97 protein-coding genes and 6 pseudogenes (1 of these 103 running past the window's edge) are annotated in these 114617 nt (G+C 60.5%); 70 read left to right on the top strand and 33 right to left on the bottom strand.

What is annotated here, in order from left to right; genetic code table 11:
- The 6 genes from AB4Z35_RS12505 to AB4Z35_RS12480 all read left to right on the top strand — a co-directional run.
- Positions 1 to 338 carry the 3' end of an SDR family NAD(P)-dependent oxidoreductase gene (locus AB4Z35_RS12505; protein ID WP_442097314.1) on the top strand. It extends 409 nt beyond the left edge of the window, so only the last 338 of its 747 coding nucleotides appear in the window; its start codon lies off the left edge, out of view; it ends in the stop codon at positions 336 to 338.
- Positions 339 to 405: 67 nt separating this feature from the next.
- Positions 406 to 1254, top strand: a complete 849-nt coding sequence (locus AB4Z35_RS12500) for an alpha/beta fold hydrolase (protein WP_442097312.1) — start codon at positions 406 to 408, stop codon at positions 1252 to 1254.
- 58 nt (positions 1255 to 1312) lie between these two features.
- Positions 1313 to 2062, top strand: coding sequence for an SDR family NAD(P)-dependent oxidoreductase (locus tag AB4Z35_RS12495; protein ID WP_442097311.1), 750 nt, complete (start codon positions 1313 to 1315; stop codon positions 2060 to 2062).
- 44 nt (positions 2063 to 2106) lie between these two features.
- On the top strand, positions 2107 to 2856 hold the full coding sequence (locus tag AB4Z35_RS12490) for an SDR family NAD(P)-dependent oxidoreductase (protein ID WP_442097310.1): 750 nt from the start codon (positions 2107 to 2109) through the stop codon (positions 2854 to 2856).
- An 81-nt stretch (positions 2857 to 2937) separates the two neighbouring features.
- Positions 2938 to 3585: a glutathione S-transferase family protein gene (locus AB4Z35_RS12485; protein WP_442097309.1), complete on the top strand. Its 648-nt coding sequence runs from the start codon at positions 2938 to 2940 to the stop codon at positions 3583 to 3585.
- A gap of 171 nt (positions 3586 to 3756) precedes the next feature.
- Positions 3757 to 4674, top strand: a complete 918-nt coding sequence (locus AB4Z35_RS12480; RefSeq protein WP_442097307.1) for an alkene reductase — start codon at positions 3757 to 3759, stop codon at positions 4672 to 4674.
- A 190-nt stretch (positions 4675 to 4864) separates the two neighbouring features.
- On the opposite strand, the gene AB4Z35_RS12475 is transcribed toward AB4Z35_RS12480, so the two are convergent.
- Complete coding sequence (locus tag AB4Z35_RS12475; RefSeq protein WP_442097305.1) at positions 4865 to 5854, bottom strand: LysR substrate-binding domain-containing protein; 990 nt, start codon at positions 5852 to 5854, stop codon at positions 4865 to 4867.
- 96 nt (positions 5855 to 5950) lie between these two features.
- Between AB4Z35_RS12475 and AB4Z35_RS12470 the strand changes: the two genes are divergently transcribed.
- The 6 genes from AB4Z35_RS12470 to AB4Z35_RS12445 all read left to right on the top strand — a co-directional run bounded on the left by AB4Z35_RS12470 (position 5951) and on the right by AB4Z35_RS12445 (position 11665).
- Complete coding sequence (locus AB4Z35_RS12470; RefSeq protein WP_442097303.1) at positions 5951 to 7120, top strand: M20 aminoacylase family protein; 1170 nt, start codon at positions 5951 to 5953, stop codon at positions 7118 to 7120.
- Between the two features lie 59 nt (positions 7121 to 7179).
- Entirely contained in the window at positions 7180 to 7968 is a 789-nt protein-coding gene (locus tag AB4Z35_RS12465) for an ABC transporter substrate-binding protein (protein WP_442097301.1), read from the top strand.
- A 112-nt stretch (positions 7969 to 8080) separates the two neighbouring features.
- The gene (locus tag AB4Z35_RS12460) at positions 8081 to 8770 is read left to right on the top strand and encodes an ABC transporter permease (RefSeq protein ID WP_008002481.1); all 690 of its coding nucleotides are present in this window, start codon (positions 8081 to 8083) and stop codon (positions 8768 to 8770) included.
- Positions 8767 to 9477, top strand: coding sequence for an ABC transporter permease (locus AB4Z35_RS12455; protein ID WP_008054274.1), 711 nt, complete (start codon positions 8767 to 8769; stop codon positions 9475 to 9477). The genes AB4Z35_RS12460 and AB4Z35_RS12455 overlap by 4 nt, the downstream gene beginning before the upstream one ends.
- 20 nt (positions 9478 to 9497) lie before the next feature.
- Positions 9498 to 10265 (top strand): ABC transporter ATP-binding protein, encoded by a 768-nt coding sequence (locus tag AB4Z35_RS12450; protein WP_008054273.1) that lies wholly within the window; start codon positions 9498 to 9500, stop codon positions 10263 to 10265.
- A 560-nt stretch (positions 10266 to 10825) separates the two neighbouring features.
- The gene (locus AB4Z35_RS12445; RefSeq protein ID WP_442097299.1) at positions 10826 to 11665 is read left to right on the top strand and encodes a 5'-nucleotidase, lipoprotein e(P4) family; all 840 of its coding nucleotides are present in this window, start codon (positions 10826 to 10828) and stop codon (positions 11663 to 11665) included.
- A 401-nt stretch (positions 11666 to 12066) separates the two neighbouring features.
- Here AB4Z35_RS12445 and AB4Z35_RS12440 read toward each other — a convergent pair whose 3' ends face one another.
- The gene (locus AB4Z35_RS12440) at positions 12067 to 13278 is read right to left on the bottom strand and encodes a patatin-like phospholipase family protein (RefSeq protein ID WP_442097298.1); all 1212 of its coding nucleotides are present in this window, start codon (positions 13276 to 13278) and stop codon (positions 12067 to 12069) included.
- A 327-nt stretch (positions 13279 to 13605) separates the two neighbouring features.
- Here AB4Z35_RS12440 and mhpA point away from each other — a divergent pair, with 327 nt between their 5' ends.
- Positions 13606 to 15264 carry a bifunctional 3-(3-hydroxy-phenyl)propionate/3-hydroxycinnamic acid hydroxylase MhpA gene (gene mhpA, locus AB4Z35_RS12435; RefSeq protein ID WP_442097297.1) on the top strand — a complete coding sequence of 553 codons (1659 nt, stop codon included), beginning with the start codon at positions 13606 to 13608 and terminating at the stop codon, positions 15262 to 15264.
- A 2-nt stretch (positions 15265 to 15266) separates the two neighbouring features.
- Complete coding sequence (locus tag AB4Z35_RS12430) at positions 15267 to 15914, top strand: TetR/AcrR family transcriptional regulator (protein WP_008002493.1); 648 nt, start codon at positions 15267 to 15269, stop codon at positions 15912 to 15914.
- Here AB4Z35_RS12430 and AB4Z35_RS12425 read toward each other — a convergent pair whose 3' ends face one another.
- A complete protein-coding gene (locus tag AB4Z35_RS12425; RefSeq protein WP_442097295.1) occupies positions 15915 to 17171 on the bottom strand; it encodes an NADH:flavin oxidoreductase/NADH oxidase family protein in 1257 nt (418 codons plus the stop codon).
- Positions 17172 to 17522: 351 nt separating this feature from the next.
- Here AB4Z35_RS12425 and AB4Z35_RS12420 point away from each other — a divergent pair, with 351 nt between their 5' ends.
- The 10 genes from AB4Z35_RS12420 (at position 17523) to AB4Z35_RS12375 (ending at position 31101) form a co-directional block, all read left to right on the top strand.
- On the top strand, positions 17523 to 18137 hold the full coding sequence (locus AB4Z35_RS12420; protein ID WP_007984994.1) for a TetR/AcrR family transcriptional regulator: 615 nt from the start codon (positions 17523 to 17525) through the stop codon (positions 18135 to 18137).
- 86 nt (positions 18138 to 18223) lie between these two features.
- Positions 18224 to 19315, top strand: coding sequence for a VOC family protein (locus tag AB4Z35_RS12415; RefSeq protein WP_442097293.1), 1092 nt, complete (start codon positions 18224 to 18226; stop codon positions 19313 to 19315).
- 175 nt (positions 19316 to 19490) lie between these two features.
- Positions 19491 to 20447, top strand: a complete 957-nt coding sequence (locus AB4Z35_RS12410) for a fumarylacetoacetate hydrolase family protein (RefSeq protein WP_442097360.1) — start codon at positions 19491 to 19493, stop codon at positions 20445 to 20447.
- Positions 20448 to 20449: 2 nt separating this feature from the next.
- Positions 20450 to 22351: an acyl-CoA synthetase gene (locus tag AB4Z35_RS12405; protein ID WP_442097291.1), complete on the top strand. Its 1902-nt coding sequence runs from the start codon at positions 20450 to 20452 to the stop codon at positions 22349 to 22351.
- A 152-nt stretch (positions 22352 to 22503) separates the two neighbouring features.
- On the top strand, positions 22504 to 23823 hold the full coding sequence (locus AB4Z35_RS12400; RefSeq protein WP_442097290.1) for an outer membrane protein transport protein: 1320 nt from the start codon (positions 22504 to 22506) through the stop codon (positions 23821 to 23823).
- A 604-nt stretch (positions 23824 to 24427) separates the two neighbouring features.
- On the top strand, positions 24428 to 26332 hold the full coding sequence (locus tag AB4Z35_RS12395) for a sigma-54-dependent Fis family transcriptional regulator (RefSeq protein WP_442097289.1): 1905 nt from the start codon (positions 24428 to 24430) through the stop codon (positions 26330 to 26332).
- Complete coding sequence (locus AB4Z35_RS12390; protein WP_442097287.1) at positions 26332 to 28050, top strand: ABC transporter ATP-binding protein; 1719 nt, start codon at positions 26332 to 26334, stop codon at positions 28048 to 28050. The genes AB4Z35_RS12395 and AB4Z35_RS12390 overlap by 1 nt, the downstream gene beginning before the upstream one ends.
- Entirely contained in the window at positions 28040 to 28717 is a 678-nt protein-coding gene (gene qhpE, locus AB4Z35_RS12385) for a subtilisin-like serine protease QhpE (protein ID WP_442097285.1), read from the top strand. Before AB4Z35_RS12390 ends, qhpE begins: the two co-directional genes overlap by 11 nt.
- Positions 28714 to 30009, top strand: a complete 1296-nt coding sequence (gene qhpG / locus AB4Z35_RS12380) for a flavin-dependent monooxygenase QhpG (protein WP_442097283.1) — start codon at positions 28714 to 28716, stop codon at positions 30007 to 30009. Before qhpE ends, qhpG begins: the two co-directional genes overlap by 4 nt.
- Positions 30010 to 30102: 93 nt before the next feature.
- On the top strand, positions 30103 to 31101 hold the full coding sequence (locus tag AB4Z35_RS12375) for an acyltransferase family protein (protein ID WP_442097282.1): 999 nt from the start codon (positions 30103 to 30105) through the stop codon (positions 31099 to 31101).
- Positions 31102 to 31202: 101 nt separating this feature from the next.
- Here the strand turns inward: AB4Z35_RS12375 and AB4Z35_RS12370 are convergent, their stop codons facing one another.
- Complete coding sequence (locus tag AB4Z35_RS12370) at positions 31203 to 32693, bottom strand: aldehyde dehydrogenase family protein (protein ID WP_442097280.1); 1491 nt, start codon at positions 32691 to 32693, stop codon at positions 31203 to 31205.
- 545 nt (positions 32694 to 33238) lie between these two features.
- On the opposite strand from AB4Z35_RS12370, the gene peaA reads away from it, so the two are divergent.
- The 4 genes from peaA (at position 33239) to peaD (ending at position 37813) form a co-directional block, all read left to right on the top strand.
- Complete coding sequence (gene peaA / locus AB4Z35_RS12365) at positions 33239 to 34819, top strand: quinohemoprotein amine dehydrogenase subunit alpha (RefSeq protein WP_442097278.1); 1581 nt, start codon at positions 33239 to 33241, stop codon at positions 34817 to 34819.
- Between the two features lie 81 nt (positions 34820 to 34900).
- Positions 34901 to 36331 carry a quinohemoprotein amine dehydrogenase maturation protein gene (gene peaB / locus AB4Z35_RS12360; protein WP_442097276.1) on the top strand — a complete coding sequence of 477 codons (1431 nt, stop codon included), beginning with the start codon at positions 34901 to 34903 and terminating at the stop codon, positions 36329 to 36331.
- A 1-nt stretch (position 36332) separates the two neighbouring features.
- Positions 36333 to 36656: a quinohemoprotein amine dehydrogenase subunit gamma gene (gene qhpC, locus AB4Z35_RS12355; RefSeq protein WP_007971075.1), complete on the top strand. Its 324-nt coding sequence runs from the start codon at positions 36333 to 36335 to the stop codon at positions 36654 to 36656.
- Positions 36657 to 36694: 38 nt separating this feature from the next.
- Positions 36695 to 37813: a quinohemoprotein amine dehydrogenase subunit beta gene (peaD, locus tag AB4Z35_RS12350; protein ID WP_442097275.1), complete on the top strand. Its 1119-nt coding sequence runs from the start codon at positions 36695 to 36697 to the stop codon at positions 37811 to 37813.
- A gap of 136 nt (positions 37814 to 37949) precedes the next feature.
- Here peaD and AB4Z35_RS12345 read toward each other — a convergent pair whose 3' ends face one another.
- A complete protein-coding gene (locus AB4Z35_RS12345) occupies positions 37950 to 38342 on the bottom strand; it encodes a lysozyme inhibitor LprI family protein (protein WP_442097274.1) in 393 nt (130 codons plus the stop codon).
- A gap of 63 nt (positions 38343 to 38405) precedes the next feature.
- The gene (locus AB4Z35_RS12340) at positions 38406 to 38804 is read right to left on the bottom strand and encodes a GFA family protein (protein ID WP_442097273.1); all 399 of its coding nucleotides are present in this window, start codon (positions 38802 to 38804) and stop codon (positions 38406 to 38408) included.
- Positions 38805 to 39003: 199 nt separating this feature from the next.
- On the opposite strand from AB4Z35_RS12340, the gene AB4Z35_RS12335 reads away from it, so the two are divergent.
- Positions 39004 to 39492: an SRPBCC family protein gene (locus tag AB4Z35_RS12335; RefSeq protein WP_442097271.1), complete on the top strand. Its 489-nt coding sequence runs from the start codon at positions 39004 to 39006 to the stop codon at positions 39490 to 39492.
- A 286-nt stretch (positions 39493 to 39778) separates the two neighbouring features.
- Here AB4Z35_RS12335 and inhA read toward each other — a convergent pair whose 3' ends face one another.
- Positions 39779 to 40465, bottom strand: coding sequence for an isonitrile hydratase (inhA, locus tag AB4Z35_RS12330; protein WP_442097269.1), 687 nt, complete (start codon positions 40463 to 40465; stop codon positions 39779 to 39781).
- Between the two features lie 88 nt (positions 40466 to 40553).
- On the opposite strand from inhA, the gene AB4Z35_RS12325 reads away from it, so the two are divergent.
- Positions 40554 to 41537: a GlxA family transcriptional regulator gene (locus AB4Z35_RS12325; protein ID WP_442097268.1), complete on the top strand. Its 984-nt coding sequence runs from the start codon at positions 40554 to 40556 to the stop codon at positions 41535 to 41537.
- 40 nt (positions 41538 to 41577) lie between these two features.
- Here AB4Z35_RS12325 and AB4Z35_RS12320 read toward each other — a convergent pair.
- A pseudogene (locus tag AB4Z35_RS12320) lies at positions 41578 to 43403 on the bottom strand (glycoside hydrolase family 15 protein).
- 255 nt (positions 43404 to 43658) lie between these two features.
- On the opposite strand from AB4Z35_RS12320, the gene AB4Z35_RS12315 reads away from it, so the two are divergent.
- Positions 43659 to 44831 (top strand): MFS transporter, encoded by a 1173-nt coding sequence (locus tag AB4Z35_RS12315; protein ID WP_442097267.1) that lies wholly within the window; start codon positions 43659 to 43661, stop codon positions 44829 to 44831.
- Between the two features lie 137 nt (positions 44832 to 44968).
- On the opposite strand, the gene AB4Z35_RS12310 is transcribed toward AB4Z35_RS12315, so the two are convergent.
- A complete protein-coding gene (locus AB4Z35_RS12310; protein WP_442097265.1) occupies positions 44969 to 45316 on the bottom strand; it encodes a DUF6124 family protein in 348 nt (115 codons plus the stop codon).
- A 508-nt stretch (positions 45317 to 45824) separates the two neighbouring features.
- On the opposite strand from AB4Z35_RS12310, the gene AB4Z35_RS12305 reads away from it, so the two are divergent.
- From AB4Z35_RS12305 to AB4Z35_RS12295, 3 genes are all read left to right on the top strand, one after another.
- Complete coding sequence (locus AB4Z35_RS12305) at positions 45825 to 46238, top strand: VOC family protein (RefSeq protein ID WP_442097263.1); 414 nt, start codon at positions 45825 to 45827, stop codon at positions 46236 to 46238.
- 37 nt (positions 46239 to 46275) lie between these two features.
- Complete coding sequence (locus AB4Z35_RS12300; RefSeq protein ID WP_442097358.1) at positions 46276 to 46758, top strand: GNAT family N-acetyltransferase; 483 nt, start codon at positions 46276 to 46278, stop codon at positions 46756 to 46758.
- 189 nt (positions 46759 to 46947) lie between these two features.
- Positions 46948 to 47454, top strand: coding sequence for a PaaI family thioesterase (locus tag AB4Z35_RS12295; RefSeq protein ID WP_108231953.1), 507 nt, complete (start codon positions 46948 to 46950; stop codon positions 47452 to 47454).
- A 225-nt stretch (positions 47455 to 47679) separates the two neighbouring features.
- Here AB4Z35_RS12295 and AB4Z35_RS12290 read toward each other — a convergent pair whose 3' ends face one another.
- The gene (locus AB4Z35_RS12290; protein ID WP_442097261.1) at positions 47680 to 50097 is read right to left on the bottom strand and encodes a TonB-dependent siderophore receptor; all 2418 of its coding nucleotides are present in this window, start codon (positions 50095 to 50097) and stop codon (positions 47680 to 47682) included.
- A gap of 195 nt (positions 50098 to 50292) precedes the next feature.
- A pseudogene (locus AB4Z35_RS12285) lies at positions 50293 to 50412 on the bottom strand (efflux RND transporter periplasmic adaptor subunit); the annotation flags it as partial.
- Positions 50413 to 50818: 406 nt separating this feature from the next.
- Here AB4Z35_RS12285 and AB4Z35_RS12280 point away from each other — a divergent pair.
- The 7 genes and pseudogenes from AB4Z35_RS12280 (at position 50819) to AB4Z35_RS12250 (ending at position 60549) form a co-directional block, all read left to right on the top strand.
- Positions 50819 to 51301 (top strand): sigma-70 family RNA polymerase sigma factor, encoded by a 483-nt coding sequence (locus AB4Z35_RS12280; RefSeq protein WP_442097260.1) that lies wholly within the window; start codon positions 50819 to 50821, stop codon positions 51299 to 51301.
- Between the two features lie 151 nt (positions 51302 to 51452).
- Positions 51453 to 51869 (top strand): annotated as a pseudogene (locus tag AB4Z35_RS12275) (ornithine monooxygenase); the annotation flags it as partial.
- Between the two features lie 571 nt (positions 51870 to 52440).
- Positions 52441 to 55155 (top strand): magnesium-translocating P-type ATPase, encoded by a 2715-nt coding sequence (gene mgtA, locus AB4Z35_RS12270; protein ID WP_442097258.1) that lies wholly within the window; start codon positions 52441 to 52443, stop codon positions 55153 to 55155.
- A gap of 139 nt (positions 55156 to 55294) precedes the next feature.
- Entirely contained in the window at positions 55295 to 56011 is a 717-nt protein-coding gene (locus AB4Z35_RS12265; RefSeq protein WP_007999644.1) for an MgtC/SapB family protein, read from the top strand.
- 173 nt (positions 56012 to 56184) lie between these two features.
- Positions 56185 to 56586, top strand: a complete 402-nt coding sequence (locus tag AB4Z35_RS12260) for a chemotaxis protein CheY (protein ID WP_442097357.1) — start codon at positions 56185 to 56187, stop codon at positions 56584 to 56586.
- Positions 56587 to 56694: 108 nt separating this feature from the next.
- Positions 56695 to 57321 carry a response regulator gene (locus AB4Z35_RS12255; RefSeq protein WP_442097256.1) on the top strand — a complete coding sequence of 209 codons (627 nt, stop codon included), beginning with the start codon at positions 56695 to 56697 and terminating at the stop codon, positions 57319 to 57321.
- A 30-nt stretch (positions 57322 to 57351) separates the two neighbouring features.
- Positions 57352 to 60549, top strand: a complete 3198-nt coding sequence (locus AB4Z35_RS12250; protein ID WP_442097254.1) for a transporter substrate-binding domain-containing protein — start codon at positions 57352 to 57354, stop codon at positions 60547 to 60549.
- A gap of 3 nt (positions 60550 to 60552) precedes the next feature.
- On the opposite strand, the gene dkgB is transcribed toward AB4Z35_RS12250, so the two are convergent.
- Both dkgB and AB4Z35_RS12240 read right to left on the bottom strand, forming a co-directional pair.
- Complete coding sequence (gene dkgB / locus AB4Z35_RS12245) at positions 60553 to 61356, bottom strand: 2,5-didehydrogluconate reductase DkgB (protein WP_442097253.1); 804 nt, start codon at positions 61354 to 61356, stop codon at positions 60553 to 60555.
- A gap of 246 nt (positions 61357 to 61602) precedes the next feature.
- Positions 61603 to 62511, bottom strand: coding sequence for a LysR family transcriptional regulator (locus tag AB4Z35_RS12240; protein ID WP_442097251.1), 909 nt, complete (start codon positions 62509 to 62511; stop codon positions 61603 to 61605).
- 104 nt (positions 62512 to 62615) lie between these two features.
- Between AB4Z35_RS12240 and AB4Z35_RS12235 the strand changes: the two genes are divergently transcribed.
- The 5 genes from AB4Z35_RS12235 to AB4Z35_RS12215 all read left to right on the top strand — a co-directional run bounded on the left by AB4Z35_RS12235 (position 62616) and on the right by AB4Z35_RS12215 (position 67376).
- The gene (locus AB4Z35_RS12235; protein WP_442097250.1) at positions 62616 to 63482 is read left to right on the top strand and encodes a pirin family protein; all 867 of its coding nucleotides are present in this window, start codon (positions 62616 to 62618) and stop codon (positions 63480 to 63482) included.
- Positions 63483 to 63574: 92 nt separating this feature from the next.
- Positions 63575 to 64258 (top strand): isochorismatase family protein, encoded by a 684-nt coding sequence (locus AB4Z35_RS12230; protein WP_007984214.1) that lies wholly within the window; start codon positions 63575 to 63577, stop codon positions 64256 to 64258.
- Between the two features lie 55 nt (positions 64259 to 64313).
- The gene (gene ycaC, locus AB4Z35_RS12225) at positions 64314 to 64940 is read left to right on the top strand and encodes an isochorismate family cysteine hydrolase YcaC (RefSeq protein WP_007984216.1); all 627 of its coding nucleotides are present in this window, start codon (positions 64314 to 64316) and stop codon (positions 64938 to 64940) included.
- A 220-nt stretch (positions 64941 to 65160) separates the two neighbouring features.
- Entirely contained in the window at positions 65161 to 66603 is a 1443-nt protein-coding gene (locus tag AB4Z35_RS12220; protein WP_442097249.1) for a mechanosensitive ion channel domain-containing protein, read from the top strand.
- Positions 66604 to 66935: 332 nt separating this feature from the next.
- A complete protein-coding gene (locus AB4Z35_RS12215) occupies positions 66936 to 67376 on the top strand; it encodes a carboxymuconolactone decarboxylase family protein (RefSeq protein ID WP_442097247.1) in 441 nt (146 codons plus the stop codon).
- Between the two features lie 22 nt (positions 67377 to 67398).
- Here the strand turns inward: AB4Z35_RS12215 and AB4Z35_RS12210 are convergent, their stop codons facing one another.
- Both AB4Z35_RS12210 and AB4Z35_RS12205 read right to left on the bottom strand, forming a co-directional pair.
- On the bottom strand, positions 67399 to 68991 hold the full coding sequence (locus tag AB4Z35_RS12210; RefSeq protein ID WP_033052496.1) for a DHA2 family efflux MFS transporter permease subunit: 1593 nt from the start codon (positions 68989 to 68991) through the stop codon (positions 67399 to 67401).
- Complete coding sequence (locus AB4Z35_RS12205) at positions 68988 to 70085, bottom strand: HlyD family secretion protein (RefSeq protein WP_442097245.1); 1098 nt, start codon at positions 70083 to 70085, stop codon at positions 68988 to 68990. The genes AB4Z35_RS12210 and AB4Z35_RS12205 overlap by 4 nt, the downstream gene beginning before the upstream one ends.
- Before the next feature lie 134 nt (positions 70086 to 70219).
- Here AB4Z35_RS12205 and AB4Z35_RS12200 point away from each other — a divergent pair, with 134 nt between their 5' ends.
- A complete protein-coding gene (locus tag AB4Z35_RS12200) occupies positions 70220 to 70948 on the top strand; it encodes a class II aldolase and adducin N-terminal domain-containing protein (protein ID WP_442097243.1) in 729 nt (242 codons plus the stop codon).
- A gap of 1 nt (position 70949) precedes the next feature.
- Here the strand turns inward: AB4Z35_RS12200 and AB4Z35_RS12195 are convergent, their stop codons facing one another.
- From AB4Z35_RS12195 to AB4Z35_RS12175, 5 genes are all read right to left on the bottom strand, one after another.
- Positions 70950 to 72014, bottom strand: a complete 1065-nt coding sequence (locus tag AB4Z35_RS12195) for a GlxA family transcriptional regulator (RefSeq protein ID WP_442097242.1) — start codon at positions 72012 to 72014, stop codon at positions 70950 to 70952.
- Positions 72015 to 72023: 9 nt separating this feature from the next.
- Positions 72024 to 73685, bottom strand: coding sequence for a choline dehydrogenase (locus AB4Z35_RS12190; RefSeq protein ID WP_442097240.1), 1662 nt, complete (start codon positions 73683 to 73685; stop codon positions 72024 to 72026).
- 153 nt (positions 73686 to 73838) lie between these two features.
- Positions 73839 to 75008, bottom strand: a complete 1170-nt coding sequence (locus AB4Z35_RS12185) for an aromatic ring-hydroxylating oxygenase subunit alpha (RefSeq protein WP_442097239.1) — start codon at positions 75006 to 75008, stop codon at positions 73839 to 73841.
- 327 nt (positions 75009 to 75335) lie between these two features.
- Positions 75336 to 76517 (bottom strand): acetyl-CoA C-acyltransferase family protein, encoded by a 1182-nt coding sequence (locus AB4Z35_RS12180; protein WP_442097237.1) that lies wholly within the window; start codon positions 76515 to 76517, stop codon positions 75336 to 75338.
- On the bottom strand, positions 76514 to 77296 hold the full coding sequence (locus tag AB4Z35_RS12175) for an enoyl-CoA hydratase-related protein (RefSeq protein ID WP_442097236.1): 783 nt from the start codon (positions 77294 to 77296) through the stop codon (positions 76514 to 76516). Before AB4Z35_RS12175 ends, AB4Z35_RS12180 begins: the two co-directional genes overlap by 4 nt.
- 215 nt (positions 77297 to 77511) lie before the next feature.
- On the opposite strand from AB4Z35_RS12175, the gene AB4Z35_RS12170 reads away from it, so the two are divergent.
- The 3 genes from AB4Z35_RS12170 to AB4Z35_RS12160 are packed head-to-tail and all read left to right on the top strand — an operon-like array spanning position 77512 to position 80981.
- Positions 77512 to 78618 carry a polyamine ABC transporter substrate-binding protein gene (locus AB4Z35_RS12170; RefSeq protein ID WP_442097235.1) on the top strand — a complete coding sequence of 369 codons (1107 nt, stop codon included), beginning with the start codon at positions 77512 to 77514 and terminating at the stop codon, positions 78616 to 78618.
- A 39-nt stretch (positions 78619 to 78657) separates the two neighbouring features.
- Positions 78658 to 80076: an aminotransferase gene (locus tag AB4Z35_RS12165; RefSeq protein WP_442097233.1), complete on the top strand. Its 1419-nt coding sequence runs from the start codon at positions 78658 to 78660 to the stop codon at positions 80074 to 80076.
- On the top strand, positions 80073 to 80981 hold the full coding sequence (locus AB4Z35_RS12160; RefSeq protein ID WP_442097231.1) for a LuxR C-terminal-related transcriptional regulator: 909 nt from the start codon (positions 80073 to 80075) through the stop codon (positions 80979 to 80981). The genes AB4Z35_RS12165 and AB4Z35_RS12160 overlap by 4 nt, the downstream gene beginning before the upstream one ends.
- Before the next feature lie 147 nt (positions 80982 to 81128).
- On the opposite strand, the gene AB4Z35_RS12155 is transcribed toward AB4Z35_RS12160, so the two are convergent.
- On the bottom strand, positions 81129 to 81866 hold the full coding sequence (locus tag AB4Z35_RS12155; protein WP_442097229.1) for an anti-sigma factor family protein: 738 nt from the start codon (positions 81864 to 81866) through the stop codon (positions 81129 to 81131).
- Positions 81859 to 82371 (bottom strand): sigma-70 family RNA polymerase sigma factor, encoded by a 513-nt coding sequence (locus tag AB4Z35_RS12150; RefSeq protein WP_007984247.1) that lies wholly within the window; start codon positions 82369 to 82371, stop codon positions 81859 to 81861. The genes AB4Z35_RS12155 and AB4Z35_RS12150 overlap by 8 nt, the downstream gene beginning before the upstream one ends.
- Before the next feature lie 165 nt (positions 82372 to 82536).
- On the opposite strand from AB4Z35_RS12150, the gene AB4Z35_RS12145 reads away from it, so the two are divergent.
- From AB4Z35_RS12145 to AB4Z35_RS12125, 5 genes are all read left to right on the top strand, one after another.
- Positions 82537 to 83505, top strand: a complete 969-nt coding sequence (locus tag AB4Z35_RS12145; protein ID WP_442097226.1) for a metallophosphoesterase family protein — start codon at positions 82537 to 82539, stop codon at positions 83503 to 83505.
- Positions 83506 to 83517: 12 nt separating this feature from the next.
- Entirely contained in the window at positions 83518 to 83826 is a 309-nt protein-coding gene (locus AB4Z35_RS12140; protein WP_007984252.1) for a cupredoxin domain-containing protein, read from the top strand.
- 215 nt (positions 83827 to 84041) lie between these two features.
- On the top strand, positions 84042 to 84542 hold the full coding sequence (locus AB4Z35_RS12135) for a sigma-70 family RNA polymerase sigma factor (RefSeq protein ID WP_033052692.1): 501 nt from the start codon (positions 84042 to 84044) through the stop codon (positions 84540 to 84542).
- Positions 84543 to 84582: 40 nt separating this feature from the next.
- Positions 84583 to 85566, top strand: a complete 984-nt coding sequence (locus tag AB4Z35_RS12130) for a FecR family protein (RefSeq protein WP_442097224.1) — start codon at positions 84583 to 84585, stop codon at positions 85564 to 85566.
- 98 nt (positions 85567 to 85664) lie between these two features.
- Entirely contained in the window at positions 85665 to 88088 is a 2424-nt protein-coding gene (locus tag AB4Z35_RS12125; RefSeq protein WP_442097222.1) for a TonB-dependent siderophore receptor, read from the top strand.
- Positions 88089 to 88199: 111 nt separating this feature from the next.
- On the opposite strand, the gene AB4Z35_RS12120 is transcribed toward AB4Z35_RS12125, so the two are convergent.
- Positions 88200 to 89351, bottom strand: a complete 1152-nt coding sequence (locus AB4Z35_RS12120; protein WP_442097220.1) for an MFS transporter — start codon at positions 89349 to 89351, stop codon at positions 88200 to 88202.
- 165 nt (positions 89352 to 89516) lie between these two features.
- On the opposite strand from AB4Z35_RS12120, the gene AB4Z35_RS12115 reads away from it, so the two are divergent.
- Positions 89517 to 90509 (top strand): diaminopimelate epimerase, encoded by a 993-nt coding sequence (locus AB4Z35_RS12115; protein WP_442097218.1) that lies wholly within the window; start codon positions 89517 to 89519, stop codon positions 90507 to 90509.
- A gap of 112 nt (positions 90510 to 90621) precedes the next feature.
- Here AB4Z35_RS12115 and codA read toward each other — a convergent pair whose 3' ends face one another.
- The 3 genes from codA to AB4Z35_RS12100 all read right to left on the bottom strand — a co-directional run bounded on the left by codA (position 90622) and on the right by AB4Z35_RS12100 (position 93673).
- Positions 90622 to 91866: a cytosine deaminase gene (codA, locus tag AB4Z35_RS12110; protein WP_442097217.1), complete on the bottom strand. Its 1245-nt coding sequence runs from the start codon at positions 91864 to 91866 to the stop codon at positions 90622 to 90624.
- Positions 91867 to 92162: 296 nt separating this feature from the next.
- Positions 92163 to 92519: a 6-carboxytetrahydropterin synthase QueD gene (gene queD, locus AB4Z35_RS12105; protein WP_003223505.1), complete on the bottom strand. Its 357-nt coding sequence runs from the start codon at positions 92517 to 92519 to the stop codon at positions 92163 to 92165.
- A gap of 74 nt (positions 92520 to 92593) precedes the next feature.
- The gene (locus AB4Z35_RS12100) at positions 92594 to 93673 is read right to left on the bottom strand and encodes a patatin-like phospholipase family protein (RefSeq protein ID WP_442097215.1); all 1080 of its coding nucleotides are present in this window, start codon (positions 93671 to 93673) and stop codon (positions 92594 to 92596) included.
- A 344-nt stretch (positions 93674 to 94017) separates the two neighbouring features.
- Between AB4Z35_RS12100 and AB4Z35_RS12095 the strand changes: the two genes are divergently transcribed.
- From AB4Z35_RS12095 to AB4Z35_RS12085, 3 genes are read left to right on the top strand one after another with little or no spacing between them, the layout of a single operon-like run.
- Positions 94018 to 94338: a PepSY domain-containing protein gene (locus AB4Z35_RS12095; RefSeq protein WP_442097213.1), complete on the top strand. Its 321-nt coding sequence runs from the start codon at positions 94018 to 94020 to the stop codon at positions 94336 to 94338.
- A 3-nt stretch (positions 94339 to 94341) separates the two neighbouring features.
- A complete protein-coding gene (locus AB4Z35_RS12090) occupies positions 94342 to 95010 on the top strand; it encodes a response regulator transcription factor (protein WP_442097211.1) in 669 nt (222 codons plus the stop codon).
- On the top strand, positions 95007 to 96320 hold the full coding sequence (locus AB4Z35_RS12085; RefSeq protein ID WP_442097209.1) for a sensor histidine kinase: 1314 nt from the start codon (positions 95007 to 95009) through the stop codon (positions 96318 to 96320). The genes AB4Z35_RS12090 and AB4Z35_RS12085 overlap by 4 nt, the downstream gene beginning before the upstream one ends.
- Positions 96321 to 96439: 119 nt before the next feature.
- Here AB4Z35_RS12085 and AB4Z35_RS12080 read toward each other — a convergent pair whose 3' ends face one another.
- From AB4Z35_RS12080 to AB4Z35_RS12070, 3 genes and pseudogenes are all read right to left on the bottom strand, one after another.
- Positions 96440 to 98116 (bottom strand): MFS transporter, encoded by a 1677-nt coding sequence (locus AB4Z35_RS12080; RefSeq protein WP_442097207.1) that lies wholly within the window; start codon positions 98114 to 98116, stop codon positions 96440 to 96442.
- 316 nt (positions 98117 to 98432) lie between these two features.
- A pseudogene (locus tag AB4Z35_RS12075) lies at positions 98433 to 99026 on the bottom strand (methyl-accepting chemotaxis protein); the annotation flags it as partial.
- A gap of 264 nt (positions 99027 to 99290) precedes the next feature.
- Positions 99291 to 100361, bottom strand: a pseudogene (locus AB4Z35_RS12070) (HAMP domain-containing protein); the annotation flags it as partial.
- 451 nt (positions 100362 to 100812) lie between these two features.
- Here AB4Z35_RS12070 and AB4Z35_RS12065 point away from each other — a divergent pair.
- The 4 genes and pseudogenes from AB4Z35_RS12065 to AB4Z35_RS12050 all read left to right on the top strand — a co-directional run bounded on the left by AB4Z35_RS12065 (position 100813) and on the right by AB4Z35_RS12050 (position 104352).
- On the top strand, positions 100813 to 102129 hold the full coding sequence (locus AB4Z35_RS12065; protein WP_204934894.1) for a Na+/H+ antiporter NhaC family protein: 1317 nt from the start codon (positions 100813 to 100815) through the stop codon (positions 102127 to 102129).
- A 211-nt stretch (positions 102130 to 102340) separates the two neighbouring features.
- Positions 102341 to 103165: pseudogene (locus AB4Z35_RS12060) on the top strand (cache domain-containing protein); the annotation flags it as partial.
- Between the two features lie 36 nt (positions 103166 to 103201).
- Positions 103202 to 104023, top strand: a complete 822-nt coding sequence (locus AB4Z35_RS12055) for a methyl-accepting chemotaxis protein (RefSeq protein WP_411741588.1) — start codon at positions 103202 to 103204, stop codon at positions 104021 to 104023.
- A 173-nt stretch (positions 104024 to 104196) separates the two neighbouring features.
- The gene (locus AB4Z35_RS12050; RefSeq protein WP_007998919.1) at positions 104197 to 104352 is read left to right on the top strand and encodes a metallothionein; all 156 of its coding nucleotides are present in this window, start codon (positions 104197 to 104199) and stop codon (positions 104350 to 104352) included.
- A 187-nt stretch (positions 104353 to 104539) separates the two neighbouring features.
- On the opposite strand, the gene AB4Z35_RS12045 is transcribed toward AB4Z35_RS12050, so the two are convergent.
- Together AB4Z35_RS12045 and AB4Z35_RS12040 are read right to left on the bottom strand one after the other, a co-directional pair.
- Positions 104540 to 104818: a hypothetical protein gene (locus AB4Z35_RS12045; RefSeq protein WP_442097205.1), complete on the bottom strand. Its 279-nt coding sequence runs from the start codon at positions 104816 to 104818 to the stop codon at positions 104540 to 104542.
- Between the two features lie 32 nt (positions 104819 to 104850).
- Positions 104851 to 105078: a DUF6555 family protein gene (locus AB4Z35_RS12040; protein WP_007982405.1), complete on the bottom strand. Its 228-nt coding sequence runs from the start codon at positions 105076 to 105078 to the stop codon at positions 104851 to 104853.
- A gap of 146 nt (positions 105079 to 105224) precedes the next feature.
- Here AB4Z35_RS12040 and AB4Z35_RS12035 point away from each other — a divergent pair, with 146 nt between their 5' ends.
- The 5 genes from AB4Z35_RS12035 to mnmH all read left to right on the top strand — a co-directional run bounded on the left by AB4Z35_RS12035 (position 105225) and on the right by mnmH (position 109595).
- Positions 105225 to 106004, top strand: coding sequence for an AraC family transcriptional regulator (locus tag AB4Z35_RS12035; RefSeq protein ID WP_442097203.1), 780 nt, complete (start codon positions 105225 to 105227; stop codon positions 106002 to 106004).
- 106 nt (positions 106005 to 106110) lie between these two features.
- Positions 106111 to 106284 (top strand): DUF1427 family protein, encoded by a 174-nt coding sequence (locus AB4Z35_RS12030; RefSeq protein WP_007982408.1) that lies wholly within the window; start codon positions 106111 to 106113, stop codon positions 106282 to 106284.
- A 27-nt stretch (positions 106285 to 106311) separates the two neighbouring features.
- Entirely contained in the window at positions 106312 to 107268 is a 957-nt protein-coding gene (locus tag AB4Z35_RS12025) for a quinone oxidoreductase family protein (protein ID WP_442097202.1), read from the top strand.
- 189 nt (positions 107269 to 107457) lie between these two features.
- Positions 107458 to 108492, top strand: coding sequence for a selenide, water dikinase SelD (selD, locus tag AB4Z35_RS12020; RefSeq protein WP_007998908.1), 1035 nt, complete (start codon positions 107458 to 107460; stop codon positions 108490 to 108492).
- Positions 108492 to 109595, top strand: a complete 1104-nt coding sequence (mnmH, locus tag AB4Z35_RS12015; protein ID WP_442097201.1) for a tRNA 2-selenouridine(34) synthase MnmH — start codon at positions 108492 to 108494, stop codon at positions 109593 to 109595. The genes selD and mnmH overlap by 1 nt, the downstream gene beginning before the upstream one ends.
- A 152-nt stretch (positions 109596 to 109747) precedes the next feature.
- Here the strand turns inward: mnmH and AB4Z35_RS12010 are convergent, their stop codons facing one another.
- Positions 109748 to 110419 carry a histidine phosphatase family protein gene (locus AB4Z35_RS12010; protein WP_442097199.1) on the bottom strand — a complete coding sequence of 224 codons (672 nt, stop codon included), beginning with the start codon at positions 110417 to 110419 and terminating at the stop codon, positions 109748 to 109750.
- Positions 110420 to 110785: 366 nt separating this feature from the next.
- On the opposite strand from AB4Z35_RS12010, the gene AB4Z35_RS12005 reads away from it, so the two are divergent.
- Entirely contained in the window at positions 110786 to 111496 is a 711-nt protein-coding gene (locus AB4Z35_RS12005; protein WP_442097197.1) for a glutathione S-transferase family protein, read from the top strand.
- Positions 111497 to 111615: 119 nt separating this feature from the next.
- Here AB4Z35_RS12005 and AB4Z35_RS12000 read toward each other — a convergent pair whose 3' ends face one another.
- On the bottom strand, positions 111616 to 113151 hold the full coding sequence (locus AB4Z35_RS12000) for an FAD-dependent monooxygenase (protein ID WP_442097196.1): 1536 nt from the start codon (positions 113149 to 113151) through the stop codon (positions 111616 to 111618).
- Between the two features lie 137 nt (positions 113152 to 113288).
- Here AB4Z35_RS12000 and AB4Z35_RS11995 point away from each other — a divergent pair, with 137 nt between their 5' ends.
- Entirely contained in the window at positions 113289 to 114380 is a 1092-nt protein-coding gene (locus AB4Z35_RS11995; RefSeq protein ID WP_442097194.1) for a DUF1615 domain-containing protein, read from the top strand.
- Positions 114381 to 114617 lie beyond the last annotated feature (237 nt).

The following is a 114617-nucleotide window of genomic DNA, read 5'->3' as shown; positions in this document are numbered from 1 at the left end:
ATATTTCCTCGACCTACGGGCACAAGGGCGCGGCCTATGCCTCGATCTATGTGGGCGCCAAGCACGCTGTCGAAGGCATCACCAAGTCGGTGGCGCTCGAACTCGCCGCGTCGGGCATTCGCGTGAATGCGGTCTCGCCGGGCCCCACGGACACCGGCATGCTCACCCGCTTCACCGGCACGCAGGAGAACAAAGCGGCCTTGGTGGCGCAGGTTCCGCTGGGCCGACTCGGCCTCTCGGAGGACCTTGCCAATGCGATCGTCTTCATCGCATCGGACGAAGCTTCATTCATCACCGGCCATGTCCTCAACGTCGACGGCGGTCATACCGCTAACTGATCCTGCCCGGGTGCGCAGATTTGCTCCGCACCCGGTTAAGGGGGGGGCATCACCAGAGGGAATCTCAATGACTCAGTACAATCATCAGAGCGCGCCGACACAGTTCGTGGACGCAGCGGGTATTCGGTTCGCATACCGACGCTTCGGCAAATCGGGTGGGGTTCCACTCGTCCTCAATATGCATTTCACCGGCACGATGGATCACTGGGATCCTGCGGTGACGGACGGATTGGCGCACGACCGTGAAGTCATTCTGTTTAACAACGCCGGTATCTCCAGCAGTTCGGGGGAGGTGCCGAACTCAATTGAGGAAATGGCGGCCAACGCCGCGGTCTTCATCAGGGCGCTCGGCCTCACACAGGTGGACGTACTTGGCTTTTCGCTTGGCGGCCTGGTCGCGCAGGAACTGGCGCTAGCCGAACCGGCGCTCGTACGGCGGCTGATCCTGGTGGGAACCGGACCGCGCAGCGGTGAGGGTATGGCCTCGCTGACGCCCGAAGCGCAGGAGATCTTCGGAGCGACCTACGACGAGCCAGATCACTTGTGGCTCAGGGTGTTCTTCACCCCGTCCCAAGCCAGCCAAGCGGCGGGCCATGCTTATCTCAAACGCTTTCGACAACGCACAGAGGATCGCGATCCAGGTGTTAGCGACAAGGTCGGACCTGCGCAGATCGGGGCGTTGACCAAGTGGGGCGCACCACGCGAGAACCCCTTCGATTACCTGAAGGCGATCAAGCAGCCAACGCTGGTCGTCAATGGTGACAACGACGTGATCATCTATTCGGTGAACTCTTCGATCTTGCAGCGGCATCTGCCGAACGCGCAACTGATCCTCTACCCGGATGCCAGCCACGGTTCGCAGTATCAATACCCCGAGCGCTTTGTCGGCCACGCGTCCCTGTTCCTTTCTGAATAGACCAGGCACGCCTGGATCTGGCACCGGGATTCTGGATCAAGACCAAGGGATGCTTATCATGACCAACCTCTACGGCAAGACTGCACTCGTCACTGGTGCCTCCCGCGGTATTGGCCGTGCCAGCGCACTTGCGCTGGCACAAGCCGGAGCACAAGTGCTCGTCCACTACGGTCGCGCAGAGAAGGAGGCGACAGCAGTGGTCGCCGAAATTCGCAAAGCGGGCGGGAAGGCAGAGAGGGTCGCCGCCGATATGGGCGCCGCGGACGGGCCGCATTTGCTGGCCGAGCGCGTGCGCGCCATCATCGGTGGTCGATTGGACATCCTCGTCGCCAATGCGGGCATTTCGAAGGCCGACACGATCGAAAAGACCACCGTCAAGGACTTCGACGATCTGTTTGCGGTGAACGTGCGCGCCCCGTATTTCCTGGTGCAGCAGTTGCTACCCGCTCTGTGCAAGGGCAGCAGCGTCGTTTTCCTGTCATCGCGTGCAGCAGCGCACACCGGCGTCGGGACGCTGTCCGCCTATGCAGCCACCAAGGGCGCCATCGATACCCTGGTCAAGTACTTCGCATCGGAACTCGGCGGGCGGGGCATCCGCGTCAATGCCGTAGCACCGGGCGTGGTTCTAACCGAGATGTCCGGTTTCGCCAAAACCGATGCGGGGCGGGACTTCACGCTGAACATCCAGGCGCTTAAGCGTATGGCACAGCCCGATGACATCGCAGCGGCCATTGTCTTCCTCGCCTCCGATGACGCCCGTTGGATCACCGGCGACACCCTGCACGTCGATGGCGGCACAAAGCTCTGAGCGATGGTTCTTCGAGCTACGCGTACTTAACCAGGACAAAGCAAATGTCTACTCAATCTGTTGTTCTTATCACAGGCGCACTGACCGGCATAGGTCGAGCGACCGCGGTCGCCTTCGCTAATGAAGGTGCCAAAGTTGTCGTTTCCGGACGACGTGAAGAAGAAGGTCAGAAACTGGCGGCCGAACTCCGTGCGCTGGGCGCCGAAGCGGAATTTCTGATGTCCGACGTGCGCCATGAAGATGAGGTTCGCAATCTGATCGAAGCAACGGTCGAACGCTTCGGCCGGCTGGATATTGCGGTTAACGCCGCCGGCACAGAGGGGCGGTCCATTGCCGTAACAGACGTGACGCCCGAGAACTATGCGGCAACGTTTGATACCAATGTGCTCGGCACGTTCCTCAGCGTGAAACACGAGATGAGGATGATGTTGGCTCAGGGTAACGGCAGCATCATCAACATTTCGTCAACGATGGGCGAACGTGGCGGGGCGAATTTATCCCTCTATACCGCCAGCAAGCATGCCGTGGAAGGTCTGACCAAGTCGGCTGCGCTTGAGGGCGCGGCTTCCGGTGTGCGGGTCAATGCAATTGCCCCTGGACCGGTTCAGACAGCGATGCTCGACCGGCTAACCGGTACGGCCGAGCGCAAAGCCGCTTTCCTGATGAGTGTTCCACTCAAGCGTGCCGGAGCCCCGGAAGAGATTGCCGATGCCATTGTGTTTGTCGCATCCGGCAAGGCGACCTTCATTACCGGCCAAATCATTCGAGTCAACGGCGGCAAAACCGCTTCATGACCCGTGCCCGCCATCAGGTTGGCGGTGGCTCGAAGCGTTGACATTGCTCTACCTCTGAATTCTCACAAAGGAAATCAAGCCATGACCGCCAATACACTCAAACTCTATCAATCCGCCGGCTCGCCCAACTCGCGGCGCGTGCGCATTTTTCTCGCCGAGAAGGGCTTGTCGATTCCGCTCGTCCCGGTCGATCTGGGCCAAGGTGAACAGCACTCCGAGGACTACCGTGCGATCAACCCGCGCCGAGTCGTTCCGACCCTGGTGCTGGAAGACGGCACCGCCATCGGGGAGGTGCCTGCCATCATCCGATACCTTGAAGAGGCCTATCCGCAAACGCCATTGCTCGGCGAGACCGCAAAGGAAAAGGCTTTAATCACGATGTGGGAGCGGCGCGCCGAACTGGAAGGTTTCGCGACCGTCATGGAGGCCATCCGCAATGCCGCACCGGGCCTCAAGGGGCGCGCGATTGCAGGCCCCTATGACTACGAGCAGATCCCGGAATTGGCCGAGCGCAGCAAACTGCGGGTGAAGAACTTCTTCGTCGACCTCGATGCCCGCTTGACTGGGGTTCCGTTCGTGGCGGGTGATCGCTTCTCCGTGGCCGATATCACGGCCTTGGTCACCGTGGATTTTGCGGCTAAAGCGATCGACCTCCCCGTACCGGAGGAACACGTCGCCCTGAAGCGCTGGTACGACCAGGTTTCAAAGCGCGCGGGCGCGTCGACCTGATAACAAGCAGGAATTTACGCATCAGCTTTCCATGGTTCTTTTGGGACGGCGCGAGGCTGGGCGATGACTGCGATGAGTGCAATCGGTGTTCCGCGGCTTCGGCCAGGTTGCAGGTGTTGGCCCTGTTTGAACAGCTTGGCGCATTGGTGCCGGGCGATGGAGATTGTTGTCATGACTACTGCGCGTGAACTCTTCGAAGCCCTTCGCCTTGGTGCGATCGACCTTACTCATCGAGTTGTCCATGCCCCTACGACGCGATTACGCGCCGATACGGATGAAAGCCCCAGTGCAATGATGATTGAGTACTATCGCCAGCGTGCGTCGAAAGGCGGCTTGCAGATTACCGAAAGCGCCCACCCCTCCCATGACAGTCGTGGCTACCTTGGCGCCCCGGGCATTTACACCCAGGCACACGTTGATGCGTGGCGTAAAATCACTGATGCGGTTCACGCCAAAGGCAGCCAGATTGTCATGCAAATCGCTCACTGTGGTCGTCATTCCCATGTCGACCTGAGCGGAGGTAGAGCGCCGATTGCGCCCTCTGTGGTGCCATTTGAAACCCAGGTGTTGACCCAGGATGGCTGGATGCCGAACTCACCTCATCGGGCGATCGAATTTTGGGAGATTCCGGTATTGGTGGAGTCCTTCCGTATAGCCGCCGTGCGGGCAAAGGAAGCAGGGTTTGATGGTGTGGAGTTGCACAATGCCAATGGTTGTCTCGTTGACACCTTCCTTCAGGATGGAACCAACAAACGCACCGATGCCTATGGCGGGAGCCTGGAAAATCGCGCCCGGTTTTCTCTCGAAATACTGGAAGCGATGATCTCGGTGTGGGGCCCAGGCAGGGTTGGTGTCCGGGTCTCGCCAAGCGGGCAGTGGGGGAATATTTCGGACAGTAACCCTGAAGCGACTTTTGGCTATTTCGCCGCGCGGCTCAATGAATATGAACTGGCTTACCTGCACATCATCGAGCCGCGCTTCAGGGGGGCGGAGGTGTCCCGGCAATCGGTGGCAGTCGCCACGCTACGTAATATCTTCCGCGGACCGATCATAGAAAGTGACTATCTCGCTTTTCCATTCGCAAACTGATGGTTGACATGCCGGGGCCGGAGCTGCCATCGGTGAAGTACGTATTCAGGTTAAGGCCATTGGTCTTGATCGAGCTGAATCCATGTGGTGCAACGGCGCCTGTGTTGAGCCTGCTCATCGAGTTTTTTCGCGATAAGCTCGAAAGTGCGTAACCGGAGAATGCCGACGATCAGCAAACTGCGGGGTCACCTCACAGCAGCAGCCGTAAGGTTTCAAACAGCGCGCGGTCTTCCTTTTTGGCCGAGCGCGCATGGCGCCGAATGACCTGCAACAGGCATTCGGTGAAGCAGATCGCCGGATTGCTCAGTGCGCCATTGCGGCGAGTCACGATGCTCAGCTGTCGGGGCTCGAACTGCTCGGTGAGCCCCAGGGATACCACGCGCCCCAGAAATGGCGGGGCTGTGCTCACGATGGACGGTCCCCAGGTGCACATGTCGGCCCGCTCGACCATCATCTGCAAAATGGCCAGTGAATGAGCACGCACGATTCGATTCTCATCAATCTGCGCGCCATGTTTCCAGAACAGTTCCTGCATCAGCCCATCGTGACCGTCCGGCGCGTAGTTCAGGGTCCAGTTTTCTTCCAGCAACTCGTGGATCGAGCGCGCATGCTGTCGGGCGTGACCCTCGCGGACCAGCACCGAGGTCTGGTAATCGAGCAAGGTTTCGCAGGCGAATTCCTGGGTCGATTGTGTGGGATGGAGTTGGCCAATCGCGAAGTCCATGCTGCCGTCGCGCAACAGCGGTTGGGCAACGGCCATCAGGCTTTCGAACAGTTCCAGCTTGATTTGTGGCATACGTTCGCGAAAAGCCAACACGACTTCGGGCAGGAAGGTCAGGGCGACCCATGGGGTGATCCCGACGCAGAGCCGGCCTTGAGCCTTCCCACGCATGTGATCAAGCTCAGTCTGTGCGTGCTCCAGTTGCTTGATCACCAGCCGGGCGTGAGTCAGCAGCACTTTGCCGTATTCGGTGAAGTTCAGACCGCTGGCGGTTCGGGTAAATAGCGGTAACTGCTGGCTGGTTTCCAGCTCGCGCAGCGCTTTGGTCACCGCAGCCTGGGAAATCTCCAGCGAACGAGCGGCCGCGCGGATACTGCCGGTTTCGGCGCTGGCAATCAGCGCCTGTAATTGATGCAGTTTCATCTGCTCACCTTGATGACAACTTATGGTTGTCATCATAACCAAACTGCGGCTCCCCAGCCTAGCGCAGGTTCCCTAAGATCGACCCCAACAGCGCTTTCGCTGCTGCACAGCCCCTGTCGAAGGAGAACACCCATGAATGCCGGTTTGGTCCTGCCTGGTATTGCCGCGATGCAAGATGAAATGATCGCGATACGTCACCGCATTCACGCGCACCCTGAACTGGGTTTTGAAGAATTCGCCACCAGTGAGCTGGTTGCAGCGTGTTTGACTCAGTGGGGCTTTGAGGTCAGTACTGGGGTGGGCAAGACCGGGGTCGTTGCCACCCTGAAAAATGGCGAGGGTCGGTCCATTGGCTTGCGCGCTGACATGGATGCGTTGCCGATACAGGAAACCTCCGGTTTGCCTTATGCGAGCCGGATCGACGGTATCATGCATGCCTGCGGTCATGACGGTCATACAGCAGTCCTGCTGGCCGCCGGTCAGTATCTGGCCCGGACACGGGCATTCAACGGCACCGTGCACCTGATTTTCCAACCGGCGGAAGAAGGGCTGGGCGGTGCCAGGAAAATGCTGGAGGAAGGGCTGCTCGAACGGTTTCCGTGTGACGCGATCTTCGCCATGCATAACGTGCCGGGTTATCCCGTCGGGCATTTGGGTTTTTACAGCGGACCGTTCATGGCGTCTGCCGACACGGTGAACATCAAGATCATCGGCAACGGTGGCCATGGCGCGGTGCCGCACAAAGCCGTCGACCCGGTGGTGGTCGGTGCCTCGATCGTGATGGCCCTGCAAAGCATCGTCTCGCGCAACGTCAACCCGCAGGAGATGGCGATTATCACGGTGGGCTCCCTGCATGCCGGGAGCGCCTCGAATGTCATCCCGTCCAGCGCCGACCTGAGCCTGAGCGTACGCGCCCTGACTCCCGAGATTCGCCACTTGCTGGAGGTCAGAATCACTGAACTGGTCAAGGGCCAGGCCGAGAGTTTTGGCGCCCGGGTCCACATCGATTACCAGCATTGCCATCCGGTGTTGATCAACGATCCCGAACAGACAGCATTTGCCCATGAAGTCGCCCGCGACTGGCTGGGAGAGGAACACCTGATCGATGACTTACGGCCGTTCACGGCCAGCGAGGACTTTGCTTTTGTCCTGGAAAAATGCCCGGGCAGCTATCTGGTGATCGGCAACGGCGAGGGAGAAGGCGGGTGCCTGCTGCACAACTCCGGCTACGACTTTAATGACGGCTGCCTGCCGGTGGGCGCGAGCTATTGGGTCAAGCTGGTCGAACGTTTTCTGAGTTGAGACGGCGCATTTTCACCCGTTGTGCCTGTAAAAAATCTACGGTCTGGAGAGCAATAAAAATGAACAAGATGATTGCAGCCGTTTCCCTGGTGTTCCTGACGGCCTCGAGCCTGGCGGGTGCGGCCGACTGGTCTGGAAAAGTGTTGAAGCTGGGGGTGGACCCGACGTATCCACCGCTGGAATACAAGAACCAGGATGGCACGCTGACCGGCTTCGGGGTCGACATCGCCGAGGCGTTGTGCGCCGAACTGAAAGCCCGCTGCGTCTGGGTAGAAAGCAGTTGGGACGGGATGATCCCGGCACTGCTGGCGCGCAAGTTCGATGCGGTGGCGTCTTCGATGACCATCACCCCCAAACGCCTGGAGCAGATTGCGTTTACCGACAAGGTGTCCAATGCACCGGCACGGTTAGTGGCCAAACGTGGATCGGGAATACAGCCGACCCTCGAATCGCTCAAGGGCAAGCGCATTGGTGTGGAGCAGGGCTCGACCCAGGAGTCCTATGCCAAAGCGGTCTGGGGTTCCAAAGGCGTAGACGTTCTTTCCTATCAAAATCAGGATCAGGTGTACGCCGACCTGGTAGTGGGGCGACTTGATGCCTCGTTGCAGGGTTCCATTCAAGCCAGTTACGGCTTCCTGAAAACAGCGGCGGGTCAGGACTATGAATTTGCCGGTGCCACTCTGGATGACCCGGGCTTCTTCGGCGTCGGTGATGGCCTTGGCCTGCGCAAGGGCGATGTCGCGTTGCGCGAAGACTTGAACAAAGCCCTGGCAACCATTCTCGCCAACGGTACTTACGCGCGGATCAACAACAAGTACTTCGATTTTGATGTCTACGGTGCCCGGTAACGGCGCCCGGTAACGGTGCCAGGTAACGCGTCGTCGTTACCTTGAACAGGGCGCTCGTTCGAGCGCTCTATTGCCCCCTTCACCTCACCCTAACAAGAATAAGGAGAGTGAGATGTTACTGGAAGGTTTTGGCCCGCAGATTCTGCTGGGCACCCTGGCTACCATCAAACTGGCGCTTTGTTCATTGCTGATCGCCGTCCTGGCCGGGCTGATGGGTGCCAGTTCCAAGCTGTCGTCCAATCGATTGTTGCGCGCACTGGCCGCGGGGTATACGACCGTGATCCGCAGCATGCCGGACCTGGTGATCATGTTGCTGCTGTTCTTCAGCCTGCAGATGTTGCTCAACCGGATGACCGATTGGCTGGGGATCACTCAGATTGACATAGACCCGTTTCTGGCCGGTGTCGTGACGTTGGCCTTCATTTACGGTGCCTACTTTACCGAGACGTTTCGCGGTGCTTTTCAGGCGGTCCCGGTCGGTCAGATCGAAGCGGCGAGGGCTTACGGCATGACCCGCGGGGAAACCTTTCGCAAGGTCCTCTTTCCACAAATGCTGCGTCACGCCTTGCCGGGCATTGGCAACAACTGGCAGGTGCTGATCAAGTCGACGGCCCTGGTGTCGATCATCGGCCTGACCGATGTGGTCAAGGCCACGCAGGATGCGGGCAAGGGCTCGATGCAGTTCTTTTACTTCACCCTGGTCGGCGGCCTGATTTACCTCGCCATTACCACGGTCTCCAATGGCGTGTTGCTGTGGCTTGAGCGCCGCTACTCGGTCGGAGTCAGGAAGGCTGCGCTATGAACATTCTTCAGGACTACTGGCAGGCTTACCTATGGAGTGACGGGCCGTACTTTTCCGGGTTGGCGGTGACTTTGTGGCTGCTCATACTTTCGGTGGTGATGGGTTTTGTGCTAGCGGTGCCGTTGTCGATTGCCCGCGTCAGCCGCAACCCGCTGTTGCGCCTGCCGGTGTGGTGCTACACCTACGTGTTTCGTGGCACCCCGTTGTACATCCAGCTGCTGTTCTTCTACACCGGGGTGTACAGCTTGCATGTGGTGCGGTCCCAGGATTTTCTCAACGCGTTTTTCCGTGACGGCTTCAATTGTACGGTGCTGGCTTTCGGGCTCAATACCTGTGCCTACATGACCGAGATTTTTGCTGGCGCCATCAGGGCGACCGCCCACGGTGAAGTCGAGGCCGCCAGTGCCTACGGAATGAACCGGTTCACGCTTTATCGGCGGATTATTCTGCCGTCGGCGTTGCGCCGCGCGCTGCCGTTTTTCAGCAATGAAGTGATTCTGATGCTGCATTCCACTTCGGTGGCCTTTACCGCCACGGTGCCCGACTTGCTGAAGATCGCCCGGGATGTCAATTCGGCGACCTATGCATCCTTTACCGCCTTTGGCATTGCCGGGGTGTTGTACGCCGCCAGTGCTTTTTTCCTGATCTGGCTGTTTCGACGCGGCGAACTGCATTGGCTGGCCTACCTCAAACCGCGGACGCACTGACCCCTATCGGACTTGCTCGAATGTATAAATTGATCGTTGAAGATGTCCATAAAAACTACGGCAACCATGAAGTGTTGAAAGGGGTTTCGCTCAAGGCCCGGGCGGGTGATGTGATCAGCATCATCGGCTCCTCCGGGTCCGGGAAAAGTACCTTCTTGCGTTGTATCAACCATCTTGAACAACCGTCGGCCGGGCGCATTGTCGTCAATGACGAAGAGTTGCTCACCCGCAGAAACTCAAGGGGCGAGTTGTGTGTGGTCAACCCCGGGCAGCTGCGGAGCCTGCGCAGCCGGTTGTCGATGGTGTTTCAGCACTTCAATTTGTGGAGCCATATGACCGTGCTGGAAAACATCATCGAGTGCCCGATGAGTGTGCTCGGTATCAGTCGGGCGCAGGCACTGGAGCGGGCGCGTCATTACCTTGCCAAGGTGGGGCTGCCACAAAAAGTCGAGGCCCAGTACCCGGTGCATTTGTCCGGCGGCCAGCAACAGCGGGTGGCCATTGCACGTGCGCTGGCCATGGAACCTGAGGTGATGCTGTTCGACGAACCGACCTCAGCCCTTGACCCTGAACTGGTGGGCGAGGTGCTCAAGGTCATGCAGCAACTGGCCGAAGAGGGCAGGACGATGGTGGTCGTCACCCACGAAATGGCGTTTGCCAGGCAGGTGTCGAACCACGTCATGTTTCTGCATCAGGGGAGGGTGGAGGAGTCGGGAGCGCCAGGCACGCTGCTGGAACAGCCTCAAAGCGAGCGGTTGCAGCAGTTCCTGGCCGGAAGTCTCAAGTAGTTACCCTTGGTGGGCCAATCAATGCAGATTTGCCCTTGGAGCTGACTCCGCTCGGCGGCCCCCCACCATAAGGTGAATTGCCAATGCCTCTCAGGCTTTCGCCGCCGATAAACAATTGGGAAGGGGGCTTCGGTGATCGAGTCGGCAACTAATCTGCGAAAGAAAGTCGCTTCATCGCCAGGCTCGCGACCGACCATGCGTCACTAATGTGTGCCCCTCAATCCGACCCTCCCTGCCGACCATGCCTTCCCTTTTCCGATTGGGTAATTGCACGGACTTGCCCACCCATTTGCATTCGACCTGACCAGTCATTTGCATCGGATTTGACAAGCACGATTCGTGGACATGACCGGCAGAGAACAGCCAGAAGCGGTCACTCGCAGGTCAACTGAAATGGGTGGCGACTCGGCTCATTGCGAATTTATTACAGAATAATGACAAGAATTACGCCCGATTAATCTAGAAATGCGACACCGGCGTTGAGCTCAAACACGGGCTGATATAGAACACCTTGGCAGCATTTTCCGAAGTGGTTCAATACGCGTTCCAAGGGCTCGAATATGAAAATAAAAACAAACAAAAACCTGCTCTCCCCCTTGCTCCTCTCTCTAATGATGCTTCACGGTGCTCCCACCTTTGCCGAGGAAGTCGCCAACCCGCCTTCAAATCTTTTAACGGCAGCCGTCGCCTGGAAGCAAACAGCCGCCGAGTTTGAAGCGCTTTATTATCAAGGGTTCAACGTAGCAAGAATGCAACTGGATCGAGCCCTCCAGGCTCACAAAGCGGGTGACCGACCCTTAGCTATCATCAGCGATGTCGACGATACAGTGCTCAGTAGCAACAGCTATTGGGGCTATATGATCAATGCCAACAAAGAGTTTTTCGACGATGCAGCATGGGATAGATGGGTGGCTGACAATGGCCCGGTTGCCACGCCTGGCGCGGTGGATTTCTTGAGCTATGCACAATCGAAGGGTGTGGAGGTTTTTTACGTGACCAGCCGTGACCRAGGCGAAAAAACCTTTGAATACGCGTTGGCGAATCTTCGGAAAAACAATCTTCCATTTGCCGATGATAAACACCTGACGGTTTATCGCGACAGCTCCAACAAGGAACCACGCCAATCTGAGATCGCCAAGGATTACGATGTGGTGGTGATGCTGGGTGATAACCTCAACGACTTTAAGCGCAAGTATTACGTCGCTGACGTTAAACAACGTAATAGCCTTATGACTGAAGACAAGGAGCAGTTTGGCCGCAAGTTCATCATCTTTCCGAACCCTACCGATGGCCACTGGCTCAAAGCCATTTTTGGCGATTCAGAACCACCGGCCACACCGGAAAACCGTGCGAAGTTCAAGGCAGCTGCCAGCACTACAGCTTGGCAGCTTAAGCAATAACAAGGCTGGGTGGCAGCAGGTTTTAGGGGGTGGCAACCATCGTTCCCCCCTGAAGTCTGTCAGACCACGATGGGATTGCTCATTTCACTCTGGTCGTAGCCGCCCCGAACTTCCCAATAGAACGTGATAGTTTTTGCGCCTCATGAATCCTGTGTCGACCTCTGCCATGCCGACATTGGAGAAGTAAATCACTCTCGGCGTTGTAGGCATCTTTGAACGTTGAAAAAAGGACTACCTGGAAGCGACTGTCCCTGGTTCACTCAATGACGATTTCAGACAGGCAGCTTTGAGTGGCTGTGTGTCCGTCGGGGGAGGCAGAAAACGGCCAATTTCAGCCATCGCTGACTGGCAGCTATGGGCTGTGGATTCAACCGGTAGATGCAACAGATTGGCTCTATCGTTCAGCGGGTGTTTCGTAGTTTGGTGATTTCCGAGGGCGGCGATTTATGCCACGGATAGCCCTTCGCGCTGAGTTGAAAGGCGTAATCGAATAAACGCCTCATGTACTCGCCATCGAATTTCTGATTGTGCGGAAAGTAAAAGTCGGAGCCAATGTACGCAAGATTGAAATCCGCTCCATCTTGCTGCGCCATACGGTAAATTCGCTCCAGGTCGCTGATCCCCTGAGTTTGAATCAATGCACTGATGGCTCGACCGCCGATGCTCAATGTACGGCGTTTCGTCCCGGACCACTGCGGCTCCAGTGTCCCATTACGAATGACATAGAAATGACGCTCGAGTCGCAAAGGTGCTCCGGTGGCTCTGTTCAGCGCCATCTTGGTGCCAGGAGGGTAAAGGAACACCTGAGTGATTACCCCGCCGTCCACGTGCATTTCCTGAAACTGTTTGCCGTCAACGTCCACATCGATCATGACGGGTGAGACTGCGCCGGGAATACTCATCGACGCGATCATGATGTTGCGAAAGAGGTCGAGCGCTCCCGGTGCATCGCTTGCGGCAATAGTGCCCATGTTCCAGGTGACTGGCCGCCCTGAATCAAGGTCGGTTGTACCGATCAGCAGGATTCGTCCTTTGGCGTATTCCGCCGCAATCGCCGCAAGAGTCTGCGCAGTGACGTACTTTGTAATGAGCCGCAACAGTGGCTTGCTGTCCGCTATACCGTCGCTGGCAAGACGGGTCAGCACGTTTCGCGAATGAAAAACGTCTTTTGGACCGATGGCGTTGGCGATATACCGAATGACGTCGTCGTACCCGGATCCCAGGTAAGCGAACGGGGCGACCAGGGCGCCGGCGCTAATGCCCGTGACGACCTTGAACATGGGGCGAGTCCCATGCGTGGTCCAGCCCGTAATGAGTCCCGCTGCGAATGTGCCTGCGTCACCGCCTCCCGAAACTGCCAGCATACTTGCCAGCGGCAGGATGTTGTTCGGTTTCCCGGCCCTGGCGAGAGCCTCGCTCTCGCGTTTGTTGCCCTCAATTGCATCCTGAATGAACAGAGTCAGGTCGTGGTCCAACCAGTAGCGAGCATTGGGAATGCCTGGGATGACCGCTTTTTCCGTTAGCGTTTGCGGCACAGCGTCACGGCGTGGCAAGCCCCCTTGCAGGAACATGTTCAGAGTTGAGGCACCAGGTCTTGGCGGGAATGGTTTCAAAACGCCTCCTCCGGCCCCTGCCGTCGACAGCAAGCGCGCTCATCGTACCCGAGAAAGTCCTTACCCATGGTGCCCGAGATGGCTACACGCCAGCCGACTGCGGCACGTCATTCGAACGCCAGGCAGCTCATTTTGCGCTCCTTTACATGATAAAAAAACTCATTGGCCGCGTGCTCCAGGTTCTATACGAAAGTCCTTGAAGTCTCCGGGTCAAAAATTAATGACAAAAACATCAATATTGAAATTAATCTCAATTTTGCTTACCTTGACCCTGCCTGACGATGAGACCTGCGCGCCTCACGACTTCAATCACAACAAGGGCTCGAGATGAACAACAACAAGAAAGTTTCCGAATTGCCTCCCTCCGCCGTCGATGTACTGGTCGTCGGTAACGGTCCGGTGGGTGCGACAATCGCGGCGCTGCTCGGCCGCTACGGGGTTACGACCCTGGTACTGGACAAGCTCCATGAAATCGTACTGATGCCTCGTGCCATTGCTCTGGACAACGAGGCCCTGCGCATCCTGCAACTGGCCGGATTGTCGGAGGACGCTTTCGAGAAGATCGTTATCCCTGAAGTGAGGATGCACTCTCCGGTCCTCGGGCAATTCGGTCGAGCCAATACTGAAGGGTGTATCCACGGCCACCCCAAGCTTGTGACGTTCTATCAACCTGACCTCGAACGAGCGATGCGTGGCCAGGTTTCCCGACTGAAATCAGTGACCAGCCTGGGTGGTTTCGAGCTGGAGAGTCTGGTCGAGGAAGCGGAGTGCGTGGTCGCCACTGTACGGGATCAGGATGGGCACTCGCATTCCGTTCGCGCCCAGTACCTGATCGGTGCGGACGGTGCAAGCTCCAAGGTCAGGGCGCTGATCGGCCAGGAGTTCGAAGGACAAACCTATGCAGAGGATTGGCTGATTGTCGATGCCAAGAACCGGCATCAGTCAGCCATTGATCATATTGAGTTTATCTGTGATCCGCGGCGGCCCACACCGCACATGCCAGCCCCCGGCGGAAGGGAACGCTGGGAATTCATGCTGCAACCCGGCGAATCCCGGGAGGAGCTGGAAAGCCCGGAAAGCATCGCGCGGCTCATTGCGCCATGGATCAATCCGCAGGAACTGGAAATCGAGCGCAAGGCGGTGTATCGATTCCACGCGCGTTGCTGCAATAGATTCAGCAAGGGACGTACTTTCCTGGTCGGTGACGCTGCACACATCACCCCCCCTTTTGTGGGGCAAGGTCTCGTGGCGGGCCTTCGTGACGGCGCCAACCTTGCCTGGAAGCTGGCTTGGGTTCTTCGTGGCCATGCCGCGCCTGCGATACTCGATACCTATGATGTAGAGCGCCGCCCGCATGCCCAGGCGATGATCAATCTGGCAAAACTCATGGGCCGTCTGGTAATGCCCAAGAACAGGATCGCGGCTTTCTTCATCCACGGCCTGATGCGTATGCTGGCGTTGACTCCAGCGACCAGAAGGTACTTCGAGCAACTGGATATCAAGCCGAAGAACACCTTCAAGCACGGCCTGTTCGTGCAGCATCGTCGGGGTGACAAGCTGGTACGTGGCAGCCTGTTTCCCCAGGCCTGGGTTCGCACCCTGCAAAAGCAGATCAAGCTGAGCGACGATGCACTGGGAGATAACCTGACCCTGGTTGGATTCGGTGTTGACCCGTTGTCACTGCTCACCACTGATCAGATCGTTTCCTGGGAAAAGCTGGGAGGCCACTTCCTGGAAGTCAGGCCCCGCGGTCAACGCTGCGGCGGCAGTTGTGACTTCATCGAAGACATGAACCATGACATCCTGCCGCTGGCTGCGAAAGGCACACTGGTCGCCGTTCGTCCTGACCGTATCATCATGCACCACGCCCCCGGCACAGAGGCCAGCAAACTCCTTCGAGACTGCCGGGGCCTGTTGATGAGCGATGACGCCACGCCTGACAACGTTTCGATTACCATCAACGAGCCGATTAAATTACGAGCCTGATCATGCATTCCCCCACTCATCCTTTAGAAGCTGCTGCGCCAGAACCTCTCACCAGGGGGCACAAGAAGCGTGAGCGCACCCGTCGCGGTCTGGTGGACGCGGCATTGCGACTTGTCGCACGCAAGGAGGTGGGGGAGATCGCATTGTTCGAAGTCGCCGCCGAGGCGGCCGTATCCAACGGCACCATCTACAACTATTTCCGAACGCGCGACGAAGTACTCGAAGCGGTGGGCATTGCCATGGCCGCCGAGTTCTCTGACGCCATTTCCGTCTTGAACGCGGACGTGCAGTGCGGAGCGCAGCGGCTTTCGATTGGCGTGCGCATGTTTGTATGTCGAGCCGCCACCGACCACCAATGGGCGAATGCGCTGCTGCGCATCATCCATTTCGACCAGGCAGTGCGCTCGCGTTTGGCTGCCCATGTACTTGGCGATCTGCGTGAGGGGCTGCGTGAGGGGACTTTTGCTTATGAGGACGAAGGGGTCGCCCTGGATTTAGTCTTGTCGTGCACAACCGGAGCAATGCGCTCAGTTGTCGAGGGCCGCGCAGTGGTGGGGCACGATTTGCGGGTCGCCGAAATGATTCTCCAGGCTCTGGGCGTTACACCCGCCAGAGCCAGGAGGATCGCTGGAAAACCCTTACCCGCCTGATCAGATGTCTTTCTTGATCTGACAGGCGTTATCAATCCATTGCCGATAACGCTTCGCCTGGCGTCGGGATTTCAGCTGATTGCTGATCAATGCCATGAGTGGCGACGTCCCGGGTCGTGTTCGTTTCCCTTGGCTCAGCAAGCCAAGTTGCTTCTTGATCAACGACGCCACTGCAAGCGACGCCAGCGCCTTGTTCTTCCAGCGGACTACGATGGGCTCCACTTCGGTGTCCTGGCCTGCCATCCACTGGCTGGGCAGGGTCGGTTCGATTGCCAACGCCGTGGCAAGCCCGACCATCGACACCGAGCCGCTCACCACTCGCTCCGCGACTTCCTTTCTGCGCACGCCACCAGTGACCATCAGCGGCATGCGCGCGATCTCTCCTATCTTCTCCGCGAATTCGAGAAAATAGGCTTCTCGAGCCAATCGACTGCCATCGCGGGTCTGCCCCTGCATTGCCGGGCTTTCGTAGCTGCCACCTGACAACTCGACCAGATCGACCGCCTTGGCGTTAAGCATTTCCACCACGCGAGCTGCATCCTCGGCATCGAATCCGCCGCGCTGAAAGTCCGCGGAATTGAGCTTCACAGCGACACAGAAGATCGGCGCCACACGCTGACGTATTGCATCGATGGTGCGCAGGAGAATTTGCGCACGGTTTTCCAGGCTACCTCCCCAACAGTCGCTACGCTGGTTGGTCAAGGGCGAAAGGAATTGGCTGAACAGGTAGCCATGCGCTGCGTGAATCTCCACGCCGGTGAATCCGGCACGCTCTGCCAACACCGCCGCTTGGGTATAGCGCCCAATCAGTTCTTCGATCTCCTGCTCATCCAAAGCCCTGGGCGGCACAAAAGCTTTTGAAAGTCCGGGTATATCGACCGCAACTGCGGAAGGGCCTCTTGCCGGCTGCCCCATTGATGCCAATAGCTGGCGTCCGGGATGATTGATTTGCATCCAGGCCTGGGCTCCACGACTGCGGCAGGCATCGGCCCATAGCCGAAAATTCTTCAGGTTCCGATCGTCCTCAAACACCACGCCAGCTGGTCCGGTCAAGGCGTGGCGATCAACCATGACGTTGCCAGTGATGATCAGACCGACCCCACCCTCCGCCCAGCGCCGATAGAGCTTGATCAGCGCTTCCCCAGGAGCGTGATCCTCATTGGCAAGGTTCTCCTCCATGGCAGCCTTGGCAATTCGGTTTGGAATCACCGTGCCGTTAGGCAATCGAAGCGGTTTGAAGAGCTTTGAGCCGGTCATTTTCTGTCCTTCAGCTAATGAAAAGTCGGCCAGCCATCGCTAAGGGTCATACCGTTGAGCACCGTCTGAACAGTRCTTGCTCAAATTGTTGAGGTCCCGGTTTGCATCGATGGGCCGGCTTGATGACCTGCCGGGAAGGCGAGCCACAAACACGACACAGCTGAACACGCGTGTTCAGCTGTGTCAATGAATAGAGCCCTCCACTGATCTTGTTACATCAACCAACCATTCCATTTTTCGGGTATAGAACGGTTTTTATTGAGGTTGACGTACCTGGCCGGAAAAACTTTGTTGACGTCAGCTGAACACAGGTGTTCAATCAGCTCACAAGGTAATCCTGGAGAGAGAACCGTGGAATCCCTAAATCCAACGCAGCGCCGCATTCATCAAGCCGCCTTTCGCCTGTTCGCTGAAAGAGGCACCTCGCAAGTGAACATTCTCGACCTTGCACAAGAGGCAGGAGTGGCGCGCGGAACGGTCTATAGCAACATCGACAGCATGGAAAGCCTGTTCGAGGCAGTCGCTAGCCATCTTGCGAGGGAGATGCATGAGCGCGTCAACAAGAGCTTCAACTCCCTCTCCGATCCGGCTCAGCGCCTTGCCAATGGCATTCGATTCTTCATTCGTCGAGCGCATGAGGACTCCCAGTGGGGCGCATTCATACATAAATTCGCCATGAGCAATTCTTCGTTGCGCGAAATGTTTAGCAGCCAAGCGACTACGGATCTTCTGGGCGGGCTTTCCACTGGTCGCTACACGTTTGCGCAGGAGCAATTGCTCTCAGTACTGACGCTGATATCGAGCAGCGTCCTGGGCTCGATTTTCCTGGTACTGGAAGGTCACAGAACGTGGCGCGAATCGGGCTCTGACACCGCCGAACTGGTACTGCGGGCATTGGGCGTGTCGCCAGAGGAGGCTCGTGCGCTGGCGACCAAAGAGTTGCCGGCACTTCCGTCTCTCGACTGAGTACCTGACTGACTCAACTACAAAACACCCCTGATTTTTCAGGGGTTCGGGACAGCTTTGCCCTAAAAACCCGGAAAACAAGAACAATGAACAACAAAAACGAATTGCACCGGTTGGCAACACAACATCCCGCCCGGCACCCGCAGCCGACGGTGAAGGCCCAGGATCTGACTCACCTGATCTTTCAAAGGCCGGACTTGAATGAGGCAGCGCGCTTCCTGACCGACTTCGGCCTGACGGTAAGTCGGCAGGACGCCGATACGCTCTATCTACGGGCCACCGACGCCACTTCATATTGTTACCGTGTCCATCGGGCCGACCATGCATGTTTTATCGGGTTCGGACTCGCAGTCCAGTCTCTGGAGGATCTGGAAAAGCTCACTCGAATCCCGGGTGCGTCATCGGTAGAGAAGTCGGAACATCCTGGCAAAGGGCATTACGTCAGGCTGACTGATCCGTCCGGCTTCATTGTGGAAGCCGTTTGCGACCAGATTCCAGGCAAGTCTCTGGCACATAGAGCTCCTCTGCACTGGAATCTGGCGCATGAGCAACCGCGAATCAACGCCACGCAGCGCCCGCCGATTGCTCCCCCTGAAGTACTCAGACTTGGCCACATCGTCATCGAAGTGGCCGACTATCAGGCAACCTGTGCCTGGTATACACAGCATTTCGGGTTTATTCCCAGCGATGTGCAAGTACTCCCCGACGGCACGCCTATCGTCACTTTCATGCGCCTTGATCTCGGTGACATTCCCTCGGCTCACCATACGCTCGCGATTGCGCAAGGGTTCATGGCGACCTATAGCCATAGCGCCTATGAAGTCGTCGATGCAGACGCGGTGGGAATGGGGCAGCGCGTCCTGCGCGAGCGCGGTTGGGAGCATTCATGGGGAATCGGCCGACACATTCTGGGCAGTCAGATCTTCGATTACTGGCAAGACCCATGGGGTGATAAGCACGAGCATTACTGCGACGGGGATATTTTCACGGCCACCCGGCCTACAGGCATTCATCCCGTGAGTCCCGAGGCAATGGCGCAGTGGGGGCAGCGTATGCCCAAGAGTTTTACCAAACCCAGGATGAGCTTCAGCAATGTGCGTGCGCTGATCCGCAACCTGCGACGCAGCCCGGACTTGACCATTCGCAAGTTGATAACACTCATGCGGATGTTCGGGTAGAGCTGCCGCCATGGCGGGTAACTCAACCCGGTATGGCCGGCGGGATGTGCTCAAAGCCGGTGCCTTGATCGCCGGCGGCTTGCTGGTCTACAGCGTTGCCAGCCCCCCTTCAGAACAACACCACAGTTCCCACGCCACCGAACGCGGGACAAACGCCGCTCCAGGAGTACCTTCAATGTCTGCTGTACATGTAGTCCGCTTTGAATTCGAGAACGGTATCCACTGGGGCGTGCTTCGCCAGGGCCGTATCACGGTCATCCCCGGTGTTTTTGAAACCACCGGTGATTTCATCCGCCAGAACAGTATTGACGACCTCGCTCAGCTGAAAGGTTCGGAGTTGGATGAGAGCGTAGTAAAACTGCTGTCGCCGGTGACCCGCAACCAGCAGTTCGTCTGCCAGGGCGCCAATTACCGTCAGCACATGATTGAGTCGGGCATGGATCCGGATGCGAAGAAATTCAACATGATCTTCACCAAGGCGACGAGTTGCCTGGTGGCGGCTGACAGCGACCTGATCAAGCCGCGCACCGTGCGCTTCCTCGACTACGAGATTGAACTGGGGCTTGTGATGAAGCGCGCGATCACCGGTTCCGTGTCTGTCACTGACGCCAATCTGCATGAGTTCATCGCGGGCGTCGTCATTGTCAATGACTACTCGGCCCGCGACATTCAGATTCCCCAGATGCAGTTCTACAAGGGCAAGAGTTTCCGCACATTTGGTCCGGTCGGTCCTTACCTCTGCCTTCTGGATGCCAAGGACATGCATTACCTGAAAGCTTTGCAGCTACGCCTGACGGTCAACGACCAGGTGCGACAGAGCGACAGTACGGCCAACCTGGTTTACGGTCCCGCTGAGACCCTTACCGAACTCTCCGCCGTGCAAGATCTCGCCGTTGGCGATCTGATTGCCACCGGTACTCCTGCAGGATGCGCGCTGACCGTACCTTCACCCGCCAAACAGCGCATTGCGGCCCTGATGCCAGAAGCCACCAAGTGGAAGCTTTTCCTCAAGGCGCAGGAAGGGCGGTCTCAGTACCTCAAGCCAGGAGACATCGTCGAAGCGCGCATTAGCAGCGCGGATGGCGTGATTGATCTGGGTGTGCAACGCAACCGAGTCGTAGAGGAAGCCTGACGATGATGGTGCGATCACTGAACGACATTGAACGTATCGAGCAGGTCCCGTTGGCAGAGCGTAGCCTGGCTTCCAGCACCTATGAAGCACTGACACGGACAGCCAGGCTCAGCCCCAACGCGCCCGCATTGAGCTTCTTCGCCGACGCCAGCTGCTTCAGGAACACCCACCACTGGAGCTATGCCGAACTCGTCGAAGATATCACTCGCGCGGCGAATGCCTTCCATGACCTGGGCATTACCCCGGGTGAAGTGCTGGCCTTCATCCTGCCCAACCTGCCGGAAACCCACTTCACCATCTGGGGGGGTGAAGCGGCCGGTGTCGTCATGGCGATCAATCCGCTCCAGGAAGCCAAACAGATGGCTGCCCTGCTACGGGCCGCCAAGGCCAGCGTGGTGGTAACGCTCGCGCCGACTCCGGGTAGCGACCTGTGGCCCAAGCTGGCCTCTCAGCTCGATCAACTTCCCGAGATCAAACACGTCGTTTGGGTTGGCATGGGACCCTACGTTGATGTCGCTCAGCGTGAATCCCTTGAATCCCTGGCACAGAAAGAACGTGAGTTGCACAGGGGGGCCACGATTCACGAATTACGAACGTTGATGGACGCTCAGCCAGGCACGCACCTGAAGAGTGCGCGGCTGTTCCGCCCTGAGGATCGTTCCTCTTACTTCTGCACCGGCGGTACCACCGGGCTGCCCAAGATTGCGATGCGTACGCATGGGGCGGAGGTCTTCAACGCGTGGGCCATGGACACGCACATGCAGCCACATGGGAGTGGCCAGGTCATTTTCTGTGGGTTGCCGCTGTTCCACGTAAATGCACAGCTGGTGACAGGCCTGATGCCTTGGAGCCAGGGTGATCATGTCATCCTCGGCACGCCGCAGGGTTATCGTGGTGAGGGTGTGATCCCGCGCTTCTGGGAGATGGTTGAGCACTTCGGCATCAACTTCCTCTCGGGTGTTCCTACTGTCTATTCCGCACTTTTGCAAAATGAGCTGGAAGGCCGCGACCTGTCCAGCCTTCGTTATGCCATGTGTGGTGCCGCGCCGATGCCGGTCGAGCTTTTCCGGGAATTCGAAGGCCGGACCGGGGTAAAGATCCTCGAAGGCTATGGACTCACGGAAGGCGCATGCGTCTCCTCGGTCAATCCACCCCATGGCGAGCGCTACATCGGTTCCATCGGTATACGGATTGCCTACCAGGACATGCGCGCAGTCATGCTCGATGACTCGGGAGAATATCTGCGAGATGCCAAAATCGACGAAGTTGGCCTGATCACCATCACGGGTCCGAACCTGTTCGAGGGTTACGTTGAGGAAAGCCATAACCGGGGCCTGTGGATCGTAATCAATGGTCAGCGTTGGCTGAATACGGGCGATCTGGGGCGCCAGGATGAAAATGGCTATTTCTGGCTGACCGGGCGCAAAAAGGAACTGATCATCCGCGGCGGCCACAATATCGATCCCAAACAAATCGAGGAGGCTTTGCAGGCCCACCCAGCGGTGGCGTTGGCGGCCGCCATCGGCAGCCCGGACGCCTATTCGGGTGAAGTGCCGGTCGCCTACGTACAACTGCGACCAGGCCACGTCTGCAATGTTGAAGAACTTGAGCAGTTTGCTCAGCACCACATCAGTGAGCGGGCGGCCATTCCCAAGCGGATCGAAATCCTCGACGCACTGCCATTGACTGCGGTTGGCAAGATCTTCAAGCCCGCTTTGCAGCAGCGCGAGGTGGCCCGAGCAGTTCGGCAGGAAGTGGAACGCATGTGTCTGAAGGACATTGCGGTAGAGGTGATTCAGCACGAACAACGTGGGTTAGTCGCCTGCATCCGGGCTGGGAGAAATCAAGAGTCCCTGGCCCTCCTTCTAGGTCGCTATAGCTTTCAGGTGGAGTGGCTCAAATGATCCTGACTTCGTAAGTTCGGCACCTCGGCCCTGGTAGTAGTCAGCCAGGGCCTCTTTCACAACTTCGATCAACTCCAACCGGCACTGCCAAGTGCACCGGAAGGCGAAGCCTTGCCTGCGCACCAATCAATAAAAACAATACGAGGTGGGAAATGAAACTGAGCAACCGTGCAACCCCGTGTCTCTCAGCTGTGCGAGAAGTGTCTTCCTGGATTAAGTTCACAGGTGCCGCGGCAATACTCAGCGTTTCAACAAGCGCAAGCGCCAATGGCATTGCCTTGAACGAGCAAAGTGCAAGTAGTGCGGGTACTGCTTATGCGGGAAGGTCGTCTTCCGCGCTGGATGCCAGCACTATCTTTGGCAATCCTGCAGGTTTGACCAAGTTGAAGCGTACCGAAATTTCCGGCGGAGCCGCGGTCGTCTCGGTGAGCGATGACATCAGTGATGCGCAGAGCAGTGCCCCGGGAACGAATAAAGGGGACTCGGTACCTTTGGGGGTTGTGCCTTTCGCCTATATGTCGACGCCGCTTGACGATCGTTTTTCGATAGGTCTGGGCCTTTATGCTCCGAGTGGTCTGATCAATGATTACGAGAGCGGTTTTCAGGGCCGTTACCATGGTTCCTATAGCACGACCAGGGAAATAACCCTGCAGCCCACCATTGCCTGGCGGATCAATGATTACGTGTCCATTGGTGGCGGACCGACCCTGAACCGTTTCAATGCAAAGCTTCAGAATTACCTGGCCACCGGCGCCCTGAACAACGGCCAGGACACACTGGTTACCATCAAAGGCGATGACACGGCACTTGGCTACAACGTCGGCGTCTTGTTTGATTTGAGTGATGCGACCCGTTGGGGGATTAACTATCACTCGAAGGTGAGCTATGAACTCAAAGGGCATACTGAGGTTTCCGGCTCCCCGAGCGTTATCCCGCTGGACGGAAACTATGACAACAAGATAGACCTTACTATGCCCGAATCCGTGGACACGTCTATCACCCATCATTTCAATAGTCGCTGGACGGGATACCTGGGGACCACCTGGAAACGTTGGAGCCGGATCAAGAAGGTCGAGGCAGTCAACAGCGGTCTTTCCCCCTTGGGTCAGGCGGCTGGTCTGGGAAGTGTGACCGAAGAAATGAACTGGCACGACACGTGGTCCACCGCAGTTGGCGCATCCTTGCAATTGAACCAGCAATGGCTGCTGCGCGCAGGCTACGCCTATGATCCGTCGCCCATCAGGAATGCCGATCGCAGCGTGCGCGTTCCGGTCGGGAATCGCCAAGCCGTGACCCTGGGGGGCGCTTATTCGCCGAATTCCGATCTGACGATAGACTTTGCTTATGGTTATCTCTGGGATTCCAAAGCCTCAGTAAAGCAGTCGAACAACTCCGGCCTTCAACCTGAATACAGTGCCAACTACGAAAACAGTGCGAATGGCATTTCAGTGCAGGCAACCTATCGGTACTGATCGATACGACTCCATTTTTTACAGGGTTCATTTTTGCGAGCCTCATGTCACCACCGAAGTCGGACCAAATGGAGCTCTCGGTGTACCAAAGGCGAAAAGCTGCCAAGTCACCGAGCCAATTTATGGTCAGTGGGTACATGTGGTATACGACGAGCACCGAGAGAACCGAGTCAAACAGCGCGTTGGGCACTCCATGCCCAACGCCTTGAGGTCGTTCAACGGTACATCGTAGAGCTCGGTGAGTACTTCGCAGAGGCGATGACGAGGGTGCGCGTAAGCGCCTTCTCGGTCGTCTCGCAAATGAGAGCTTTTCCACTTGCGTGAGGCTTGCCCGCGAAGAGGGAGTGTCAATCGACGCCAATGTGGTTTGACACACCGCTTTCGCGAGCAAGTCGGATCGCCGCACCGCCGCTCCCACAGTTGACCGGGTTGAAACACAGGCATGTGATCATCCATGCCCCCTGTGGGAGCGAGCTTGCTCGCGATGAACGATAACGCGGTCTGTAAGCGCCCTACGGCACTTGCCATAGCCCTGACGTTAACGTAAAGATTGCGGCAGGGCGCCGACGTATGAAGGCGCAGGGCGGATGACCCGGAGCGCTTGATGACGCTAATAAAAACAAATTCCCCCAAACTGCATCGCGAAGCCCGGCTGGCCCGGGAAAAGCTGCACCTGGAAGGCGAAGTGCCGGATGGCGTCCTGCGGGCGGAAATCGATGCCTCGTGGCGGCGCAGCCTGAGTCATGGCGTGCATTTCAATGCCAAGCATGAGCTGGCGCTGGAGTCGAGTGCCAGCCTCGACGTGTTGCTGGCCAGCAATCGCTTGCTGATCGACGCTGCGTTGCCGGCGATCGATTACCTGGCCGAGCGTCAGGGCAAGGAAGGGCTGATCATCCTGGCCAACTCCGACGCCACCATCCTCGCCGTCGAAGGCCGCGCCGACCGTCTCAAGGGCAGTGGCCTGCAGGACATCACCCTCGGCGCCTGCTGGAGTGAAGCCGTACGCGGCACCAACGCCCTCGGCACGGCACTGGTGGAAGCCCGGCCGACCCTGATCGATTGCGGCGAACATTATCTGGATCGCCTCAGTGATTTTTCCTGCACCTCGGTGCCGATCCATTGCCCCCAAGGCGACATTCTTGGCGTCCTCGACCTGACCCGCGAAGGCCCGCTCGGCCGCGCCCACGACAGCACCGCGTTGCTGGCCATGGCGGTCAGCCAGATCGAAAGCCGGGTGTTCAATGCCAGCTATCCGGACGAAATCGTCTTGGCGTTCCACAGCCGCAGGCAATACCTGGAATCCCCTTGGCAAGGCCTGCTGGCCGTGAGCCTCGGCGGGCAGATCCTGGCGGTCAGCGCCCAGGCCTGTCAGTTGCTCCACGCCGAGCGCTCGGCCCTGGTCGGGCGGCGCTGCGAGGAGTTTCTCGGAGTCGACGGCCTGCAGTTGTTGGCGCGTCTGCATCAGGGTGGTACCGGCAGCCTGCAAACTGCCAAGGGTGAATTCTTCTACAAAACCCTGCGCGCGCCGCAACGCTCGATCAACGTCAGCAGCTCGCCGCGCAACGTCGCGAAACAGGCCAAGGCACAACCGGATCTGGAAGCGCTGGCCGGCAGCAATACGCGTTACGCTCGTGCCTTGCGCATGGCCCGTCAAGGCCTGGCCAATGAACTGCCGGTGTTGTTATTGGGCGAAACCGGCACCGGTAAAGAGGTTATCGCCCGCGCCCTGCACATGGCCGGAGCGCGCTGCGACAAACCCTTCGTGGCGGTGAACTGCGCGGCCATTCCCGAGGGCCTGATCGAGTCCGAACTGTTCGGCTATCGCGAAGGCGCGTTCACCGGGTCGCGCCGGGGCGGCATGGTCGGGCGCCTGCAACAGGCCCACGGCGGCACCTTGTTCCTCGATGAAATCGGCGACATGCCATTGGCCTTGCAGGCTCGGCTGTTGCGTGTGTTGCAGGATCGCAAGGTCGCGCCCCTGGGTGCTGGCGAAGAGCAGGATATCGACGTCGCACTGATCTGCGCTACCCACCGTGACCTCAAGCGTCTGGTGGAAGAAAAACACTTCCGCGAGGACTTGTTCTACCGGGTCAATGGCATCAGCGTGATGCTCCCGGCCCTGCGCGAACGCGAAGATTTCGCCGCGCTGGTCAGTCGCATGCTGACGACACTGGGCGCACCCACCGTGCTCCTGCACGACGATCTGAATCGCTTGCTCAGCGGCTATCACTGGCCCGGCAACATCCGCCAGCTGGAGATGGTCCTGCGTACCGCGCTGGCTATGCGCGAGCCGGGTGAAACCGTGCTGACCCTCGACCACTTGCCCGACAGCATGCTCGACGAGTTGACCGCCAGCGAACGGCCCCAGACCGGCAGCATCCGTGAAAATGAACTGGAGCTGATCCGTCAGTCCCTGGACACACATCAGGGCAACGTCTCGGCCGCCGCCGACGCCTTGGGCATCAGCCGCGCGACCCTGTATCGCAAGCTCAAACAGTTGCGTWCGTGATGCAGCGCTTGATCGTTCGGCTGATCGACAGCCAGAACCCCGAGGCCCTGCAAGCGTCGCTGCGCTGGCTGTACAGCTTTGTGCGACCCCATCGCCTGGCCATTGCCGGGCTGCTGGGCCTGTCGGTTTGCGCCTCAGCGCTGGTGCTGGTGCAGCCGTGGCTGACCAAACTGCTGATCGACGATGGCCTGTTGGCGCGCAACTTCCCGATGCTGGTGTTGATTGCCGGGCTGATGATCGTTGCCGGGTTGTTGGGGACAGCGCTTTCGGGCATCAATCGCTACCTGCACACGCGCCTGTCCGGGCGCATGCTGTTTGCCCTGCGCGATGACCTGTATCGGCATTTGCAAACCCTGTCGCCGGGTTTCTACGGCCAACGGCGCATCGGCGACCTGATGTCGCGCCTCGATGGCGACGTCGCGGAAATCCAGCGTTTTGCCGTGGACTCGCTGTTCTCGGCGGTGTCTAGCGTGATCGGTCTGGTGGTCGCGGTGGCGATGCTGCTGACCCTGTCCTGGAAGCTCTCGCTGTTGGCCCTGGTGCTGATTCCCCTCGATGTCCTCTGGCTGCGCTGGATGCGGCGCAAGGTCGAACGCGATGTGCGGCAGTTGCGCGAGCGTTCGGCGGACATGTCGTCGTTCATGGTCGAGACGTTGCCGGTGATGAAGTTCATCCAGTCCGCCGGCCAGCAACAGCGCGAAGCACGGCGCCTGGAGACGCTGGGGCAAGGCTACATGAGCCAGTTGCTGCGCCTGCAAATCACCGAGTTTTTCACCCAGGCCGTGCCCGGCACGCTGACCTCGCTGTCCCGGGCCTGCGCATTTTTGATCGGCGGGTACTGGGTGGTGCAGGGCACCTGGCAGCTCGGTGCGCTGATCGCATTTTCCACCTACCTGGGGATGGCCGTGGGGCCGGTACAGAGCCTGCTCGGGCTCTACGTCGCCGTTCAGCGGATGACCGTCAGCCTCGGCCGGGTCATGGAGTTGCGCGGTGAACTTCCAACCGTACTGACGCCCGCCACGCCACGTCCGATGCCCAATGGCGGCGACCTCTGGTTCGACAACGTGCACTTCGCCCATCCCGGTCGCCAATCGACCCTGCGCGGCATCGAAGCGCGGATTCCCTACGGTTTGAAAGTGGCCCTCAGCGGCGGCTCGGGCGTGGGTAAATCGACCCTGATCGACCTGCTGCAACGGCATCACGATCCGCAATCGGGCCGGGTCCTGCTGGGCGACGTCGATGTGCGCGAACTGGACCTGTTCCAGTTGCGTCGGCGCATTGCCGTGGTCAGCCAGGACATCGTGCTGTTTCGCGGCAGCCTCGCCGACAACCTGGCCTATGCGGTGCCGGACGCCAGCCGTGAGGCGATTGCCGAAGTGGCGCGACTGGCGCAACTCGACAGCCTGATCGAGTCGTTGCCCGAAGGCCTCGACAGTCCGCTGGGCGAGCGGGGTCAGCAGTTGTCCGGCGGGCAGAAGCAACGCATCGCGATTGCCCGGGCATTGTTGCAGGACCCTTTGATTCTGGTACTCGATGAAGCCACTTCCGCGGTGGACGAAGCCACCGAGCGCGAAGTCATCGACGCCATCGACCGCTTGTTTGCCGGGCGTACGCGCATCCTGATCAGCCATCGTCCTTCCACCCTGGCCGATGCCGATCTGCGTTTCGAATTGCTCGACGGCGTGCTGACCTCGAAAACGGTGCTGCATGAAACCTGAGTTGCGCATTGGTGTGGTGGACAGCGGACACTCGGCAGCACAACGGGTGCAAGTGATCGCCGGTCGACGCTTTTCATTGCTTGAAGACGGCCTGGCCGAGGGCGATTTGCGCGAAGACCCGCTGGGGCATGGCAGTGCGGTGATCGAGGCAATCGGCCGGCGCGCGCCCTCGGCACTGTTTTGCGTGGCACAGGTGTTCGACCAGCGCGGTGTCACCAGTGCCTTGCAGATCGCCACGGCGATTGACTGGCTGGTGGCGCAGGAGGTTCGACTGATCAATTTGAGCCTCGGCTTGCGTCAGGATCGCAGCCTGTTGCGCGCGGCCTGCGCGGCGGCGGTGGCGCGGGGCGTGCTGCTGTGTGCGTCGAGCCCGGCCCAGGGGGACGGGGTGTTTCCGGCGAACTATCCGCAGGTGTTGCGGATAACCGGGGATGCGCGGTGCGCCGAGCAGGAATGGTCGTGGCTCAACAGTGCCCAGGCGGATTTCGCCGCGTGCGTGCATGGCACCTATCCGGGGCAATCCGGGGCGAGCCTCGGTTGTGCCGCATTGAGTGGGCACATCGCCGGATTCCTCGCCGGGCAGCCTGATGCCAACAATGAGCAGATCATTGAGTTTCTACGACAGAACGCACGTTATCGCGGCCCCGAACGGCGTTTCGGGCCATGACCGCGATTGTGATTCTGGGGGCGGGGCCGGCGGGCGCGGCGGTGGCCTTGGGGCTGCGGCGACTGGGTTACGCCGTGACACTGGTCAGCGAGTGGCGCCGCTTTGCTGCGCTGGAAGGCGTGTCCGTGCGGGTGCTGGAGGCGTTACGTGGCGCGGGCCTGCATCAGGCGTTGGCGCAAGCGGCGTTGCCTTCCCAACGACAGGTGAACTGGAACGGCCAGCAGCATGCGCAGAACGTTGAATACCTGCTCGATCGCCCGACCCTGGATCGCGGCTTGCGCGAGGATTTGCGCTTGGCTGGAGTTGAACTTATTGAAGGTCGAGTGCTGGCGGTACAGACCTGCGCGACCGGACATCGAATCGAGATCGACGGCCGCGAATCGCTGGTAACGGACTTTCTGGTAGAGGCCCGCGGACGCCAGGCGCCGACCCTCGGTAAAGGCTTGCGTGGACCGGAGACGGTCAGCCTGCTCAATCGCTGGCAAGGTACGCCGGGCAGCACCGCCAGCGCGGTGGAAAGCCTTGCGGACGGTTGGGTCTGGATGGCGCGGCGGGCCGACGGCCAGTGTTATTGGCAATGGACGGTGGACGTGGCCAGTGCCGGGTTGCCGGGTAAGGCTATGTTGCTCGATTACTGTCGCCAACGCCGTGGGGAGTCGGCAGTGGCCCGTGGGTTTTTCGGCGGCGAACCGGAGCTTGATTTGCAGCTGCACGCCCGCAGCAGCACGGCGATTCTCAGCCCGCAGGTGTGCGGCGACAACTGGATTCGGGTCGGTGATGCGGCAATGGCGGTTGACCCGTTGTCGGGCAATGGGATCTTTCAGTCCTTGTCTTCGGCGTTGCAGGCGCCGGCGGTGATCAACACGCTGCTGTGCAAACCTGAGCGGGTGGCTCTGGCCCAGTGTTTCCACCAGCAGCGGGTGGAACAGTTGTTTTTGCGTTTTGCGCGGATTGGCCGGGATTTTTATGCCGAAGAGCAGCGCTGGCCAGATCAGCCGTTCTGGCAGGCACGACGGAAATGGCCGGACGCCGAGGTGGCCCATGCCGAGGCGGATTTCAATGCCCTGAGGATCGAGCGCGCACCGGTGTTGCGTGACGGGCTGGTCGATGAGGCCGAGGTGGTCATAACGGCGGATCAGCCGTTGGGCATCTGGCATGTGCATGGGGTTGAACTGGCGCCGTTGTTGCGGCGATTGCGTAGCGAGCCGGCGGAGCAGGCGTTGGCCGGTTTGACGGTGGAGCAGGGGCGGATGGTTCGCAGCTGGTTGCTGGGTCAGGGTTTCAAACCCTGAATGAAGAGCGTCCGGATCCGGCGAAAAGCCTGTTCTCCCTGCGCAAAGCATCGTAATTTACGCGCCATAACGACAATGATTTCTGGGGTGTAAGTGGGAGCCTATCGTCTGCTATTAGCCGCTCTGGTGGCCGTTTCTCATATGGGCAAGACGTTCATGGGGCTAAACCCCGGCGTGATTGCCGTGATTTCCTTCCTGATCATCAGCGGTTTCGTGATGACCTCGCTGATCGAGCGCAACTACAAGGCGCCGGAGACAGTTGGCCTGTTCTACCTGGACCGCGCCCTGCGGCTCTACCCTCAATTCCTGTTCTACTTCGCAGTTTCCTGTGCGGTGATCTATTTCCTGCTGCCCGGCACGCCTCAAGCCGCCGAGCTGACGCTGCGCAACATCGCCGCAAGCCTGACTATTGTGCCACTCGGCTTCTACATGTTCGGAGCGGCGGGATCGTGGATCTTGCCACCGGCCTGGTCTTTGGGGCTTGAGATGTGCTTCTACCTGGTGATCCCTTTCCTGATCATCTACAGGGCGCGGGGCGTTGCGTTTGCTCTGTCCGTCGTCGTCTTCATGGCCGCGTGCCTGGGTTTCATCAACACCGACCTGTACGGCTACCGTCTATTGCCGGGCGTGCTGTTCATGTTCTTGTGCGGCAGCTACCTGTACAAAGCGCAGCCGAAGGATTTGGCGATCGCTGCCGGCACCGCCGTGGCGGCGGCCCTGATGTTTGCGGCCATCATGGCGGGATGGATAGAGCGCCGACCGTTCAATGCCGAAGTGACTGCCGGCATAGCGCTGGGCGTGCCCGCCGTGTACCTGCTGACAAAGCTCAAGTTTCACCGGATTGACGAGTTCCTCGGCAATATCAGCTACGGCGTGTTCCTGAATCACTATGTGGTGATGTACTTCCTGCACGCTGTCTGGTCGGTTGCCTACGATGGGGCCATTGTTGCAACAGTGCTGGCCTTGTCGTTGCTGCTCAGCGGCGTTTCGTACTACTGCGTCGAACGGCCGGCCCTGAAGCTTCGTCACGCGCTTCGGGCCGGCGCAAAAGATGGGGTGGGTCAACCACAGGGCCGCGAAACCGCAGCGTAGTGGCTGGAGTTGCCGCCCGCTTCTGAAGGTGATTTGTGCTTAACGCACAACTCCTGTTGGAGCGGGCTTGCCCGCGAAGGCGGTCTGAAGGACGCTACAAATCACAACTTGATCAACACCGACTTCAGCTCGGTGTAATGCTCGATCGCCGCATACCCCATCTCACGCCCGACCCCGGACATCTTGTAGCCGCCGAACGGCAGCGCCGGGTCCAGGGCGCTGTGGCAGTTGACCCACACCGAACCGGACTTGATCCGTGGAATCATCCGGTGCACCGCCGCCAGATCATTGGACCAGATGCTCGCCCCCAGGCCGTAGGGACTGTCATTGGCCATGCGCAAGGCATCGGCTTCGTCATCGAACGGGATAGCCACCAGCACCGGGCCGAAGATTTCTTCCTGCACCAGTGAGTGCTTCTGATCGACATCCACGATCACCGTCGGCTTGACGAAATACCCCGGGCCGAACTGCTCGCCACCGCAGGCGATGGTCGCGCCGCTTGCCCGGCCCTTTTCGATGTACCCATAAACCCGCTCCTGCTGCCGCGCCGAGATCAATGGCCCCATCTCGACACTCGGGTCCAGGCCGTTGCCGAGTTTCATGGCGTTGGCGATATCGCTGATGTCCGCCACCACGTTGTCGAAATGCTTGCGCTGTACATACAGCCTGGAGCCTGCGCAGCAGACTTGGCCCTGATTGAAGAAAATCGCGCTGGCAGCCCCGGCCGCGGCGGTTTTCAGGTCGGCGTCGGCCATCACGATGGTCGGTGATTTGCCGCCCAGCTCCAGGGTCACCCGGGTCATGGAATCCATGGCGATCTTGCCGATCTGCTTGCCCACGGCGGTGGAACCGGTGAAGGTCAGTTTGTCGACCAATGGGTTGTGGGTCAGGGCCGAGCCAGCAGTGATGCCGGTGCCGGTGACCACGTTGAACACGCCTTCGGGATACCCGGCTTCCAGCACCAGCTCAGCGAGTTTCAGCGCGGTCAGCGGGGTTTCGTCGGCGGGTTTGAGCACCACGGTACAACCGGTGGCTAGGGCCGGACCGAGTTTCCAGCAGGCCAGCAGCAGCGGGAAGTTCCAGGCAACGATGGCGCCGACCACGCCCACCGCTTCGCGTCGAATAAAGCTGTGGAACTGGTCGTTGGGCATCAACGGTGCCGACACGTCAACCGTAGAGCCTTCGATCTTGGTCGCCCAACCGGCCATGTAGCGCAGGAAGTCGATGGCCAGTTGCACGTCCATCACCTGGGCCACGGCCGCGCTTTTGCCATTGTTCAGGCATTCCAGTTGCGCCAGCAATTCGGCGTCGCGCTGCATCAGGTCGGCGAGTTTCCATAACAGGTTCTGCCGCTCCCGAGGACGGGTGCGGGTCCAGGCCGAGTCGTCGAACGCTTGACGGGCGGCGAGCACCGCGCGGTCGACATCCTCCGGCGTTGCCCGTGGCACCACGCATAGCATCTCACCGGTGGCCGGGTTGTGCAGGGACATGGTCTGGCCGTCGGCGGCCTCGACCCAGTCGCCACCGATGAGCATGCGCGGGGCGCGCTGGATGAATGCCGAAGTGGCGGGAAGCACGTTTGGGAGCGACATTGGCGAGGCCTCTTGTTGTTCGTGAGAACCGGGCTTTCGCAATGGCTGTGCCAGTTGTGTTTTTTCGGCCCGAAGGCCCGATCTAGTGGGGTGACAGATATTTTCCGGGTCACCGTGAGATCGATAAACGTCGCAAATTGCGACGACGTGAGACGTCCCGAACAAAATGCACATCAGGAACGTAATGCTTTTTGTAGGAGCGAGCCTGCTCGCGATGGACTAAAGAGCAATGCGTTTAGCCGGCAAGCACGGGCTATCGTTAACGACCATCGCGAGCAGGCTCGCTCCTACAGAAAGCTATGCTTGTCTCAGGCTGAAACAGTTGTCGCGAAATTAAACGTGGAACGCCGACGACACGATTGGCAAAACACCGGCCTTTATCGGCAAATCATTGATTCATTGAGGTATTCATAAGCTGGCACGCTCCGTGTATTGCACATTGCAGACGTTTCTCTTGCCTCCGTCAGCGGATCAAAGCCGGCGGCAGAAACCATAAAAACGATAAGCCACAACAATAAGAACGCACCGTGCGAGGTTCGACGTTGATGAAGAGAAAACTCCGATCAGGCATGAGCGCCAGCCTGCTGGCCGTAGCCGCTTGTGTAGCGCTGCATTCGCCTCATAGCCTGGCAGCCCGCGACGCCCAGACCATCCTCAAGGAAACCTGTCAGGGCTGTCACACCCCCGAAGCCGATAACGGCCTGAGCCGCATCAGCCACCAGCGCAAAACGCCGGAAGGCTGGTTGATGAGCATCGCCCGCATGCAGACCATGCACGGTTTGCAGATCAGCGATGACGACCGTCGCACGCTGGTCAAATACCTGGCCGACAGCCAGGGCCTGGCGCCGAGCGAAACCGATGGCGTGCGTTATGCGCTGGAGCGGCGGCTCAATACCGTCGAGCACTTCGACGACCAGACCAGCCAGATGTGCGGCCGCTGCCACTCCGGGGCGCGGGTCGCCCTGCAACGGCGTCCGGCGCAGGAGTGGGAACGCCTGGTGAATTTCCACCTCGGTCAGTGGCCGTCCCTGGAGTACCAGGCGCTGGCCCGCGACCGCGACTGGTTCGACATCGCCCGCAAGGACATGGTGCCGCTGCTGGCCAAGCGTTATCCGCTGGACAACCCCGCGTGGAAAAAATGGCAGAGCGCGGCGCCCAAAGCCGATGCGCTGGTGGGCGACTGGAGCTTCAGCGGCCACTTGCCGGGCAAGGGTGAGCTGGCCGGTGTCATGACCGTGAGTGCCGATGGCAGCGACACCTTCAAGGTCAGCGTCAAAGGCCAATACGCCGATGGCAGTCCGTTCAATGGCGACGGCAGTGCAATTCTCTACACCGGCTACGAATGGCGCGGCAACGTGACCATCGATGGCGTGACCATGCGCCAGGTGTTCGCCGCGCAAGGCAATGCGATGCAGGGCCGGATGTTCGAGGCCGAGCACGATGAACGTGGTTTGGACTTCGTCGCAGCCAAACAGGGTTCCAACCGTTTGCTGGCCGTGCAGCCGGGCTATGTGAAGGCCGGCAGTGAAAGCGAAGTCACCCTGGTCGGCAGCGGCTTGAGCGGCAAACCTGACTTCGGCAAAGGCGTGGAAGTGGTCGAAGTGCTGGAGCAAACCCCGGAACGCATGCGGGTCAAGCTCAAGGCTGCCGCCAACGCGCAACCGGGGCTGCGTGCAGTCACCGTCGGTACCCTGAAAGGCCCGAGCCTGTCGGTGTACAGCAAGATCGATGCAGTCAAAGTGGTGCCTGAGTTCTCGGTGGCGCGGATCGGCGAAGGCGGTGGTTCGACGCCGAAGGTCCAGGGCCGTTTCGACGCGGAAGCCTGGGGCAAGGGCGCAGACGGCAAGCCGTACCGCATCGGCGTGTTCCCGGCGCAATGGAAGGTCGAGGCCTTCGACGACCGCGCCAAGGAAGACGAAGACGTCAAGTTTGCCGGCACCATGCAGGCCGATGCAGGCGTATTCACCCCGGGCGATGCCGGGCCGAACCCGGCGCGCAAGATGTCCACCAACAATGCCGGCAACCTCAAGGTGATCGCCGCCGTCGACGACGCAGGGAAATCCCTGACCGGCGAAGGCCACATGATCGTGACCGTGCAACGCTGGAACAATCCACCCATTCCATGAGTTGGCTGACCCAAACGGTTTCAGACACTTTTTCGGAATGATCGCAGGTCCCCCAAGCGGGGCCTGCACAGGAGGTTGGCAATGGGCGCTATCTTGAATCTGGTCGAACGCAACCTGCACGAAGTGCAGGTCGATGCCGACCGCATGCTGTTTCACATCCCCAGCAGTTCGCTGTTCGCCAGCGATGAACTGACGGGCACCATCATCGATACCTTGCGCGGCCCGGGCTGTTCGTCGGACGACCTGATCCAGCGCCTGGCCGCGCGCTTCAACGGTGAGGAAGTCACCGAAACCCTGCGCGAGCTGATGGCCCTGGAACTGGTCAGCGACGGCTCGCCGCTGACCCCGGACATCGCCACCAAACGGGTCGAGCGCACGGCGATCAATACCGTGGTGCTCAACGTCAATACGGGCTGCAACCTGAGTTGCACCTACTGCTACAAGGAAGACCTCGACAAGCCGTCGGCCGGCAAGAAGATGGACGTGGAAACGGCGATTGCCTCGGTGGAAATGCTGCTGCGCGAATCCCCGGACGAAGAGCGTTTCACCGTGGTGTTCTTCGGCGGCGAACCGCTGAGCAACCGCAAGCTGATCGAGTACATGGTCGACTACTGTGAGAAGCGTTTTCGCGAGGCGGGCAAGTTCGTCGAGTTTGTCATGACCACCAACGCCACACTGCTCACCGAAGAAACCGTGGACTACCTCAACGCTCACCGTTTCGGGCTGTCGGTGAGTATCGACGGGCCGAAAACCGTGCACGACCGCAACCGCATCACCGTGGGCGGGCAGGGCACGTACGACGTGGTGCGGCGCAAGGCCGAGATGCTGCTGTCGCGCTACAACAGCCGCCCGGTGGGGGCGCGGGTGACCCTGACCACCGGCGTCACCGACGTCGAAACCATCTGGGATCACCTGTTCAACGAACTGGGTTTCGCTGAGGTCGGCTTTGCCCCGGTGACCTCGGGCGACATCAGCAGCTTCAACCTCACCAGCGATGAACTGGTGCAGGTGTTCGCCAACATGAAAAAACTCGGCAAGCGTTACCTGGAAGCGGCGCTGGAACACCGCAACATCGGTTTCTCCAACCTGCACCAGTTGATCACCGACATTCATGAAGGCCACAAGAAAGCCCTGCCGTGCGGCGCGGGCCTGAAGATGCTGGCGGTGGATCATAAGGGCGAACTGAACCTGTGCCACCGCTTTACCGGTTCGAGTCTGCCGACCTTCGGCAATGTCCATAGCGGCGTCAAACAGGTGGAGTTGAACGACTTCCTGTCCCAGCGCCTGGACCGCACCAACACTGGCTGCGAAGACTGCCAGATCCGCAACCTGTGTTCCGGCGGCTGTTACCACGAAAGCTACGCCCGCTACGGCGATCCGACGCACCCGACTTATCACTACTGCGAACTGATGCGTGACTGGGTCGATTTCGGCATCGAGGTCTACACCCGGATCATGGCCAACAACCCTGCGTTCATCAGCAGTTACATCACTCCGCGCAAGGCTCACTGATATGAAACATCTCAAGGCAATCAATAACAAAGCGTTGAAGCTGGATCAGGCTGCGGATGAAAACCGCATCGAAGAAGTGGTGGCCATGAGTTCCGTGGCGGGCTGTGCCTCGACCACCGACCCGGGCTGGGAAATCGATGCGTTTGGCGGTGTGTCGTCGCTGTGCCAGCCGATGGAGGCCGACCTCTACGGGTGCTCCGACCCTTGCTGGTGGCCGGCCCAGGTGCCCGACATGATGAGCACCTACCCGGACTGGAACAAGGATGCCCAGGCGTCCAACGAAAACTGGCGCAACCTCGGCACTGTCTTCCCGAAGGACAAGTGATGCCCTTGAAAGCAGCGTACAAGAAGAAGGATTCCAGCATGCACAGCATCAAAGCCTGCGGCCTGGCCGCGTTTGCCGTCCTGAGCAGTTGTTCGGTCAGTGTCCTGGCCGATGAAAATACCGCGTTGCAAGACGGTCACGAATACATGTTGACCACCAATTACCCGAACAACCTGCACGTGATCGACCTGGCCACTGACACCCTGTTCAAGACCTGCAAGATGCCCGACGCCTTCGGTCCCGGCACCGTGCAGCTGTCGCCGGACCGCAAGACCGCCTATGTGCTGAACAATCACTATGCGGATGTCTACGGCGTCGAACTGGACAGCTGCAAGCAGGTGTTCCACGCCAGCATCACCCAGAAGCCGGGGGAGAAAGCGAAGTCTATGTTCGCCTTCACCCTCAGCCACGACGGCAAGGAATTGTTCACCATCGCCAACCCGACGCTGATGATGAACGATCGGTACGAAGTGCAGCAGCCTCGGCTGGACGTGTATGCCACCGACGCCGGGATGGATGCCAAGCCTGTGCGCAGTTTCCCGGCGCCACGGCAGCTGACCATCATGCAGAGCGGCGACGACGGCACGCTGTACGTGGCGGGGGCGGATGTCTACAAGGTCAATGTGAAGACCGGCAAGTTCGACGTACTGATCCCCAGCCGTCACTGGAAACGCCCGAACTACAGCGCACCGGACGTGCTCTACGTGTGGAACCAGCAGACGTATCGGCATGACTTCTCGCTGCTCTACACCGCGGCGAAGTTCAAGGACAAGAAACAGGACCCGGCCACGGCCGAATACCTGTACGGCCTGTTCAGCGTCGACCTGAAGACCGGCAAGACCGAAACCACCGATTTCGGCCCCCTGACCGAAATCTACTTCAGCGGCATGCGCTCGCCCAAGGATCCGAACCTGATGTTTGGCGTGCTCAACCGCCTGGCCAAGTACGACATCAAGCAGAAGAAAATGCTTCAGTCCGCCACGCTCGATCACTCGTACTACTGCATTTCCTTCAACAAGGACGGCAGCAAGATCTACCTGGCGGGGACCTTCAACGATGTGGCGATCTTCGATGCCGACAGCCTGAAGCAGATCGGCAGCATCAAGATGCCGGGCGGGGACATGGCGATTACCACGGCGCAGATTTTTGTCCGGTAGTTGCGGCGCCTGAACTGACGCCTTCGCGAGCAAGCCCGCTCCCACAGGTGACCGAGTTGGAACGCATATTTGCATTCACACCGGCCCATGTGGGAGCGGGCTTGCCCGCGAAGAGGCCCTTACAGGCGCTAGAGATTCAAACCCCCGGCACCGGACACCCCAAATCCCCCTCCTGACACTTCAGGTAAGTCTTGAACGTCGCCACCCGCGCCCTGGTCAATTCAGTCACGCAATTGCTGTAGATCAGCGGATACACACTCCCGCCTTCCACCCCGGACGCCGAGAACTTGCACTCGGCATCGCGGAACGCGACCCACGCCCGCTGCGCACTCACCAACTGCTTCTTGCTGTCCGGATTGCTCTTGAGTCGCGAAGTGATCTGCTGGTACAGCGCATTCAACTCCTTGTCGGCGGCCGCATTCTGCTGTGCTGCGCACTGGTTCATCGCCGCCTGGTCGTCGCAGTCCACGGCGAAAGTCATGGTGGTGAACAACAGGGGCGTCAGCGCCAATAGTAAGCGTGGGTTCATGCTGGAGTGCTCGCTGTGACGGAATGTAGAGGTGCAGTGTAGCGCCGAGATGGATTCAGCCCACTACGCCTGCCATTGCGCGTGTTTTTCCACCGAATCGTATTCCAGCCATGGCACGTCATGGGCCGTCCAGATATGCGCCTGGGGCGTCATCTGCGGATCGGTATCCAGTGTCGCCACACGAACAATCACGTGCGGCTGAGCCAGCCGTTCGGCCATCAGATGTGAACCGCAGGCCGAACAGAAATACCGAAACTTGCCCGGCGACGATTCATGGCGGCTCAGCCGATCCTGCCCTTTGATCCAGCGAAAATGCTCGCGCATGACCCCGGCGGTCGATGCAAAAGCCGCCGCGTGAGCCTTGCGACAGGTTTGGCAATGGCAATGGCTGATGGGCATGTCGAGGCTGTCGAGTTCGTATTYGATGGCCTTGCACAGGCAACTGCCGCCCAGTTTATTCATGGCTGACTCCTTTCAGGGGAAGATTTCAATAGGGAACGTTAGCAGTTTCGATTCTCCGACTATTCTCTTGCCCCAGAACTTATCGGCGTAAATGCAACCGAATATCTCAGGTATGGTTGATTGCGCATCCAGATTGGTACAACTTTAGGGTTGGTCTTGTGATCTTACTGACCTACTGTTCAAGTACAGGAGGTGACTTATGAACCCAGCATCTGATCGCATCGAAAGGAAAATCCTGCTCAAGGCCAAGCGTTCACAGGTCTGGCGAGTGATAGCCCATGCCGAAGAGTTCGGGAAGTGGTTTGGCGTGGCGCTGGAGGGCAAGCGTTTTGTTGCAGGCGAGTGGACCCAGGGCCGGGTCACGTACCCCGGATATGAACACGTATTGTGGAACGTGTTGGTCGAGCGGGTCGAGCCGGAGCGGTTGTTTTCGTTTCGCTGGCATCCGTACGCGGTGCGTCCGGAGATCGACTATTCCCAGGAGCCAACCACCCTGGTCAAGTTCGAACTGGAAGATCATGACGCAGGCACCTTGCTCAGAGTCTCCGAGTCCGGTTTCGATCACATCCCCGATGTGCGCCGGGAAAAGGCTTTCCGAATGGATAGTCGTGGGTGGGAAGAGCAAATGAACAATATCGAGCAGTTTTTGATCGACAGTGCCAAGTCCCACGAGCAACAGAGTGGCTGAAGTCGGCTCGAAGCCTGAGGTGTCTAAGGGTTTTCGGAAGGTGGTTTATAGCGAATGTCTTACACGCGATGGTAGCGATATCGCCTGTTACAAATTGGATCCGATGAGTAATCTGGCCTCACCCACTGAAGCACAGGATGTGCTCAGGATCATGGATGATCGACCATATGCAAGGAACGCTACGACAAGGAGTCGTCATGGTCTTGGAAAAACCCGCTTCGGCGGGTTTTTTTGTGGGCGCATGAAAAGTCGTGGCGGCAGGAACCGGGTTCCCGCCGCCATTTTTTCACTGTTGATCGAGTTTCGCCGCCGCGCGCTCGGTGATTTGCGCCCGCAGTTTCAACGAGCCGGCAGCCCGCTGGCGAGCCTCTTCCAGCACACTGGCCGGGGCCGTCCCGGGGCTGCCCGCGGTAAACGGCGGGGCCGGGGCGTATTCCAGCTGCAACTGCACCAGCTCGGCGGTGGCCTGGTCGAACAGCTCGGCGGCCAGGGTCAGGGCGAAGTCGATACCCGCGGTGATCCCGCCTCCGGTCAGCAGATTGCCGTCGCGAACCACCCGATCCTGTACCGGTGTCGCCCCCAAAGGCGCCAGCAACTGGTGATATGCCCAGTGGGTGGTGGCGCGTTTGCCCTTGAGTAATCCCGCCGCGCCAAGCACCAGCGCGCCGGTGCATACCGAAGTGATGTAGCGGGCGTTGGCGGCCTGGGCCCTGAGGAAATCCAGGGTTTCGTCGTCTTCCATCAACGGCCCGACGCCGCTGCCACCGGGCACACAGATCACGTCCAGCGCCGGGCAATCGTCGAAGGTGGTGGTCGGTTTCAACATCAGGCCGGTGCTGGCGGTGACCGGCATCAGGTCTTTCCAGACCAGATGTACTTTCACATCCGGCAGCGAGGCCAGCACGTCATAAGGGCCGGTCAGATCCAGTTGCTGAACCTGTGGAAACAACAGAAAACCGATCTGCAACGTCATGGTGTTTTTCTCGTGAAGTGGGTGGACGGTTTAACTGTAGGCCCGTAGGCTTTGGCGCATACGCCAATATCCCCACGAATTACGCCAAATGCATAAAATCATCCACGTACTCGCTTTCGCCAACGTGCAATTGCTCGACGTCACCGGGCCGTTGCAGGTATTCGCTTCGGCCAACGACATTGCCCGTCAGCAAGGCCTGCCGCCACCCTACGCACCGACGGTGATTGCCAGCGGCGGCGGGGCGGTGATGTCGTCGGCGGGGTTGGCGCTGTTGGCCGAACCGTTACCGGACGAGGGCACTGATACCTTGATCATTGCCGGTGGCTGGGGCGTTTACGCGGCGGCGCAGGATGCGCCGTTGGTCGCCTGGGTGCGCGAACATGCCCATGGCTGCCGGCGGGTTTCTTCGGTGTGCACCGGTGCGTTTCTGCTGGCGGCCAGCGGCTGGCTCGATGGCCGGCGCGTGGTCACCCACTGGACCCGCTGCGAGCAATTGGCGCAGCAACACCCGCAACTGCACGTCGAGCCCAACCCGATCTTCATCAACGACGGTCCGGTCTGGACCTCGGCCGGGGTGACCGCCGGCATCGACCTGGCGCTGGCCATGGTCGAACAAGACCTCGGGCGCAACATGGCCCTGGAAGTCGCCCGGCAACTGGTGGTGTTTCTCAAGCGTCCGGGTGGCCAGTCGCAATTCAGCGTGACCCTGTCCCTGCAAAAAGAAGGCAATCGATTTGACGAACTGCACGCCTGGATCAGCGAAAACCTGACCCAGGACCTTGGCGTCCCGACCCTGGCCTTGCAGGCCGGTATGAGCGAACGCAGTTTCGTGCGCCACTACCGCGCCGACACCGGCCAGACGCCGGCCCGGGCCATCGAACTGATCCGCGTCGAAACCGCGCGGCGTTTGCTCAGCGACACCGGCGTGCCAATCAAGCGGGTGGCAGTGCAATGCGGCTTCGGCAGCGAAGAAACCCTGCGCCGCAGTTTCCTGCGGGCCATGGGCGTGACTCCGCAGGCTTATCGGGAGCGGTTTTCGGTCGGTGCTGGTGCAGATCCAGTGGTGCCTTGAGTCACCTTCTGCCTGAGTTCGAACATTTTTTGCCCCGTACTTATGGCTGCCAAACAACCTTCTCCCCACTCAACCTCCGATCCAGAAAACACGCCGCACTGATCAGCGCCAGGTGTGTCAGGGCTTGCGGGGTGTTACCCATGTGTCGGCCGTGGCTGTCGAACTCTTCGGCATACAGCCCCAGCGGGTTGGCGTACCTGAGCAGTTGTTCGAATTCCAGGTGAGCCTTGTCGAGCCGGCCGGCGCGGGCCAGGCATTCGACGTACCAGAACGAGCACGCGGCGAAGGCGCCTTCGCTGCCGGGCAGGCCGTCGATCTGGCTGTCGTCGTTGCGGTAGCGGTAGATCATGCCATCGCGCACCAGGCTCTTTTCGATGGCTTCCAGGGTCGCAAGCCAGCGCGGGTCGCGGGCGCTGACGAAACGCACCAGCGGCATCAGCAGCATTGAACCGTCCAGGCCGGTGCCACCGATGTGCTGGACGAAATGCCCGCGTTCCTCGCACCAGAAGTTCTCCCAAATGTCGGCGTAGATCGCCTGGCGGGTCTGGTCCCAACGCGCGAAGGGTGCCGGCAGCGAGCGTTTTGAAGCGAGGCGGATGGCGCGGTCCAGGGCGACCCAGCACATCAGCCGCGAATGCAGGAAATGGTATTGCGCGCCGCGCATCTCCCAGATGCCGACATCCTTTTGTTCCCAGGTTTCACAGACCTGATCGACCACTTCCACTGTGTGTTTCCAGCCTTCATGGGAGATGGCTTCACCGTATTTGTTGACCAGGTAAATCGCATCCATCAGCTCGCCAAAGATATCGAGCTGGACCTGTTCATATGCCTGATTGCCGATGCGCACCGGTTGTGCGCCACCATGACCGGACAGGTGCGTCAGCTCGATCTCTGGCAGCTCCTGGCGACCGTCGATGGCGTAGAGAATGTTGAGTTTCATCGGTTTGCCCCGACAGTCGCTGACCCGCCCGCGCAACCAGCGCATGTAGGCGTTGGCCTCTTCAACGAAGCCCAGGCGCATGAACGCGTAGACGGTGAACGAGGCGTCGCGGATCCAGGTGAAGCGATAGTCCCAGTTGCGTTCGCCACCGGGACTTTCCGGCAGGCCAAAGGTGGCGGCAGCGAGAATCGCGCCGTATTTGCGCGAGGTCAGCAGCTTCATCGCCAGGGCCGAGCGGTTGACCATTTCGCGCCAGCGACCACGGTAGTTGGATTGGCCGATCCAGTCGCGCCAGAATTTCAGGGTGCGCTGCAGGCACAGTTCGGCAGCGCCTTTCTTGAAGCGCGGATCGTCTAGGGCGCCGAGCAGGAATTGACCGGTCTGGTCTTGTTCGAGGGTGAACTCGGCAACCGCCACGTTGGCGTCGATGCGCAATGCCTGATCCGAAGAGAGCCGCAGAGTCGGTTGGCCGGCAGCCTCAAAAATCACATCCTGTTTGTTCTGGCGCGCGCGCGGGTGTGGGCGCGGGCGTAGTCATGGCGCACGGCGCAGCGCATGTGGAAGGTGGCGCGGCCGCTGACCACACGGATCCGCCGCATCAGCAGCGGCAGGTCATCTTCGGTGTCGCCGACGGGCAGCAGGTCGGTGACTTCGACCACGGCGCGGTCGCTGAGCCAGCGGGTTTGCAGCACGTTGGTGTCGGGGAGGTAAATCTGTTCGCGGCGAGCGTCGGGCAAGTCCGGTGACAACTGGAAAATCCCCGCCTCGGGGCTGTCCAGCAGCGAGCAGAATATCGATGGGCTGTCGAATTCCGGCCAGCAGAAAAAGTCCACGCTGCCCTTGTCGTTGACCAGCGCCGCGCTGCGCATGTCGCCGATGATGCCGTGGGCGTCGATGGGGCTTTGGCGTTCGGGATGATCAGCCATTGTCGCGAAACTCCGGGAATCTGGGGCCTAAGCAGGTGACTGGTTTGGGTGGCCGAGAGTTCATTTGGCGGGGGCGTGGGTTGTCTGTTCTGGCCCCATCGCGAGCAGGCTCGCTCCCACAAAGGACGGCATACACCGATCAACTGTAGGAGCGAGCCTGCTCGCGATGGGGCCTTCACATTCAACCAACAATTCCACACTTCCCCCGCAATCAGCCGTTATGGCAACGTGCAGTCCCCTGATGAGGCCAGCCCCATGGCAAACCCCTATCGCGAGTTGTTCAAAGCCCCTGGCAGTCGTGCCTTCGTACTGGCCGGGATGATCGCGCGCATGCCGATTTCCATGACCGGCATCGGCCTGATCACCATGCTCTCGCAGTTACAGGGTGGCTATGGAATGGCTGGCGCGGTGGCGGCGACGTTCGCCCTGGCCACGGCGTTTTGTGCACCGCAGGTATCGCGGCTGGTGGATCGATATGGCCAGGGGCGGATTCTGCCGGTGGCGGCATTGCTTGGTGGCGGGGCACTGTTGCTGTTGTTGCTGTGTACGCGGTTGCAAGCGCCGCACTGGACGCTGTTTGTCTTCGCCGCGCTGGCCGGTTGCATGCCGAGCATGTCGGCGATGGTCCGGGCCCGCTGGACCGAGGTGTATCGCGGTCGCCCCGAGTTGCAGACCGCCTACGCCCTGGAGTCGGTGCTGGACGAAGTCTGCTTCATCGTCGGGCCGCCGCTTTCCGTTGGCCTGTGTGTGGTGGCGTTTCCCGAGGCAGGGCCATTGGCGGCCTTGCTGGCGCTGGCTGTCGGCGTCACCGCGTTCGTGTTGCAGCGCAGCACGGAGCCTCCGGTACATCCCCACGAAGACCACCATCAAGGCTCGATCATCCGCTCTCGTGACATTCAGTTGCTGATGCTGCTGATGGTGGCCATGGGCACCATCGTCGGCGTGGTGGACGTGGTCAGCGTTGCCTTCGCCCAGCAGCAGGGCCAACCGGCAGCGGCCAGTATCGTGCTGTCGGTGTATGCCATCGGCTCGTGCCTGGCCGGGTTGGCATTCGGCGCACTGCGCTCGAAAGTGCCGCTGGCGCGCCTGTATTTGTATGGCGGGGTAGCAACGGCGGTGACTACCTTGCCGTTGCTGCTGGCGGTGAATATTTTCGGCTTGTCGCTGGCGGTGTTTGTCGCCGGCCTGTTTTTTGCCCCGACGCTGATCGTCGCCATGGCCCTGGTGGAGCAGATCGTGCCACCGGCCAAACTCACCGAAGGTCTGACCTGGCTGGTGACCGGGTTGAGTATCGGCGTGGCGATTGGTGCCGCCGGCTCCGGTTGGCTGGTGGATGCCCTTGGCGCGCGCAGCGGGTTCTGGCTGGCAATTGCGGCGGGGGCGGTGGTGCTCGGTTCCGCAATTCCAAGCTATCGCCACCTGAAATGAAGATCGACCTGTGGGGCATTTCCCTGTGGGAGCGGGCTTGCTCGCGAAGGCGTCGTGTCAGCCGGTAAAAATGGTGCCTGACACACAGCTATCGCAAGCAGGCTCGCTTACAGGTTGTTTTACGCTGACTCGGATAACTAGGGCGGATCAAGCCGATCCAGCGCCCGATTCACTGCCAGCTCCCCCAGCATGATCACCTGCGCAATCCCCAACAGCGCATTGCGACTTGTCCCCTGTAAATGATCCACCAGGTCGTTGGCCATGACATTGGCCGACGCCAGCGATTCGCAGGCGTGCACCAGCAACGTTTCGGTACTGAGTTCGGGATTGACGATGAACAGGGTGCTGGGTGTGCGCGGGGTGGCCATGATGTTGGGGCCTGGATTGAGCGCGCGCTCGGCGGTTTCGTGGAATTGTTTTGAATCGGGACTTTCGCGTGGGGAGGCCGGGTCGGAGTCCGGCGGATTTGGAGTAACCTTGAACATAGATACTTACCTTTAAAGAGGGCCGCACCAGTTCGCTACTAAACGAAGGGGTGGCAGCTGTGCGCAAGTTAGTAGACCGGTGAGGTAAGCAAAAACCGGCGCGCCCTAGGACGCCATGCGCACAGCCACCATCAAGCACAGGCGGATACCTGACTGATGATACTCATGCGACCGCTCTTACCTTGGCCGGGCTACTAAACCCGATCACTGGAAATCAGTGACCCGAACCAAGTTACCGACGACCCCCAAGGCGCACAAGCCGGCGGATTCTGGCGTACCTGTAGGCAACGGCGCAAGGCGTTGTGGCTTTCACGAAGTAACCTACAGAGCGTTTAAACAAGTGCGGCTGAGTAGTGTTCATCAGCGACGATCTGATTCCTGCCCTCGTTGTGTTTCGAAAAAAATACACAGAAAACATCTGATGGGTTATTCGGTTTTGTGTCCCTCGACATATCACTCAAAGCTGCTAGATTCACCACCCGATTGGCACGACAAGGAATGTTCGTTCATGAAATTTGGCTACCTGATCATCTACGTCAAGGATGTAGAAGCTTCACTCAAGTTCTTCTCGGCGGCCTTCGGCCTCAGTGTTCGCTTCATCCATGAGTCCGGCACCTATGGCGAACTCGAAACCGGCGAAACCGCGCTGGCATTCGTTGCCGATGAACTGGCTGCGTCGAACTTCAGCACCGGCCATGTCTCCGCGCACTCATCTCTCAAACCGTTAGGCATCGAAGTCGGGCTGGTGACCGAGGATGTCCCCGCGGCCCATGCCAAAGCGATTCAAGCAGGCGCTAGCGAAATCGCTGCCCCGACTACCAAGCCCTGGGGGCAAACCGTGTCTTACGTTCGGTGCCCGGATGGAACGCTGGTTGAGCTGTGCACACCCGTAAACGCTCCAGAGAGCGAGTCTCAGACTTGAAGTGACCCGTGCAGACAAGCCAGGCAGCAACCAGAACATGGTCACGTCAATGGATGAATTGGTGATATGTAAAATCACTGGGCTCGCGCCGCAAATCCGCGAACTGGAGGCTGAGGCCGTTGCAGAAGGCTTCAGGTTCCTCACCCGGTTGATTGCGGAATGGGAAAGCGGGGCCAATCGGTTCGATCAGCAGGGTGAGTGCCTTTTGGGGGTGTTTCGCAACGGGCCGCTGATTGCCATAGGAGGTCTTTCATCAGACCCATTTGCCGAACCGGATGCAGGGCGATTACGGCGGGTCTACGTCGCACGTGCATCAAGGGGCCAGAACGTGGGTAAAGCGTTGGTGCAGCAACTGCTGGAATTGGCGTCCGGGCATTTCCGCGTTGTGCGACTGTTCACGGACACACCCGAAGGCGCTGCCTTTTACCTTCGCTGCGGGTTCCGGCCGATACAGGATGATTTTGCGACGCACATGAAGTCACTGGTGGATGTCCCATCGACAATGGGACATCGCTCTTGAAGTGCCTAACCGACTTTTTCGCCCAGTAACGGCTGTGTATGATCACTACGGCCCGATGCCGCCCGCCGCTCGCTCCCGCCGGGAAAGGTGAAAGCAACTCTTCCTTATTGATCAGCCGTTGCGCACCGGAGCGACCCGGTCCGCTTTGAACCACGACGATTCGCCCCCGGTATTAAGGATGAACACGCTATGACCACGCAGAACACTTCGCTTCAAGACATCGCTGCGCCTGAAGGCGTTTGTTATGGCTGCGGCAGCCAAAACCCGCACGGGCTGCACGTCAAGAGCTTCTGGCATGAAGACGGGGTGCATGTCATGGCCGAGCATATGCCGGATGACAAGTATTGCGGCTGGCCGGATCTGGTTTACGGCGGTTTGATCGCGATGCTGGTGGATTGCCACTCCAACTGGGCGGCGATGGCTTATCACTACCGGGCAGAACAGCGCGAAGTGGGCAGCTTGCCCCACATCACCTGCGTCACCGGTAACCTGGGCATCAAGTTCATCAAGCCCACCCCGATGGGCGTGCGCCTGACATTGCGGGCAAAAGTCGAGGGCGATGTCGGGCGCAAAAGTCGCGTCATTTGTGAGGTCTTCGCCGGGGATGTCCTGACTGCTGTCGGGGACTCCACTTTTGTCCGCGTCGATACCGAGCAACTCAGGGCCGCCGCGCACGAGCGTCAGGTCGAATCCTGAAGCAAATCAGGCACAGACTGTTGTCGGAAGCCGAAAACACAACCGGGCCGCACGCGGCCAATGCTGTTCAGTCAAGGCTTTGGCCACTGCAACTCCTGTGGGAGCGAGCTTGCTCGCGATGACGATTGCACAGTCAGCATCATTGTTGACTGACATTGCGCTATCGCGAGCAAGCTCGCTCCCACAAGGGGCCCGGTTTTTTGTTGCAGATGAGGCTGTCAGCCATCAGTACTGCGCGCGCAGGCTCAAGGTCACGGTGCGCGGGTCGCCGTAGAAGTTGGTGCCCCAGGAGGCATCGACGCGGTCGTAGTACTTGCGGTCGAACAGGTTGTTGGCGGTCAGTGTCGACGACAGGTTTTCGTTGAACTTGTAGCCGACTTGCGCCGTGGCGATGGCAAAGCCGCCTTGTTTGAACTTCACGTCACGCTGGTAGTAGGTGTCGCTGACCACACGCACGCCTCCGCCGACGCTGAAGTCCTTGAGCGCACCGTCGGTGAACTCGTATTTGTTCCACAGGTTGAAGTTGTGCTTGGGCGTGATGGTGCTGAAGGTCTTGCCTTTGTTGGCCTGATCGCCGTCCAGGAACTTGGTGGAGGTGTAGGCGTAACCGGTGACGATGCTCCAGTTCTCGGTCAGGTTGCCGCTCAGCTCGGTTTCCCAACCCTCGCTGCGGGCCTTGCCTTCGGTCATGTAGGCACCGGAGGTGTTGTCGTATTCGGCGCGGTTTTCATCGTAGATGCGAAAGGCTGCGATGCTGGCGTTCAGGCGTCCGTCATAGAATTCGCGCTTGAGGCCAATCTCGTACTGCTTGCCTTCGCGCGGGCCGACCGGCTGGCCGTCCGTACCGATTTCGCTTTGGGGTTTGAACACGCCGGTGTAGCTGAAGTAGGTCGACAGTTGCGGGGTGATCTTGCCGATGATGGCGCCGTACGGCACGACCTTGCGGTTGATGCTGGTGTGGGCTTCGCCGAAATTGTTGAAGAAGGCGTTGGCGTTCTTCGCGTCGCTTTCGTACCAGGTTACGCGGCTGCCGCCGATGACGTCGAGCCAGTCGGTGACGTTGAACTTGGCGCGGGTGTAGACGCCGTACTGATCGGACTTGGACCAGTTGCCGTTGACGTGCGCATAGTCATTGTGGGGAATGTCGATGCTGCCCGGATCGAACACGTTGATCGGGAAGTACTCGCCGCCGCCGTAGGTAAAGTCTCTGTCCAGATGCTGGTACTCGGCGCCCAGGGTGAACTCGTGCCGGCGATTGGCGAACTCGAACGGCGTAGTGACGAAGCTGTCGACACCGATGGTCTTGATGTGGGTGTAGTAGTCGTAGGCCACGGCCCAGCTGTCACCGGTGGCCGGGTCGACCGCGCCGTCGGCCCAGGTGAAGTTACGCTCCGGGGTTTCGGCGTCGCGGTAGGTCAGGGTGGTCTTGAACTGACCGCCGTTGTCCAGTTCGTGATCGAGTTCGGCGAAGGTTTCCCAGACTTTTTCGTTGAGGGTGTTCCATTTGGCGTCGACGAAGGTCGAGCGCGGCACGTCGAGCAATGAGCCGTCGGCATAGGCCGGCAAGCCGAACGCCGGGGTGGAGTTGTTCTTCTGGTAGGCGCCGCCGACCGACAGGGTGGTGGCCGGGTCGAGATCGAATTCCAGGCGACCGTAGACCATTGGTCGTTCGTTCTTCGCGTAGTCGACGAAGGACTTGTTGTTCTCGTAGGCGGTAACGAAGCGACCGCGCACGGTGCCCTGGTCGTTCAACGGGCCGGTGACGTCCACCGAAGAACGGTAGCGATCGTAGGAGCCGGCGGCCAGTTCGCCACCGAGGGCGAATTTGCTCAGGGCGCGCTTGCGCACCACGTTGATCGTACCGCCGGGTTCACCCGCGCCCTGGTACAGGCCCGACGGGCCGCGCAGTACTTCGATGCGGTCGTACATCGCCAGGTCGAAACTGGTGGCCATGTCGCCCTGGCCGGTGGGTTGCGAGACGCCGTCGACCTGCACCTGGTCAACGAGGAAGCCGCGCATAAAGATGTCGTTGAGGCTGGAGCCGGAGTTGTAGGTCTTGATGGTCACGCCGGTGACCTGACGCAGGGCGTCCTGCAGGCTGTTCAGGTTCTGGTCGTCCATGCGCTGGCGTGTGACGACGGACACCGACTGCGGGATGTCCTTGACCTTGATGTTGCCTTTGCCGATGGTCACTTCATCGCTGGTGTAGGAGTGCGAGCCTTCGGTGGTCGGCCCCATCGCCACGCCAGTGATGGACGTTGCACCCAGTTGCAGCGCACTGGAGTCACCTGACGATGGCACCAGAGACACGGTGTTGCCATTCAACTGAAAATTGATGCCGCTCCCCAGCAGCAAGGTTTTCAGTGCCTGTTCCGGTTCCATGTTGCCGGACACTGCCGTGGACTTGATGCCGTTGACCATGTCCTGGCTGTAGAGAATCTGCAGGTTGGTCTGCTGGCCCAGTTGGCGCAATGCACTGGCCAGTGATTGGGCCGGTACATTGACGTTCACCGGGGCTGCCTCGACCTGGGAAGTGCCCAGCAGCAACAGGGTCAACAGCGCGCCCGGCACGACGGTTCGGAGTTTCTTTTGCCGTTCGATGGCTAATGCCAAGGGTGCGCGGGACAGAGTAGGGCTTTGCATTGCTCGAATCGCTCCAGAATGGTGTGTGCAGTTTTTTAGTTAATGATAATTATTATTAGACGGACCACTTTGGCTAAACCGGAAAACAAACTTCAAAAAACAATGATTTGCGTGCGGCAACGGCACTCAGACGGTTGTGCGCTCGGTGATGACCCGGCCCGATTCCATGCGCTCCAGTGTTACGCGCAGCTCGGCCTGGGCGGTGGCGAACTGGTCGCGGCCCGGCGGGATGAACAGCCAGGCAGCGACGGCAACTACGGGGATCAGACAAAGTGCTGCAAGCAGGGCGCGTCGGGTCTGTCGGGGACGTTTCATGCAGGGTTCCGGCCTGGGGGAATCGGCCCGTCGTTCAGCGGCGGGGCGATGGCTGAACACTGTCGGCAGGGCCGGGCAGGGTCGGGCAGGGACGGGGAGCTGTCCTGTAAACGATGAACCGGGCACATAATTTAGCCGACGACACAATCTAATGTGGGAGCGGGCTTGCTCGCGAAGAGGTCGGCACATTCACCATTTATGTTGCCTGATGCACCGCCTTCGCGAGCAAGCCCGCTCCCACATGGATCAGAGCTATTTATCGGGCAAGTTGAAGCAGTACTTTAAATCTATATGAGAATTACTATAAATTACGCGGATCAAACTGCCACTATCGTGCCACTGCGTGATTCAGCGGTCGCCGAAACGGTTCAAGGACAGAAACCGCACCCCCGTGCGGACGGGAGTCATGTTGGAAAACTACTATCGCGAGCTGGTGTGTTTCCTCAACGCCAGGCTGGGCAACCGTCAGGTGGCCGAAGATGTGGTGCATGACGCTTATCTGCGCGTGCTGGAACGGACCAGCAATGCGCCGATTGAGCAGCCCCGCGCATTCCTTTATCGCACCGCATTGAACCTGGTCATCGATGACCATCGACGCAACACCCTGCGTCAGGCCGAACCTCTGGACGTGCTCGACAATGAAGAGCGCTATTTCACCCCTTCGCCTCAAAACGTGCTTGATCAAGGCCAGCGCCTGGAAATGCTCCAGCGGGCCTTGGCGCAGTTGCCGCGTTTGTGCCGCGAGAGTTTCCTGCTGCGCAAGATCGAGGGCCTGTCCCATTCCCAAATTGCCGAGCAACTGGGCATTTCCCGTGCGATGGTCGAGAAGCACATTGTCAATGCCATGAAGCATTGCCGTATACGGATGCGACAGTGGGACGCCCAGTGATCCTGCGCAGGTAATTTTTTTTCACGGTCCTCGTTCCTACTCAACAGACGACCTGTTGTGCGGCCCTTGGTGGGTCAGGTCACTTAGGTTCCATGCCCCCGATTTAGAGGGGGAACATTCAGAGGACACTGGACATGACACAGGCAACTGCATCGCCCGCCATGCGTTCCACACCCTGACCACCCTCTCAAAAGCCACCGCCAACGAACGCGGCATCGAACTGGTGTTGCGCAACAACGCCACCGGTGAAGTCTCGGTTCGTCACTATGACGCCGTGGTACTGGCCACCGGTTACGAGCGGCAGATGCACCGCAAGTTGCTGGCACCGCTGGAGGAGTACCTGGGGGATTTCGAGGTCGATCGCCACTACAAACTGATCACTGATGAACGCTGCAAGGCCGGTCTCTACATGCAGGGCTTCTCCCAGGCCAGCCATGGGCTGAGCGACACCTTGCTGTCGATCCCGCCGATTCGTGCCGATGAGATCGCCGGCTCTTTGTATGAGCATGGCAAGCATCGCGGGCACAGTCGGTCGGTGGTGGATTTGTTATTGGCGACTGCCAGCTGAGTTCTGCGGTGTCTGTAAGGTCCTCTTCGCGAGCAAGCCCGCTCCCACATTTTGGCCTGTGTTCGCAGATCAATTGTGGGAGCGGGCTTGCTCGCGAAGGGGCCATAAAACACACCACAAATATTGAATCCTGAACCCTTCCTGAAGAACCCCGCGATTCCCCTTCAGCTCGGCAATGCCTGGTTTACTCAGCAAAAACCGGGGCGTAAGCTTCGCGCGTTTTCATCCATTACGGAGGCCCACAGTGGGTACTTGTTCGAGTGACAGTTGTCGGCCGGTCTCGGTAACCGGCATTTTCTCGGCAAGATAACGCGCAGTCTCCTGTGCCGTTGTCTCGCCGAAAAGCGAGCAGCGGCATCCTGATCATGGCCAGTCCTGGCCGTGTCCCGACGTCCCTTCTCATCGACGCTGAACAGTGCGTGGTTTCGACTTTTTGTCGTGGCCGCCGCTCTATCGACACGCCTGTCATTCGTGACCGGCGCGCCAGGCCTTGCCATGCCGGTTGTTCCGGCGGCAAAGGCATGGACCTGCCTGCTCGACGGTTTCCCGGCTGACCAAAGGGGCACCAGCCATGAAACTTACCCTCAAGGAACTCTTCGCAGGTTTCCTGCGCAACCGCCACATCGCCCGGCACTTTCGTCGCCTGGCGTTGCTGGAAACTTTCACCGACACCACGGTCAGCCGTGAAGTCCCACCCACCCTGGCGCAAACCCTGGTGGCCGCTGCCGGTAGCGACACCGGGCAATTGCTCAGCACGCTGGGCAGTCACACCGATGGCTTGAGCGAGCTTGAAGCCGATGCCCTGCGCCAGCAATACGGCCTAAATGAAGTCGAGCATGAACAGCCGCTGCCTTGGTGGACGCACCTGTGGCACTGCTACAAGAATCCGTTCAACCTGCTGCTGACGTTGCTGGCGGTCATCTCCTGGCTGACCGAGGACATGCAAGCCGCCATCGTGATTTTCTCCATGGTGGTGCTCTCGACCTTGCTGCGTTTCTGGCAGGAAACCAAATCCAACCGGGCCGCCGATGCCCTCAAGGCAATGGTCAGCAACACCGCCACGGTGATGCGCCGGGACCTTGAGGAGCACAGCGCGCAGCGCATCGAATTGCCGATCAGGCAGCTGGTGCCGGGCGATCTGATCGTGCTGTCTGCCGGTGACATGATTCCCGCCGATTGCCGGGTGCTCAGCGCCAAGGACCTGTTCGTCAGCCAGGCGGCCATGACCGGTGAATCGATGCCGGTGGAAAAGTTTCCTCGCCAGCAAGACCGCGACACGCTCAATCCCCTGGACCTGGACAACATCCTGTTCATGGGCACCAACGTGGTGTCCGGCACGGCCATGGCGGTGATTCTCACCACCGGCAACAGCACCTATTTCGGCGCCCTTGCCCAGCGCGTAGGCGCAACCGACCGGGCGCCGACTTCGTTCCAGACCGGGGTCAACAAAGTCAGCTGGCTGCTGATCCGCTTCATGTTCGTGATGGCGCCGCTGGTGTTGTTCATCAACGGTTTCACCAAGGGCGACTGGACCGAAGCGCTGCTGTTCGCGCTGTCGATTGCCGTGGGCCTGACCCCGGAAATGCTGCCGATGATCGTCACCTCGACCCTGGCCAAGGGCGCGGTGTTCCTGTCGCGCAAAAAAGTCATCGTCAAACGCCTCGACGCGATCCAGAACTTCGGCGCGATGGACGTGCTGTGCACCGACAAGACCGGCACCTTGACTCAGGACAAGATCTTCCTGGCGCGCAACGTCGATGTCTGGGGTCGCGATTCCGATGACGTGCTGGAAATGGCCTACCTCAACAGCTACTACCAGACAGGGCTGAAAAACCTGCTGGATGTGGCGGTGCTCGAACACGTCGAGGTCCATCGCGAATTGAAAGTCGGCACGGCGTTTCGCAAGGTCGACGAGATTCCGTTCGACTTCACTCGCCGGCGCATGTCGGTGGTGGTCGCCGAGCACGAGCAATCGCACGTGCTGATCTGCAAGGGCGCGGTGGAAGAAGTGCTGGCGGTCTGCTCGCGGGTACGTCACGGCGAAGTCGATGAAGCGTTGACCGAAGAACTGCTGGCGCGAATCCGTCAGGTCACGGCCACGTTCAACGCCGAAGGTTTGCGGGTGGTTGCCGTAGCAGCCCGGTCAATGATTGAAGGCCGCGACACCTACAGCCTGGCCGATGAACAGGCACTGACGCTGATCGGTTACGTAGCCTTTCTCGATCCGCCGAAAGAGAGCACCGCGCCGGCCCTCAAGGCCCTGGCGGCCCATGGCGTGGCGGTGAAAGTGCTGACCGGCGACAACGAACTGGTGACGGCGAAAATCTGCCGCGAGGTCGGCCTGGAACAGCAAGGCCTGCTGATGGGCAATGACATCGAACGCATGAGCGACGCCGAACTGGCGAATGCCGTGGAGACCGCCAACGTCTTCGCCAGACTGACGCCGTCGCACAAGGAGCGCATCGTCCGTCTGCTCAAGGGCAACGGCCATGTGGTCGGTTTCATGGGCGATGGCATCAACGATGCCCCGGCCCTGCGCACCGCTGACATCGGTATTTCCGTGGACAGCGCCGTGGACATCGCCAAGGAAGCGGCCGACATCATCCTGCTGGAAAAGAGCCTGATGGTGCTGGAGGAGGGCGTGCTGGAAGGGCGCCGGACCTTCGCCAACATGCTCAAGTACATCAAGATGACCGCCAGTTCGAACTTCGGCAACGTGTTCTCGGTGCTGGTGGCCAGTGCGTTCATCCCGTTCCTGCCGATGCTGCCGMTGCASCTGCTGGTGCAGAACCTGCTCTAYGACATTTCGCAGATCGCCATTCCGTTCGATAACGTCGATGACGAAATGCTCAAGCAACCGCAGCGCTGGCAGCCGGCGGATGTCGGGCGCTTCATGCTGTTTTTCGGGCCGATCAGTTCGATCTTCGACATCATGACGTTCGCCTTGATGTGGTACGTGTTCGATGCCAACACCCCGGATCACCAGACCCTGTTCCAGTCCGGCTGGTTCGTGGTCGGGCTGCTGACCCAGACACTGATCGTGCACATGATCCGCACGCCGAAGATCCCGTTCCTGCAGAGCCGCGCGGCCATGCCGTTGCTGGTGATGACCGGACTGATCATGGCCGTGGGGATTTTCCTGCCGATGGGGCCGCTGGCGCATCACTTCAAACTGCAGGCGCTGCCGTCGCTGTACTTCGTGTTCCTGCCCGTGATCCTGCTGGCGTACATGGCGCTGACCCAGGCGGTGAAAGGGTTCTACATCCGGCGGTTTGGCTGGCAATAAGCGTTCGGTCAACACCGTCACTGTAGGAGCGAGCCTGCTCGCGATAGCGATAGATCAGTCACCTTAATGCTGGATGTGCTGCCGTCATCGCGAGCAAGCTCGCTCCTACAGGGGATTGTGTGTTTCTTAAGGAGTTTTCATGCAAGCCATCAACAACCTCAACCTGACCTCCCTGCTCGACACCCTGGTCAGCCTCAGCGCGGCATTCATCCTCGGTGGCCTGATCGGTTTCGAGCGTCAGTACCGGCAGCGCACCGCCGGCCTGCGCACCAACGTGCTGGTGGCGGTGGGCGCGGCGATTTTCGTCGACATGGCCAACCGGCTCGCCGGTGCCGAAGGCGCCGTGCGGGTCGTGGCCTACGTGGTTTCCGGCATCGGCTTTCTCGGTGCCGGGGTGATCATGCGCGAAGAGGGCAATGTGCGCGGCCTCAATACTGCCGCGACGCTCTGGACCTCGGCGGCAGTCGGTGCCTGCGCCGGTGCCGACCTGCTGGCCGAGGCGCTGCTTGGCACCTTGTTCGTGCTCGCGGCCAACACCTTGCTGCGACCGATCGTCAACAACATCAACCGTCAGCCGCTGGATGTGATTTCCGCAGAAGTCACCAACATCGTCTATGTCATTGCCCGGCGTACGCAGCAAAAAACCGTGCTGGCCTTGCTCGAAGCCGAACTGGAGCGCAGCAACTATCCGGCCAGCGATGTCGATGTGCATGCCTTCGGCACCGATGAAATTGAAATCGAAGCCACCCTGGCGACCACCTCGGTCGATGGTGATGAACTGGATGCACTGGTGGCACGGATTTCGACGTCGACCCTGGTGGTGCAGGCGTTCTGGAGTCCGAGTACCACGGAGTAAAAGCCAGGGTTTCAGGGGCAGAGAGTCGTTGGCGAAGCCTTGAGGCGGTTTTGCGTTTTCCAATCAAGAGCCAGAATAACCAGCATTTATTTAGGAATATTCCTACATAAACCTAGGGCGGTCTTCCGTAGGCTTTGCGACCTCTTGAAACCGACATCCTTTTGGAGGTCACCTTGCCGAACAAATCCTTGCGCATCCTGATCGCCGATGCGCAGCACTTCAACCGCCTGCGGATCGAGCGGCTGCTCAACCAGCTCGGCTACTTTCGCGTTGCACCGGTGCACAGCCTCGACGAGCTCCTTGCACTGGTGGAGTACGGTTGCGAGCCTCTGGATCTGGTGCTCGTCAATGGAGCGATGGCCGGCGGAGCGCTGGACCTGTTCGGTTTCCTTGCCGACAACCCGCAGGTTCATCACGCCTTTATCTTCAATGAACAGCAGGCGCCGTTGCCGCCTGTCGCGGGCAATGTCCAGGTCAGCCAGGCCGCTCTGCCGGACCTGGCGTCAATCACGCAGTTGATGAGCGCCGTCGATCCTCGGCTACCGCTCGTCGGAACTGTCATTTCTGTCAGGTAGTTCTTTCCAGCCATCCATGCAAAAGTCTATGCGCAGCGTTGTGCCCAACCGCTGCGGTGCCTGGAGGGCATTTTTTGCCCGATCGTGTTGGTTTGCACGGGAGTTGTCATGAAGTCAGCACTGATTGTGGAAGATCATCCGGTGGTTCGCTCCATGATCACACTCGTACTCAATAAAGAAGGGTTCGAGCGGATTTACGAGGCTTCCCGTGGCGATGAGGTCTTGTCGTTGATCCGGCAGCATCAACCGGATGTCGTGCTGCTTGATCTGGGCCTTCCCGGTGTGGCGGGGCTTGAGGTGATGGATCGCATCAAGGCCGAGGTCACGCCATGCCGCGTGGTGGTGTTCACCTCGCTGGAGGCCCAGTTTTATCAGGATCGCTGCAGGCGTGCCGGGGCTCTTGCCTATGTTTCCAAGAGCAAGGATCTGGATGACTTGAGGGCGGCGGTGAGTTGCGTGATGAAAGGCTATACCTATTTCGCCCAGATCCCTTCGAGTTCCGTGTCGATGGGGGAGTTGCAACGCAGTGAAAAGCAGTTGATCGACAGACTCTCCAATCGTGAATTGACCATTCTGCAGTACCTGGCCCGGGGTTCGAAAAACCTGGAAATCGCCGAGATCATGCACCTGAGCTACAAGACCGTCAGTACCTACAAGACCCGGCTCATCCTCAAGCTCAACGTGAGCTCGTCGGTGCACTTGAGGGATTTCGCCCTGCGCAATCATTTGATTTGAATGAACGCACTCCGACGACTGGCAGGTGGGATGCTGATTGGCCTTCTTCTCTGGGCATCGACGGTCTGTGCCCAGCAGTCGTTGACCCTGTTGGGACGCTCGAGTGCCGAAGGCCTGAGCGTCAGGTTGTCGGAAACCGAGTTGCGCTGGTTGCAGCAAAAGGGTCGATTGGTGCTGGCTGTCTCGTCGCCGGACTATCCCCCCTTCGAGTTCAACACGGCGGGCAGGGTGTTCGAAGGCGTGACAGCCGATTACGCCGGGTTGCTCGAACAGTTGTTGAACGTTGTCATCGAGATTCAATGTTATCCGTCGCGGGCCGACGCAGTGCAGGCTATCAAGGAAGGGCAGGCAGACCTGCTGGGAACGGCCAATCGATTTGAAGCCGAAGATCCGCAGCTACAGATGTCCAGCGCGTACGCGGTCGATCAACCGGTGCTGGTCACCCGCACCGATTTCCCTCCGGTGCTCGACCCGACACTGGCCGGCAAGCGGCTGGCGATGCTGTATCACTACCTGCCCGAATACAGCGTGCAACAGTTCTATTCCAAAGCGCAGGTCCAGCTGTTTCCCTCGACACTGGCGGCGATGGGCGCCGTGGCGTTCGGCCAGGCCGATGTCTATCTGGGCGATGCGATCAATGCCCATTATCTGATCAGCAAGAATTACCTGAACAATGTGCACCTGACGGACTTCTCGCCCATGGAGTCCGGGCGTTTTGCCTTTGCGATGGCCCGCGACAACGATTCGCTGTTGCGCATCGTCAACAAGGCGCTGGCGGTCATCCCCACCAATAAACAAATGAACATCCTGCGTCGTTGGGGGGCAAACGGGGTGTCTATCCCCGGCACCCAGTCATTGCAATTGAGTGTGGCCGAACAGCACTGGCTCGAACGCCACCCGCGGGTGAGGGTCGCGATCAACGAAAACATCCCGCCGATTTCATTTGTCGACAGCGAAGGCAAGTTTCGCGGTATCGGCGTCGATGTGCTGGCGAAAATCACTTCGCGCACCGGGTTGCAATTTGACATCCAGGGCATGAAGTCGGTGGCCGAGATGATGACCGGCATCAAGAGCGGGCAGATCGATGTACTGGCCGGTATCGGTCTCAGTTCCCGGCGTGAAGATGAATTGCTGTTCACCCGCGCGTTCCTGAGCAGCCCGTCGGTGCTGGTGACCCGCGTGGCCGCGGACAGCCCCAGAACGCTGGATGACATGGCGGGAAAAACGCTGGCGCTGACCCAGGGCAACATTGCCGGCGAGTACCTTCGCCAGCATTACCCGCTGATCCAGCCGGTGGATGCGCCATTGTCGACGGACACCATGGAAATGGTTGCCCAGGGCAAGGCCCATGGTGGCATCAACTCGTTGATCAGCGCCCGTTACCTGATTTCCCGGCAGTATCGCGATCGCCTGCAAGTGACCAGCACCGTGGGCACCGACCCCGCCCGCAGCACCCTGGCAACCAGTCGCGAGGCCACCGAACTGCATTCGATCCTGGACAAGGCGCTGTTGAGCATCCCGCCCGAAGAAATTGACGAACTGACCCAACCCTGGCGCTATGACTCGATGGTCGAGCAGAGTTACTGGCTGCGACACCGGCAACCGATCGTGCAGGGGTTTGTGGTGGCGGGTGTCTTGCTGTTGCTCGCATTGGCCGGGATCGTCTGGCAGCGGCGTCAGATTCGCCAGCGTCAGCAATTGCTGGGGCAATTGCAGGAAGCCAAGGACGCGGCGGACGACGCCAACCGGGCCAAGACCACGTTCCTGGCCACCATGAGCCATGAAATCCGCACGCCGATGAACGCATTGATCGGCATGCTCGAACTGGCGCTGAAACGGGCCGATGAAGGGGAGACCGACCGCGCCGCCATCGAGGTGGCGTCCAACGCCGGGCAGCAGTTGCTGGATTTGATCGGCGACATTCTGGACGTCGCCCGGATCGAATCCGGGCATTTGTCGCTGACGCCGGAGCGGGTCAATCTGCACGCGCTGGTGACGTCGGTCTGCCGGGTTTTCGAAGGGTTGGCGGTGCAGAAGAATCTGCAGTGGCGGGTCGATCTCGACGAACACAGCGACTGTGACGTGATGCTCGATCCCACGCGCTTCAAACAGGTGCTGTCCAATCTGCTGAGCAATGCGATCAAGTTCACCCGGGAAGGCCAGGTAAGCCTGACACTGCGAGTACGGCCTCAAGCCCCGGCGCACCTCGCCGTCAGCGTACAGATCGAGGACAGCGGCATTGGTATCAGCGCTCTTGACCAGCAACGCCTGTTCAGCTCGTTCGTGCAGGCGGGCAACAGCCAGCAGACGGCCCGGCAGGGTTCCGGCCTGGGCCTGGTTATCAGTCGTACCCTTTGCGAAATGATGGGAGGCCGGTTGCAACTCGACAGTGAGCTTGGGCGCGGCACGCGGGTGGACCTCAGTCTGGTGCTGCCCGTCCTGCAGGCTTTGCCGGCCGAAGTGGTGTCCCAGGGGCCGGAGCAGCTCACGACCCGGGCGTTGTCGATTCTGGTGGTCGACGATTATCCGGCCAATCGTCTGTTGCTTTCGCGGCAGCTGAGCTACCTGGGCCATCGCGTGGTGCTGGCTGAAGACGGGGCACAGGGGCTTGAACAATGGCGTGGGCAGGGGTTCGAGCTGGTCATCACCGACTGCAACATGCCGGTGCTCAGCGGTTACGAGTTGGCGGGCGCGATACGTGAGCAAGAGCAGGTGCAGCGCCTGTCGCCGACGCTGATTCTGGGCTTTACCGCCAATGCGCAGGCCGAGGAGAAGGCCCGGTGTCGGGCGGCGGGCATGGATGATTGCCTGTTCAAACCCATTCGCCTGGTGGATTTGCAGGCGTGGTTGGCCCAGCGGTTTTCCAGCGCCCCCTCAGCGGCAATCGAGAACCCTGGCTTCGCCGAGTTCGATTTGAGCGGGCTGGAACGCTATGCGGATTCGGACCGTGAGCTGATCGATCAACTGCTGCGCGATCTGGCGCTGACCAACCGCGAGGATCGCGAGCATTTGCTGGCCTTGCACGCTGGCGACAATCGCCCGGGTTTGCAGGTGCTGGCACACCGGATCAAGGGCGGGGCGCTGATGGTGCGAGCGCTTGGCCTGGTCGAGTGTTGCGAACAACTGGAGCGGGCGTGCAATGACGGTCGCGCGGCACTGATCGACGACGCCGTCGACCAGTTGCAGCATGCTATGGCCCGCCTGGACCAGCGTCTCGAGCAGGATTGAGGCTCAATCCCAGTTCGGCGCGATGCCTTTTGGGCTGGTCAGCCGGTGGCCGCGATCCAGCGTTGCGATCAAGGCCATGTCGGCTTCGCTCAAGGTCAGCTCGCGAGCCTTCAAGTTGCTTTCAAGGTTTGCCCGGCGAGTGGACGACGGGATCACGGCGTAACCCGATTGCATGGCCCAGGCCAGGGTGACCTGAGCCGGCGTCGCTTGCAGGCGTTCGGCGATCTGCTGGATGAGCGGGTCCTTGAGGACTTCACCGTACGCCAGGGTCATGTATGACGTGATACCGATGCCTTGGCGCTGCGCGAAAGCGACGACGTTGCGGTTTTGCAGGTACGGGTGCAGTTCGATCTGGTGGGTGGCGATGTGCTCGGCACCGATGGCTGCAATCGCTTGCTTCATCAGGTCGATGGTGAAGTTGGACACGCCGATCTGCCGGGTCAGGCCCAAGCGCTTGGCTTCGAGCAGGGCGCCCATGAATTCTGCGACAGGCACTTGATCATCCGGCGATGGCCAGTGGATCAGGGTCAGGTCCAGGTAGTCGGTCCGCAGTTTGCGCAGGCTTTCTTTCAGGCTGTCGATCAGACGATCACCGGCCAGGTTGGCGACCCAGATCTTGCTGGTGACGAACAGTTCTTCCCGGGCGATGCCGCTGGCGGCGATTGCCGCGCCGACTTCGGCTTCGTTCTCGTAGATTTGCGCGGTATCGATCGCCCGGTAGCCGAGCGCAAGGCCGGTGCTCACCGAATCGATGACCACCTGGCCTTGCAAGCGAAACGTACCCAGACCGAATGCGGGAATAGACATCAATGACTCCAGAGGTTGCAGTGGGAATGGACGCGAGTATCCGCGTATGCATCCGTGAGAAAAACCGCTGGAGCGGCAAAGCAATGTTTACCGTAAGTCAAAAATCATCGGCAGATTACGGCATTGATGATGTTTGTACTGGCCTCATCGCGAGCAGGCTCGCTCCCACAGGGGAATGCATTCCAAATGTAGGAGCGAGCCTGCTCGCGATGGCCATCACTCGGTCTAAACCCTTACCCCCCACCCCTAAGCAATATCACTGCGGCCGAATTCTTCCCCGAGAAAATCGATCAACGTGCGTACCGAAGGCAGCAAGCCTCGACGCGAGGGGAAGATCGCATGGATGACACCGCTTTTCGGTGCCCAGCCCKGCACCAGTTCCACCAGATGACCGGCGGCGATTTCATCGCGCACCACCACGCTGGGCAGGTGCACGATGCCGATCCCGGCAACCGCCGCATGGCGCAAGGCCAAAAGGTCATCGGTGACCATCCTCGGCGCGTGACGAATCATCGCGGTGCTGCCATCGGCACCGAACAGTTCCCACTGATATTCGCGTTGCGCCGCGCCCCAGTGCAGGCTCGGCAAGCCGCTGAGGTCGGCCGGGGAGGCCGGTGTCGACAGGCGCGATAAAAAGCCCGGGCTGCCGACCACGCTCTGGGTGCTGTTGCCCAGCACCTTCATCACCATGTCGGTGTTTTCCAGCGGCGGAAAGCGTACCCGCAGCGCAATATCGAAGCCTTCGTGAATCAGGTCGACCCGGCGGTTGGTGCTCTCGATGAACAACTCCACCAAGGGGTACTTGAGCATGTAGCGGGTCAGCATCGGTCCGACCCAGGAGTTGAGCAGCGCCGTCGGGCAACTGATACGCACCAGGCCCTGGGGCTCGGAGCGGTTGCGCTCGATCAGTTCGGCGGCGCTTTCCGCCTCCACCCGCATGGCCAGGCAGCGCTGGTAATAGGCCTGGCCGATTTCCGTCAAAGAGCAATGCCGACTGGTGCGGTGCAGCAAGCGCACACCAAGGCGCTCTTCGAGTTCGGCGATGCGGCGGCTGAGCTTGGACTTGGGCATATCCAGTGCGCGCCCGGCCGCGGCGAAACCGTGGTGCTCCACCACCTGAGTGAAGTAATAGAGGGTGTTGAGGTCTTCCACCATCGTTCTCCAAATAGAACGCTAAAGCTGATTTTTGCAGTCTAGCGCAGCAAAGGTCACGGTTTTAAGCTTTGTCCATGGCTTCACTCACCTCATCAGGAGACACCATGAAGAACATCATCGGTATCTACACCAGTCCACGGACCCATTGGGTTGGCGATGGTTTTCCGGTTCGCACGCTGTTTTCCTACGACAACCTGGGCAAACACATCAGCCCGTTCCTGTTGCTGGATCACGCCGGCCCCGCTGAATTCACCCCGACCACCGAACGACGTGGCGTTGGTCAGCATCCCCATCGTGGCTTCGAAACCGTGACTATCGTTTACAAGGGCGAACTGGAGCATCAGGACTCCACCGGCAGTGGCGGCAAGATCGGCCCCGGCGATGTGCAATGGATGACCGCTGGCTCGGGGATCCTGCATGAAGAGTTTCACTCCGACGGTTTCGCCAGGAGCGGTGGCACCCTGGAAATGGTGCAACTGTGGGTCAACCTGCCAGCCAGGGACAAAATGGCCGACCCCGGCTACCAGACGATTCTCGACCGCGACATCCCGGGCATCGCCTTGCAGGACAACGCCGGCAGCCTGCGCCTGATCGCCGGTGAGTTCGACGGTCACAAGGGCCCGGCGCGCACTTTCACCCCGGTCGACGTGTGGGACATTCGTTTGAATGCCGGCAAGTTGCTCACCCTTGACCTGCATGAAGGGCGTAACACCGCACTGGTGGTCCTGCGCGGCACCGTTCAGGTCAACGGCCTGGAATCGGTGCGCCAAGGGCAACTGGCCCTGTTCGAGCGCAAGGGCGATCAAATGACCCTTGAAGCCGGCGAAGACGCAGTGGTGCTGCTGCTCAGCGGCGAGCCGATCGACGAGCCGATCGTCGGCCACGGACCGTTCGTGATGAACAGCGAGCAAGAAATTCACCAGGCCTTCGCCGACTTCCAGTCCGGTCGCTTCGGCCGGATGCACGCTTAACCCGTTCCGTTTCAACAACCCGTTCTACACAGGATGCGTAGGCCGGTCCGAGGCCAGGGATGGCTGTTGCCTGTAATAAAGAGGAAACACACATGAGTACCGTCAACGCGGCCAATTTCAACGGCCAGAAACCGACCATCGACCCCAACGATGCCGCCATGTTGTTGATCGACCATCAGAGCGGACTGTTCCAGATCGTCAAGGACATGGACGTGCCACAACTGCGCGCCAACGCCATTGCCCTGGCCAAGGCTGCGACCCTGCTGAAAATGCCGGTGATCACCACCGCTTCCGTTCCCCAGGGACCGAACGGGCCGCTGATTCCGGAGATTCACGAAGCCGCGCCCCATGCGCAATACGTGGCGCGCAAAGGTGAAATCAACGCCTGGGACAACCCGGAGTTTCACGCGGCGGTCAAAGCCACCGGCAAGAAAACCCTGGTGATCGCCGGCACCTTGACCAGTGTGTGCCTGGCGTTCCCGTCAATCGCCGCCGTGCATGAAGGCTACAAGGTGTTTGCGGTGGTCGACGCCTCCGGCAACCACTCGAAACTGGCCACTGATCTGACCGTTGCCCGTTTGTCCCAGGCAGGGGTGGTGCCGATCGACATCATGGCTACGCTTTCTGAGCTGCAAGGCTCGTGGAACCGTCCGGATGCCGAGCAGTGGGCCGCTGTCTACGCCCAGGCCATGCCGCATTATCAATTGCTGATCGAGAGCTACCTCAAGGCTCAGCAAGTGGCGAGCGAACACGAGGCACTGGACTCCCAGCGCTAACCGGTTACCCCACGCCGATTTCACTCGGCATCGATATCATGCGAGGACTACTGCAATGAGTACTTCCTACAAGCGTCTCGACAAGAACAACGCCGCGGTTTTGATGGTTGATCATCAGGCGGGTCTGCTGTCATTGGTGCGCGACATCGAACCGGATCGTTTCAAGAACAACGTGCTGGCCCTGGCCGACCTGGCCAAGTACTTCAAGCTGCCGACCATCCTCACCACCAGTTTCGACACCGGCCCCAACGGCCCCCTGATGCCGGAGCTCAAGGCACTGTTTCCGGACGCGCCGTACATTGCCCGCCCGGGCCAGATCAACGCCTGGGACAACGAAGACTTCGTCAAGGCGGTCAAGGCCACCGGCAAGAAACAACTGATCATTGCCGGCGTAGTGACCGAAGTCTGCGTGGCGTTCCCGGCACTTTCGGCGCTGGCCGAAGGTTTTGAAGTGTTCGTGGTCACCGACGCCTCCGGCACGTTCAATGAACTGACCCGCGATTCGTCGTGGAGCCGTATGACCGCTGAGGGCGCGCAATTGATGACCTGGTTCGGCCTGGCCTGTGAACTGCACCGTGACTGGCGCAACGATATCGAAGGGTTGGCCACGCTGTTCTCCAACCACATTCCGGATTACCGCAACCTGATGACCAGCTACAGCACGCTGGCCAACAGCAAGTAACTCCGGCATCACGCATCCCCCTGTAGGAGCGAGCCTGCTCGCGATAGCGGACTGACAGTCACTGCAGCAGTGTCTGTTCTACCGCCATCGCGAGCAGGCTCGCTCCTACAGGTTTTTCAGTGTGTCCAGCCAGACGTGTTCATCCAGCGAAATCAATTGCTCCTACACTAAGGCCAATCCATGCGATCTTTGCGTTATTGGCCCTGGCTGGAGTTGCTTGATGCTGTCATTGCTCACCGAACACCCGCTGATCTGCGCAATGGCGCTGATCCTGATCGATCTTGGTTTGTGGTACTTGCTCAGTGCCCTTGGCAGTGCCTGGCGGCTGCTGGTGCGGGTGGTGATTTTTTCGTTGTTCAGCCTGCTGTTGTTCAACGAAGGCCTGAACCCGATGGAGCCGCCGCCCTGGGCCGACAACGTAGCGTTGCACCTGGCGGCCACGGGGTTGCAGATCGGCTGGTGGTTGTTCGGCGCGCGGACCCTGACCGTGCTGATCGGCGCGGTGATGATGCAACGGGTCGGGCATACCGGGCGATTGCTTCAGGATTTGCTCGGTGCCGTGATTTTCCTGATCGCGATCATTGCCGCCCTGGCCTACGTACTCGATCTACCGGTCAAGGGGGTGCTGGCGACGTCCGGTGCGTTGGCGATCATTGTCGGCCTGGCCTTGCAAAGTACCCTCAGCGACGTGTTTTCCGGGATCGTCCTGAACACCACCAAACCCTATCAACTGGATGACTACATCTCCATCGATGGCATGGAAGGCCGGGTCACCGACATCGACTGGCGCGCCACGCGCCTGCAAACCTCCCAGGGTTGCATGGCGGTCATACCCAACTCCCTGGCGGCCAAGGCCAAGATCATCAATTTCAGTCGGCCGAGCGACATGTTCGGAATCTCCGTCTCCCTGGAAGTGAGCCCGCATGCGCGCCCGAGCACGGTGATCGAGGCCTTGGAGCGGGCCATGCAAGGCTGCCGTGCGCTGCTGGATACACCGTCGCCAAGCGTCAGCCTGAAAGCCGCCAGCAACACCGGAGCGGTCTACGAAATCAGCGGTTTTGTCGCGTCGATGGACGAGAAACGTTCAGTGCGCAATCAACTGTTCGACCTGGCCTACCGGCACTTGCAGGCGTCCGGCGTCAACCTGCTGTCGAGCGTGGAACCCAGCCCACCAATCAATTCGACACGGAAACGGGCGTTGCTGGACAGCTCGCCGATTTTCTCCACCCTGCGTCAGGAAGAGAAAGACACGTTCAGCCAGAACATGACCCTGCAAACTTTTCGCGCCGGGGAGGTGATTCTGGATGCGGGGGAGGTCAGCGATCACTTGTTCATTATCGAGTCCGGCGTGATTTCGGTGACCTTGATGCGCCACGGAGCGCCATACGAATCCGGACGCATGGGGCCGGGGGAGGTGATCGGCGAGGCGGGTATTCTCACTGACAGCGCGCTGCCTGCGCAGTTTACCGCCAAGACATTCTGTGGCCTGTACCGTATCGAAAAGTCGTACCTCAAGCCGTGCCTGGATGCCCGTCACGACATCAACAATGCAATGAAGGCCTTGCTCGATTACCGGCTGCAAAAAGCGAAATCGCTTACCCAAGACTTGCCGGTGGTAGTGAAGAAGAAGGGGTTTCTGCAGTGGTTGCGCAATCGGGCTTGAACCCGGTGATGAATGGCCGCTTCGCGGTTCGCGAGCAGGCTCGCTCCCACAGGGGAATGCGGTCAAATGTGGGAGCGAGCCTGCTCGCGATGGCGGCAGTGAATCAGCAAAAATGAAAAGTGAAGCCCATCACACTGGCAAATCCACCACATCGGGATGGCAGTGCACAACGCCAGGGCGATAGCGGCTGAGCTCTGCGAGCAATTCTCAAATAGCACTTTCTTTCAAGAAGGCACCGCCAGTGGCCTCCTAGACTTCTGAAAAATTGGCTATTTGTGTATTCCGGCCGAGGGACTAACGTAGCGACACACCCACTTGCCCTGGAACACGCCATGCAATCGCGTATCGATTTTTACACCGCCAGCCCCGACGCCCTCAAAGCCATGATTGCCTTGGAAACTGCTGTTTCCAAACTGCCGCTGGAAAAAAACCTGGTCGAACTGGTCAAGCTGCGCGCCTCGCAGATCAACGGCTGTGCCTTCTGCATCGACATGCACACCGCCGATGCGATCAAGGGTGGCGAAACCCCGCGTCGTCTGTTCGCCGTGACGGCCTGGCGCGAGGCGCCGTTTTTCACCGAGCGTGAACGCGCTGCGCTGCTGTGGACCGAATCCCTGACCCAGCTCAGCCTGACCCACGCCCCGGACGAAGACTACGAAGTGGTCAGCGCGCAGTTCACGCCCAAGGAAATGGTCGACCTGACCGTCGCCATCAGCACCATCAACAGCTGGAACCGCCTGGCGGTCGGCTTCCGTAAAATGCCTCAGGCCTGATTCTCAACAATCCGCCGATGCCTCAATGGGCATCGGCACTCGGCGCGGCCGGTGGTTGCACCTTGCGCATCAGGGGCACCATTGCCGTGGCGATGATGAAGCAGACCATGATCATCAAAAATGCGTCGCCATAGGTTTGTGTCTGGGCTTCGCGGTAGGTCAGCAACCATAGTTGATGCAGGCTGGCGGTGACCCCGGCGTCACCGCTCTGGCCGAGGGCGGTGAAGTTGTTGCCGACCTGGGACAGCCATTGGTTGAGCGCCTCGTTGGTGCTGTTGAGGTTCTCCGCCAGCCGGGTGAAATGCAGGTTGGTGCGGTCGTTGAGGATGGTCGCACACGCTGCGATGCCGATAGCCCCCCCAAGATTTCTCATCAAGTTGAACAACCCTGACGCATGTTTGAGCCGTGCGGGCGCCAGGCCGCCGAGCGTCAGCGTCACCGCGGGCGGCACCGCCAGTTGCTGGGCAATCCCGCGAAAAGCTTGCGGCAGCATCAATTCCCTGGCCCCCCAGTCATGGGTGATCGGGCTGAAATCCCACATCGATAACGCGAACAGCCCAAGGCCGGTCATCATGATCCAGCGCAGGTCTACGCGGTTGGCCAGAAAGGCGTACAGCGGAATCGCCATGATCTGGAACACTCCGGTGGAGAAAACCGCCAGACCAATGTCCAGCGCTCCATAGCCACGCACCCGGCCGAGGAACAGCGGCGTCAGGTAAATGGTGGCGAACAGGCCGATGCCGGTGACGAACGAGAAAAAACAGCCAAGGGCGAAATTGCGATCCTTCAAGGCGCGCAGATCGACAATCGGGTTGGCCACGTGCAGGGTCCGGCCGATGAACGCCAGGCCGGCCAGGCCGCTGATCCACGCCGTGGTCAGGATCGTGCGGTCGCTGAACCAGTTCCAGCGCGGACCTTCTTCGAGGGTGTATTCCAGGCAGCCGAGGAACAGTGCCAGAAACACCATGCTCAAGTAATCCGCGCCTTTGAGCAGCGACAGTTCCGGCTGGTCGATCTTGACCAGCATCGGCACGGCGACCGCGACGAAAATCCCCGGTACCAGGTTGATGTAGAACAGCCAGTGCCAGGACGATATGTCGGTGATCCAGCCACCGATCACCGGTCCCAGGGTTGGTGCCAGGGACGCCACCGCGCCGATGGTGGCGGCGGCGATGACCCGTTGCTTGCCGGTGAAGAATACGAAGGCCGTGGTGAACACCAGCGGGATCATCGAGCCGCCCAGAAACCCTTGCAGGGCGCGGAAGGCGATCATGCTCTGGATGTTCCAGGCCACGCCGCACAGCAGGCTGGTCAGGGTGAAACCCACCGCCGATGCGCAAAACAGCCAGCGCGTCGAAAATACCCGCGACAGCCAGCCCGACAGCGGGATCACGATGATTTCGGCGATCAGGTAACTGGTTTGCACCCACGCAGTTTCGTCGGTGCCGGCGGAGAGCCCGCCGCCGATGTCACGCAACGAAGCCGAGACAATCTGGATATCCAGCAGCGCAATGAACATGCCGATGCACATGCTGGCAAAGGCGAAGACCTTGGTCGCCGTCGCCATGTTCGCGGCATTGAACGGTTGCGCCGGGGCGGCGAGGGCGCGGCTCATGGCGCGCTGGCCACGGCTGGCGCTTCAGGCGCCTTGCGCGTGTCCACTTCAGCGGTCACCGACAGCCCCGGACGCAGGTGGCCGAGCACACTGTCGGCCGGGTCGAGGTGAATCCGCACCGGCACCCGCTGCACGATCTTGGTGAAGTTGCCGGTAGCGTTTTCCGGTGGCAACACGCTGAATTGCGAACCGCTGGCGGGAGCGAGGCTGTCCAGGTGACCGTGGAATTCCTGACCCGACAGCACGTCGGCATGAATCACCACCCGTTGCCCCGGCACCATGTGTGCCAGCTGGTCTTCCTTGAAGTTGGCATCGACCCACAGACCGCTGGTCGGCACCACCGAGAGCAATTGTGAACCGGCCTGGGCATAGGCACCGACCCGAGCCCGGCGATTGCCGATCACACCATCAACCGGTGCCTTCAGTTCGGTGTAGCCGACATTCAATTGCGCCAGATCACGTTCGGCTTTCGCTTGTATCAAAGCGGCACGGGCCTGCTGTTTCTGGGTGTCGATCACATTCAACTGGCGTTGTGCGGCCAGCAGTTCAGCCTGGGCGCGGTTGCTTTGGGCCTGGGCGGTCTTGAACGTAGCGTTAGCCCGCTGGGCGCTTTCCACCGAGACGGCGTTGGTGCTGACCAGTTTTTTGTAGCGGCTATCGTCGTCCCGGGAGCGGGCGGTTTCGGCACCGGCGGCGTCGATGCCGGCGCGGGCCTGGCCGATGACGGCCTGTTGCAGTTGTTCGGTAGCGTCGAGGTTGGCCAGCAAGGCTTCCTGGGCGGCCACTGCGCCTTCGGCCTTGGCCAGGTTGGCGCGGTAGTCGCGCGAATCGAGACGGATCAGCACATCGCCAGCCTTGACCTTCTGGTTATCGGCCACCAGCACTTCCTCGATATAACCCGCCACCTTTGGCCCGATCACCGTTACATCGCCACCGATGTAGGCGTCGTCGGTTTCTTCGATGAAGCGTCCGGCGCTCCACCAATGCGCGCCATATACACCGGCCAATACCAACGCTGCGATTCCCATTGTTGGCAGAAGCAGGCGCTTGAGCAGGATAGCGGACGTCCAGTCAACGATGATGGAGCCCGGCACACCGCTATCGCGAGCAGGCTCGCTCCTACATTAGATCTCCACCGGATAACGGCAATCGGTGTCGTTTCCCGTCAAGTACGTGCAAGGCGTCGCTCTACACTGCCAGGCAAACGATCAGAATCCGGGAGCCGGGGATGAATCTATCTGTCGAACAATTGCGAATCCGACTGGCCTGTGCGTTCCGCTGGGCGGCGCGGCTGAATCTGCACGAGTCCATTGCCAACCACTTCAGCGTAGCGGTGTCGGGGGACGGCCGGGAATTTTTGATCAACCCTTACGGCTCGCATTTCTCGCGGATCAAGGCCAGCGACTTGCTGCTGCTCAATGCCGATGAGCCCGCCAGCCTCGATCGTCCGGACGCGCCGGACATCACCGCCTGGGCGCTGCACAGCGCCTTGCATCGCAACCAGCCGCATGCCCGTTGCATCCTGCATACCCATTCGAAATATGCGACGGCGCTGGCCTGTCTGGCGGACTCGCGACTGCCGCCGATCGAGCAAAACTGCATGCGCTTTTTCGAACGCGTGGTGATCGATGAGGGCTTTGACGGTATGGGATTAGGCGACGAGGCCGAACGGGTCAGCCACCTGCTGGGTGACAAGCCGATTCTGTTGATGGGCAACCATGGCGTACTGGTGGCGGCGCCGAGCATTGCCCAGGCGTTTGACGATCTGTATTACTTCGAGCGTGCCTGCGAGACCTACATCACCTCGCTTTCGACCGGCCGTGAACTGCGCATCGCCAGCGACGAAATCGCCCGCAAGACCTGCCGGCAATGGCTCGACTATCCGGGCTTTGCCGACAAGCATTTCAATGCGTTGATGGGCATTCTCGATGAGGAAGAACCGGGTTATCGCCTGTGAGTCAGTCTGCCTCGAGCGGCCGGTGTTCCTTGCGCAACGGCTGGCGCATCACCGGCGCGGTCCAGACCTGGCTGCGGTCTTCGCTGGGTGGGCAGCCGAAGCGGGCACGATAGGTGCGGGAGAAATGCTCCAGTGAACCGAACCCGGAACAGGCCGCCACTTGCGCGACGCTCAGGCGCGTCTGTTGCAGCAGGCTGTGGGCCTTGGCCAGGCGCAAGGTGATGTAGTACTTGAGCGGCGACAGGCCGGTCTGATGCTTGAATTGCCGCTCCAGTTGCCGTCGCGACAGGCCGACCTGAGCGGCAATCGCTTCGCAATCGAGCGGTTCTTCCAGGGCTTGCTCCATCAACCCGATGGCACGGCGAATCTTGCCGCCGTACAGCCCGGTGCTGGTCAGGCCGCCATCGAGTTGCTGGTCGGCCGGTGCGCGTACAGGCCCCATCAGCAGGTGCATGCCGATTTCCCGGGCCAGCTCGCTGTCGAGGCTCTGGCCGATCCAGCCCAGCAGCATGTCGAGGGTGCTGGTGGCGCCGGCGCACGTCATGCGCTGGCGTTCCAGCGTGTAGAGCTGTGGCTTGGCGTGGACCCGTGGGTAACTCTCCTGAAACCCTTGCAGATTGTCCCAATGCACGGCGGCTGCGTAACCGTCGAGCACGCCGGCCGCCGCCAGCAGTTCAGTACCGGTTTCCACGCCCATCAGCACGGCGCCGAACAACGCCTGCTTGCGCAGCCAGCTCTTGAGCGCCAGATTGCGGCTGTGTTTGTGCACATCGAAACTGGCAATCACCAGGCACACATCAAAGCCCTGGTCAGCCTTCAATCCGTCATTGACGACGGTGGTCAGGCCGTTGTTGGCCTGAACCGGCTGGCCGTCCAGGGACAGCAGCGACCACTCGAACAAGGAGCGTTGAGTCAGCCAGTTGGCAATGGCCAACGGTTCCAGCACCGCAGCCAGGCCGAAGTTGGAAAACGATGGCATCAACAACACCGCGACCCGCAGCGGCGTAACCTCGCCGCGCCGCCAGGTGAAGGGTGCCTCTGTGCTATTGGACGACTGATTGCTCATGAGTGAACTCTATCGTTGTTGCGTCTGCCACTGTGGATGAATCCACACCGGTGCCTCGGCGGCGGGTAGCGCCGGCAAGCCGCGAATCAGGTCGCTGGCCTTTTCCGCAATCATCACCGTCGGCGCATTGGTGTTGCCACTGACGATCACCGGCATGATCGACGCGTCCACCACTCGTAAACCGTCGAGGCCATGCACCCGCAATTGCGCATCGACCACGGCTTCGGCATCGCCCGCCGGGCCCATCTTGCAGGTGCCGCTGGCATGGTAGCCGGTTTCCGTGACCTGCCTGGCCCAGGCGTCCAGTGCTGCATCACTTTGCGCTTGCGGGCCGGGCACCAGTTCTTCGCCCCGGAAAGCGGCCATGGCCGGTTGCGCGATGATCTCGCGCACCAGCCGCGCACCGGCACGCATGTCGGCTCGATCCTGCTCGGTTTTCAGGTAATTGAACAGGATGCGCGGCGGCTGCCTGGGGTCGGCGCTCTTGAGCGTGACGCTACCCAGGCTGGTGGGGCGCATCAGGTCGATATGGATCTGGAACGCATGGCCCGGCACCAGATCGACGCTGCCGGGTTTGACCGCCAAGGGCATGAAGGTCAGTTGCAGGTCGGGATGTTCAATCCCGGCCCGGGAGCGGATGAACGCCCCGGCTTCGAAGTGGTTGCTCGCCGCCAGGCCGTCGTGAGTGGCGAACCAGCGTGCGCCGATCCACCACTTGCCCGGCGCGGTGGTCCACGGGTAGAGCGACACCGGCTGCTTGCAGCGGTATTGCACCACGGTGTCCGGGTGATCGTTGAGGCGGCGGCCAACACCGGGCAAATCATGTTTGACCGTGATCCCCAGATCCCGCAGTTCCGCCGCCGGGCCGACTCCAGATAGCAGCAACAGTTGCGGCGAGTTGATCGCCCCGGCGGTCAGTAATACTTCGCGCCGGGCAAAGGCCTGGCGGATCTCGCCGTTGTGCTCGTACTCAATGCCGACGGCGCGTTTGCCGTCGAACAGAATGCGCAAAGCCAGGGCATCAGTGCGCACCTGCACATTGCCGCGGGCCAACGCTTCACGCAGATAGCCACGGGCAGTGCTCCAGCGTCGTCCGTTGCGGGTGGTGCGGTCCACAGGGCCAAAGGCTTCCTGACGATACCCGTTCAGATCATCGCTCAGGCCATACCCGGCTTCGGCACCGGCCGCCAGAAACGCCGCGCACAACGGCGTCGTTGTATCGCCGGGGGTGACGTGCAGATGGCCTGTCGCGCCACGGTAATCGTCCGCGCCCTTGGCATGGGTTTGCGCACGCTTGAAATACGGCAGCACATCCTGATAACGCCAGCCGTCGCAGCTCTGTTCGGCCCAGCCGTCGTAGTCCCGGGCATGGCCACGGATGTAGACCATGCCATTGATCGACGACGAACCGCCCAGCGTGCGGCCTCGCGGCGTACCGATCCGGCGACCGTCCAGATACGGCTCCGGTTCGGAGCTGTAGCTCCAGTTGTAGCGCGTGCCGCCAACCACCAGGCCCACGGCGGACGGCATGTCGATGGTCCAGCTCTGGTCCGTCGGACCGGCCTCCAGCAGCAGAATCCGCACCGACGGGTCTTCGCCCAGACGATTGGCCAACACGCAGCCAGCGGACCCTGCGCCCACGATCAGGTAATCAAACGCATGGTTGGTCATGGTTGGGGGCTCCCTTATAAGCTGCATTAAAAAGAACAACACAAAACCCTGTGGGAGCGGGCTTGCCCGCGATGAGGCCGTGTCAGCCGACATAAGTGTTGTCTGATACACCGTCATCGCGGGCAAGCCCGCTCCCACAGGTACTGTGTTGGCTCAGGAAGGAGAGGTGCCATGAATCCCGTTGAATACCAACCGATGAAAGTGATGCACCAGATGCTCGCTTTCATTGCTGCGCTGGGCATCGATCATGTAGCGGCCCTGGTCGTAACCGAGCGAATGCAGGCCTTTCTGCACCGAGATGTTCAGGGCGATGTCCTCCGGCCCCAGATCCTCGTTCATCCACTTCATGCACGACGTACTCACCGCCGCAGTCTCGGCATTGCTGGAGTAGTAACCGAAGCGCAGTAGCGAGCGCTCGGCGTCCAGCGGAATCATGATGAATGAGCCCAGGAACTCCGAGAACGGGAAGGTGTAGAAGGTATTGTTCGGCCACATGCCGATGTTGAAGAAGCACTCGTCCGGGTTGAGGTCCTTGCGCAGCGGCACGCCGTAGGCTTCGGTCACTGAGAGGTTGGCCGGGGCGATGTAGGTCCACCAGTTGTCGCGTTTGCTCAATTGGTAGCCCTTGAAGTCAATCAGTTTGGCCAGGTCAATGTGGCAAGGCCCCGACAGCTTGAAGTGATAACCCTCGATGGAGTTGTCCATGATCACCTTCCAGTTGGCCGGTACGATCACGTCTTGCTCTTCGATCAGGCGCATGTCGGCCAGGTCCGGAAACACCCGGCGCATTTCCTCGTCCGCCCCGGGGAACAAATCCCGCAGGGACGGCGCCGCCGGGTCGAGGTTGAAGTAAATGAAGCCGCCCAATTCTTCGGTGCGGATCTGCGGGATGTTGAACTGCTGCAACTCGAAGTTCTTCATCTTCTCGCAGCGGGGTGCGCTGCGCAGGCTGCCGTCCATTTCGTAGCACCACGAGTGATAGGCGCAACGCACCACGCCGCCGGTGGTGCCGCGCCGTTCTTCGAGCAGGCGATTGCCGCGATGCTGGCAAACGTTGTGGAAGGCGTGGATCTGGCCCTGACGGTTTTTCGCCACCACCACGCTCTGGTTGAACAGATCCGTGACCACGTACTGACCCGGCTCGGCGAACTCACTGACGTGCCCGGCCACGTGCCAGGCGTGCATGAAAATGTTGTCGCGCTCGGCCTTGAACAGGGTTTCGTCATAGAAGTAACGCGAGGGCAGGGTGAAGGCCTCTTCCGGGTCCTGATGGTCCCAGCCATCGATCGGGCTCTGCTGCTTACGGGTCTGGAAACTGTGCATGGGGCGATCTCCTCAGTGACTGGCCGCGCGGTACGGCTTCGTGTTCTGGGAGCTAATCTAGGGTGCGGGGCGGGGGCGGTATTGATCGATTGCGACCAGTTGCGCGGGGAAATCATCAAGTGCGCTTGCTTTGGCCAGCGACCTCTTGCACGAAAGGACAAGCAATAAATTGCCCTTGTGGGAGCGGGCTTGCTCGCGAAGGCGGCGTGTCAGTCGACATTTGTATTGCCTGACCCAGAGCTTTCGCGAGCAAGCCCGCTCCCACAGGTACTGCTGATTACCGCAGCATCCCTGTAGAGGTTGCATCTACAGGGGATGGTGCAGGGTTCAGACGCGTTCGAAAATCGCCGCAATCCCCTGGCCACCACCGATGCACATGGTCACCAGCGCGTAACGGCCACCGGTGCGATGCAGTTCGTGGATGGCCTTGGTGGCGATGATCGCACCGGTTGCGCCCACCGGGTGGCCCAGGGCGATGCCCGAACCGTTCGGGTTGACCTTGGCCGGGTCGAGGTCCAGTTCCTGGCTGACGGCGCAGGCCTGGGCGGCGAAGGCGATGTTGGCTTCGATCACGTCCAGGTCGGCGACGGTCAGGCCGGCGCGCTTGAGTGCCAGGCGGGTGGCCGGGATCGGGCCCAGGCCCATGAATTCCGGTTCGACGCCGGCGTGGGCGTAGCTGACCAGGCGGGCGAGTGGTTTCAGGTTGTTGCCTTGAACCGCCGTGCCGGTGGCCATGACCAGTGCGGCGGCACCGTCGTTGAGGCCCGAGGCGTTGCCGGCGGTGACCGAGCCGTCCTTCTTGAACGCCGGCTTCATCGCAGCCAGCTGTTCCAGGGACGTGGCGCGCGGGTGCTCGTCGACGCTGAACAGTTTGACGCCTTTGCGATCCTGGATTTCCACGGTCGCGATCTGCTCGCTGAAGTAGCCGTTGGCAATCGCATGGGCCGCGCGTTGCTGGTCTTCCAGGGCCAGGGCGTCCTGCATTTCGCGGGTGATGCCGTTGCGTGCGGCGACGTTCTCGGCGGTGATGCCCATGTGGATGCCATGGAACGGGTCATGCAGGATGCCCAGCATGTAGTCGATGACCTGGGCGTTGCCCATGCGCGAACCCCAGCGGGCGCTCGGCATCAGGTACGGACCGCGGCTCATGGATTCGGCACCGGCGCCGACGACGATGTCGGCATCGCCGAGCATCAGGGTCTGGGCGGCGTTGATGATCGCTTGCAGGCCCGAACCGCAGAGGCGGTTGACGTTGTAGGCCGGGGTTTCCTTCGGAATGCCGGCGTTCATCGCCGCGACGCGGGAGATGTAGGCGTCGCGGGTTTCGGTCGGGATCACGTTGCCCATCACCAGATGGCCAACGAGCGCCGGGTCCACGGCGGCCCGTTGCAGGGCGGCTTTCACGGCCGTGGTCGCGAGGTCGGCCAGTGGCACGTCCTTGAGCGAGCCGCCGAACGTACCAATGGCGGTACGGGCGGCGCTGACGACGTAGATTTCCGGAGTGTTCATGGCTGGTTTCCTTTCGGTGGATTCTTGTCTGTACTGCGATTGAGCAGGGCGTTCAAGGCGGTTTTCGCCTCATCGGTATTCAGGCGCTGGATGAACAGCGTGTTTTCTTCGCGCAGGGTGGCTTCCAGTTCCGGCAACGTCGCCTGTTTCATCAGTTGACGGGATTGGCGCAAGGCCTCCTGGGGCATCGCCAAAAAGCGCTGGGCGATTTTTGTCGCCGCAGCCAGGCATTGTGCGCCGTCATCGAAAGCTTCGTTGGCCAGGCCCCAGGCCACCGCTTCGTTGCCATCCAGGCCGTTGCCCAACAGCAGCAGGCTCGCGGCGCGGGCATGGCCGAGGCGGCGTGGCAGCAACAGGCTGGCGCCGAATTCGGGGCACAGGCCGATGTTGACGAACGGCAAGCGCAGCTTGGCGTTGCGGGTGACCAGCACCTGATCGCAATGCAACAGCAACGTGGTGCCAATGCCGATAGCCGCCCCGCAGACTGCCGCGATCAGCGGCTTTTGCAGGCGCGTGACGACTTTCATCAGGCGGAACGCCGGGGCGTCCAGGTGCGTCGGCGGATGCTGGAGGAAATCCACCAGGTCATTGCCGCTGGTAAAGCAGGCCGGGCCGCCGGTGAGGATGATCACGCCGGTCTGCGCGTCTTCGTCGGCGGCCAGCAACAGGTCGGCCAGTTGCGTGTACATGGCGTTGTTCAGCGCGTTGAGCTTGTCCGGGCGGTCGATGGTCAGCGTCAACACGCCGTCGCGTTGCTCGTGTTTGATCAGGTCGGTCATCGCAGGCTCCGCAGGGTCGGTTCAGGCTGCCACTTTAAGCGCCGGACAAACCCCGGATCTATGGCAAAACGGGTCAACTGCGCTGCCGCTTTTTGCCATGCCGGTGCGCCAAAAGCGACACACACCCATTCGGGGTATGGCTGCGCCCGGCGAATCCGCCAATAGTGGGGGCATCCGCTCATCCAGAGCCGAACTCGCTATAAGGTGCATTTGCTATGGGCAAGACGCTGCTTAAGGTGATTTCCAGTCTGTTTGTTGTACCACTGACTTTGAATGCCTACGCCGCTCAAGTGGACGACAGCAATACGCTGCGGCTGTACAACTGGGCGGATTACATCGGTGAAAAAACCGTGGCCGACTTCGAAAAGGCCAGCGGCATCAAAGTCATCTACGACACCTTCGATGCCTACGAAACGGTGCAGGCCAAATTGCTCACCGGCCATTCCGGTTATGACTTGATCGTGTTGAACGCCTCCCTTGCGCCGCCGTTGATCAAGGCCAAGGTGTTCCAGCCGCTGGATAAAAAGTTGCTGCCGGGCTGGAGCAACCTGGACCCGAAAGTCTTGCAGGACCTGCAGGGGTTTGATCCGGGCACCACCTACTCTGCGCCCTACACCTGGGGCAGCAATGGCGTCACGTACAACGTCGACAAGATCAAGGAACGCATGCCGGACGCGCCGATCGGTTCGCTGGCGATGATCTTCGATCCGAAGATCGTCTCGCGTTTCGCCGACTGCGGCGTGACCCTGCTCGATGCCCCGACCGAAGTCATCCCCTTGGCCTTGAAGTACCTGGGACGTGACCCGAACAGTGCCGCCCCCGCAGATCTGAAAGCCGCCCAGGACTTGCTGTTGTCCGTGCGGCCGTACATCCGCAAATTCGACTCGGTCAATTACCTGACGAGCCTGCCCAACGGCGACGTGTGCATGGCCATGACCTGGTCCGGCGACTACGCCACCGCCATGGCCCGCGCTGCAGAAGCCAGGAAAAAGATCGACCTGGCCTACTTCATCCCCAAGGAAGGTTCGCTGATCTGGTTCGACAACATGTACATCCCGGCCGACGCGCCCCACGTCGCCAATGCCCACAAGTTCCTTGAGTACCTGATGCAGCCGCAGGTGATGGCGGATGTGAGCGACTTCATCAATTACGCCAACAGTAACGCGGCGGCCACGCCGTTGTTGAGCGCCGATGTACGCAACAACCCGGCGATTTACCCCGACGCGCAAACCCGCGAGCGCCTGTTCCCGCAGAAGACCCAGGATGCCAAGGACATGCGGGCAATTACCCGGGTCTGGAGCACCGTGAAAAGCGGCATCTGATTTGTTCGATCGTTAGTCAACTCGGTTAGAGGTTTATTTATGGCGACGCCAACACGCACCGTTTTTTCCCCAGCGGACGAGTCCCGGCTGGTCAAGGCCGACAAGGCTCACCATATGCACGGCTATCACGTGTTCGACGAACACGCCGAACAAGGCTCGTTGAACATCGTCGCAGGCGATGGCGCCTACATCTACGACACCCAGGGCAACCGCTTTCTCGATGCGGTGGGCGGCATGTGGTGCACCAACATCGGTTTGGGCCGTGAGGAAATGGCCGAGGCCATCGCCGATCAGGTGCGGCAACTGGCCTACTCCAATCCGTTTTCCGACATGTCGAACAACGTCGCCATCCAACTGTGCGAAAAGCTCGCCAGCCTCGCCCCCGGCGACCTCGACCATGTGTTCCTGACCACCGGTGGCTCCACCGCCGTGGACACCGCGTACCGGCTGATCCAGTACTACCAGAACTGCCGTGGTAAACCGGAGAAGAAGCACGTCATCGCCCGGTTCAACGCCTATCACGGCTCCACCACCCTGACCATGTCAATCGGCAACAAGGCCGCCGACCGGGTGCCGGAGTTTGACTACGCCAACCCGCTGATCCACCACGTGTCCAACCCGAATCCATACCGCGCACCCGATGGCATGGACGAGGCGCAGTTTCTCGAGTTTCTGGTCAAGGAGTTCGAAGACAAGATCCTGGCCATCGGCGCGGACAAGGTCGCCGGTTTTTTCGCCGAACCGATCATGGGCTCGGGCGGGGTGATCATTCCGCCACAGGGCTACCTCAAGCGCATGTGGGACGTCTGCCAGCGCTACGACATCCTGTTCGTCGCCGACGAAGTGGTGACCTCGTTCGGGCGCCTGGGCAAGTTCTTTGCCTCCTGCGATGTGTTCGACGTGCAGCCCGACATCATTACCACCGCCAAAGGCCTGACCTCGGCTTACCTGCCGCTGGGCGCGTGCATCTTTTCCGACCGTATCTGGAAGGTCATCGCCGAGCCGGGCAAGGGCCGTTGCTTCACCCACGGCTTCACCTACAGCGGCCACCCGGTGTGCTGCACGGCGGCGCTGAAGAACATCGAAATCATCGAGCGGGAAAACTTGTTGGCCCATGTCGATACGGTAGGCGCTTATCTGGAAGAACGCCTGGCCACCCTGCGGGACTTGCCGCTGGTGGGGGATGTGCGCTGCCAGAAACTCATGGCCTGCGTGGAGTTCGTTGCCGATAAACGCACCAAGGCGCTGTTCCCCGACGAGATCAACATCGGCGAGAAGATCCACGTGCGGGCCCAGGCCCGTGGCTTGCTGGTGCGGCCGATCATGCACCTTAACGTGATGTCGCCGCCGTTGATCCTGACGGTTGTCCAGGTCGATGAAATCGTCGAGACCCTGCGCGAGTGCATTCTGGAAGTGGCGGCCGAGCTTCAGGCCAGCGGCCAATATGGCGGCCAATGAATTCGCCATACAGGCTTTTACCAAGGGCTTGCGCACCCGCTAGACTGCGGGGCATGAGCAAACCAGACGACGATACGCTGATCGCAGTGCCCTTCGGGGCGTTGCACAAATGGCATGGGGGAATGCGCGAGGCATTCGCCCATGTCGATGAGCCTGACGCCTTGCAATACCTGGCGTCAGCGTTGGCGCAGCTGGTGTCCGTCGAGTCGATGATGATCAGCCTCGAGCGCAAGGACCGCGCGCCACAGCTGCTGCATCAGCGCGGGATTGCGCAGGAGTATCAGGTCTCGATTCTGGAGCGTTATTTTGCCGGGGGCTACTTGCTCGACCCGTTCTGCCTGGCGGTGGAGCAGGGGTTGGCGCAAGGCTTCTATCACCTGGAAGAGATCGCGCCGGACAACTTCTTCGACAGTGACTACTACAAATCCTATTACCTGAAGGCGGGCTGCTCGGAAGACAGCTACTACATCGTCGATACCGGGAACGACACGAAGATTTCCGTCAGCCTCTATCAGGGTTTCGGCGGAGAATGTCTAAGCGACGAACAGTTGAACCTGCTGCGTGCCGTCGAACCGTTGGTGCGTGAATTCATCAGCGAATTCAGCCAGCGTGGACTGCTGCGCAGTTCCGGGATCGAGCGTGATAACGAGCAAGGCATGCGCGATGATCTCAAGCATCGCGTGCAGGCGGCGTTCGAAAACTTCGGTTGTGAATTGCTCACCGAGCGCGAGCGGCAAGTGGCGCACATGGTGTTACGCGGGCATTCGGTGAAGTCCACGGCCAGCCAGATGAGCATCTCGCCGGAAACCGTGCGCATGCACCGCAAGAACCTGTACCTGAAACTGCAGGTAGGTTCGCAGTCGGAACTGTTTGCGCTGTTTATCGAGTGGTTGCGCAAGCATTGAGCAAAGTGGAAATCAAATGTGGGAGCGGGCTTGCTCGCGAAGAGGGAGTGTCAGTCGACATCATCATTGACTGATATACCGCTTTCGCGAGCAAGCCCGCTCCCACAGGGTTTTGTGTCATCTGTTTCGGTGCGATTCATTAGAAATCTACGGTTTGAGCATTTGGCTGAACGCCTCCAGCTCACTTTTCTCCAGATCGGAAACCAGCACGAAGCGCATGTGATTTTCTTGCCAGGACACGACGTTGAAACCTCGGATCGTCTGGCTCTGTCGCGGCTTGTCGGCCTCCTGCACGGGCAAGATGAACACATTGATTATGTGCTTGGCCCGGCCATAACTCAGGGCCGCCGTGGTCTGATGCTGCAGATAATCCAGCCGTCCGCCCAGCAGGGGAAAACCTTGTGCGGAGTAATCGAGCACCGGCGGCGAGAAGTCGAGTTTGCCGGTGAACCAGGGCTTCACGGTGTGGCGGTCGGACGACACCACATCGTTCAAATGCTCGCCCATCAACGAGCGCACATGGCTGGAGACCGCCTCGTCCATCAACGGCTGTTCGCTGCCCGGCGTCGCTACATACAACACCACCGCCAAGGCCAGCGCCGCCGCTGAAAAAGCGGGTGCGAACCATTGGCGCCAACGCTCGACGAAGCTGGCTGCCGGGGGATCAGGGGCGAACACCCGGGCAGTCAATGAAGCAGGCGCCGCGTAATACGGCGCCCGTTGCTTCACACCGGCCTTCAGCAGCTTCGTCTGATCATGCAACCGCGCGCACTCGGCGCACTCGGCCAGATGCCCGACCACATTCGCAGCCGTCGCCGAATCAAGTTCCTGGTCCAGATAGCCATGCATCAGCGTCTGGCAAACCGTGCAGTCGAGTTCATTCATGATCGTGCAACTTCAGTAGTTCGAGCTTGAGCATGGCCCGCGCCCTGGCCAGCCTCGACATGACGGTGCCGATGGGAATGTCGACCACCAGGGCGATGTCCTTGTAGGGCATGTCTTCGAGTTCCTTGAGCACGATCACCTCGCGAAACGCCGGCGGCAGGGCGCACAGGGCTTGCTGGATCAGCGCCGCATTTTCGCTGTGGATGGCCAGCAGTTCCGGGGTCTGGCTGTGGCTGAGCGTCTTGTCGTCTTCGGGGAGTTCATCGCCGATGGCGACCCAATGGTGGCCAGCCGAAGCCTTGAGCCAGGTGTAGCTTTCGTTGCGCACGATGGTCAGGAACCAGGCCTTGGCGTTGCCATCGGCGAAGCGGTGCAAAAACCTGAAGGCGCGCAAGGCGCTTTCCTGCACGACATCGGATGCGGCGCTGTCGTTGCCGGTGAGCCAGCGCGCGAGGTTGTAAGCGGCGTCCAAGTGGGGCGCAAACAGTTCCTCAAATCGCTTCATAGTGGTTCCCGCACTGTCCCACCCCTATAACCGTGGTGCGGCGCATTTTATTCCCGGAAAAAAACTTATTTTTTCATCTGGAATAAAGTCCCGTTCCGCTCGGTTTACCTCGTGTCAGCTACATCACCCGCTTCACCACTGTAGTACGCCACCGAGGGCATACCGATGGACATTCATGCAAAAAACCAACGACGCACCGACGGCCCGCTCAACCCCGACCGCCGGACGCTGCTCAAGTGCTCGGCATGGGCCGGGGCAGGCGTGATCTGGGCCCTGAGCGGCGGCATTCCCCGGGCCTTCGCCCTGGATGAGGCGGGCAATGTTTCCGACCCCAAGGCGCTCGCCAGCACCTTCCACTTCGTGCAGATCAGCGACTCGCACATCGGTTTCAACAAGGAGGCCAACCCGGAACCGCTGAAGACCTTGCAAGTGGCGATCGACAAGGTCATTGCGCTGCCAAAACGGCCCTCGCTGATCCTGCACACCGGCGATATCACCCACCTGTCCAAAGCCGACGAGTTCGACACCGCCGCACAATTGCTCAACGGCCTGCCGTCCACCGTGCACTACGTGCCGGGCGAGCACGACACCCTCGACGAGGGCGGCGGCAAGCTTTATCTGGAGCGTTACGGCAAGGGCACCAAAGGCAATGGCTGGTACAGCTTCGATGACCATGGCGTGCACTTCATTGCGTTGGTGAACGTCTTCAACTTCCAGGCGGGCCGTGAAGCGACCCTGGGCGCCGATCAACTGGCCTGGCTGGCCGACGACTTACGTGTGGTGACCAGCAGCACGCCAATCGTGGTGTTTACCCATATTCCGTTGTGGACGATTTATCAGCCATGGGGCTGGGGCACCGAGGATGGTGATCAGGCGATTGCCATGCTGCGCAAGTACGGTTCGGTGACGGTGTTGAACGGACATATCCACCAGGTCATCCAGAAGGTCGAAGGCAATATCACTTTCCATACCGCTCGCGGCACGGCTTATCCACAACCCGCGCCGGGCACGGCGCCGACACCGGGGCCGATGACGGTAGCGGCTGATCAGTTGCGCAATTATCTGGGGATCACCGATGTGCGAGCGACCCAGAGTGAGCACCCGCTGGCGTTGATCGATTCGACACTGGTTTAGGGGGGAGGCGCAATGAAAATGCGATTGTTGGCCGTTGCCTGCCTGATGGTATCGATGCCGGTGTGGGCTCAGGAGGTGAAAATCGATATCAAGGAATTCATGTTCGGGCCCAAGGATCTGGAGGTGGCCGTGGGTACCAAAGTGACGTGGGTTAACGACGACGAGATCCCGCACACGGTGGCGGAAACCCACAAGGTGTTTCGCTCCGGGGCGCTGGATACTGGTGACAGTTATTCCTGGGTGTTCAACACGCCGGGGGAGTTCGAGTATTTTTGTGCGTTGCACCCGCAGATGATCGGGAAGATTGTGGTGAGTCAGTAGGCGCGCCGCAGGCTGCGATCTTTTGACTTTGGGTTTTTTGAGGGCTGTTGAGGTTCAACGTCGGCGTTTTTCTTTGGTTCTGTGCCGCAATCCAGCGTTCCTGACGAATTGCACAATGGCAGGCAGGCAAGGTGATCGACCAGGGGGGCGCAAACCATTGCTTCTGGTTAATAGGAAGCATTACTATTCACGCCCCGTCTCCACAGCACACCGCAATGACCCTCAAGCTGCCCCGCAGACACGGCTTTTTCGAGCACTACGAAGAGTTGGTTGGCACCTGGACCCGTCGCCTGAGAAATCGTCAGCAGGCTGAGGACCTGGCCCACGATACCTTCGTGCGGGTGCTTGAGTCCGATTCGGCGGTGGTGGAACAGCCCCGGGCGTATTTGCACCAGACCGCGCGCAACATCGCCGTGGATGGCTATCGGCGTGAGGACCGGCGGGGCGCCATGGAGTCCGAGGCGATCGATCTCAGTGAGTCGCCGACCGGCGACCCGGAGCATTTCATGCACGCGATCCAGTTGGCTGATTCCATCGAACGGGCGCTCACCGAGCTGCCGGTCAACTGCCGCAAGGTGTTTGTCTGGCAGAAAATCGAGGGCCTGACCCAGGCAGAAATCGCCGAACGCCTGGGACTGTCCAAGAACATGGTGGAAAAGTATATGATCCGCACGCTTCGGCATCTGCGCGATCGCCTGGACGGGTCGCAGTCATGATCGGCTGCGCCATCTCCTCCCCAGCCAGACAGGAACTTCCATGATGGATACTCGTGATTGCGCGTGCGGGCAAACAACGGTTCGCGATGACGCGGCGCAGTGGTTTGTGCGTTTGCAGGAGCCTGTCGCCGATGTCGCGGTGCGTCGCCAGTTTCAGGCCTGGCTGGACGAACACCCTCAACACCGCAACGAATTCGAGGTTCTCAAGGGGTTGTGGAGCGCCGCCGACCTGGTGCCGGCGGCGCGCTTGCGTGCCTTGTGCGAAACACCGCCAGTGCTGAAAAAACGTCGTCCCGTGCTGCGTTACGCGGTGGCTGCCAGTGTGCTGGCCGTGGCGCTCGGCCTGGGTTTGTTCAGCGGCCTGAATCATCCGGCGCCTTACACCGCCGAATTTTCAACGGCCCTGAATGAGCGCCGCCTTGTGGTGCTGCCGGACGGCTCGGTGGTCGACCTGGACAGCCGCAGCCGGATACAAGTGCGGTTTGAAAAGGATCGCCGCAACGTCGAATTGAGCGCAGGCGAAGCGATGTTCAGCGTCGAACACGACACCAGCCGCCCTTTCGTGGTCGAGGCGGGCAGCGGTAAGGTCACGGTGACCGGCACACGTTTCGATGTGCGCCATGGCGCCAGCGAAACCCGGGTCGTGGTGGAGCAGGGCACTGTCAAGGTTCAAGGGCGCGACGCCGCCGACAACGATTTCATCAGTCTGACAGCAGGCCTTGGCACCCATGTCGATGCCCAGGGCAAGGTTGCGGCTGCCTATGCAGTCAACCCGGCGGAAATGACCGCCTGGCGCAGCGGCAAACTGGTGTTCAACAACGTCAGCCTGGCCGATGTCGCGGAGCAGGTCTCGCGCTATCGGGAGAAACCGCTGAAGGTCGGCAACACGGCGGTGGGCAATCTGCGCCTGACCAGTGTGTTCAAGTCCGACAACACCGATGCGCTGCTCAAGGCCTTGCCAAACATCCTGCCGGTGGCCGTGCGCACCCTTGGCGACGGTAGCCAGGAAATAATTTCAAAATAAAATTCAGGTTTTTTTCGAGTTCATCGTCTTCCTGTTCAACTGCAACTGGTTTGCATTAACAAGCGCATACTCTTGCGATCCACAGGACTACGTTCGACGTGAAAAACTCCACCGCTAAAAACAACAATCTCCCCTGGTTGTCGCTGGCCCTCGCGCTGGCGGTCAACGTTGCGCTGCCCCAGGCCTTTGCTGCCGACGGCATCCACATCCCGGCGCAACCCTTGGGGCAGGCCTTGAGTCAGTTGGGCCAGCAAACCTCGCTTCAGGTGTTCTTCAGCCCTGAACTGGTCGCTGGCAAACAGGCCCCGGCGGTGGATGGCAACCTGTCTGCGGAAGACGCACTGCGCCAGTTGTTGCAAGGCAGCGGCCTGCAATACCAGATCGATGAAGGTTCGGTGACGTTGATGCCGGCGCCGACTTCGGCGGCAAACGGTCCATTGGAACTGGGCGTGACCGACATCAAGGTGGTCGGCGACTGGCTCGATGACGCCGATGCCGCCTTGGTGCAGAACCACCCCGGTGCACGAACCGTGGTCCGCCGCGAAGCCATGGTCGAGCAGGGTGCGATGAACGTCGGTGACGTGTTGAAGCGCGTTCCTGGTGTGCAAGTGCAAGATGCCAACGGCACCGGTGGCAGCGACATTTCCCTCAACGTCGGCGTGCGCGGCCTGACCTCGCGCCTGTCGCCACGCTCCACCGTGCTGATCGACGGCATCCCGGCGGCCTTTGCGCCCTACGGTCAGCCGCAACTGTCCATGGCGCCGATTTCCTCTGGCAACCTCGACAGCATCGATGTGGTGCGCGGTGCCGGTTCCGTACGCTACGGACCGCAGAACGTCGGCGGCGTGATCAATTTCGTGACCCGCGCGATCCCGGAAAAAGCCTCCGCGGAAATCGGCACCACCCTGGAAACCTCGCAGCACGGCGGCTGGAAGCACATCGACACGGCGTTCATGGGCGGTACCGCCGACAACGGCATGGGCGTGGCGCTGTTGTACTCCGGCGTGAACGGCAACGGTTACCGTGAAAGCAACAACGGCAACGACATCGACGACGTGATCCTCAAGACCCATTGGGCACCGACCGATGTCGACGATTTCAGCCTCAATTTCCACTACTACGACGCCAAGGCCGACATGCCCGGCGGCCTGAACCAGGCGCAATTCGACGCCGACCCGTTCCAGTCCGTGCGCGACTTCGACAACTTCAGCGGCCGCCGCAAGGATGTGTCGTTCAAGTGGGCGCGGCAGATCGACGATCGCACTCAGGCCGAAGTGCTGACTTACTACACCGACAGTTTTCGTGGCAGCACCATCGCCTCGCGCGACCTGAGCACACTTAACTCCTATCCGCGCAGCTACTACACCTTCGGTATCGAACCACGGGTGTCCCATGTGTTTGATGTGGGCCCGACTACCCAGGAGGTCAGCGTCGGTTATCGCTACCTGAAAGAGGCCATGCACGAAGAGGCCAGCCGCGTGGCGCTGGTCAACAACCAGCCAGTCGTGCGTCCGGGGGCGGACGGCCATGTCTATCAGGACCGCACCGGTGGAACCGAGGCCAATTCGGTCTACGTCGACAACAAGATCGACGTCGGCAACTGGACCGTCACCCCGGGTATTCGCTTCGAGCACATCAGCACCGACTGGCACGACCGCCCGGTGCTCGATAACGCCGGTAAACGGGTGCCGGAGAAAAAACGCAGCATCGAGAGCAATGAGCCGCTGCCGGCCCTGAGCGTGATGTATCACATGTCCGATGCCTGGAAACTGTTCGCCAACTACGAAACCTCGTTCGGCGCGCTGCAGTACTTCCAGTTGGGGCAGGGTGGTATTGGCGACAACACCGCCAACGGCCTGCAGCCGGAAAAGGCCAAGACTTACGAAATCGGTACGCGCTACAACGATGACGTGTGGGGCGGTGAGGTGACGCTGTTCTACATCGACTTCGATGACGAACTGCAATACATCAGCAATGACGTGGGCTGGACCAACCTCGGCGCGACCAAGCACCAGGGCATCGAAACGTCGGTGCACTACGATTTGGCCGCGCTGGACCCACGCCTTGACGGCCTGACCGCCAACGCCGGCTTTACCTACACCCGTGCCACCAACGAAGGTGATATCCCGGGCTTCAAGGGCCGTGACCTGCCGTTCTACTCCCGTCAGGTGGCCACTGCCGGCCTGCGCTACGACATCAACCGCTGGACCTGGAACCTCGATGCGTTCGCCCAGTCCAAACAGCGCTCGCCGGGCACTGGGGTGAACGCCGATGGCAGCTTCAACGGCAACTACATCACCGAAGGCACCGCCGACGGCCAGTTCGGTGACATCCCGGGTTACGTGACCTGGAACATGCGTGGCGGCTATGACTTCGGCCCGCAGGTGTCGAACCTGAAACTGGGCGCGGGGGTGAAAAACATCTTCGACAAGCAGTACTTCACCCGTTCCAGCGACAACAACTCGGGCATGTACGTTGGTGCGCCGCGCACGTTCTTTGTGCAGGCCAGTGTCGGGTTCTGATAGACCGAGGTGAATTCATCGCGAGCAAGCTCGCTCCCACAATGACCGCATCGTTCACAAATTATGTGTACGACACAAATCCTGTGGGAGCGAGCCTGCTCGCGAGGCTTTTCAGACCTTCAACACTCTCCCGCCAACGGCCACTGCCACCAGCAACACCGCCATCAAGGCAAAGGCAAAACTCAAGCTGCTGCCATGGGCGATGAAGCCGATGACAGCAGGGCCTGCCAGGATGCCCGCATAACCCAGGGTGGTAATGGCCGGCACGGCGATGCTTTCGGGCATGACGGTCTGTTTGCCCACAGCGGTGTACAACACCGGCACAATGTTCGAGCAACCAGCACCCAACAGCGCATACCCCACCAGCGCGGCTTCCCAATCTGGCGCGAACGTCGCCAGAAACAAGCCTGCGGCGGCCGTCAGCCCACCGAACACAATCACCCGTGTCGCGCCCAACCGCCGTACGATTTTGTCACCGGTCAAACGCCCGGCGGTCATGGTCAAGGCAAACGCCGCATAACCGAGCCCCGCATACGCCGTGTCGATGCCACGTTCCTGCGCCAGGAACACCGCGCTCCAGTCCAGCGCCGCGCCTTCGGCGAGAAACACGATGAAGCACATCCCGCCAATGAACAGGACAATGCCATGGGGCACCGCGAACGCCGGCCCTGAACTCTCACTGCCGTAGGGCAACAGATGCGGCACGGCCCTGGCCAGCGCGATCAGCAGCATCACGATCACCACCAGTGTGGCTCCCAGTGGAGAAATACCCAGGCCAAGCAACCCGCTGACGCCCGCCGCGCCGACAATCCCGCCCAGGCTGAACAGGCCATGGAAGCCCGACATCATGTTTTTGCCGCTGGCGCGCTCGACGATCACCGCTTGCAGGTTGACCGTCGAATCCACCGTGCCGAGACCCGCGCCGAACATGAACAAGGCAGCGATCAAGGCCGGAATCGACGACACCGTCGCCAGCAGCGGCAGGGCGGCACAGATCAGCAACGTTCCGCCGGTCGTCACCCGCCGGCAGCCGAAACGCGTGGCCAGGATCCCGGCCAAAGGCATCGCCAGGATCGAGCCCACCCCCAGGCATAACAGCAACAGACCCAGGGTGCCTTCATCCAGCCCGGCCCGGGCCTTGGCATAAGGCACCAGCGGTGCCCACGCGGCGATGCCGAACCCGGCGATGAAAAAGGCGATACGCGTGGACATCTGTTCCAGACGTCCGGGAACGAAGGTGGTTTGGTTGTTGAGGCTGGTCATATCAATCCCTGGCAAAAAACGTCACGTCCTCAACGGACAGTGATCGACCGGCGAGGGTTCGATCAATGCCCGGAAAGTTTACGGGGCAATCAACGCGACATCGTTACACAGCGCCGGTGTTTTTCGCGATATGTTGAGCCATTCCAATGACACGCGGAGGGCGCCATGGCGCAGAGGTACGATGCACGGGGCAATATTTACATCGTGGTAGCGCCCGAAGAACTGCGCCGCATGGGTATCGACCTGCCCGGGCAGGCCAGCCAGGCAGCGCAAACCCTCGAAACCTGGGCGCTGGCCGCCATTGAGGCTTGCTGTAGCTGGGTTCCTGGCACGCAACCGTCCGGCAGCAAGGAGCATCGCAGCGACGGTTTGCTGGTCGGACCCTTTCAGTCGTCGCCACCCTTTGATCTGTTGATCGTCAACACCGACGGCACCCTGGCCGAGCGCAGCGGCAACGGTCTGACGATTTTTTCCCAGGCGTTGAGCGACCAAGGGCTTTTACCTCGAGACGAAGCCTGTCTGCTCAGGGTTCATCACGACAAGTCCGACACGCCTTCGCCGGGGCAGACCTCAGTGCAATCCGCGCAGGTCGATGGCGTGAGCGGATTCTGGCTCGACTTGGGCCAGCCGGGATTCGGGCCGGCAGCGGTCAGTGCTCACGGGGTCGAAGCTGCGGTGTTCAACGGTCGTGAACTCAGCCATGTTGAACAATTGTCGGCACTCAATGTCGCATGGTCGCGCAGCCAGTTCGCGCGGGTCGGTAATCCCCATTGCGTGACGCTTGTCGAAAACGCCGACGATCTGCCGAGCAACGAGCAGATGCGTGAACCGGCGCTGGGTGACGGGTTGATGCGAATCGCCTACGCCATGCCGGTCGGTGCAGGTAAACCTTGTCCGGCGGGGATCAATCTGCAATGGGCGATGCGCTTGTCCGAAGGGCATATCGCTGCGCGAGTGTTCGAGCGGGGCGAGGGGCCGACGGCGTCGTCGGGGACCAGCGCCAGTGCGGTGGCCTGCGCGGCTTGGCGGGCAGGTTGGGTCCGCGCCGGGGAGGTCAAGGTGACGATGCCGGGTGGTACTGCGCCTATCTTGCTGGAAGAGGAGCAGGGGGAATTGAGGCGGGTCAGCCTGTTTGGTACGGCTCGGTTGATCGATTGACTTCAAAATAGCCTTCGCGAGCAAGCCCGCTCCCACAGGGTTTTGTGAACGACACAAATCTAATGTGGGAGCGGGCTTGCTCGCGAAGAGGTCAGATCAGTCAGCACCAAACTCAATTCAGACCAGCGAACTCCACCACCGGCATCGTCCGCTTCATCAACACCTTGCCATCGCGCACCGAGTACAGCGGCAACCCCTGGCTGCGGATCACCTCGTAATCACTCTCCGCCGACAGAATCAGCAGGTTCGCCGGCCGCCCGCGCTCCAGGCCGTAGCGATCGCCGAGGTTCATGGCTTTGGCGCTATTGTCGGTCACCAGATCCAGCGCGCTTTGCAGGTTGCGATAACCGAGCATGTGGCAGATATGCAGCCCGGCTTCGAGCACCCGTAGAATGTTGCCATTGCCCAGTGGATACCAGGGGTCGACGATCGAATCCTGGCCGAAGCACACGTTCATGCCCGCTTCCAGCAACTCGTTGACCCGGGTCACGCCCCGGCGTTTCGGGAAATTGTCGAAGCGACCCTGCAGGTGGATGCTTTCAGTGGGGCAGGAGACAAAACTGATCCCCGAATGCCCGAGCAAGCGAAACAGTTTGGCGCAGTAGGCGTTGTCGTAGGAGCCCATGGCCGTGGTGTGGCTGGCTGTGACCCGCGAGCCCATGTCGCGGCTGCGGGCCTCTTCGGCCAGCACTTCGAGGAAGCGCGAATGCGGGTCGTCGGTTTCGTCGCAATGCACGTCCACCAGGCAACCGCTGCGTTCGGCCAGGTCCATCAGGAACTTCACCGAGCTGACGCCCTGATCGCGGGTGTATTCGAAATGCGGAATGCCACCCACCACGTCCGCGCCCATGCGGATGGCTTCTTCCATCAATTGGCGACCATTGCGGTAGGACTCGATGCCTTCCTGGGGGAACGCGACGATTTGCAGGTCGACCAGGTGCCGACTTTCCTCGCGCACTTCGAGCATGGCCTTGAGTGCGGTCAGTTGCGGGTCGGTGACATCGACGTGGGTGCGCACATGCTGGATGCCGTGGGCGGCGAGGGTCTGAATGGTTTTCTTCGCCCGGGTCTTGGTGTCCTCCAGAGTGATGCTCGCCTTGCGCTCGCCCCAGCACTCGATGCCTTCGAACAGCGTACCGCTCATGTTCCAGCGCGGCTCGCCGGCGGTCAGGGTCGCGTCGAGGTGGATGTGCGGCTCGACAAAGGGTGGCACCACCAGTTTGCCACCGGCGTCCAGATCGTCAGGGCCCAGGGTCGGGGCTTCGATCTGGCGGCCGATGCTGCTGATCAGACCGTTTTCCAGGTACAACTCATGCAGGCCTTCCTGGTTGCGCAGACGGGCGTTGATGATGTGCATCAGGCAGATCCTTTTATCGAATCGTTTAGGCAATACCTCTACGTTAGCTCGGTGGTGGCAACTCCTGCCAGTGACATTGATCACTACAGTTCAAATGTGGGGCTTGTCCTCTTGGCGGGGGCGAGGCAAAAAGCACAGGCATAAAAAAACAGCCGATGAAGGCTGTTTTCCATGTCACTGACGCAACGCATATCCCTGTGGGAGCGAGCCTGCTCGCGATAGCGGTGGGTCAGACACATCGATGTTGGATGTGCTGCCGTCATCGCGAGCAGGCTCACTCCTACACGGGGGGGCTGTCATTCACCGCGATAGATGCAACCGCTGGTGCAGGTTTCGTGGATGCGAATCGCACTGAGTTCCGGCAACAGCGGCTTCATTTCATTCCAGATGAATTTGGCCAACACTTCACTGGTTGGATTCTCCAGCCCGGGAATGTCATTCAAATAGTTATGGTCGAGACGCTCGTACAGCGGCTTGAAGATCGCCTTGATCTCCGAGAAGTCGCGGATCCAGCCGGTGTGCGGGTCCAGGTCGCCGCTCAGGTGGATTGCCACTTTGAACGAGTGACCGTGCAGGCGCCCGCACTTGTGGCCGTCCGGTACGTGGGGCAGGCGGTGGGCGGATTCGAAAGTAAATTCCTTGAAGATTTCCACAGTTTTTCAGCTCTGTTCAGGTGGCGTTCGCCGCAGCGATTCGGGCAGGGGGCGAGTTTAACAGTTTGTCCTGACTAAAGGGTCAGCAAGCGCTCGCCGAGGCGACCGTTGGCGGCCAGTTCGAGGAATTCGTCGCCCATGCGGCGGCTTTCCTCCATGGTCGTGCGCCAGTATTTCTGCCGGCTCGGGGCGTCGCCCATGAAGCGCTTGAAGTCGTTACGGTCTGGCAGTTTGCCGTAGGGCAGGCGCGCCAGGTAGTCCTTTGACGGTGCCAGCAGCAGCACGTTTTGCAAGCGAGTCGGGCAGGCGCGGCGCCACGGCAGGGTCTTGTCGAACCAGCCGGGAATCACCCGGTCGGTGAAGTGCGGGTAGAGCACGATGTCGTTGCCGCTGTAAGGCAGGTCCAGGTGATAGTCCAGCAGGCCGCCGTCGCGATAGGTTCCGGCACCGGCGCCCGGCAGGTCGCGCACGCCTTCCATCACCATCGGGATCGAGCCCGAAGCCAGCAGGGCCTGGCGCAGATTGCCGGCATTGAGGGCGACGAAGCGCGACGGGAAGTCGTTCAAGGCGTGGACCGGCGGCGCCAGGCGCGGGTCGTGGATGATCAGGCGCTCGAAGTGCCGGGCCAGCCGCGCCCGGCCGCGCAGGTTGTCGGCGATGACCGAGGACAGGCCCAGCCCGAGGCGAGCGCGATGATCGTCGGCCAGCAGGCCGTGGCTTTTGACCACCATGATGTTCAGGCGGTAATCGCTGTTGCCGAGGATCGAGGCATCGCGACCGTCGAGCAGCTCATTGAGCATGCGCTGGGAGCTCTGGCTGATCTGCGCCATGGTCACGCCCTTGGCAAAATTCTGCTCGGTGTACAGCTGCCCGAGACGCCGGATGCCCTCGGCGGCATCCGGCAGGCAGGCGCTGGCGAAGCGCCAGGACCCCACCGATGCACCAATCAGCGAGCGTTCCCGCGGTGCTGCCGGCAGCCACTCGCCGAACAGCGCCAGGTCCAGCCCCTGAATCCCCAGTGCCTTCGGACCGCCAGCCGCGCCCGGGAGGGTGCCGACGTCGGCGGCGTTCAAGCCGTTGTCCCGGATGCGCGCAAAGGCGCGTGGACCGGCCTTGAGGGTCAGGGAGGGGAACTTGATGTGGATGGCGGTCATTGCGGTCTCGAAGTGTGGCAAGCGGACAGATTATGTGGGAGCGAGCCTGTTCGCGAAAGCAGTGTGTCAGTCACCGCTGTGTTGGGTGTACCGCCGCCTTCGCGAGCAGGCTCGCTCCCACAGAGGGGGGGTGTTGTCGATGATGGCAATTCAGCTTCAATTAAGTTCAGCCGGTTAAGGTGGCTCGCCTGGACCCCGACGCAACGCTGGTACCATTGTGGCTTTCGAGAAGCTCACACCACTCGCACTGGCAAGGTATCCCGTGATCGGCAGCAGGGTATCGACCGGGCTCTGGAATTAGACCCGGTCAGCGGGCAGGTTCTCAAGGAACATCAGGATTGGTAATGAAGGTGTTTTTATTCAATCGATGCATCGGCAGCTGGATGGCGCTGGTGCTTCTGGCATTTTGCTCGGTGGTGATGGCCCGTGACCTGGATCAGAATGAAGCCCTGCGCCTGCGTCAACAGGGCGTGATCCTGCCGCTGGAGCAACTGCTGCAGCAGGCGATGGATCGCTACCCCGGCGCGAAACTGCTGGAAGCCGGGCTCGAAGAAAAACATGACGTCTACATTTATGAAGTCGAGCTGCTGACCCCTGAAGGCGTAGTCCGCGAACTGGACATCGAAGCCACCACCGGCCGTTTACTGAAAGACAAGGAAGACTGATCCATGCGTTTGCTGTTGGTGGAAGACCATGTGCCCCTGGCCGACGAACTGCTGGCCGGGCTCAACCGCCAGGGGTACGCGGTGGACTGGCTGGCTGACGGTCGCGACGCGGTGCATCAGGGCAGTACTGAACCTTATGACCTGATCATCCTCGACCTCGGTTTGCCTGGCGTGCCGGGGCTTGAGGTGCTGGCGCAATGGCGCGCGGCGGGCCTGGCCACGCCGGTGCTGATCCTGACGGCCCGTGGTTCCTGGGCCGAGCGTATCGAAGGCCTCAAGGCCGGCGCTGACGATTACCTGACCAAGCCATTCCATCCCGAAGAATTGTATTTGCGCATCCAGGCGTTGCTGCGCCGCTCCCATGGCCAGGCCAACCAGCCGACGCTCCAGGCCGCCGGGCTGCATCTGGATGAAGGTCGCCAGTGTGTTGCCCGCGACGGTGCGGACATTCAGCTGACCGCTGCGGAGTTTCGCCTGTTGCGTTATTTCATGTTGCACCCCGAGCAGATCCTCTCCAAAAGCCACCTCGCCGAACACCTCTACGACGGTGAAACCGAGCGCGATTCCAATGTGCTGGAAGTCCACGTCAACCACTTGCGCCGCAAGCTCGGCAAAAGCGTGATCGAAACCCGTCGCGGCCAGGGTTACCTGTTCGGCGGGCAAGCCCGGTGAGATCGATCCAGCGCCGCCTGAGCCTGGGCCTGATCAGCGTGATGGTGGTCGTTGGCCTGGTGCTGGCGCAAACCAGCCTGTGGCTGTTCGAAATGGGTTTGCAACGCTACCTCGAAGCCGGGTTGCGCAATGACAGCGAGAGCCTGCTGGCGGCACTGGTGCGCGGGCCGCAAGGCTTGCAACTGGATGAACGACGCCTGTCACCGGCCTATCAGCGGCCGTTTTCCGGGCATTACTTCCGCATCGATTTTGCTGACGGGCATTGGCGTTCCCGTTCGTTATGGGATCAGGAACTGCCGGCGCTCGATCACCCCGGCCTGCACGGCAACCTGCAACTGGGGCCGGAAGGGCAACAGTTGCTGGTGCTGCGTACGGACTATCGACGTTCGGGGTTGCCGATCTCCATCAGCGTCGCCGAGGATTACACGCCGATACGCGAAAGCTTCCGGCGCATGCAACAGCTCGGGTTGGGCCTTGGTTTGACCGGGCTGCTGCTGATTCTGCTGCTGCAACGGATTACCGTGCGCCGCGCCTTGCGTCCGCTGGAACAGGCCCGCGAGCAGATCGCGCAGTTGCAACAGGGCCAGCGCTCGCAACTCGACGATCAGGTGCCGGTGGAACTGGAGCCGCTGGTGGCGCAGATCAACCACCTGCTGGCCCACACCGAAGACAGCCTCAAGCGTTCGCGCAACGCGCTGGGCAATCTCGGCCATGCCCTGAAGACACCGCTGGCGGTGCTGTTGAGCCTGGCTTCAAACGAGCAACTCGACGCGCACCCGCAATTGCGCAAAACCCTCAAGGAACAATTGCAACAGGTCGAGCAACGGCTCAATCGCGAACTCAATCGTGCGCGCTTGTCCGGCGATGCGTTGCCGGGTGCATTGTTCGATTGCGACGCCGAACTCCCCGGATTGCTGGCAACCCTGAACATGATTCATGGCGAACACCTGGCGCTGAGCTACCGCGCTCCGGCCGGTTTGCAGTTGCCCTGGGATCGCGAAGACCTGCTGGAGCTGCTGGGCAATTTGCTGGACAACGCCTGCAAATGGGCGGACACGGAAATCCGGCTGAGTATTGTCGAGACCGCTGAGGGATTCGAGCTCAGCGTCGAGGACGACGGCCCGGGCATTCCCGAAGACCGCCGTGATCAGGTGTTCAGCCGAGGAACGCGGCTGGACGAGCAAACCCATGGGCATGGCCTGGGACTTGGCATCGTGCGCGACATCGTCGATAGCTGGGGCGGGAAACTGTCGTTGCTAGCAAGCGAGTGGGGCGGGCTGAAGGTCGTCATCGAATTACCCAGACACTGAAAGTCCCCCTGTAGGAGCGAGCCTGCTCGCGATGGCGATCTGTCTGTCACATTGATGTTGAATGTGCTGACGCTATCGCGAGCAGGCTCGCTCCCACAGGGATTGTGGGGGGGACAGTTTCAGGTGTGATGAATCTCCCGATCCTTGGTTTCCGGCATGAAGAAAATTCCCAGGATGGCCGTCATCACCGCGATGACGATCGGATACCACAGCCCGTAGTAGATATCACCCGTGGCCGCCACCATGGCGAACGCCACCGTCGGCAGGAAGCCGCCGAACCAGCCGTTGCCGATGTGGTAGGGCAACGACATCGAGGTGTAGCGGATGCGCGCCGGGAACAATTCCACCAACCACGCGGCAATCGGGCCGTAGACCATGGTCACGTAGATCACCAGGATGGTCAGCAGTAGCAACACCATCGGGTAGTTGGTCTTGGCCGGGTCGGCTTTCTCGGGGTACCCGGCGTCCTTGAGGGCGGTGGCCAGGGTGGCGGTAAAGGCGTCGTTTTTGGCCTTGAAGTCAGCGGCCGGCATGCCGGTGCCCTCGAAGCTCTCGATCACTTTGTCGCCAATGCGCACTTGCGCAACGGCGCCCGGCTCGGCGTTCACGTTCTTATAGGGGATGGCCCTTTTGGCCAGCACGGTCTTGGCCAGGTCACAGGAGCTGGTGAATTTGGCCTTGCCCACCGGGTCGAACTGGAACGAGCACTGGCCGGGATTGGCGATTACCGAGACCGGGTTTTTCTCCTGTGCAATGAACACGTCGGGGTTACCGTATTGGGTCAACGCGTGGAAGATCGGGAAGTAGGTCAGTGCCGCGATAATGCAGCCGGCCATGATGATGCCCTTGCGACCGAGGCGGTCGGACAGGCTGCCGAATATGACGAAGAACGGTGTGCCGATCAGCAGCGAGCCGGCAATCAGCAAGTTGGCGGTCTGCGGGTCGATCTTCAGCGTCTGCAGCAGGAAGAACAGCGCATAGAATTGCCCAGTGTACCAGACCACGGCCTGGCCGGCGGTGCCACCGAACAGGGCCATGATCACGATCTTGAGGTTGTCCCAACGGGCGAAGGATTCGGTCAATGGTGCCTTGGAGGACTTGCCTTCGGCTTTCATTTTCTGGAACACCGGCGACTCGCTGAGCTGCAGGCGGATGTACACCGAGACAATCAACAACAGGATCGACAGCAGGAATGGAATCCGCCAGCCCCAGGCCTCGAAGGCTTCAGTGCCCAGCACGGTACGGCAGGCGAGGATCACCAGCAGTGACAGAAACAGGCCGAGGGTGGCTGTCGTCTGAATCCACGAGGTGAAATAGCCGCGTTTGCCCTTGGGTGCATGTTCGGCCACATAGGTAGCTGCGCCGCCGTACTCACCGCCCAGCGCCAGGCCTTGCAGCAGGCGCAGGCTGATCAGGATGATCGGCGCGGCTACGCCGATGGTCGCGTAGCCCGGCAGCAAACCCACCACGGCCGTGGAGACGCCCATGATCACGATGGTAATGAGGAAAGTGTGTTTGCGTCCGATCATGTCGCCCAGCCGACCGAACACGATGGCGCCGAAGGGGCGAACGGCGAAGCCTGCGGCGAAGGCGAGCAGGGCGAAGATGAAGGAAGTCGTTTCGTTGACACCGGCGAAGAAGTGCTTGGCGATGATCGCCGCGAGGGAGCCATACAGGTAAAAGTCGTACCATTCGAACACGGTGCCCAGGGACGAGGCGAAGATGACCTTGCGCTCCTCCCTGGTGATCCCGTGGTGGGGCGCGCTGCCCGTGGTTGCATTGTCGATTGCTGCCATGAGTTTTCTCCGTCTTGCTCTTGTTGTAGGCCGGAGTTCCCACCAACACTTACCCTACCCAGGCCCTGGGACTGATGTCATCGGATTACGGGTCTTGCATACAGGTTGACGCCTTGAAACGCTGCAAGGTTCCTAGAAGCATAATCACCTTGCGGCAGATATCCACTCGCCACTACACCTTAGGTTGAAAGAGGGGGAGATGACTGGCACAAAACCTGTAGGAGCGAGCCTGCTCGCGATGGTGTGTCAGCCGACAACAAGGTAGCTGACACACCATCGCGAGCAAGCTCGCTCCCACAGGGGGATTTTGCGGGGTTTAAACGCGGAACTGATCCATCAGACTCTGCTGCTGGTTCGCCAGGCTGTTGAGCGACTGGCTGACCCGCGCCGATTCATTGGCCTGGCCCGACAGCGACTCGGTCACGTCGCGAATGGTCGCCACGTTGTTGTTGATCTCCTCGGCCACCGCGCTTTGCTCTTCGGCGGCACTGGCGATCTGCATGTTCATGTCGTTGATCACGGTCACTGCGTCACCGATCTGGCGCAGCGCCGTCACGGCCTGGCCAACCTGCTCGACGCTGCCCTGGGCCTGTCGATGGCTGTTGTTCATTGAACCCACTACCTCCTGGGTGCCGCTTTGCAGTTGTTCGATCACCAGGCGGGTTTCTTCGACAGACTCCTGGGTACGCCGCGCCAGGTTGCGCACTTCATCGGCCACCACGGCAAAACCGCGTCCGGCTTCACCGGCACGGGCCGCTTCGATCGCGGCGTTGAGGGCCAGCAGGTTGGTCTGCTCGGCAATTGCACGGATCACTTCCAGCACCGTGCCGATCTTCTCGCTATTGGCTGCCAGGCCTTCGACCTGAACCATGGCCGCGCTCATGTCGGCGGCGAGGTTGTCGATGCTGGCGGTGGTGCGGTCGATCACGGTCAAACCCTGACGGGTCGCCTGATCGGCATCCCGCGCGGCATGGGCCGCTTGCGCGGCACTGCGGGCGACATCCTGGGCGGTGGCGCTCATTTCATGGGACGCGGTCGCCACCTGATCTACCTGCCGATATTGTTGCTCCATGCCGGCGCTGGTCTGGGTGGCGATGGCGGACGACTGGTCCGCCGTGCTGCGGGCGTCCTGCACCGAGCGTTTCACTTCGGCAATGATCGGTTGCAGCTTGTCGAGGAAACGGTTGAACCAGCCGGCCAACTGGCCCAGTTCATCTTTTTTGTCGTAGGCCAGACGACGGGTCAGGTCACCTTCGCCGCTGGCGATGTCTTCGAGCATGTGCGCCACGCCGAGGATCGGTTTGGTCACGCTGCGGGCCATCAGCCACACCAGAACAAGGCCAAGCAGTGCGGCGAGTCCCCCCAGGCCGAGTTCGACCAGCGTACCGGCGGTGTTGCTGTCATCCAGTTGCTTTTTCAGGGCTTCGGCCGGGCCGACCAGGACTTTCTCCGGCACGTCGAGCAACACGCCCCAGGACTTGCCGCCGGGAATCGGCTGGAACGGAGCCAGCACTTTCAGTTGCTGATTGCCGTGCAGGCTGGTGGTTTTGCTGCTGGCGGCGAGCATGCGCAGCAGTTCGGCACCGCTGGTCTTGTCCACGGCATCCAGGCGCTGGCTGAGTTTGCTGGCGTCCGGGCTGTAGCCGGCGAGCAGGCCGGCCGGGCTGATGATGCTGACGCTGGTCTGGCCGTCATAGAGTTTCTTGCTCGCGCCCAGGCTGACCGCTTGCAGGCTGTTGAGGTTGATGTCCACCGACAGCGAGGCGATGACCTTGCCGTTGACCATCAGCGGGAAAACGATGCTGGTCATCAGCACGTTCTGGCCGTCGATCTCATAGAAGTAGGGTTCGATCACGCACGGCTTGAGCGTGGCGCGCGGGCAGGTGAACCAGGCGTTGGCCGCTTCGCCGCTGGGGCCGGTGCTGGTGTCGGCCATGTCCTTTTCCGGCAGCGCCATGGACGTCACTTTGCCCGGTGTCGGCTGCGACCAGTAGAGGGCGAAACGGCCCTTTTCGTTGCTGCCCAGTTCGGCTTGGCCGGTGAACAGTTCGTCCTTGCCGTCCAGCCCATTGGGTTCGAACACCAGGGACAGGCCGAGCAGCTCCGGGTTGGCCTGCAAGGCCGACTTGACCTGGCGGGTCAGGTCCTCGCGCAGGTCGAAGGCATCGAGAAAGCGTTTCTCGGCCTGGTCACRCAGGAACAGCACCTGCCGGGAGAAGCCGTGGCCGTACTGATAGGCGTCCATGAACTGCTGGCGAATCCCCAGCGCCTGGTTTTCGCCCTGGGACTCGATCCGCGCCTGGGCCGCTTCGGTCAGCATCTCCATGCTCGAGGCTTTCACCAGCTCGGAACTGTGCTCCATGCGGTACAGCGAAAGACCCACCAGCAGGGTCACGATGCCCGCCAGGCACAGCCCGGCCAGCAGGGTGATTTTCCATTGAATGGAAAGTTGTCTGAGCGACATGGAGACGTCCTTATTCGATGAATATATGAGACTTTGCACTGTAACGGCCTGAAAGCAGCTTTCTTGAGCTTCAAGCTGCAAGCGGGAAACACAAAAGCTTGCGGCTTGAGGCTTGCAGCTTGCCGCTGCTTCATTCAAAGTGCGCGCCCTCTAATAAAACCCATTCCTTTATCCGCTGGCGGCTCACGCAGACTGCCGGACGGAGTCTTTCCGTTTGTCTCGAGGTAACGAAATGAATGCAGTGATTGCCGCGGTCGGCATCATGCTGATCCTCAGCCTGTCCCGCGTGCACGTGGTGATCGCGCTGATCGTGGGTGCACTGGTGGGTGGCTTGACTGGCGGCCTGGGTATCGACGCGACCCTCAAGGCCTTCAACAGTGGCCTTGGCGGCGGGGCGACCGTGGCGTTGTCCTACGCCTTGCTCGGTGCTTTCGCCGTGGCCATTGCCAAGTCCGGCATGGCCCACGCCCTGGCCGACAAGGCGCTGGCGATGGTCGACCGCCAGCACGCCAGCGGTGGCGGGCAGGTCAAATGGCTGCTGATCGGGTTACTGTGGGTGGTGGCCATCGCCTCGCAGAACATCCTGCCGATTCATATCGCCTTTATTCCGTTGCTGGTGCCGCCACTCCTATATGTGCTGACCAAGCTGCAACTGGACCGTCGACTGATCGCCTGTGTGATGACCTTCGGCCTGATCACGCCGTACATGTTCCTGCCGGTGGGCTTCGGCAACATCTTCCTGAATGAGATCCTGCTGGCCAACGTCGCCCGCAGCGGTGTAGACATCAGCGGCATCAATGTCACCCACGCCATGGGCATTCCGGCCCTGGGCATGGTGGCAGGCCTGCTGATCGCGTTTGTCAGCTACCGCAAGAAGCGGGTCTACGACCTGGCAAAGATCGAACAGGTCGAGCAAGTGGCGGTGCAATACAACCCGCTGAGCCTGATGGTAGCCGGCGTGGCCATCGCGGCGGCGTTCATTATCCAGTTGTTGCTGGATTCGATGATCATCGGTGCACTGGCCGGTTTCCTGATTTTCTCGGTATCGGGCATCGTCAAATGGCGCGACACCGACGACTTGTTCACCGAAGGCATGAAAATGATGGCGATGATCGGTTTCATCATGATCGCAGCCTCCGGGTTTGCCGAAGTGATGAAGGCCACCGGTGAGGTGCAGACGCTGGTCGAGTCGTCGGCGTCGTACATCGATCACAGCAAGGGCATCGGCGCCTTGCTGATGTTGCTGGTGGGGTTGCTGGTGACCATGGGCATCGGCTCTTCGTTCTCCACCGTGCCGATTCTGGCGGCCATCTTCGTGCCGCTGTGCGTGCAACTGGGCTTCAGCCCGTTGGCGATCGTATGCATCGTCGGCACGGCCGGTGCCCTGGGCGACGCCGGTTCACCGGCTTCGGACTCGACCCTGGGCCCGACCTCCGGCCTGAACATCGATGGCCAGCACCATCACATCTGGGACACCGTGGTCCCGACCTTCCTGCACTACAACCTGCCGCTGCTGGTGTTTGGCTGGGTGGCCGCGATGGTGTTGTAACCCCGGAACCCTGTAGGAGCGAGCCTGCTCGCGATTGCGGTCTGTCAGCCAAGCAAATGTTGACTGTGCCATCGCTATCGTCGGATCGCCGCCCGGAGCAGGCTCGCTCCTACAAGGGATCTTCTGCGGACCTGATGACCGCGTTCAACTTTTGCCCTGGCGTGCCGTTAAAGCTTTTACCCACGCCAACAAAATAAAAAGAGTGAACGTCATGCGCATGAGCCTCAAGGCTAAAGTCCTGTCCCTTGCCGTCCTCCCGGTGTTGCTGTTTGCGCTGATCATCAGCCTGACCACGCTGTTCATTCTGCAGGAACAGGCCCGCAAGGAAGTCGAGCAGACCCGCGAGCGTCTGCTCAGTGATGCCAAGGCGACCCTGCAAAGCTACGTGGCGGTGGCCATGACCACGATCAAGCCGCTCTACGACGCGRCCGCCCCAGGCGATGAGGCGGCGCGGGCCCAGGTGATCAAGCTGCTGTCGAGCATCACCTATGGCAAGGACGGCTACTTCTTCGGCTACGACTCCAACACCGTGCGCCTGTTCAAGGCCAATAGCCCCGAAGGCGTGGGCCAGAGCTTCAAGGACAACCGCGACCCGAACGGTGTCTACGTCAACCGCGACCTGGTGAAAGTCGCCAAGGACGGTAGCCACTATCTGCAATACAGCTCGCCATTGCCCGGCAACACCCAGGTGCTGGTGCCCAAGCTCGGCTACACCGAATACCTGCCGAAGTGGGACATGGCGGTTGGCACCTCGGTCAACCTCGACGGCATTGAAGCGCAAGTGGCCGTGGTCGAAGCCAAGGTCCAGGAGCGCATGCAAGGCATGGTGCTGAGTATCGTCGGCGTGGCGGTCGTGGTGCTGCTGGTGATCGCCGCTGCCGGGATGTTGCTGGCCAACACCATTCTGCGTCCGCTGCATTTGATGAAGACCAGCCTCGACGACATCGCGGCAGGCGAGGGTGATCTGACCCGTCGCCTGACCATCACCAGCCAGGACGAACTGGGCGAACTGGCCGGCTCATTCAACCGCTTTGTCGACAAGATCCACGGCCTGGTGCGTCAGATCACCGAAATGACCTCGCAACTGACCGGACTGGTGAATCAGGTGTCCGACCAGGCCAATCGCTCGGACCAGGCCATGGAACGTCAGCGCCATGAGACCGATCAGGTGGCCACGGCGATCAACGAAATGTCGGCCGCCGCCCAGGAAGTGGCCAAGAGCGCGCAGAACGCCGCGGTGGCAGCCCAACAGACCGACGAAGAAGGGCAGGCGGCCAAGCGCGTGGTGGCTGGCAGCATCGAGAAGATCCATGCCCTGGTGGACGACATCCGCAGCAGCGGAGTGTCCCTGGATAGCCTGCAAAAAGACGTGTCGTCGATTGTCAGCGTGCTCGGGGTGATCCGCTCGATTGCCGAGCAGACCAATCTGCTGGCGCTCAACGCGGCCATCGAAGCCGCCCGTGCCGGCGAGGCCGGGCGCGGTTTTGCGGTGGTGGCCGATGAAGTGCGGGCGCTGGCCAGCCGCACGCAAATCAGCACCCAGGAAATCCAGGGCATGATCGACCGCTTGCAGGCCGGCACCCAGTCGGCGGTGGAGGCGATGCGTCGCTCCAGCGAGGCCGGCGACGGCACCTCGGCCCAGGCCAACGAAGCGGGGGCTTCGCTGGACACCATGGCCCAATTGATCGCGACCATCAATTCGATGAACGCCCAGATCGCCAGTGCCGCCGAAGAACAGACCGCCGTGGCCGAAGAGATCAACCGCAGCGTGCATCAGATTGCCGTGGCCGTGGACAACGTCGCCGACGAAACCCAACTCGGTGCGCAAACCTCCCGCAGCCTGGCCGACCTCGGTCAGCGTCTGGGCAGCCTGGTCGGACAGTTCCGTATCTGATTAAAGCTTTTGTGGCGAGCGAGCTTGCTCGCGYTGGGCTGCGCAGCGGCCCCAAAAAACTATGAGTGCTACGCACTCAAGCGGGAGCAAGCTCCCTCGCCACAACTCCTACACTGGTATTACGGGTCGTGTTGGTGAGGCCCGGACGACCATCACCTACAGGAGTCAAACCTATGACCGAACGCACCTGCGACTGTCCGAAATGTAACTGCAAGCTGGGCGAACATCCGATCGTGCGTCACGGCAAGCACTATTGCTGTGAAGCCTGCGCCAAGCATCACGAGCATGGCGAGGAGTGTGCTTCTCAAGGCTGCAAGTGTGCCCACTGAAAACCACGGTACATGCCAAAGTGGAGCCTAGTGGCCTGTGTGGCTAATTCGTGCACTCAACTTCGGCGCCAGGACTTGCCAGGCTGCGTTGCCATTCCTCGCCGTAGCGAGCTACGACTCGTCATGGCGCCTTGCCTGACCAGCCCTGGCACTCGAATTTGAGTACTCGAATTAACCGTACAGGCCACTAGTCCGGCTCCACTTCCAGCCTGAGGCTGTCATCCTCCAGGCGTTCGCTGTGGCGGACGCTGCCCTGCAAGCGCCGCCCTTCGACCCGAAGCACCAGGGTCTTCGCTTGCTCCAGGTCTTCCGGCAGTGGCGCGCAGACGCGTACTGCAAAGCAAAATGCGTCATTTTCGACCTGTTCCAGTGCAATCCGGCACTCGGCGCTCCTGGTGATGCGGCCAACCGGCGTGTCCAGGCTGTAGTCCAGTTGCGCAGGGCTGCTGACGGGTGTCGCGACCATTTCCCTTCCCCCCATGTTGACAGCGGCAGGCGTCAGTTAGCCGGACGCCACTTGACGTTTTCCACGCCGAATTTTTCAGCCATCGGCTTGCTGGTCTTTTGTACCTTCTCGCGTCCAAAACGGGGGATTCGCCCCACCCCCGCGTCACAGCTCGCCCAATGCCAGGCTTCCGCGTTGTCCATTTTGTCCAGACGGATAATGAATGATTTCGGCGCGCCATGGAGGGTGTACTCGATGACGAATAACTTTGCACTGTTCATAAAATCCCGGTTCCTCCCTGTTGTACATAAACGGATTGCGTGCCATCAGGAAAATTCACTCCGATTGTAGGACGGCGGCGGTTGCTGGCGACAAGTTCGGTGCCTCGTTACCATGGAGTCTTCCCGAACCCCAATGAATATTGACCATGGCCCTCGCCGCACCGCCCGACCTGAGTGACACCGATGTGCCCGTGCAACCGCTGGCTCGCACCTATCCGCGCGGGTTGTACATCGAGCCCCACGAGCACGTCTGGGGCCAGTTGCTGTATGCAATGAGCGGGGTGATGTGGGTCGAGACGCCGCACGAGGCGCTGGTGGTGCCGCCGCAGCGGGCGGTGTGGTTGCCACCCGGCGTGCCCCACGGGATTCGCGTGGTGTCCGATCTGCAAATGCGTAATATCTACTTGCGCCCGTCCCTGGCGGCGACCCTGGATGACAGCGTGCAAGTCATCGAGGTCGGTGGATTGCTACGCGAACTGATTGTCGGTCTGGTGGAGCAGGGCAACGACGGGCCGCCCGAGTATTACGACGCGTTGGTGGGCCTGGCGCTGCTGGAGCTCAAGCGGGCGAGGCGCTCGCTGCTGAAAATCCCGCTGCCGGATGATTCCGACCGACGGCTGATGAACCTGTGTCAGGCGGTCATGTCGGCGCCATCGCTGGATATTCCATTCGAACAACACGCAGAAACCGCCGGTGCCAGCGTGCGGACCCTGGCGCGGCTGTTCAAGGACGGTTTGGGCATGGGCTTCGCCGAGTGGCGGCGTCAGGTGCAACTGGCAACGGCGCTGGCCGGGTTGATCCAGGGCGTGCCGGTCAGCGCGATTGCCCGGGAACTGGGCTATTCTCCGAGCAGCTTCAGTGACATGTTTCGTCGCGAGCTGGGTGTTGCTCCTTCGCAGTTTCCCTCGGCGCAACGCCAGGACTGATTTCGCCGACGTCATGCTTTGGCCGAAATTCAGAAGCACTTGGCCGATGCTCGCAGGCGTCGCCCTCTAGACTCGGCGCATACCTCAATTGCCCCCGGAGTCTGCCATGAACTACCTCATGTCACTGGCCATCGGTCTGGGCGTCGGTCTGCTCTACGGCGCCCTGGATTTCCGTTCCCCTGCACCCCCGGCCATCGCGCTGGTTGGCCTGCTCGGTATGCTCGCCGGCGAAAAGCTCTGGCCGATGGGGCGGGAGCTGGTCGCTGGCTGGATTTCCTGAACCCTCTTTGACTCGATGGATACGCCCATGAAAGCTCTGCAATTCGATAAAACCGGTGATCTCTCGGCCTTGCGCTACGTTGAGGTGCCTACCCCCGTTCCCGGCGCCGATGAAGTGCTGGTCGAGATCAAGGCCGCTGGCCTCAACCCCAGCGATGTGAAGAACGTGCTGGGGCGTTTTCCCTACACCACCTTGCCGCGGATTCCCGGTCGCGATTTTGCCGGTGTCGTCGTGGCCGGCCCGCAGGCACTGATCGGTCAGGAAGTCTGGGGCACGGGCAAGGAACTGGGCTTTTTCGCCGACGGTTCCCATGCGCAGTTCGTCAAGCTGCCGGCCAATGGCGTGGCGCTCAAACCCACGCACCTGAGCTTCGCCCAGGCCGCCAGCCTCGGTGTGCCGTACACCACGGCGTGGGATGCGCTGGAACGCAGCCTGGTGACGGCCGAAACCCGATTGCTGGTCATCGGTGGCGGGGCGGTCGGCAGTGCCGCCCTGGCCCTGGCCAAGGTGCGCGGCGCCCGGGTGCTGGCGGCCGCGCGGCGTCCGGAGCAGGTCAAGGACTTGCAGGGCCAGGGCTATCAGACCCTTAAACTGGATAAACCCGAAGACCTCGGGGCTCAGGTCAATGCCGTCTATGCCGGCGGTGCCGACGTGATTTTCGACACCACCGGATTCTGGCTGCCGGCTTCGGTGCCAGCCCTGGCCGCGTTTGGCCGCATCGCGATTATTGCAGCGCCCCTGGACGGTCACGTGCAGTTGCCGGCCCTGGCGTTGTATCGCAAGGGTGGCTCCGTGGTAGGGATCAATTCGTTGCTGTACGGGGTGCAGGCGTGTGCGGCGATGCTCGAGCAGTTCGGCCGGTTTTTCGATCAGGACCTGTTGCCGTTGCCCCAAGGGTTGTTCGAGTCGCCATTGGCCGAAGGCCTGGAGCGTTATGCCGAAGTGAGTCAGGGCAGTGGCGACAAGGTGATTCTGCTGCCATAACCCAACCCCTGTGGGAGCGGGCTTGCCCGCGAAGGCGTCGGCACAGCCAGCATCTATGTGGCAGGCATACCGCTTTCGTCGGAACGCCGCCCGGAGCAAGCCCGCTCCCACAAGGTCCATGGTCGCGCAACGCCTTGCGCAGGTCTCGCTCTGCTAGAATCGGCCCCATTGACCCAATGAGGTGCCCCTATGAGCGAACCGATTCGCCTGACCCAATACAGCCACGGCGCTGGATGCGGTTGCAAGATTTCTCCCCAGGTGCTGGAAGTGATCCTGGCCGGCAGCGGGGCGCAGAACCTCGACCCGAAGCTTTGGGTCGGCAATGCCTCGCGCGACGACGCGGCGGTGTATGCCATCGATGAAGAACGCGGCGTGGTCTCGACCACGGACTTTTTCATGCCGATCGTCGACGATCCCTTCGATTTCGGCCGAATTGCCGCCACCAATGCCATCAGCGACATCTATGCAATGGGGGGCGATCCCTTGATGGCGATTGCGATTCTGGGCTGGCCGGTGAATGTACTGGCGCCGGAAATTGCCCGGGAAGTGATACGCGGCGGGCGTTCGGTGTGCGACGCGGCGGGCATCCCGCTGGCAGGCGGGCACTCCATCGACGCGCCAGAACCGATCTTTGGCCTGGCCGTCACCGGTCTGGTGGAAAAGCGCCACATGAAGCGCAACGACACCGCCACGGCCGGCTGTCTGCTCTATCTCACCAAGCCCCTGGGCATCGGCATCCTTACGACCGCCGAGAAAAAGGGCAAGTTGCGCAACGCCGACATCGGCCTAGCCAGGGACTGGATGTGCACCCTGAACAAACCCGGCAGCCGTTTCGGCAAGCTCGACGGTGTAACCGCGATGACCGATGTCACCGGTTTCGGCCTGCTCGGGCACCTGGTGGAAATGGCCGACGGCAGCCAGCTCACGGCGCGCATTGAATATGACCGAGTACCGCGCTTGCCGGGGGTCGAGTATTACCTCGAACAGGGCTGCGTACCGGGCGGGACACTGCGCAATTTCGACAGCTACGCCAGCAAGCTCGGACGCCTTCAGGAGCTGCACAAGCGCGTGCTCTGCGACCCGCAGACCAGTGGTGGCCTGYTGATTGCCGTGACGCCTGAAGGCAACGAGCAATTCCTTTCGGTGGCCGCCGAACTGGGCCTGAGCCTGGAACCGATCGGTGAACTGGTCGAGCGACAGAGCAACGCGGTCGAGGTGTTTTGATGTCTGTTGATTTCACCGATTACCGCGACATCTTCATCAACGACCGGCCAATGATGGACACCCGCGCGCCGGTCGAATTCAACAAGGGCTCGTTTCCCGGTGTGGTCAACCTGCCGTTGATGAATGACCTTGAACGTCAGCGGGTCGGCACCTGCTACAAACAGCACGGCCAGCAAGCGGCAATCGTGCTGGGGCATCAACTGGTGTCGGGTGCGGTCAAGGCCGAACGCATCCAGGCCTGGGCCGATTTTGCCCGGGCACATCCGGACGGCTATCTGTATTGCTTTCGCGGCGGCCTGCGCTCGCAGATTGTCCAGCAATGGCTCAGGGACGAGGCTGGCATCGACTACCCACGGGTGGGTGGCGGCTACAAGGCCATGCGTACCTTCCTGCTGGACACCCTCGATCAAGCGGTTGTCCAGTGCGATTTCGTCCTGTTGGGCGGGATGACCGGCACCGGCAAAACCGAGGTGCTCACGCAACTGAGCAACGGGGTGGACCTTGAAGGTCATGCCAACCATCGCGGTTCCAGTTTCGGCAAACGTGCCACCGGACAGCCTTCCAACATCGACTTCGAAAACCGCCTGGCTGTGGACGTACTGAAGAAGCGTGCCCGGGACATCGAGCAGTTCGTACTGGAAGACGAAAGCCGCGCGGTGGGCAGTTGTGCGTTGCCGTTGCCGCTGTACCAGGGCATGCAGCAGTTCCCGATGGTCTGGCTGGAAGACAGCCTGGAAGGTCGGGTCGAGCGGATCCTGCGCGATTACGTGGTGGATCTGTGCGCCGAATTCATCGGCGTGCATGGCGAGGAGGGCTTTGCACTGTTCTCCGAACGGTTGCTGGCGAGCCTGAACAATGTGCAGAAACGCCTGGGTGGCGAACGTCATCAACGCATGTTGATTTTGATGGAAGAGGCGTTGGCGGAACAGGCCCGCAGTGGCGCGGTGGATCTGCACCGGGGCTGGATCGAAGGGTTGCTGCGCGAGTATTACGACCCGATGTACGCGTTTCAGCGGGAGAAGAAAGACGCACGGATCGAGTTTGCCGGGGAGCGAGGGGCAGTTCTCGAGTACTTGCGCGAGCGGGGCAGCCAGCGGGGGTAATGTTGCTTGTGCCGGCCCTATCGCGAGCAAGCTCGCTCCCACAATAGATCTGCGCCGTACACAAAACCTGTGTTCAACGAAGATCTACTGTGGGAGCGAGCTTGCTCCGGGCGGCGTTCCGACGATGAGGCCCGCTAAAGCAACGCACAACCTCAGGTCGGGCAAGTCTGCGAGCCATTATCCAGGCCTTGCTTGTACACATGGCTCTGCACACTGGCCTTGCCGTTCTGCCAGGTCAGGGTGAGCACATACAGCGAGTCATAATCGCTGGACTCCCAGTCATCCGTGATGGTCATTTTCTTGCCGGTGGCGTCGCCGGCCACCGTGTTGATCAGCTCCGGCAGGTAGCCGTGGGACCAGGCCGTGTAAATGACCGAGTTGTGATACTTGTCGCGTAGCAGTTCTTCGGCCAGGTCACTGGTGTCATTGGCGGAAAAATTGATGTTCACCGGCAGGCCCAGCTTGATGGCACTGGGGCTGATGGTCATCAGGGGGCGGATGTAGCTGTAGGAATTGTCGAACTCGCCTTCCTCGACGTTACGCGTCGGGTTGGCCGCGAACACATAGTTGGCCTTGCCGAATTTTTCCGGCAGCAGGGTGGCCAGGTCGATGGCGCGGTTGAGCCCCTGGCAATTGAGCTGGCCCAGGCCGCCCGCGGGTTTTTCCCCGTGGCGCAGGAACACCAGCGTCTGGGTGCCATCCATCGGTTGGGCGCGGCTCAGGCTGGATTCCAGCGACAGGAACAACGCGCTGACCGCCAACAAGGCGGGCAACAAAAGGTAAGCGCGATGTTTGAAGCGTCTGGCAAAGTTGAACAGGTTCATGAATAAAGGGATCTTCAGCGCGATTCGGTTAAGGCTGACACACCTTTACACCACGATTGTCCTGTGTCGAGTGTTTTCCATGTCATTGAAGCCGTCCGTTTTCAAGGGGTGGTGCTCAGAGTCCCCTGAACCCGTTTGGTTCGATTCCGGTCGAGTGCGCAGCAATGTACCGGTAACCCTCAAGGGTTTGCAGTGAAGGTTATCGACAGGATGTTGCGGATTTATGGGCACGCTACACCGGATGGTGTTGAAACAGTCGTGATCTCTTTTGATCTCCTCTATCAGCGAGATTGATGGCTTCAAGGGATCGCTGACCCGATATCTACATTATGATCGTCACTCTCAATGTCTTCGTGGATCGTGCCCATGACCGATTTGTCCGCATTCCCCATCACCCGTAAGTGGCCTGCCCAGTATCCGGAGTGGATTCAGCTGTACTCCTTGCCGACCCCCAACGGCGTCAAGGTATCGATCATGCTCGAAGAGATCGGCCTGCCKTATGAACCTCACCGGGTAGGCTTCGACACCAACGACCAGATGTCCCCGGAATTTCTGTCCCTCAACCCCAACAACAAGATCCCGGCGATCCTCGACCCCCACGGTCCGGACGACCGGCCGCTGGCGTTGTTCGAGTCGGGGGCGATTCTGATCTACCTGGCGGACAAGAGCGGGCAACTGCTGGCCCAGGAATCGGCAGCACGCTACGAAACGATTCAGTGGCTGATGTTCCAGATGGGCGGGATCGGCCCGATGTTCGGCCAGCTCGGGTTTTTCAACAAGTTCGCCGGCAAGGACTACGAAGACAAGCGTCCCCGTGACCGCTACGTCGAGGAAAGCAGACGCCTGCTCAAGGTGCTGGACGGCCGGCTGGAAGGGCGCGACTGGATCATGGGCGAGCGTTACACCATCGCCGACATCGCCACTTTCCCGTGGGTGCGCAACCTGATCGGTTTCTATGAAGCCGGCGATCTGGTGGGTATTCAGAACTTCCCTAACGTCACGCGGGTGCTGGAGCGTTTCCTGGCGCGGCCGGCGGTGGTGCGCGGGTTGCAGATTCCAAGCCCGGTCGTGAGCTGATACACCGCATAACCTGTGGGAGCGGGCTTGCTCGCGATGGCGGTGGAACAGTCAACATCCATGTGACAGGAATACCGCTTTCGCGAGCAAGCCCGCTCCCACAGGGGGGTGTTGTGTTCTCAGGGAGCGCCAAAAAACGGCCGGATCCCGTGGTGTTTGAAATACCGTTCGATCACTTTCGGGTCCGAGCACGTTTCGGCAATCGCCACATAGGTATCGGGCCGTAACAGATAAAACCCGTTGCGCCCCAGACCCGCCGCCTCGAACGCCGGTCGCCAGTCGAATACATGCAGCGGCAGATGGTGCTCCTGGCACCAGGCGATCATCTCGTCGCTGGTGTCGCCATAGACATGCACCTGCCAGGTCAGGCACTTGAGCGATTCAAAATTATCCCCCTCACCGTCATGGGCCCAGGGCAGGCGGTCGCCGCCATGCACATGCCCGGCAATGCCAGTGCTCAGCGGCATTCCACGATAATTCAGGGTGATCTGCGACACCGTGCGAAACAGGAATTCGCGGGAGGTTTCGAACGAGGTTATTTTTGGTATCAAGAACGGTGCCAGGCGTGTACGCAGCATATCGGCCATCCGTCCTTCGGCGGTGATGAAGTTGAAGACCCGGTCGGTGGTGGCCACCAGTTTGCGGGCAAACGCGATGCGCTCGGTTTCATAGGTGTCGAGCAGCCTGGCCTCGGCGCCGCCGCTCAACACGGCCGCCAGCTTCCAGGCCAGGTTGATGGCATCACCAATCCCGGTGTTCATGCCCTGGCCGCCCGCCGGGCTGTGCACGTGGGCGGCATCCCCCAGCAAAAACGCCCGGTCTTTGCGGAAGTGATCCGCCACCCGATGATGCACGCGATAGGTCGAAAACCAGTTCAGTTGCTCGATCTTCACCTTCATGTTCTCGATGGCCCGGCTGCTGACGTCCTCGAAGCGCAGGGTTTCGGCGTGTTCGGCGCGCTCGTCGCGCACCGTACCGATCAGGCGGGCACGACCACTGTCTCCCAGTGGGAACACGGCGAGGAAGTCCGCCTCGTCGAGATCCACATGCAGTTCGCCGTTGAATGTCGGGCCGCTGGCCTGCACGTCGGCGACGTAGAAAATCTGCTGGTAGGTCCCGCCGGGAAACCCTGTATCCAGGGTCTTGCGCACAATCGACCGCGCACCGTCGCATCCGGCCAGGTAACAGGCCTGGCAGGTTTCCTGCTGGCCGTCGGGCAGGTGCAGCGTTGCTGTGATGCCGTCTGCGGTTTGCTCGAAGCCTGCCAGTTCAGTGTTGCGTTCCACCGTAATGCCGAAGGCTTCCAGGCGTTCGATCAGCAGCCGTTCATGTTCGTCCTGCGGGAAGATCTCGAGAAACGAGTAGGGGGTCAGGCCTTCACCGATCTGAGACAGGGGCAGTCGCGCCACGGGCTCACCCTTGACCCAGAAGTTGCCGGCCACCACTTGATGACCGTTTTGCACCACTGCGTCGTCCAGCCCGAGCTGGCGATACAACTCCAGCGTCCGTGCCTGGACGGCCAGTGCCCGGGACGTGGTGYCGGGGGCGGAGGTTTTGTCGACGATCCGCACGCGCACGCCCAGTTTGCTCAGCCACAACGCCAGGACCAGCCCGGTCGGGCCGGCGCCGATGATCAACACGTCGCTACGGTGCATGAACCTGTCCTCCTCGCTACGTGGATCAAGTATGGTCCAGTCGGGGAGGGCGGCAACCGTCGGACTACCACGACCGTAGCCGCTGGCATGCCATTGGTCGTATGGTTGACCCGGACCAACGGATTAGATGGAACGACATGCAAATCAGATTGATCACAAGCGTCGCCGTGTTGCTGGTATTGGCCGGTTGCGGCAGCCAGCGAACCCAGGAACCGGCGGCGCGCAGTCCGGCCGAAGTGAAGGCCGAGATTATGCGTTTGCTGCCGGCCAAAGCTGCCGATCCTCAGGGTTGGGCCACTGATATCCAGGTGGCATTTGCCGCGCAAGACATCTCGCCGACCACGCAAAACCTGTGCTCGGTGCTGGCCGTGACCGAACAGGAGTCGACCTTTCAGGTCGATCCGGGCGTACCGGGCCTGGGCAAGATCGCCCGCGACGAGATCGACCGTCGCGCTGCCAGGGCACACATTCCCGGCCTGTTGGTGAGCGGTGCATTAAAGCTCGATTCGCCCAACGGCAAAAGCTACAGCGAGCGCCTGAATGCCGCGCGCAGTGAAAAGGAACTGAGCGCGATTTTCGACGACTTCATCAGCATGGTGCCCATGGGCAAAACCCTGTTCGCAGGCTTCAACCCGGTGCATACCGGCGGGCCGATGCAGGTCGGCATTGATTTTGCCGAGCAACAGGCCAAGGGCTATCCGTACCCGGTGAAGGGCTCGATTCGTCATGAAGTGTTCACCCGGCGCGGCGGCATGTATTTCGGTATCGCGCATCTGCTTGGGTATCCGGTGAGCTACCCACAACCGCTGTACCGTTTTGCGGACTTCAACGCGGGTTGGTACGCCAGCCGCAACGCCGCGTTTCAGAACGCGGTGAGCCGGGCTTCCGGTATTCCGTTGGCGCTGGATGGCGACCTGGTGCGCTACGGTTCGATCATGCCCGGCACCACGGAACTGGCCGTGCGCACCCTCGGCAAACAACTGGACATGCGCAACCCGACGATCCGCGAGCAACTGGAAGAGGGGAAAACCCTGGAGTTCGAAAACAGCAAACTCTATCGGCGGGTTTTCGAGCTGGCCGAACAGACCGAGGGCCGGCCGTTACCCCGTGAGGTGTTACCCGGGATCGTGCTGCAAAGCCCGAAAATCACCCGCAAACTCACCACCGCGTGGTTCGCCAAACGGGTCGATGAACGTTACCAGCGCTGCATGGCGCGGGCAGGGAATTAATCGCGGCGAAAAACGCATAAAAAACCCGGCGGGTGAGGCCGGGTTTTCATTGAGTCCTGCGGTAAAGCACTGCATTCAGACAGCGCGGCTTTCGATCAGACGGTCGGAACCGCCTTCGGCGACGCGGTTTTGCAGCAGCTTGTCGGAACCGCCTTCGGCGACGCGGTTTTGCAGCAGCTTGTCGGAACCGCCTTCGGCGACGCGGTTTTGCAGCAGCTTGTCGGAACCGCCTTCGGC

The organism is Pseudomonas sp. KB_15 (assembly GCF_052114525.1).
Taxonomy (GTDB): domain Bacteria; phylum Pseudomonadota; class Gammaproteobacteria; order Pseudomonadales; family Pseudomonadaceae; genus Aquipseudomonas.
Note: the sequence above shows the minus strand (reverse complement) of the source record. Positions and strands in the feature narration are given on the sequence as shown.

What these genes read in the sequence shown, in the direction of transcription:
- AB4Z35_RS12500 (WP_442097312.1), top strand. Translation starts at nt 406, where the DNA reads ATGACTCAGTACAATCATCAGAGCGCGCCGACACAGTTCGTGGACGCA.
- AB4Z35_RS12495 (WP_442097311.1), top strand. Translation starts at nt 1,313, where the DNA reads ATGACCAACCTCTACGGCAAGACTGCACTCGTCACTGGTGCCTCCCGC.
- AB4Z35_RS12490 (WP_442097310.1), top strand. Translation starts at nt 2,107, where the DNA reads ATGTCTACTCAATCTGTTGTTCTTATCACAGGCGCACTGACCGGCATA.
- AB4Z35_RS12485 (WP_442097309.1), top strand. Translation starts at nt 2,938, where the DNA reads ATGACCGCCAATACACTCAAACTCTATCAATCCGCCGGCTCGCCCAAC.
- AB4Z35_RS12480 (WP_442097307.1), top strand. Translation starts at nt 3,757, where the DNA reads ATGACTACTGCGCGTGAACTCTTCGAAGCCCTTCGCCTTGGTGCGATC.
- AB4Z35_RS12475 (WP_442097305.1), bottom strand. Translation starts at nt 5,854, where the DNA reads ATGATGACAACCATAAGTTGTCATCAAGGTGAGCAGATGAAACTGCAT.
- AB4Z35_RS12470 (WP_442097303.1), top strand. Translation starts at nt 5,951, where the DNA reads ATGAATGCCGGTTTGGTCCTGCCTGGTATTGCCGCGATGCAAGATGAA.
- AB4Z35_RS12465 (WP_442097301.1), top strand. Translation starts at nt 7,180, where the DNA reads ATGAACAAGATGATTGCAGCCGTTTCCCTGGTGTTCCTGACGGCCTCG.
- AB4Z35_RS12460 (WP_008002481.1), top strand. Translation starts at nt 8,081, where the DNA reads ATGTTACTGGAAGGTTTTGGCCCGCAGATTCTGCTGGGCACCCTGGCT.
- AB4Z35_RS12455 (WP_008054274.1), top strand. Translation starts at nt 8,767, where the DNA reads ATGAACATTCTTCAGGACTACTGGCAGGCTTACCTATGGAGTGACGGG.
- AB4Z35_RS12450 (WP_008054273.1), top strand. Translation starts at nt 9,498, where the DNA reads ATGTATAAATTGATCGTTGAAGATGTCCATAAAAACTACGGCAACCAT.
- mhpA (WP_442097297.1), top strand. Translation starts at nt 13,606, where the DNA reads ATGAACAACAACAAGAAAGTTTCCGAATTGCCTCCCTCCGCCGTCGAT.
- AB4Z35_RS12430 (WP_008002493.1), top strand. Translation starts at nt 15,267, where the DNA reads ATGCATTCCCCCACTCATCCTTTAGAAGCTGCTGCGCCAGAACCTCTC.
- AB4Z35_RS12425 (WP_442097295.1), bottom strand. Translation starts at nt 17,171, where the DNA reads ATGACCGGCTCAAAGCTCTTCAAACCGCTTCGATTGCCTAACGGCACG.
- AB4Z35_RS12415 (WP_442097293.1), top strand. Translation starts at nt 18,224, where the DNA reads ATGAACAACAAAAACGAATTGCACCGGTTGGCAACACAACATCCCGCC.
- AB4Z35_RS12410 (WP_442097360.1), top strand. Translation starts at nt 19,491, where the DNA reads ATGTCTGCTGTACATGTAGTCCGCTTTGAATTCGAGAACGGTATCCAC.
- AB4Z35_RS12405 (WP_442097291.1), top strand. Translation starts at nt 20,450, where the DNA reads ATGATGGTGCGATCACTGAACGACATTGAACGTATCGAGCAGGTCCCG.
- AB4Z35_RS12400 (WP_442097290.1), top strand. Translation starts at nt 22,504, where the DNA reads ATGAAACTGAGCAACCGTGCAACCCCGTGTCTCTCAGCTGTGCGAGAA.
- AB4Z35_RS12390 (WP_442097287.1), top strand. Translation starts at nt 26,332, where the DNA reads ATGCAGCGCTTGATCGTTCGGCTGATCGACAGCCAGAACCCCGAGGCC.
- qhpE (WP_442097285.1), top strand. Translation starts at nt 28,040, where the DNA reads ATGAAACCTGAGTTGCGCATTGGTGTGGTGGACAGCGGACACTCGGCA.
- qhpG (WP_442097283.1), top strand. Translation starts at nt 28,714, where the DNA reads ATGACCGCGATTGTGATTCTGGGGGCGGGGCCGGCGGGCGCGGCGGTG.
- AB4Z35_RS12370 (WP_442097280.1), bottom strand. Translation starts at nt 32,693, where the DNA reads ATGTCGCTCCCAAACGTGCTTCCCGCCACTTCGGCATTCATCCAGCGC.
- peaA (WP_442097278.1), top strand. Translation starts at nt 33,239, where the DNA reads ATGAAGAGAAAACTCCGATCAGGCATGAGCGCCAGCCTGCTGGCCGTA.
- peaB (WP_442097276.1), top strand. Translation starts at nt 34,901, where the DNA reads ATGGGCGCTATCTTGAATCTGGTCGAACGCAACCTGCACGAAGTGCAG.
- qhpC (WP_007971075.1), top strand. Translation starts at nt 36,333, where the DNA reads ATGAAACATCTCAAGGCAATCAATAACAAAGCGTTGAAGCTGGATCAG.
- peaD (WP_442097275.1), top strand. Translation starts at nt 36,695, where the DNA reads ATGCACAGCATCAAAGCCTGCGGCCTGGCCGCGTTTGCCGTCCTGAGC.
- AB4Z35_RS12345 (WP_442097274.1), bottom strand. Translation starts at nt 38,342, where the DNA reads ATGAACCCACGCTTACTATTGGCGCTGACGCCCCTGTTGTTCACCACC.
- AB4Z35_RS12335 (WP_442097271.1), top strand. Translation starts at nt 39,004, where the DNA reads ATGAACCCAGCATCTGATCGCATCGAAAGGAAAATCCTGCTCAAGGCC.
- inhA (WP_442097269.1), bottom strand. Translation starts at nt 40,465, where the DNA reads ATGACGTTGCAGATCGGTTTTCTGTTGTTTCCACAGGTTCAGCAACTG.
- AB4Z35_RS12325 (WP_442097268.1), top strand. Translation starts at nt 40,554, where the DNA reads ATGCATAAAATCATCCACGTACTCGCTTTCGCCAACGTGCAATTGCTC.
- AB4Z35_RS12315 (WP_442097267.1), top strand. Translation starts at nt 43,659, where the DNA reads ATGGCAAACCCCTATCGCGAGTTGTTCAAAGCCCCTGGCAGTCGTGCC.
- AB4Z35_RS12310 (WP_442097265.1), bottom strand. Translation starts at nt 45,316, where the DNA reads ATGTTCAAGGTTACTCCAAATCCGCCGGACTCCGACCCGGCCTCCCCA.
- AB4Z35_RS12305 (WP_442097263.1), top strand. Translation starts at nt 45,825, where the DNA reads ATGAAATTTGGCTACCTGATCATCTACGTCAAGGATGTAGAAGCTTCA.
- AB4Z35_RS12300 (WP_442097358.1), top strand. Translation starts at nt 46,276, where the DNA reads ATGGTCACGTCAATGGATGAATTGGTGATATGTAAAATCACTGGGCTC.
- AB4Z35_RS12295 (WP_108231953.1), top strand. Translation starts at nt 46,948, where the DNA reads ATGACCACGCAGAACACTTCGCTTCAAGACATCGCTGCGCCTGAAGGC.
- AB4Z35_RS12290 (WP_442097261.1), bottom strand. Translation starts at nt 50,097, where the DNA reads ATGCAAAGCCCTACTCTGTCCCGCGCACCCTTGGCATTAGCCATCGAA.
- AB4Z35_RS12280 (WP_442097260.1), top strand. Translation starts at nt 50,819, where the DNA reads ATGTTGGAAAACTACTATCGCGAGCTGGTGTGTTTCCTCAACGCCAGG.
- AB4Z35_RS12265 (WP_007999644.1), top strand. Translation starts at nt 55,295, where the DNA reads ATGCAAGCCATCAACAACCTCAACCTGACCTCCCTGCTCGACACCCTG.
- AB4Z35_RS12255 (WP_442097256.1), top strand. Translation starts at nt 56,695, where the DNA reads ATGAAGTCAGCACTGATTGTGGAAGATCATCCGGTGGTTCGCTCCATG.
- AB4Z35_RS12250 (WP_442097254.1), top strand. Translation starts at nt 57,352, where the DNA reads ATGCTGATTGGCCTTCTTCTCTGGGCATCGACGGTCTGTGCCCAGCAG.
- dkgB (WP_442097253.1), bottom strand. Translation starts at nt 61,356, where the DNA reads ATGTCTATTCCCGCATTCGGTCTGGGTACGTTTCGCTTGCAAGGCCAG.
- AB4Z35_RS12235 (WP_442097250.1), top strand. Translation starts at nt 62,616, where the DNA reads ATGAAGAACATCATCGGTATCTACACCAGTCCACGGACCCATTGGGTT.
- AB4Z35_RS12230 (WP_007984214.1), top strand. Translation starts at nt 63,575, where the DNA reads ATGAGTACCGTCAACGCGGCCAATTTCAACGGCCAGAAACCGACCATC.
- ycaC (WP_007984216.1), top strand. Translation starts at nt 64,314, where the DNA reads ATGAGTACTTCCTACAAGCGTCTCGACAAGAACAACGCCGCGGTTTTG.
- AB4Z35_RS12220 (WP_442097249.1), top strand. Translation starts at nt 65,161, where the DNA reads ATGCTGTCATTGCTCACCGAACACCCGCTGATCTGCGCAATGGCGCTG.
- AB4Z35_RS12215 (WP_442097247.1), top strand. Translation starts at nt 66,936, where the DNA reads ATGCAATCGCGTATCGATTTTTACACCGCCAGCCCCGACGCCCTCAAA.
- AB4Z35_RS12210 (WP_033052496.1), bottom strand. Translation starts at nt 68,991, where the DNA reads ATGAGCCGCGCCCTCGCCGCCCCGGCGCAACCGTTCAATGCCGCGAAC.
- AB4Z35_RS12200 (WP_442097243.1), top strand. Translation starts at nt 70,220, where the DNA reads ATGAATCTATCTGTCGAACAATTGCGAATCCGACTGGCCTGTGCGTTC.
- AB4Z35_RS12195 (WP_442097242.1), bottom strand. Translation starts at nt 72,014, where the DNA reads ATGAGCAATCAGTCGTCCAATAGCACAGAGGCACCCTTCACCTGGCGG.
- AB4Z35_RS12190 (WP_442097240.1), bottom strand. Translation starts at nt 73,685, where the DNA reads ATGACCAACCATGCGTTTGATTACCTGATCGTGGGCGCAGGGTCCGCT.
- AB4Z35_RS12185 (WP_442097239.1), bottom strand. Translation starts at nt 75,008, where the DNA reads ATGCACAGTTTCCAGACCCGTAAGCAGCAGAGCCCGATCGATGGCTGG.
- AB4Z35_RS12180 (WP_442097237.1), bottom strand. Translation starts at nt 76,517, where the DNA reads ATGAACACTCCGGAAATCTACGTCGTCAGCGCCGCCCGTACCGCCATT.
- AB4Z35_RS12175 (WP_442097236.1), bottom strand. Translation starts at nt 77,296, where the DNA reads ATGACCGACCTGATCAAACACGAGCAACGCGACGGCGTGTTGACGCTG.
- AB4Z35_RS12170 (WP_442097235.1), top strand. Translation starts at nt 77,512, where the DNA reads ATGGGCAAGACGCTGCTTAAGGTGATTTCCAGTCTGTTTGTTGTACCA.
- AB4Z35_RS12165 (WP_442097233.1), top strand. Translation starts at nt 78,658, where the DNA reads ATGGCGACGCCAACACGCACCGTTTTTTCCCCAGCGGACGAGTCCCGG.
- AB4Z35_RS12160 (WP_442097231.1), top strand. Translation starts at nt 80,073, where the DNA reads ATGAATTCGCCATACAGGCTTTTACCAAGGGCTTGCGCACCCGCTAGA.
- AB4Z35_RS12155 (WP_442097229.1), bottom strand. Translation starts at nt 81,866, where the DNA reads ATGAATGAACTCGACTGCACGGTTTGCCAGACGCTGATGCATGGCTAT.
- AB4Z35_RS12150 (WP_007984247.1), bottom strand. Translation starts at nt 82,371, where the DNA reads ATGAAGCGATTTGAGGAACTGTTTGCGCCCCACTTGGACGCCGCTTAC.
- AB4Z35_RS12145 (WP_442097226.1), top strand. Translation starts at nt 82,537, where the DNA reads ATGGACATTCATGCAAAAAACCAACGACGCACCGACGGCCCGCTCAAC.
- AB4Z35_RS12140 (WP_007984252.1), top strand. Translation starts at nt 83,518, where the DNA reads ATGAAAATGCGATTGTTGGCCGTTGCCTGCCTGATGGTATCGATGCCG.
- AB4Z35_RS12135 (WP_033052692.1), top strand. Translation starts at nt 84,042, where the DNA reads ATGACCCTCAAGCTGCCCCGCAGACACGGCTTTTTCGAGCACTACGAA.
- AB4Z35_RS12130 (WP_442097224.1), top strand. Translation starts at nt 84,583, where the DNA reads ATGATGGATACTCGTGATTGCGCGTGCGGGCAAACAACGGTTCGCGAT.
- AB4Z35_RS12120 (WP_442097220.1), bottom strand. Translation starts at nt 89,351, where the DNA reads ATGACCAGCCTCAACAACCAAACCACCTTCGTTCCCGGACGTCTGGAA.
- AB4Z35_RS12115 (WP_442097218.1), top strand. Translation starts at nt 89,517, where the DNA reads ATGGCGCAGAGGTACGATGCACGGGGCAATATTTACATCGTGGTAGCG.
- codA (WP_442097217.1), bottom strand. Translation starts at nt 91,866, where the DNA reads ATGCACATCATCAACGCCCGTCTGCGCAACCAGGAAGGCCTGCATGAG.
- AB4Z35_RS12100 (WP_442097215.1), bottom strand. Translation starts at nt 93,673, where the DNA reads ATGACCGCCATCCACATCAAGTTCCCCTCCCTGACCCTCAAGGCCGGT.
- AB4Z35_RS12095 (WP_442097213.1), top strand. Translation starts at nt 94,018, where the DNA reads ATGAAGGTGTTTTTATTCAATCGATGCATCGGCAGCTGGATGGCGCTG.
- AB4Z35_RS12090 (WP_442097211.1), top strand. Translation starts at nt 94,342, where the DNA reads ATGCGTTTGCTGTTGGTGGAAGACCATGTGCCCCTGGCCGACGAACTG.
- AB4Z35_RS12080 (WP_442097207.1), bottom strand. Translation starts at nt 98,116, where the DNA reads ATGGCAGCAATCGACAATGCAACCACGGGCAGCGCGCCCCACCACGGG.
- AB4Z35_RS12065 (WP_204934894.1), top strand. Translation starts at nt 100,813, where the DNA reads ATGAATGCAGTGATTGCCGCGGTCGGCATCATGCTGATCCTCAGCCTG.
- AB4Z35_RS12055 (WP_411741588.1), top strand. Translation starts at nt 103,202, where the DNA reads ATGACCTCGCAACTGACCGGACTGGTGAATCAGGTGTCCGACCAGGCC.
- AB4Z35_RS12050 (WP_007998919.1), top strand. Translation starts at nt 104,197, where the DNA reads ATGACCGAACGCACCTGCGACTGTCCGAAATGTAACTGCAAGCTGGGC.
- AB4Z35_RS12045 (WP_442097205.1), bottom strand. Translation starts at nt 104,818, where the DNA reads ATGGTCGCGACACCCGTCAGCAGCCCTGCGCAACTGGACTACAGCCTG.
- AB4Z35_RS12040 (WP_007982405.1), bottom strand. Translation starts at nt 105,078, where the DNA reads ATGAACAGTGCAAAGTTATTCGTCATCGAGTACACCCTCCATGGCGCG.
- AB4Z35_RS12035 (WP_442097203.1), top strand. Translation starts at nt 105,225, where the DNA reads ATGGCCCTCGCCGCACCGCCCGACCTGAGTGACACCGATGTGCCCGTG.
- AB4Z35_RS12030 (WP_007982408.1), top strand. Translation starts at nt 106,111, where the DNA reads ATGAACTACCTCATGTCACTGGCCATCGGTCTGGGCGTCGGTCTGCTC.
- AB4Z35_RS12025 (WP_442097202.1), top strand. Translation starts at nt 106,312, where the DNA reads ATGAAAGCTCTGCAATTCGATAAAACCGGTGATCTCTCGGCCTTGCGC.
- mnmH (WP_442097201.1), top strand. Translation starts at nt 108,492, where the DNA reads ATGTCTGTTGATTTCACCGATTACCGCGACATCTTCATCAACGACCGG.
- AB4Z35_RS12010 (WP_442097199.1), bottom strand. Translation starts at nt 110,419, where the DNA reads ATGAACCTGTTCAACTTTGCCAGACGCTTCAAACATCGCGCTTACCTT.
- AB4Z35_RS11995 (WP_442097194.1), top strand. Translation starts at nt 113,289, where the DNA reads ATGCAAATCAGATTGATCACAAGCGTCGCCGTGTTGCTGGTATTGGCC.